Here is a 111,160-nt window from a genome sequence, read left to right as displayed (position 1 = left end):
CCCGGCTCGGGGCATGGTGCGGCCCCCTTCCTCATGCGGTGAGGCTCTCACCTTAGGGCATGAGGAAAGGGGCCCTTGATCAGCGGCTGCGGGTGGCCTTGCGCGCCGCGTCCACCTCGTCCTTGGCGCCCTCGCTGACGAGCGCGCCGCTCGCGCCCTGCAGGTGGGCCCGGATGAACCACTGGTACTGCTCGAGCTCGCCGGTCTGCCCGGTGAGGATGTCCTCGGTGACGGGGTCGTCCTCGACCGCCTCGATCGCCGCACGATGGTCGGCGATGATGCCGGTGTACACGAGGTCGAGGGCGGCGAGGTGCGCCGCGGTGTCGGCGCGGCCGAGGTCGTAGTCGTCCCACGAGCGGGCCGCGACGAGGGCGCCGGGCAGGCCGTTGGGCGGGACGCCCAGCGTCGACATCCGCTCGGCGAGCACGTCGACCATGGCGCGGACGCCGTCGATCTGCGGGTCGAGCATCTCGTGGACGCCGATGAAGTGCGGGCCCACGACGTTCCAGTGCGCGTGCTTGAGCGTGAGCGCGAGGTCGTTGAGGGCGTGCACCCGCATCTGCAGGGCGTCGGCGACGGCGTGGCCCGTCGCGGTGTCGAGGCCCGGGACGGTCAGCGGCGCGTCGGCGTCGCTGGTGACCTGGGACGGGGTGGCGGTACGTGTCGTCTTCTTGGTCATGTCCTCCAACCTAGGCCCGGCGCGCAAGCCCGTCGCGGGCGGGCACCGGCCTCGTCGGCCCCCTCCCCCGCTCGGGTGAGGAGCCGTCGCGGAGCCGGTGGCACCGTGGTCCGCATGGCCGAGAAGAAGACGACGACGAAGGATCCCGGACCGTCGGTCAAGGACGCGGAGGTCTACGAGGCCCTGCGCGACGACGGCGCCAGCAAGGAGAAGGCGGCCCGCATCGCCAACGCCTCGGCCGCCCGCGGCCGCTCGTCGGTCGGCGAGCGCGGCGGCGAGGCGACGGCCTACGAGGACCGCACGGTCGACGAGTTGCGCAGGCGCGCCGCCGAGCTCGACATCGAGGGCCGCTCGACGATGTCGAAGGCCGAGCTGATCGACGCGCTCCGCAACCACTGAGACCGACCCGGCGCTCGAGCCGGCACACGACGCGCCGACCGGACCATCGAACCGGCACACGACGCGCCGCCTCGGGGGCGAACTGTGGTCAGGATGCGCCGACTCGGCGGGAGATCACGGCGAAGATGCGCCCACTCGACTAACGGGGGTCGAGCTCGGCGAGGGCGCGGAGCCGCCTCGACGCCCTCCGCGCCGACGAGATCGCCCACACCCGACCGCCGGAGCAGCCGCGCCCCCAGGTCGGCCCCGCCGACGGCTCCGGCCCCGCACCCCTGCGCGCGTCGTCCTGACCTCCCTTCCGTCAGTCAGGGCGACGCCCCGGGCGGCCCCAGGGTGGGCCGGGTCGACGCCCGGCCCGGTCCACCCGGACGGGTGTCCTTGTCCGACCACCGCCGTGGCAGGTTGGAGGAAGGACCAGCTGGTCCCGCACCTACCTCAGAGGAGGAACGACGATGGGTCTGGACGACAAGTTCGACAACAAGTCCGACGAGCTCAAGGGCAAGGCAAAGGAGGCCACCGGCAAGGCCACCGACGACGAGAAGCTCGAGACCGAGGGCAAGACCGACCAGGCCGGCGCCAACCTCAAGCAGGCCGGCGAGAAGGTCAAGGACGCCTTCAAGGGCTGATCCGGCTGCACGGGCCATCCGCTCGCCGACCGGCGCGGCAGCCGCGTACGCCGCGCATGCCGCGCCGGTCGCTGGGTACGAGCGGGCCATGACCAACGACCCCGACAAGATCGATCCGTCGAAGCAGAGTGGCCGCCCCGTCATGCTCACCGGGGCCCTCGTGGGCCTCTTCCTCGCCCTCGCCCTGATGGTGGTCGTCTACCTGCTCGCCCGCTGACGCGCCCCCCACCGCCCGCCTCCGCTGCGGGTGTCGGTCGGCGCTCATAGGGTGGCGCCCGTGACCCTGCACCTCCACACCGCCGAGCGCACCGACGCGCTGGCCGACGGCCTGGCGGACCTGCTGGTCACCCCGCTGCCCGATCCGTTCGCGCGCGAGGTCGTCGTCGTGCCGGCCCGCGGCATCGAGCGCTGGCTGACCCAGCGCCTCTCGCACCGCCTCGGCGTCGGCGCGCGCGGCGGCGACGGCGTGTGCGCGGGCGTCGAGTTCGTCACCCCGTCCTCCCTGGTGTCGATGCTGCTCGACCGCGACGCCGACGACCCGTGGAGCCCCGACCGCCTGGCCTGGCCCCTGCTCGAGGTGGTCGACGAGGCGATGGGCACTGCCGGGTTCGAGGACCTCACCCGCCACCTCGGCGCCGGCGATCCCGGCGACGAGCGCTCCGCACGCCGCTACGCGGTGGCCCGCCGCCTCGCCGGGCTCCTCTCCTCCTACGCCGTCCAGCGTCCGCAGCTGGTGCGCGACTGGAGGGCCGGACGCGACACCGACGGCGCGGGCGGGCCGCTCGACACCGACCTGCGGTGGCAGGCCGAGCTGTGGCGCCGGCTGCTCGCCCGCGTCGACGCGCCCCCACCCGACCTGCGCCACGAGACGACCCTGCGGCTGCTGCGCGACGGCGACGACGGGCTCGACCTGCCCGGCCGCCTCTCGCTGTTCGGCCACACCCGGATGCCGGTGACCGAGGTGGAGCTGCTGCGCGCCCTGGCCGGGCGCCGCGACGTCCACCTGTGGCTGCCGCAGCCCTCCCCCGCCCTCTGGGAGGCGCTTGCCTCGACGGCGGCGGCCGGGCCCGTGCCGCGGGCCGACGACCGGTCCGCCGACCTCGTCGCGCACCCGCTCCTCGCCTCGCTCGGCCGCGACACGCGCGAGCTGCGCCGCACGCTCGGCGAGCTCGATCCCGAGCAGCACCCGTCGGGCCACGCCGATCCCGCCACCCTGCTCGGCTGGCTGCAGTCCGACCTGCGGGCCAACCGGCTGGCCGACGCGGGCACCCGCGCCGGGCGCGTACGGGCGCGCACCGACCTGTCCGTGCAGGTGCACGCGTGCCACGGCACCGCCCGACAGGTCGACGTGCTGCGCGAGGTCCTGGTCGGGCTGCTCCAGGACGACCCGACGCTCGAGCCGCGCGACATCCTCGTGATGTGCCCCGACATCGAGACCTACGCCCCGCTCATCTCGGCGGGCTTCGGCCTCGCCGACGTGGCCCACGAGGACGTCGGGCACCCGGCGCACCGCCTGCGGGTGCGCCTCGCCGACCGGTCCCCCGGCGCGACCAACCCGCTCCTCGGGGTCGCCGCCGACCTCGTCGAGCTGGCCGCCGGCCGGATGACGGCCACCGCCGTGCTCGACCTCGCCGCTACCGAGCCGGTCCGGGCCCGCTTCGGCCTCACCGACGACCATCTCGAGCGGATCGCGCGATGGGTCGACCAGGCAGCCATCCGGTGGGGCTACGACCGCGACCACCGCGCCGGCTTCGGCCTCGACCTCGACGCCAACACCTGGCTCGCCGGCCTGCAGCGGGTCCTGCTGGGCGCGGCGATGTCCGGGGAGGGGCACCGGTCCGTGGGCGGCACGCTGCCGCTCGACGACGTCGGCGACGGCCACCTCGACCTCGTCGGCAGCTTCGTGGAGATGGTCGAGCGCCTCCACGCGTTCGTGCGGGAGGCCGCCGCCGCGACGACCGTCGGCGACTGGACGGGCGCGCTCGGACGGGCGGTGCACGGGCTCACCCTCAGCGGCACCGACGACGCCTGGCGGGTCGCGCAGTTCGACCGCGAGCTCGCCCGCATCGACGCCGGCGTCGGCGACCACGACACCCGCCTGCGCCACGCCGACGTACGCGCGCTGCTGCGCCACCGGCTGCGCGGGCGCGCGACGCGGAGCAACTTCCGCACCGGCACCCTGACGGTCTGCACGATGGTGCCGATGCGGTCGGTGCCGCACCGCGTGGTGTGCCTCGTCGGGCTCGACGACGGCGTCTTCCCGCGGCTCGAGGCCGTCGACGGCGACGACGTGCTGGCCCGACGACCGATGACCGGCGAGCGCGACATCCGCTCCGAGGACCGCCAGCTCCTGCTCGACGCGATCGGCGCCGCCACCGAGACGCTCGTGGTGACCTACGCCGGCCGCGGCGAGCACACCAACGACGACAAGCCGCCGGCCGTCCCGCTCGGCGAGCTCCTCGACGCGCTCGACCGCACGGCCAGCGCGCCCGTGCGGGACCACGTCCTCGTCCACCACCCGCTCCAGCCCTTCGACGAGGCCAACCTCACCGCAGGCGCGCTGGTCGCCCCCGGCGACCGCCCTTTCTCCTTCGACCGCACGGCACTCGCCGGCGCCCAGGCGGCGCGGGCACCCCGGCCGGCGCCGCGCTCGCTCGTGCCGGGCCCGCTCGCGCCGCCCGAGCCCGCCCGCGAGGTGGAGCTCGCCGACCTCCACGACTTCCTCGCCCACCCGGTGCGCAGCTTCCTGCGCCACCAGCTGCGCATCACCACCCCCTACGACGTCGACGAGACCAAGGACGCGATCCCGATCTCGCTCGACGGGCTGGAGAAGTGGGACGTCGGCGACCGGCTGGTGCGCGACGTGCTCGACGGCGGCGAGCCCCAGGCCGCGATGCTCGCCGAGCAGCTGCGCGGGCTCCTCCCGCCCGAGGACCTCGGCGCCGCCATGCTCACCGAGATCGTCCAGCGGGTGCGTCCGCTCGTCGAGGCCGCGGTGCCGTTGCGCCGGGGTCCCGCCCGCACCCTCGACGTCGACATCGACCTCGGCGACCGCCGGCTGACCGGCACGGTGGGCGGCGTCTTCGGCAACAACCTCGTCGCGGTGAGCTACTCCAGCCTCGGCGCCAAGCACCGGCTGGCCGCGTGGCTCGACGCCCTGGCCCTGGCCGCCGGCCACCCCGACGAGAACTGGGCCGCCCACACGATCGGCCGATGGGGGCGATCCGGACGTCGGGCGCTGGTGTCCCCGATGCCCGACGACGACGCCCGCGCCCACCTGCGCGACCTCGTGGCCGTGATGGAGCGCGGACGCTGCGAGCCCCTGCCGCTGCCGGTGCGCACCAGCCTGGCCTACGCCGAGGAGCACGCCATCGCCACCCGCGCGGGCGGCGGCAGCCAGGCCGACCCCGACGCCAAGGCCCGCGCCGAGTGGGAGACCCCGCGCTTCAACGAGTCCGGCTTCCCCAAGGAGGACGGCGACCAGTGGCACGTCCGCGCCTGGGGCGAGCGCGCCCCCTACGACCTGCTCGCGGCGCCGCTGCTCCCCGACGAGCGGGCCGCAGTCGACGAGCCGGCCGGTGGCACCGCGGCCCCCCACCGCCTGGGCCACTACGCCCTGCGGGTCTGGTCGCCGCTGCTCGCCCACGAGCTGGTACGGGGGATCTGAGATGAGCGAGCTGCCCGACCTGGCTGCCATGGAGACCTTCGACATCTGCGGCCCCCTGCCCACGGGCACCACCCTGCTCGAGGCGAGCGCCGGCACCGGCAAGACCTGGACGATCGCCGCGCTGGTGACGCGCTACGTCGTCGAGGGCGTGGCCACGTTGGAGGAGATGCTCGTCGTCACCTTCACCCGCGCGGCCAGCCAGGAGCTGCGCGACCGGGTGCGCCGCCAGCTCGACGAGGCTGCCGCCGTCCTCGCCGACCCGACCACCGCCGACCCGGCCAACCGCCTGCACCACTGGCTCCTCGACGCCGACGAGGCCGAGCGCGTCGTGCGCCGCGCCCGGCTCACCGAGGCGCTGACCTCGTTCGACGCCGCGACCATCGCCACCATCCACCAGTTCTGCCAGCTGGTGCTGCGCAGCCTCGGCGTCGCCGGCGACACCGACACCGGCGCCGTCCTCGTCGAGGACCTGGAGCAGCTGACCACCGAGGTCACCGACGACCGCTACCTCCACCTCTTCGCCCGTCAGCAGCACGCCTCGTGGACCCGCGACGACGCGCTGGGCATCGCCCGCGCGGTCGTGGGCGATCCCCGCGCCCGGGTGGCGCCGCAGGAGGCGCTGGTCGAGGAGCCCGACGGGCTCCCGGCCGCGCGCGTGCGGTTCGCCTGCGACGTGCTCGGCGAGATCGAGCGCCGCAAGCGCCGCCTGGGCGTGCTGTCCTACGACGACCTCCTCGGCCAGCTCGCCGACGCGCTGCGCGACGACGACGCCCCGGCCCGCGCCCGGATGCGCCAGCGCTGGAAGGTCGCGCTGATCGACGAGTTCCAGGACACCGACCCGGTGCAGTGGCAGGTCTTCGAGCGGGCGTTCCACGGCGTCGCCACGCTGGTGCTCATCGGCGACCCCAAGCAGGCCATCTACGCCTTCCGCGGCGGCGACATCGTCACCTACCTCGAGGCGGCCGAGCAGGCCACGACCCGGCAGACCCTCGGGGTCAACTGGCGTGCCGACCAGCCGCTGCTCGACTCGCTCCACGTGCTGGTCGAGGGCGCCGCCCTGGGCGACGAGCGCATCGCCGTCCACCCCGTGTCCGCGCACCACCGCACCCCCCGGCTCGACGGGGCCGGGCCGCCGTTCCGGCTGCGGGTGGTGCGCCACGACGAGCTCGGGCGCCGGCGTCCGCGCATCGGCGACTGGCGCCAGCACGTGCTCACCGACCTCGCCGCCGACGTCAAGCGGCTGCTGACCAGCGACGCCACCGTCGGCGCGGGCGACGAGACCCGGCCGATCGAGCCCAAGGACGTCGCGGTGCTCGCCGCCCGTCGAGCCGACCTGCTCGCCGCGCAGGACGCCCTGGCCGCCGTCGGGGTGCCCGCCGTGCTCAACGCCGGCGGCTCGGTCTTCAAGACCGCCGCGGCCACCCAGTGGCTCACGCTGCTCGAGGCGCTCGAGCAGCCCCACCGCGCCGACCGGGTGCGCGCCGCGGCGCTGACCGACTTCTTCGGGCGCACGGCCGAGGACCTCCAGGCCACGCCCGACCCCACCGACGCGCTGAGCGAGCACGTACGCCGCCTCGCCGACGTCTTCGCCGCCCGCGGGGTCGCCGCGGTGCTGGAGAGTGCGGTGCTCGACGGGCTCACCGCCCGGGTGCTGGGCCGCGTCGCGGGCGAGCGCACGCTCACCGACCTGCGCCACGTCGGCGAGGCGCTGCACAAGGTCACCGTGAGCGAACGGCTCGGCGTGGTCGGCCTGCTCGGCTGGCTGCGCGCGCAGGTGGCCGACGACAAGGTCGAGGTCGCCTCCGAGCGCACCCGACGGCTCGACTCCGACGCCGCCGCCGTCCAGCTGGTCACGATCCACGGCAGCAAGGGACTCGAGTACCCCGTCGTCTACCTGCCGACGCTCTGGGACCGCTGGGTGCGCGACGAGGACGTGCCGCTCTTCCACGACGCCGACGGCGAGCGCTGCCGCGACGTCGGGGGCCCCAGCCGGTGGCGCGACGCGGCCGTCGCCGCGAGCCGCCACGAGGACGCCGGCGAGTCCCTCCGGCTGCTCTACGTCGCCCTCACGCGGGCGCAGTCGCAGGTCGTCGCGTGGTACTGCCCCACCGCCAACAACACCGCCAGCGCGCCGCTCCACCGGATGCTCTTCGGGCGCGCGCCCGGGCACCCCCGCGTCAACGACGAGCAGCCGGTCGTCGGCGACGACGAGCTGGTCGAGATCCTGGGCCGCTGGAAGTCGGCCGGCGGGCCGCAGCCCGAGCTCGCCGTCCTCGCGCCCGTCGACACCACCCCGATCCAGCGCGACCTCCCCCCGCTGGCGGTGCGCCGCTTCGACCGCGACGTCGACACCGACTGGCGCCGTACGTCCTACTCCGCGCTGGCCGCGGCCGGCGCCCCGCACGGCGGTGCCGCCGAGCGGGTGCTGTCCGAGCCCGACGACGCGCCCGAGCTCGACGACGTCGAGCTCGACCCGCTCGACGACGGGCCCGTCCTCGACCCCGACCTCGACCTGGCGGCCGTCGCCTCGCCCATGGCCGACCTCCCGGTGGGCGCGGAGTTCGGCTCGCTGGTCCACGAGGTCCTCGAGCACGCCGACCCCGCCTCGCCCGACCTCCGCGCCGAGCTGCTGGCGCAGATCGAGGAGCACCGCGCGTGGTGGGCCGTCGACGTCGACGCCGACGCCCTCGCCGACGCGCTCGTCGCGGTCTGCGACTCCCCGCTGGGCCCGCTCGCTGGTGGGCTGACGCTGCGCGACATCCACGTCGGCGACCGGCTGCGCGAGCTCGACTTCGAGGTGCCCCTCGCCGGCGGCGACCTGGCCGCCGCGCGCGACGCGGCCCCGGTCGTCCTCGGCGACCTCGGCCCGCTGCTCCGTGCGCACCTGCCGGCCGGCGACCCCCTGCTGGCCTTCGCCGCGACGCTCGAGTCCGATCCCGACCTCGCGGCGCAGCGCCTGCTGGGCTACCTCACCGGCTCGATCGACGTGGTGGTCCGGGTGCCGGTCGAGGGCCGCACCCGCTACCTGACCGTCGACTACAAGACCAACTGGCTGGGCGACCGCGCCACGCCGGCGACGGCCTGGGACTACCGCCCGGCCGTCCTCGACGAGGCGATGGGGCACTCCGACTACCCCCTCCAAGCGCTGCTCTACGTCGTGGTGCTCCACCGCTACCTGCGCTGGCGGCTGCCGGACTACGAGCCTCACCTGCACCTCGGTGGGGTGCTCTACCTCTACCTGCGCGGCATGTGCGGCCCCGAGACGCCCAGCGTCGACGGCCGGCCGTGCGGCGTCTTCTCGTGGCAGCCGCCGGTCGCCCTCGTCACGTCGGTGTCCGACCTGCTCGACGGGGTGCGGCCGTGAACGCCCCCCGCCGTCCCTCACGCCCGCTGCGCTCCTCCGACCGACGCCCCAGGGACCCCGCATGAGCGACCTCTTCGAGCCGGTCGACGGCACCGACGCCCGGCTGGCGCTGGGTGCCACCGGGCTGCTGGCGGCCTTCAACGCCGCCGGCGTCCTCACCACCGCCGACGTCCACGTCGCCGCCGCCCTCGGCCGCCTCGGCCAGGAGTCCGACGAGCGGGTGCTGCTCGCCGTCGCGCTGGCCGTGCGCGCCGTGCGTGGCGGGTCCGTGTGCGTCGACCTGGCGACGGTCGCCGACCCGCCCGACCTGCCCTGGCCCGAGACCGGCGACTGGACCGCATCGGTCGCCGCGAGCCCGCTGGTGACGGCCGGCCTGGTGCGCTGGGACAACGACCTGCTCTACCTCGACCGCTACCACGAGCAGGAGACCCAGGTCGTCGACGACCTGCTCTCGCGCGCCGCCACCTCGCCCGAGCACGACCCCGACCTCATGCGCGCCTCGATGGCCCGGGTGGTGGCGGCGATGCAGCAGGCGCGCCCCGGGACGACCTACGACGAGCAGGTGGCGGCGTGCCTCGCGGCGGCGGGCCAGTGGACCACCGTGCTCACCGGCGGCCCGGGCACCGGCAAGACCACCGCCGTCGCCTCGCTGCTCGTCGGGCTCCTCGACCAGCACCCGCGCGGGCTGCGGATCGCGCTCGCCGCCCCGACCGGCAAGGCGGCGGCGCGCCTGCAGCAGGCGGTGCACCAGGAGGCGGAGGCCTTCGAGGAGGCCGACCGGCTGCGCCTGGCCGGTGTCACGGCCTCCACCCTGCACCGGCTGCTGCGACCCGACCCGGGCAACTCGACCCGCTTCCGCCACCACCGCGGCAACCGGCTGCCCCACGACGTGGTCGTCGTCGACGAGTCGTCGATGGTCTCGCTGACCCAGATGGCGCGCCTGCTCGAGGCGGTGCGCCCCGACGCACGCCTGGTGCTGGTCGGCGACCCGCACCAGCTGTCGTCGGTGGAGGCCGGCGCGGTGCTCAGCGACGTGGTGCGCGGCTTCGCGGGACGGGCCGACTCGCCGGTCACGGCGCTGGAGTCCACCCACCGCTTCGGCCCCGACATCCGCGAGCTGGCCGAGGCGCTGCGCACCGGCGACGCCGACGCCGCGCTGGAGGTGCTGGCGGCCGGTCACGACGCGGTCGAGTGGGTCGACGAGCCCGACCCGTCCTCGCGCATCCGCACCACCGCCCTCGACGCGGCACTCGCCGTGCGCGACGCCGCCGAGCGCGGCGACGTGCCCGGTGCCCTCGCCGCGCTCGACCGGCACCGCCTGCTCTGCGCGCACCGCGACGGCCCGTTCGGCGTACGCCACTGGAACCGGCGCATCGAGCACTGGCTCACCGCCGTCACCGGCGACCCGCTCCACGAGCGGGCCTACGTCGGCCGGCCGCTGCTGGTCACGGCCAACGACCACCAGCTCGGCGTCTACAACGGCGACAGCGGAGTGGTCGTGCTGACCCCCGCCGGGCCCCGCGCGGTGATCGCCGCCAGCGACGGACCGCGCGACCTGGCGCCCTCCCGCCTCGGCGACGTCGAGACCATGCACGCGATGACGATCCACAAGTCGCAGGGCTCGCAGGCCGACGTCGTCACGGTGCTGCTGCCCGACGAGGACTCCCGGCTGCTCTCGCGCGAGCTCTTCTACACCGCTGTCACCCGGGCCCGGTCCCGCGTGCGCGTCGTCGGCTCGGAGCCGGCGATCCGGGCGGCGATCGGGCGCCGGGCCCAGCGCGCGAGCGGCCTCGCGGTGCGGCTCGCGGCCGCGGGGCGCTCCGGCGACCATGACGACGACCACGGCGTCGGCGCCCCGCCGTCGCGCGTCTGAAATGTGCATGACACGCGTGACCGCTAGCCTCGACGCATGCCCTACCTGATGCGCGTCGAGCTCCCGGACGTCCCCGGGTCGCTGGGTCGTGTCGCGACCGCCATCGGTGAGGCCGGCGGCGACATCGACGCGATCGAGATCGTCGAGAAGCGTGACGGCTTCGCCGTCGACGACGTGCTCCTCGAGATGGCGCACGGGACGATGCCCGACTCGGTGGTCTCCGCCTGCGGCACCCTCGACGGCGTCAGCGTGCTGTGGATCAACCGCTACGCCGCGGGCGGCAACCTCTTCCTCGACCTCGAGGTCGTCGAGGCCCTCACCGAGGACCCCTCCACCGCGCCCGACCGGCTCGTCGAGATGCTGCCGGTCGCCTTCCGCGTCGACTGGGCGGCCCGCGTCACGCCCGGCGTCGACGGCGTCGGGGCGCGGGTCGTCCACGCCACCGACGCCGCGCCGTCGGCCTACGACGTCGAGCAGGTCGCCACCCCCACCCGCCTGCCGGGCGACGAGGTCTACGTGGAGTGCGCCGCTCCCTTCGGCGACGACCTCGTCCTGATGGGACGTCGCGGCGGCCCGGAGTTCCTCGACTCCGAGCTCGCGCGGTTCGGGCACCTCCTGGGCCTGGCGATGACGATCAGCCGCGCCTGAGCGCTCCGCTCCAGGCGTGCGCGAGGCGTCCGGCTCCAGCCGTCCCGGACCGGTCGTCCCGGCCGCGGCGGAGTCTCCCCGCGACCGGCCCACCGGGTCGAACGGCACCGGTCGGACGCCTCTGGGCAGCCGCGCGTGTGCGCATAGCCTCGATTGAGGACCCACACAACCGCGCAGATCGGAGATGAGTCATGACCTCACCGCAGACAGACGGCCCGTCGGAGCCGCTCTTCTCTCGGCCCGGCGAGGCGACCGTCGCCCCGCGCCGCACCATCCCCCAGCAGGAGTCGTTGCCGGAGACGGCGAAGCAGATCGTCGACGACGAGACCATCCTCGACGGCAACTCGCGGCTGAACCTGGCGACCTTCGTCGGGACGTGGATGGACGACGACGCCCGTCAGGTGTACGAGAACGCGTTCGACAAGAACATGATCGACAAGGACGAGTACCCGCAGACCGCCGCGATCGAGGACAACTGCTGGCACATGCTCGCCGGTCTGTGGAACGCGCCGGACCCCGAGACGAGCATCGGCACCTCAACCATCGGCTCCTCGGAGGCGTGCATGCTGGGCGGGCTCGCGTTCAAGCGTCGCTGGCAGCACGCGCGCCGCGAGGCGGGCAAGGACACCACCAAGCCCAACCTCGTGATGTCCTCGGCGGTGCAGGTCTGCTGGGAGAAGTTCTGCAACTACTTCGACGTCGAGGCCCGCCTGGTGCCCATCAGCGAGGAGCACAAGACGCTCGACGGCCACGACCTGGACACCTACGTCGACGAGAACACCATCGGCGTCGTCGCCATCATGGGCGTGACCTACACCGGCATGTACGAGCCGGTGGCCGACATCGCCCGGGCGCTGGACGAGATCCAGGCCAAGACGGGCCTCGATGTCCCCATCCACGTCGACGGAGCCTCCGGGGCGATGATCGCGCCGTTCCTCCAGCCCGACCTCCTCTGGGACTTCCGCCTCGAGCGCGTGCACTCGATCAGCACGTCGGGCCACAAGTACGGCCTGGTGTTCCCGGGCCTCGGCTGGATCGTCTGGCGCGATCGCCAGTGGCTGCCCGAGGACCTCGTCTTCGAGGTCAGCTACCTCGGCGGCGAGATGCCCACCTTCGCGCTGAACTTCTCCCGGCCGGGCGCCCAGGTGCTGCTGCAGTACTACATGTTCCTGCGACTGGGCTACGAGGGATACCGGTCGGTGCAGCAGGAGTCGCAGAAGGTGGCGAAGTTCCTCGCCGAGGGCATCGCCAAGATCGACGCGTTCGAGCTGTGGAACGACGCCAGCGACATCCCCGTCTTCGCCTGGCGTCTCAAGAAGGGCCACACCGACAACTGGAACCTCTACCACCTCCAGGACCGGTTGCGGATGAAGGGCTGGCTGGTGCCGGCCTACCCGATGCCCGACGACATGACCGACCTCACGGTCCAGCGGATCGTGGTGCGCAACGGCCTGAGCATGGACCTGGCCGCCGATCTCCTCGCCGACATCGAGAAGGAGACGGTCTACCTCGACAACCTCGAGGGGCCGATGCCGGTCGAGGCTCCCCACCCCGCCTTCCACCACTGAGGGTCTGCCGCTGCAGCGAGCCGGAGCCCCCGCACCCGGTCACCTGGGTCGGGGTCGCTCCGGGTCGGGCTCCGTGGCGGTGGCGTCAGGAGGAGCTGCGGCAGGCGGCGGCTCCGCGCCGACGGCCGGCTGAGGCTCGGACCAGAGCCACTCCGCGGCCATGGTGAGCAGCACCCAGCACAGTCCGGTCACGAGCAGGTAGCGACCGAGGGCGACGTCGAGCGGCACGGCACCGGTCGCGGCGCCCGCCAGGGCCGGCGAGGTGAGGAGCGCGGCGACGACCAGCACCGTCCCGGAGATCGGCTTCACGCGGTCACCGCCAGTCGGTCGCCGGTGACGGTCCCGGCCGAGCGCACCTGCGCGGCGCCGGCGAGCTCGGTGTAGGAGAGGACGGGGGTGCTCGGCAGGGCCGGGGCGACCATCCGGCGTACGGCTGCGCGCAGCTGGGGCGCGCAGACCACGACCGGACGCAGGCCGCGCTCCTCCGCGGCCGTGCGCAGGTCGGACAGCTCGCCGAGCACGCTCTGCGCGACCAGCGGGTCGAGCGCGACCACCGGGCCGTGGTCGCCGGGACGGACCGCCTCGAGCATCCGCTGCTCGAGCATCGGCTCGAAGCTCAGCACGTGGATCGCGCCCTCGATCAGATGCGGGGCGGCGATGGCCGGGCCGAGCGCGGCGCGGGCGACCTCGACCAGGACGTCGGGGTCCTTGGTGGCCTGCGCCTCGAGCGAGAGCGCCTCGAAGATCCGCACCAGGTCGCGCACGGCGACGCCTTCGGCGAGCAGGCCCTGCAGCACGCGCTGCACCTCACCGAGGCTCAGCTGTGCCGGGGTCAGCTCCTCCACCACGACCGGGTGGCTGCTCCGGACCAGGTCGGTCAGCGTCTTGACGTCCTCGCGGCCCAGCAGGCGGGCGGCGTGCTGGCCCACGACCTCGGCGAGGTGGGTGGTGATCACCGAGGACCGGTCGACGACCGTGGCGCCGTTGAGCTCGGCCTGCACCCGCAGCTCGGCGGGGATCCACGACGCCTCGAGCCCGAAGACCGGCTCGCGGGTGGGCTGGCCGGGCAGGGCGCCGAGGTGGTCGCCGATGGCGAGGACGGTGCCGCGCGGGGCCTCGCCGCGCGCGACCTCGATGCCGAAGAGGCGGATGGCGTAGGTGCTCGCGGGCAGGTCGATGCTGTCGCGGGTGCGCACCGGGGGCACGATGATGCCGAGCTCGCCGGCGATCTTGCGGCGCAGCCCCTTGACCCGGTCGAGCAGGTCGCCGCCGCTGGCGGGGTCGACGAGGTCGATGATGTCGGGCGAGAGCTCGAGGCCGAGCGGGTCGACCCGGATCTCGGCGGCGAGCAGCTCGGGGGTGTCGGGCCCGGCGGACAGCGCCGGGTCGGCCACCGCCTCGGGCTCGTCGGCGACCGGCTGGGGCACTCGCGTCGAGGCCAGCAGCATGATCCCGCCGGCGACGACGAAGGGCAGCTTGGGCAGCCCGGGGATCAGGCAGATGCCGAGCGCGCCGAAGCCGGCGATCTGCAGCGGCATCTTGTTGTTGGTGAGCTGGCGCAGGATGTCGGAGCCCATGTCGGAGTCGCCGGTGTTGCGGGTGACGATGAGGCCGGTGGCCGTCGACAGCAGCAGCGCGGGGATCTGCGAGACGAGGCCGTCGCCGACCGAGAGCAGGCTGTAGGTGGTGATCGCGTCGCCGAACGTCATGCCCCGCTGCGCCATGCCGACGGCGAACCCGCCGAGGAGGTTGACGAGGGTGATCACGATCGCGGCGATGGCGTCGCCCTTGACGAACTTCGAGGCGCCGTCCATCGAGCCGTAGAAGTCGGCCTCGGCGTGCACCTCGTGGCGGCGACGCCGCGCCTCGTCCTCGTCGATGAGCCCGGAGTTGAGGTCGGCGTCGATGGCCATCTGCTTGCCGGGCATCGCGTCGAGGGTGAAGCGCGCACCCACCTCCGCGACCCGCTCGGCGCCCTTGGTGATCACGACGAACTGGATGACGAGCAGGATCGCGAAGACGATCAGCCCGACGATCAGCGAGCCGCCGACGACGAAGTGGCCGAAGGTGTCGATGACCTTGCCGGCGTAGCCGTCGAGCAGCACGAGCCGGGTGGCGCTGACGTTGAGCGCCAGGCGGAAGAGGGTCAGCACGAGCACGACAGCGGGGAACGCGGCGAACTCCAGCGGCTTGTGCACGAACATCGCGACGAGCAGCACCAGCAGGGCGCTGGTGATGTTGAACGCGATGAGCATGTCCAGCACGACCGCGGGCAGCGGCACCACCAGCATCACGATGATGAGCACGATGCCGGCGGGCACACCCAGCTGGAGCAGTCGCTTGGAGGCCACAGGGTGCCTTTCGAGTCGTCGCTGACGCAGGTCGCGCCGTCCGTGGCACCGGGTGACGCCGTCCTGGCGTCACGCCTCCCATCGGCCGGCGACGCCGGCACCTGAGGGGTTGGCGGCGGCCGGTCCCGGCACGACGGGCGTGGCGGGTCCGACCGTCCGGCGTCGACGCCCCGCGACCGGCGCGTCCGGCACCTCGGTCTCGGTCCGCGGGCTGCTGTGCTCGCCGCCGCGCGCCCCGGACGAGCGGCGGGAGATGACGAACGCGAGGACCTGCGCGACCGCGGCGTAGAGCTCGGCGGGGATCTCCTGTCCGACCGTGGTCGAGCGGTGGAGCGCCCGGGCCAGCGGCACGTCCCGGACGAGCGGCACGCCGTGCTCGAAGGCCTGCTCGCGGATCCGCTGGGCGACCAGCCCTTGGCCGCGGGCCACCACCCGCGGCGCACCGCGGCTGGCGTCGTACGTGAGGGCGACGGCGACGTGGGTGGGGTTGACGAGCACCACGTCGGCGGTGGGCACGTCGGCCATCATCCGATTGCGCGAGGCGGCCAGCTGGCGGGAGCGGATCGCCCCCTTGAGCAGCGGGTCGCCCTCGGTCTGCTTGCCCTCCTGCTTGACCTCGTGCTTGGACATCCGGGTCTTCTTGCCCATCCGGCGCCGCACGACCGCGTAGTCGGCGACGGCCATCACGAGCCCGGCCACCGCGACGGTGCGCAGCAGACCGAGCACCTCGGCGTGGACCGTCTCGAGCACCGCGCTGATCGGCACGAGACCGCCGATCAGCGGCATGATGGCCGACACGGCGCCGTAGGCCACGAAGCCGACGACGGCGCTCTTGAGGAGCATCTTGGCTCCCTCCCACAGCGCCTGCGGGCCGAAGACCCGCTTGAAGCCCTGGATCGGGTCGAGCTTCTTGAGCGAGGGCTTGACCGACTTGGTCGCGACGAAGAACCCGCCCTGGGCCAGGGCGGCGGCCACGCCGACGACCATCACCGCGGTGCCGAGCACCACGAGCGTCACCAGCACGTGCTCGGCTCCGCGGCCGAGCAGGGTCATGGCGTCCGAGACCTCGACCCGCCCCTGGTGGCTGAAGCAGTCGCGCATCAGCTCGGCGAGGGCGGTGAGCTCGCGGCCGAGCAGGGGCGGCAGCACCATCGCGACGAGCAGGAGCGTCAGCCACCCGCCGAGCTCCTGCGTGCGCGGGACCTGGCCCTCCTTGCGCGACTCCTTGCGCCGGCGCGCGGTGGGCTTCTCGGTCTTCTCCTCCGACATCGCTCACCCCCCCACGAGCGCGAACTGGGCCTCGTTGGCCAGGTCGACGAGGCGGGACACTGCCTCCGGGAGCACCGGGAACGACAGGCCGAGCAGCAGCAGGGTGAGGCCGATCTTGGCCGGGAACATCACGTTGATGGCGTTGAGGTGCGGCGCGACCTTGGTGAGCAGCGCCAGTCCGAGGTCGGCGACGAAGAGGACCGCCACGAGCGGCAGCGCGATCTGGACGGCGGTCACGAAGAACATGCCGAACGCCGTCAGCATCACGTGGGAGGCGCCCTCGATGCGCGGCACCTCGCCGAGCGGCAGCACGTCGAAGGTGCGCAGCAGGCCGCCGAGGACCAGCAGGTGGCCGCCGGTGGCGAACAGGATCATCACGGCGAGCATCTGGTGGAGCTTGCCGAAGACGGTGTTCATGTTCATCGACAGCGGGTCGAAGCCCTGGGCGAGCTGGAAGCCGCCGAAGGTGTCGATGAGCGAGCCGGCCGTCGCGACCGCCGCCAGCAGGACGTAGGTCACCAGGCCCAGCGCCGAGCCGACGACGACCTGGGTGAGCGTGGTCAGGAGCAGCCCGCCCGTCGCGGTGGGGATGCTGCCGCCCTCGACGGAGGGCACGACGGCGAAGGCGAGGCCGAGCGAGAGCACCACCTTGGCCATGAGCGGGACGGCGCGGCCGGCGAAGGGCGGCACGAGGGCCAGCCAGGCGATGATGCGCACCGACGCCAGCAGGTAGGCCAGCAGCGGCTCGCCCGCCACGGTCAGGGTCATGGCTCAGCCCAGCAGCGTGGGGATGAGGTCGAAGAGGTCCTCGGTGAAGTCGACGAGGGTCTGCAGCATCCAGCCGCCCGAGATCAGCAGCGCGACCCCGACCCCGACCAGCTTGGGCACGAAGGCGAGGGTGAACTCCTGGATCTGGGTCATCGACTGGAACAGCGAGATGGTGAACCCGATGACCAGCGAGGTCACCAGGATCGGCGCGGAGAGCTTCAGCGCGACCACCATGGTCTGCAGGGCGATGTTGATGACGGTGGTGTCGGTCATGGCGGCCTACCGATAGCTCGACACGACGGAGGTGATGACCAGGCCCCACCCGTCGACGAGGACGAAGAGCAGCAGCTTGAACGGCAGCGACACCATCACCGGCGGCATCATCATCATGCCCAGCGCCATCAGCGCCCCGCTCACCACGATGTCGATGACGAGGAACGGGATGAAGACGATGAAGCCGATGATGAAGGCCTGCTTGAGCTCGCTGAGCACGAAGGACGGCACGAGCGTGGCCATCGACACGTCGTCCCGGTTGGCGGGCAGGTCGCGCCCGGCCACGTTGGTCAGCAGTCGCAGCTCGTCGTCGCCGGTCTGGTCGAGCATGAAGTCGCGCAACGGCTCGACGCCGTCCCCGTAGGCCGCGGTGGCGGTCTTGTCGCCGTCGAGGTAGGGCTGGAGGCCGGTGTCGTTCATCTGGCCCAGCACCGGCGCCATGATGAACAGCGACAGGAAGAGGGCGAGCCCGGCGAGCACCTGGTTGGGCGGGATGCCCTGCAGGCCGAGGGCGTTGCGGGTCAGGCCGAGCACCACCAGGACCTTGGTGAAGCTCGTGCAGGTCAGCAGGATGGCCGGGAGCAACGAGAGCAGCGACAGCGCCAGGATGACGGTGACCGGCGTGCTGGGCTTGTCGGTGAGGCCACCGAGGTCGATCGTCACCGAGCTGTCCCCGCCGCCGGGGCCGTCGGGGGCGCGCGGGCCGCGGGGGCCGTCGGGCGCCGTGGGCGTCATCGGCACCGCGACCACCACGGTCGCCGCGGGGCCGGCGGCCGGGGCCGCCGCGGCCGCCGGAGCGCCCAGTCCGAGCAGCACGGCGACGGCTCCCAGGGCCGAGGCGACCAGGAGTCGGGCCAGGAGTCGGGCGAGCCGCCTGCGCGCGCTCACGACGCCTTGCCCGTGGCGGCCGCGACGGCCTGGCGCCACGTCTGCGCGGACAGGACCGACCCGGACAGGACCGACCCGGACAGCGCGCCGTCCTCGGACGGCGTACGTCGTGCGGCGGGGGTGGCGCGGTGTGCCCCGCGCCGGGCGTCGGCGACGTCGACCGGACGCGGCGCGGGTGCCTCGGCGACGGCGCCGGCGGGCAGCTCGTGGTCGAGGAGCGCCCCGTCGAGCCCGTCGAGCCCGTCGAGCCCGTCGAGCTCGTCGGGGTCGAGCTCGGCGAGCAGGCTGACCTGGTGGTCGGTGCTGCCGAGGACCAGCACCCGCCCGCCCACGGTGATCACCGAGACGGAGGCGCTGCGCGAGAGCGCCTGACGGTGCACGACCTGCACCGGGGCACCGGGGCGGGCGCCGTAGCGCTTGCCGACCAGCCGCGCGAGCAGCAGCAGGAGTCCCACGACGACCGCCAGGGAGGCGACCAGTCGTACGGTCAGCTCGAGCACGTCAGCCCGCTGCGCTGTCGTCGACGATCTCGGTGATCCGCAGGCCGAAGTCCTCGTCGACGATGACGACCTCGCCGCGGGCGATGAGGCGGCCGTTGACCAACAGGTCGGCGGGGCCGCCGGCGGCGCGGTCGAGCTCCAGCACGTCGCCGGGTGAGAGGGCGAGCAGCTCGCGCACGGTCATCCGGGTGCGGCCGAGCTCGACGGCGACCTCGAGGTCGACCCCGTACAGCATCTCGATGCCGCGCGAGGCGGGCAGCGCGATGGCCTCCTCGGGGGCTGCGGAGGCGACACCTGGGGCGAGCGCACCCGCCGTCGCGATCACCGCGTCGGGCACGAGAAGCGCGCCGCACGGCACGCCGCCGCCCAGGAGCGGGACCGCGGTGGCGGGCCCGGCGACGTCGGATCCGACGAGCTCGGTCGCGACCTCGCGGGCCGCCCCGCACCCGGTGCCGAGCGCGGCGGCTGCGGCGTCGAGGGCCGGCTGCGTCGCAGCGGCCAGGTCGAGGCCACCGAGCGGGCTGGCGGCGAGGGCGTCGACGAGGTCGGCGCCCACCAGGACGGCGATGCGCGGCGCGCCCGGGAGGTGCAGGTCGGCGACGACCGCCCCGGCGAAGCCCGCCGCGGCGTCCGGGCCACCGGGCGCCGGCGTGCCCGCGACGAGGGCCGTCGGCGCCGGCAGCACGCCGGCCGCGGCCGCGGCGGCCGCCGTGACGGGTCCGAGGGCCTGCTCGGCGGTGGGGACGGTCAGGGTGCTCATGCGTTCTCCTTGGTCGTGCCGACGACCAGCGCGGCGAGCCGGGCACCGTGGGTGCCGGCCGTCGCCTGGGCGAAGGTGGTCTCGCCGACGACGACGTCGAGCGGGTCGGTGGCGCCGTGGCCGAGGCGCACCACGTCGCCGACGGCGAGGGTGGCGAGGGCGTCGGGCGGAAGGTGGGACGTGCGGAACCGGACGACGGCGTCGACGGGCACGTCCCGGAAGCGCCGGTCGACGAGCTCGGCCGCCCGGGAGCGCTGCTGTCGCTGCTTCTCGGTGACCGGTGCGGGGGCCGCGGCGCGGACCAGGTGGGGGTGCAGGCCCACGAGCGGCAGGCACAACGTCACCGGATGCCGGCGGTCCCCGACGAGGAGCTCGAACGCGGCGACGACGACCGTCTCGCCGGGCGCGGCCGCCTGGACCATCCGGGGGTCGTACTCCACGCCGACGAGGGCCGGTGTGGTCGCGACGATGCCGGCGAGGCTGCGGGAGAGCTCGTCGAGCAGCCGCACCGCGAGGTCGTGCACGACGGCGGACTCGAGCTCGGTGAGCGGGCGCCGGGGCTGCACACCGGCGCCGGCGCCGCCGAGCATGTGGTCGATCGCGCTCATCACGAACGACAGCGGCACGTCGAGCAGCGCGTGCCCGGGCAGCGGCTCGGCACTCATCGTCACCGCGTACGTCAGCTCGTCCAGCGTGGCGACGTGCTCGTCGTAGGTGCGCTCCGACACGTCGAGCAGCTGCGCGGTGCACACCGTGCGGAGCGCGGACGTGACCACCGTCGCCATCTGGCGCGCGAACCGGTCGAGGCACACCTGGAGGAGCCGGGCGTGCTCGCGGGACAGCTGCACGGGCCGGCGGAAGTCGTACGCCGTCGGTGTCGCGCCGCCGCGGGCGCGCCGGCGCGACCGGGCACCGGAGTGCACGGTGGGGCGCAGGTCGTCGCGGGGCGGCGGGGAGGTCACGCACCACCCATCGGCCCGGGCCGGACCGAGTTGAGGACTACTGGGTGACGAACTCTGTGAAGTACACCTCCAGCACGTCGCCGTGGTAGTCCTCGTGGAGCCGCTCCTCGAGCCGGTCCTTGAGCTTCTGGCGCTCGCCCGCCTTCGCCAGCTGGGCCTCGTCCACGCCGCTGAAGAGGTCGATCGTCGCGTCGAGCGCCTTGCTGCCGTCGGCCGCGTGGGCGTCGGCGGAGAGCTGGAGCGCGACGCCGATGCGGAGGTAGTGGCCGTCGGCGAGGTTGATCTGGATCGGCTCCATCGTCATCACCTCGCCCGGCTCCGGCTCGGTGGGCGCGCCGGGTCTCAGCAGGAACCACCAGCCGGCGGCGACCAGCGCCAGGGCCAGGCCGACGAGGACGAGCGTGTTCTTGCCCCGCTTCGGCGCCGCGGTCTCGGTCGCGGGCGCGGTGGGCCGGTCCAGCATGGTGCTCATGACGATCCTCCGGTGGTCGGGTCAGGGGTGGCCGCGACGTCGTCGAGCAGCTCGCGAGCCGAGGCGGGGAGCGCGGAGAGGACGACGAGGTCCACCCGCTTGTTGACCCGCTGCGACCCCGGCCGCGCGGGGTCCACGAGCGGGTCCTCGTGGCCGAACGCCGCGGCGCTGAGGCGTTCGCCGGGCAGGCCGCCGACCTCCTGCAGGTAGCGCAGCACGGTCACCGCCCGCGCCGAGGACAGATCCCAGTCGGTGGCGAAGTAGCGCGGTTTCACCGGCACCTGGTTGGTGTGGCCGTCGATGCGCAGGTCCTCGGTGCTCGCGCGGAGCACCGGCGCGACGGCCTCGAGCACCCGGCGGCCGCGACCACTGAGCTCGGCACGGTCGGGCTCGAAGACGACGTGGCGCGAGGTGAGGCTCAGCACCAGGCCGCGGTCGTCGATGGTGCGGGTGACGTCGTCGGCCAGCCCGGCGCGGCGCAGCGCCCGGGCGAGCTGGTCGCCGAGCTCGTCGAGCCGGGCGAGCTCGGCACGCGCGTCGGCGTACCGCGCCTCCTGGGCGGCCAGCGCCCGCTCGGCGCGCTGGTCCCTCGGCGAGGATCCGGGGAAGTTCGCGGCACGCACCGGTGCGATCGAGGCCGTGCCGGGCTGCTCGAGGATCGACTCCGAGCCCGTCATCACCGACGTGGACTCCCCGAAGCCGGCGGCGAGGCCGGCCTTGAGGGCGTTGAACTTGCGCTCGTCGACGACGCTCATCGAGAACATCACGATGAACAGCACCATCAGCAGCGTGACCATGTCCGCGTAGGTGACCAGCCACCGCTCGTGGTTCTCGTGCTCCTCGGGCTCCTCCACCCGACGCCGGCGCGACCCGGCGCTCACGACGCCGCCCCGCACACGTCAGGCCGCCTTCGCGTCGGCGGGCTGCTCGCCGGCCGGCAGGAGGGAGGACAGCTTCTGGGCGATGATCCGCGGGTTGGCGCCGGCCTGGATGGCCGCGACGCCCTCGATGACGAGCTCCATGCGCGCCGCCTCGAGCTCGGTGAGCCGCTTGAGGCGGTTGCCGATGGGCAGCCAGATGACGTTGGCCGACATCACGCCCCACAGGGTCGCGATGAAGGCGGCGGCGATGAGGTGGCCGAGCTCCTCGGGCTGGGCGAGGTTCTCCAGCACGTGGACCAGGCCCATCACCGTGCCGACGATGCCGATCGTCGGGGCGTACGCGCCGGCGTCGGCGAAGAACTTCGCCGACTGCCTGCCCTGCGCCTTGCCGGCGCGCACCTCCGCCTCGAGGATGTCGCGCACCTCCTCCGGGTCGGTGCCGTCGATGGCCAGGGTGACCCCCTTGACGAGGAACGGGTCGTCGACCGACTTCAGGTCCTCCTCCAGCGCGAGGAGGCCCTCGCGGCGCGCCTTCTCGGCGAGCGCGACGACCATCGGGACGATGTCGCCGGCCGGGCGCACCTTGGCGGTGAAGGCGGTCTTGAGCGAGACCAGTGCGTGCTTGGCGTCGGGGATCGTGCCGCCGGCCATCGTCACCATCAGCGTGGTGCCGAGGACGAGCAGCATCGGCGGGGCGAGCAGCAGGCTGGTGGGGTCGCCGCCCTCCATGACGTTGGCGACGACGATGATGACGAGACCCGCCAGGACCCCGATCAGGGTTGCCGGATCCATCAGTCCTCCGCTCCCGTCGCGACAGTGCTGGGCACGGCGGCCAGGTGGGCGCGCTGCGCCCAGGCGTGGGCCTCGCCTCCGGTGCTGGCCGCGATGATGCCGCCGCGCCAGGCGCGTACCAGGTCGACGACCTGGGCCAGGCCCTCGGCGACGACGTACTTCTTGCCGTCGACGAGGGTGACCACCGTGTCCGGCGTGCTGTCGAGTCGCTCGATCAGGTCGGCGTTCAGGACGAACGCGGAGCCGGAGAGCCGGGTCAACACAATCATGTCGGTGCACCATCCCTGTGCGAGAGAACGCGATGCCCGTCCGTGGGCCTCGACTCCCCCATCGGTCCCCGGGCGCCCGACCTGAGACAAGCGCGGGAGGGAAATTCGCCCACGCGGAGTGGGACGTGCAGTGGGCGGGGTCAGCAGGCGCCGGAGGAGTACTCGACGTCGACGTCGACGTCCGCGTCCTGGAACAGGCCGCCCTCGTAGGACACCTCGAGGCAGCCGGCGATGGAGGCGTCCTCGGCGCTCACGAGCTCGAAGCGGTCGGTGGTGGGGGTGGGCGCGCCGAACGCCGAGTCCTCGGTGACCGTGCCGGCCTCGGTCACCGTGACGTCACCGCGTCCGAGCGCCTTCGCGACCCGCTCGACCCCGGGCGTGCTGTACTTGAAGTAGGGGCCGGCGAGCTCGCTGGCCGCGTTGCGGCCCGCCGCGTCGAGCCGGTCCTGGCTGAGCGGTGCGGCGGCGCCGGCCGTCGAGACCAGCGCGGCCAGGCCGACGACCACGGCCGCGACTCCCGACACGACCCGGCCCAGCGCGAACACCGCCGCGGACGGCTCGTTGGCCTCCGGGTGCCTGAACTGCCAGGCGGTCGTGGCGTACCAGAGCCTGCGGGGATCGATGACCGTCAGGAGTACCAGCACGATCGTGAGGAGCCACAGCACGGCGATCATGACCCGCACCGTTCCCCCCACGACGGCGGGCCAAACGCCCGCCGCGACCGACCCCCGTGGCCGGGCGGCGAGCGGGCCGCCCGGCCACCGCGGTCGTCAGCGCTTGATGTTGACGAGCTCCTCGAGCACCTGGTCGGAGGTGGTGATGACACGCGAGCTGGCCTGGAAGCCGCGCTGGGCGAGGATCAGGTTGGTGAACTCGGCCGACAGGTCGACGTTGGACATCTCGAGGGCGCCGCCCACGAGCTCCCCGCGACTGCCCTGCCCGGCGACGCCGAGCTCGGGGGCGCCGGAGTTGGCGCTGGCCCGGAACGCCGTCTCGCCGACCCGCTCGAGCCCGGCCGGGTTGGTGAAGTCGGCGACCGCGACGACGGCGATGTCTCGCTGCTCGCCGTCGGAGAAGGTGCCGCGGACCACGCCGTCGCTGCCGATCGAGTAGGAGGTCATCTCCACACCGGCCGGGAGGCCGGCGGCGAGCGCGTCGAGGTTGACGTCCATCAGGGCACCGTCGGTGGCACCCGGGGCGTAGCCCTGCACCTTCTTGCCGCTGGCGGACACCAGGTTGCCGGCCTCGTCCCAGGTGAACGCTCCCGAGCGGGTGAAGACGCGCTCGGCACCGGAGCCGAGCACGAACATGCCGTCGCCCTGGATCATCAGGTCGGTGGCCGAGCCGGTCGCCTGCGCCGACCCCTGGGTGAAGTTGCCGCGGGTCGCGGCGACCTGCACGCCCAGGCCGACCTGGATCGGGTTGGTGCCGCCGTTGCCGTTGCCGGGCGCGGCGGCGCCCCGCATGACCTGGCTCAGCGTGTCCTGGAAGACGGTGGTGGAGGCCTTGAAGCCGACCGTGTTGGCGTTGGCGATGTTGTTGCCGGTGACGTCGAGCATCGTCTGGTTGGCGCGCAGGCCACTGATGCCGGAGAAGAGTGAGCGGAGCATGGGTGGGGTCCTTTCGGTGACGGCCTCAGGCCGTGGCGGGGTCGGTGGTGCCGGGAGTGGTGCCGGGGGTGGTGCCGGGAGTGGTGGTGCCGACGGAGAGGAGCTGCGCGAGCGGCACCTGTGCGCCGTCGATCTCGAAGACGGGGCCCTGCGCGCCGAAGGTGACCCCGGCGATGGCCCCCGAGTGCGTGGTCACGCCGTCGGCGTCGATCCACGAGACCTGCTGGCCGACCATGGCGCCGGCGCCGAAGGCCATCTGCGAGCCCAGCAGCGCGCCGACGCGGTCGGAGACGTCCTGCATCTTCTCCAGTGCGGTGAACTGCGCCGACTGGGCGAGGAACGCGCTCGAGTCGGTCGGGTTGAGCGGGTCCTGGTAGCGCAGCTGCGCGACCATCAGCTCCAGGAACATCTGCTTGTCGTCGGCGGACGCCGGTGACGCCGACGTCCCCGTGGGAAATGCGGTGGTCGCGGTGGTCGACGCCTCGGTGGCGGAGATCGACACGACTCCTCCTCACATGGTCAGGTCGATGCCCTGCCGGGCACCGCCGACCTGGTCTGGACGGGGCGCGGTCGCTCCGTCGGTGACGCCGTCCGTGGCTGCTGGTCCGCCGTGCGTCCGTGCGCGGCGGTCGTGTTGCGCGGCGTCCCCACCCGGGGACGGCGTGTCGCCGCCCGCGCTGCTGCGCGGGTCGTACGACGTGTCGTGGCTGCCGGTGCCCGTGGCCGCCGGAGCGGGGCTCGCGGCCTGACCGGCGAGGTCGCGCACGACGACGCGCGCCTCGCTCGCCCCGGCGAGCTCGAGCACGCGACGCAGCTCGGGGGCCCCTTCGGTGAGGGCGCGGACGGCCTCGCCGCCGCCGCTCAGCTGCACCTGGACGGCGCCGTCGCGGACGGTGAGGGTCACCCGCACCTCGCCGAGCGCCTCCGGCTGCAGGAGCATGGTGAGCCGGTGCACGCCGTTGCCCCGGGAGACCAGGCGGGTCACCTCCGGCACGACCTGGGAGACGGCGGGCGGAGGCGGCGCGGGGCTCGCCACGGCGGCGCCCGGCATGGTCGACACCGTGGTCGACACCGTGGTCATCCCCCCGGTGGCCAGCCCGGTCGCCGACGCGGCCGCCGAGCCGGACGCGGCACCGGACACCGCACCGGACACCGCACCGGCCGCCGGTGCCGGGCCGGTGTCGTCGGCGGGGCCGCCCGGCGTCCCACTGGGGGTCTCCGGGACGTCGGTGGCGGGGGTGGGACCGGCGTCCGGACCGGCGCCCTGGCCGCTGCCGGACCCGGCACCGCCGGTCGTGGTCGCGCCGGCGGAGACCGTGACCGGGGCACCGGCGTCGCCCGGCGCGGCCGGCGCGGCGTGCCCTGACGGGTCGACCACGAGGGCCGCCTCCGGCGCGGCGGCGGGGACGCCCGCGGCGAGCGTCGAGGCGAGGTGGGGCGCGACGGCGGCGAGCGGTGCGGTGGGCACCACGACGGGCGGAACGGCGGACGCGGTGTCCGCGCCGTCCTCCGTCCCCGCCTCCCCGGAGTCCGCCGGAGCCGGCGCCGGATCGCCGCCGTCCGCGCCTGCGACGGTGTCGCCGCTCTCGCCGGCGAGGAGCTGGGCGACCAGCGCGGCGAACCCCGCGGGACCGGCCTGCTCGCCGACCGCACCGGGTCTCCCGGCCGGAGCGGACGTCGGGGCGACCCCGGGCATCCGGCCGGCCGGCGGGGCGGCGCCGGTGGTGGTGGTGGTCGAGATCGTGCTCATGCGGCCCCCTGCCAGCTGGTCATCACGGACTGCACGTAGGCGCGCGTCTCCGGGTAGGGCGGCACCCCGTCGTAGCGCATCACGGCCCCGGGGCCGGCGTTGTAGGCCGCCAGGGCCAGCTCGACGGAGCCGAAGCGGGTGAGCAGGTCGCCGATCAGCCGCGCCGCTCCGTCGACCGCCTGCGCCGGGTCGAACGGGTCGGCGACGCCGAGTCCGCGGGCCGTGGCCGGCATCAGCTGCATCAGCCCCTGCGCACCGGCGGGGCTCACCGCTCGCGGGTCGAAGCCCGACTCGTGGCGGGCCACCGCGGCCAGGAGGGCGGGGTCGACACCGCGGGTCGAGCCCGCTCGTTGGAAGAGGTCGGCGTAGGGCGTGCCGGCGGGGGCCGCGCCCGGCGCGGTGGCCGCCGTCGGCGCCGTGGCCGGCGTGGTGGCGAAGGGCGCGGGGTCGGCGAGGATGCGCCGGACGTAGTCGGGCGGGGTGGTCACGGGGACGACCTGCACCTCACCGCCGGGGCGCGGCGCCTCGATCATCATCCCGTTGCCGATGTAGATGGCGATGTGGTCGGCGCCGACGTTGCGCCCGGAGTTGTCCCAGGCGATGAGGTCGCCCGGCAGCGCCTGGTCGAGGCTCGCGACCGGCGTTCCGGCGCGGGCCTGGTCGGCGGACAGCCGGGGCAGGTCGATGCCGAAGGTGGAGTAGACGGACTTCACCAGCCCGGAGCAGTCCACGCCGCGCTCGGGGTCGGTGCCGCCCCACACGTAGGGCAGCCCGACGAGCTCGAGGGCGCGCGTGACGACCTGGTCGCCCGTCACCGACCCGGCCGGGCCGGGCGCGCCCGCGGGGTCACCCGGCGCGTACGCCGCCGTGGTGCGCGACAGCGCGTCGGTGAAGGTGGCCGACGCGCCGCCGGCGCGCGGCAGCAGGGCGAGCTGGGCCTGGATCTGGGAGATGCGGGCGGTGACGTCGGTGATGCTCATGCGGCGCCTCCGGCGCTGGGGTCGGTCAGGGGGTCGGTCAGGGGGTCGGCCGAGGGCTCGGTGGGGCGGGCGCGCATCCAGCGGGCGGCGACGAGGTCGTCGACCTCGACCCGTTCGCGTCGCAGCCGCTCGGCGCGGCGCTGCTGCGCGCGGTGCTCGAGCAGCAGCTCGACGGCCGAGAGCCGGGTGCGGTCGCGCTGCCAGTGCTCGCGCGCGAGGGTGGTGAGCGTCGCGGCCGATGCGAGGGCGGCCCGGGACGCGGTGACGTCCGCGGCGAGCCCGGCGGCGGCGCGCCTGGCGGCCGTGTACGCCTCCGGGTCGGCGACCGACGGCTCGGCGGCGGAGGCGAGGCGCGCGACCACCGCGTCGAGGCGGCGTGCGGACTCGCGCTCGTCGGCGGCGGCGCGGGCCACGCCGAGGCGGCTGTCCTGCTCGCGCACGCCGCGCACGCGGGCGACGGCGCGCATCCCGGCGTCCGGGTCGTTGTCGCGCGCCATCAGGCCACCAGCTCGCGCAGGCTCTGCCAGGTGGTGGCCAGGTCGCTCGGCTCGTCCATGCCCTGGCGGAGGAACGCGTCGATCGCGGGCATCCGGGCGAGCGCGACGTCGGCGTCGGGGTCGGCGCCCGCGACGTAGGCGCCGATCTCGACGAGCTCGCGCACCGAGCGGTGTGCGGCCAGCAGGCGCCGCAGCCGGGTGGCGTCGGCGCGCTGGGCGACGTCGGTGACGGAGCCGGTGACCCGCGAGATCGACTCGAGCACGTCGATGCTGGGGAAGTGGCCAGCGGTCGCGAGGCGGCGCGACAGCACGACGTGGCCGTCGAGGATCGACCGCGCGGTGTCGCCGATCGGGTCCTGCATGTCGTCGCCCTCGACCAGCACGGTGTAGAGCCCGGTGATGCTGCCGGTCGGCGACGTGCCGGCCCGCTCGAGCAGCTGGGGGAGCAGGGTGAAGACGCTGGGCGGGTAGCCGCGCGTGGCCGGCGGCTCGCCCGCCGAGAGGCCGATCTCGCGCTGGGCCATGGCGACCCGGGTGAGGCTGTCCATCATCAGCACCACGTGCTTGCCGCTGTCGCGGAAGTGCTCGGCGACGCGGGTGGCGACGGCGGCCGCACGCAGGCGCTCGACCGGCGGTGCGTCGGAGGTGGCGACGACGACGACCGAGCGCGCCAGGCCCTCGGGGCCGAGGTCGTTGTCGATGAACTCGCGGACCTCGCGGCCGCGCTCACCGATCAGCGCGATGACCGAGACCTCGGCGTCGGTGCCGCGCGCGACCATCGAGAGCAGGCTCGACTTGCCGACGCCGGAGCCGGCCATGATGCCGATGCGCTGGCCGCGGCCGCAGGGGGTGAGGGCGTCGAGGGCGCGGACTCCGAGGCCGACCTGGTGGTCGATGCGCGGGCGGCTCAGGGCCGCGGGCGCGGCCTGGGAGACGCCGACCTGCGGCAGGTGGTCGAGCGACGGTCCGCCGTCGAGAGGACGGCCGAGCCCGTCGAGCACCCGCCCGCGCAGCTCGTCGCCCACCCGCACGAGCAGCGGGCCGCCCGTGTGGCGTACGACGTCGCCGACCCGCAGGCCGGTCGTGCTGCCCAGCGGCAGGCAGGTCAGGCCGCCGGGGCCGCTGGCGGCCACCTCGGCCAGGACGACGGCCCCGCGCTCCCCCTCGACCGAGACGAGGTCGCCGACGGCCGCGGCCAGCCCGGTGATCCGGAGCCGGAGGCCGAGGAGCTCGGCGACGCGGCCGAGCCGGAGCGGCGCCACGGCGTCGAGGGCACGCGCTCGGAGGTCGGGGGACAGGACGCTCATCGCAGCACCTCGGCCAGCCGGGCCAGCGCCTCGTCGACGCGGAGGTCGACGACGTGGTCGCCGGCGTGGGCGACCGCGTCGGCGCGCCCGAGCGTCGGGTCGGCCACGACGGCGATGGACAGCTCGCGGAGGTCGTCGGCCAGCGGGGCGACGTCGGGGTGCAGGCTCACCGAGACCACCGCGTGCTCGGGGAGCAGCCCGAGGACCCGTCCGAGGACGTGCGCCGGGTCGGGCTGGGCCGCGCCGACCAGGGCTCGGGTGAGCTCGAGGGCGAGCGCGGCGGCCTGGTCGTCGACGCGCCGGCAGGCGTCGGCCAGGAGCTCGTGCGCCGCGCGCGCGGCCTCCCGGAGGGCGTCCATGGTGGCGGCGTGCTCGGCCTCGCGGCGGGCCTCCTCGGCCGCCGCCCGGCGGGCGAGCTCGTCGGCCTGGGCCGCCGCGGCGGCCGCGGCCTCGCGTCGACCCTGCGCCCAGCCCACGGCGTAGCCCTGTGCCTGTGCGGCCGCACGACTGGTCTCCACGGTCTGCAGCTCGGGCATCCGCAGCGTCGACAGGGCCGGCAGCGCCGCGGCGCCGGCCCCTGCCCGGGCCTCAGTCGATGAACTCATCGTCGCCTGCCCTCCGCACCACGACCTCGCCGCGCTCCTCCATCGCGCGGATCGTGGCGATGATCGCCTGCTGGGCCTCCTCCACCCGCGTGAGCCGCACCGGGCCGAGGATCTCGACCTCCTCGAGCACGTTCTCCGCGGCGCGCTCGGACAGGTTGTGGGTGATCTTGTCGCGCACCGGAGCCGAGACGCCCTTGAGCGCCAGCGCGAGCTGCGCGGTCTCGATCTGGCGCAGCACCTGCTGCACGTCGCGGTCCGAGAGTCGGATGATGTCGTCGAACACGAACATCCGGCTCCGCACCTCCTCGGCCAGCGTGGCGTCCAGTGACTCCAGGCCCGCCACGATCTGGCGCTCGGTGGAGCGGTCCGCGCGGTTGATGATGTCGACGAGCGGGCCGAGCCCGCCGACGCGGGAGGCGTCGCTGGGCGCCAGCACGGAGGAGAACCGTCGCTCGAGGACGGACTCCACGACCCGCACCGCGGTCGGGTTGGCGCGGTCCATCGTCGCGATGCGGTGCGCCACCTCGGCCTGGAGCTCCGACGCGAGCCCGGAGAGCACCAGCGACGCCTTCTCGGCACTCATGTGGGCCAGCACGATCGCGATGACCTGGGGGTGCTCGTCGCGGACGAACGAGCGCAGCTGGTCGGGATCGGCCCGGCTCAGGAGCTGGAAGGGCAGCTGCACCGCCCGTGCGTGCAGCCGCTGCACGGCCTCCTCGGCACGGTCGTCGCCCAGGGAGCGCTGCAGCAGGTCGCGCGCGAGGTCCATGCCGCCCTGGAGCTGGCGGCGGCGCGCGGCGAACAGGTCGGAGAACTCCCCCATCACGGTCTGCGCCTCGGCCGGCTCCACGGCCGCGAGCTGGGCGATCTCGGCGGAGACCACCTCGACCTCCTCGTCGCTCATGTGGGACATGACCTCCGCGGCCCGGTCCTTGCCCAGGCGCACCAGCACGATGGCCACCTTGCGGGCCCCGGTCCCGGTCACGACGCCCATCACGGGCGCTCCACGAGCCAGCCGCGCAGCAGCGAGGCGACCTCGTCCGGCTGGCGCTCGACGAGGGCGACCAGCTCGTCCCGCATCCCGTCCACGGGCTCGACGACCGGCGCCATCGCGAGCGCGGTCGGCGCGTCGTCCACGACCTGCGAGGCCTGCAGCGCGGCCCGCGTCGCCTGCTCCTGCCGCAGCTGCTCCACGACGTAGGTGGTCGCGTGCTCGCGGGCCTGGGCGTTGCGGCGCGCGCGCAGCCACGCCAGGCACACCAGCAGCAGGACCCCGCCGCCGAGCGCACCGTTGCGCAGCCAGGCGTTGCGCTTGGCGGCCGCCTCCTCGGCGGCCGCGCGCTCGAGCGCGGCGGCGTTGGCGTCCTTGAGCGAGGTGTCGAAGGGGACGCTGGAGGTCTCGATGGTGTCGCCGCGCTCGGGCACGATGCCGATCGCCGACGACACGAGCGCGTCGATCTCGCTGGCGTCGACCGCGACCGCGGAGTTGGTGTCGATCACGACGGCCGCGTGCAGCGAGTCGACCGATCCGGGCGAGGTCTCCGACTGCTCGACGACCTTGTCGACGCCGTTCTCGCGGACGGTGGCGGAGTTGTTGTAGCTGCCGTCGCCACCGGCGCCCCCGGTCTCGAGCTGGGCGTCCGGGCCCACGACGCCACCGGCGGTGCCGGGCGCCGCGGAGCCGGAGTAGGTCTCCGACTGCACCGACTCGGAGAGGGTCGGGGCGTTCTTCCGCCCGTAGGTGGTGGTCTCGGTGACCACCTTGTCGAAGTCGAGCACCGCGGTGACCTGGACGGAGGAGTTGCCCGGGCCGAAGACCCGGTCGAGCATGGCCTGCGCCTTGGCGGCCAGCTGGTCCTGGTAGTCCTGCACCTGACGGTTGCGACCGCTGCTGAGCCCGCCGGCCCCGTCCCCGCTGTCGGACAGCACCCGGCCGGTCGCATCGGCGACGGTCACCTTCGCCGGGTCGAGGCCGTCGACGCTGGAGGCGACGAGGTGCACCACGGCCTGCACCTGGTCGGGCGTGAGCGTGCGGCCCCCGGAGTCGATGAGCACCGACGCGGTGGCCGGGTCCTGCTCCTCGGCGAAGACCTCCTTGGGCGGCAGGGCCAGGAGCACGTCGGCGGCGTCGACGCCGTCGATGGACTCGATCGTGGCGGCGAGCTCACCCTCCATCGCCCGCTTGAAGTCGGTCTGCTCCTTGAACTGCGAGGTCGAGATGTCCTGGCCGTCGAGGAGGGCGTAGCCGCCGTCGCCGTTGGCGGAGGGGATGCCCTCGCCGGACAGCGCGATGCGCGTGGCGTAGACCCGGTCGCGGGGCACCGAGATGGTGCCGCCGCCCCCGCCGATCTCGTAGGACACACCGTCCGCCTCGAGCTGCTCGACGACCGCCGAGGCGTCCTCGGCGGAGAGGTTGGAGAACAGCGGGGCGTACGACGGCGCGGAGGCCCAGCGGAACACCATGACGGCGGCCAGCAGCAGCGCCGCCGTGCCGATCACGGCGACGACCTTCTGGCCCGGGCTGAAGAGCGCGAACGAGCGGCGGAGACGGTCCAGCGCGCGGGTGATCCCGGTCCTCATCAGCCGACCTGCATCCGCATGATCTCGGTGAACGCCTCGATGGCCTTGTTGCGCACGGCGACGGTCAGCTTGGTCGCGACCTCCGCCTCGGTCGCGGCCAGCGTGTAGTCATGGATGTTGGGCAGCGTGCCCGACGCGGCCCGCACCGCGAGGGTGTCGGCGGAGTCCTGGATGCCCTCGAGGCGCTCGAGCCCGTCGAGCACCATGCTCCCGAAGTCGGCGCCGGAGGTCGGGGCCGTGGCCGTCGACGGGGCGGAGACGACGGGTGCGGCCAGCGGCATGAAGCCGCCGATCGACTCGATGCCACCGATGCTCATCAGCGCTGCCCGATCTGGAGGGCGGCGGTGTAGGTGTCCTGCGCGGTGCGGGTGACCTGCACCGAGGCCTGGAAGCCGCGCTGGGCCTGCACGAGGCTGGTCATCTGCACCGTCATGTCCATGCCCGGCACGCGCACCATGCCGTCGGCGTCGGCGAGGGGATGGTCGGGGGCGTGCTGCAGGACGCCCTCGGCGTCGCCGAGCTCGATGCCGCTCACGTCGACACCGCCGTCGGGGCGGGCCGTGGCGACCACGAGCTGCTCCTGGAAGGCGTCCTCGCTCGTCGCCCGGACGGTGGACGCGTTGGCGATGTTGTGGGCCAGCGCGTCGAGCCACGTCTGGTGCATGCCCAGGCTGCTGTTGGCGATGCGCAGCATGTCGAAGGCGCCCATCACATGGCCCCGGCGGCGACCGAGAGGAGCGAGGCGCGGTCGGAGACGGCGCGGGTCATCACCTGGTACTGGAACTGCGACTGCACCGCGGCGAGCGACTCCTTGCGCAGGTCGACGTTGTTGCCGTCCTGGCCGGCGGGCGCGTTGGTCGCTCGAGCGACGGGGGCCACGCCGGAGGCGGGCATCTCACCGTGCTGCAGGGCGGCCGCGAGCGAGGACTCGAAGTCGACGCTGGTGGCGCGGAAGCCCGGCGTGTCGACGTTGGCGATGTTGTCGGCGATGACGCTCTGGCGCAGCGCCAGGCCGTCGAGGGCCGAGACGAGGACGGACGACACGGCGTCGGGCATGCCCAGGGACACGGGTGCTCCTGCAGGAGGAATCGGGTGCCGGTCCGTCGGCGGGGGTCGAGCGTTCCGTGCTCACCCCCCGCATCGGCCGTTCGCGCTCCTCGCTGAGGGAATCGGGGCGACTTCCTGGCCCGCGGCCCGAGGTCGGGACCTTGGTCCCGGCGCGCACCACCCGGCCGTGCCATGCCGGGCCCACCCGGCCGGGAGGCTCAGGCGGAGAGGTCGACGTACGCCGGGCCCGTCGCCCGGGCGACCGGCGCGGTGCGCCTCAACCGGGCGAGGTCGACCCGGGCGCTGCCGACGGCGCCCGCCAGCTGCTCGCGGACGGCGGCCTGGCGGCGCAGCAGGGCTGCGGCCCGGGGGACGAGGGTGGCGGGGATCGTGCCCTCCAGCTCGGTGGGCACCCATCCGCTGGGCAGCTCGGCCCCGCGGGCCAGCACGCCGGCCGGGTCGGCCACGAAGCCCTCGGCCAGGAGCACGTCACGCTCGAGGGCGTCGATCGCCCGCTCCCACGCGTGGAACAGCTCCTCGCCGTCCAGGGGGACTCGCCCGATCATGCCGTCACCGCGGCCTGCAGGGCGGCCTGGCGCCAGGCGTCGGCGAGGCCCTCGACGAGGTCGAGGCAGTGCCGTGTCGCGACGACGTCGCGGTCGACGTTGGCGCGCACGAGCTGCACGAGCAGGTGGGAGTAGAGCGCGGAGAGTCCGGGGCCACCGTCCCAGGCGTCGACCCGGAGCGAGGAGTGCAGCTCGGTGACGATGTCCTGCGCGTGCAGCAGCTGGGGGCGGGCGGCGTCGTGGTCGCCGGCCTCCTGGGCCGCGACGGCGCGGCGGCAGTCGAGGGCGAGCCGGTCGTAGAGCATCACCAGCAGCCGGGCCGGACTGGCGGTCTCGACGGACGCCTGCAGGTAGGCGGCGGGGTTGGAGTAGGCCATGAGGGTGCTGTCCTTAGCTTCCCGGGGGCGTGAGTGCGGAGATCTGGCCGGCCAGCCACGAGGACTGGCTGTTCATCTGGCTGAGCGCCGTCTCCAGGGCGGTGAACTGCCGGGTGAGCGCGGTCCGTCGCAGCTCGAGCCGGAGGTCCCACGCCTCGATGCCCTCGTCGAGGCGACCGATGGCGTCGTTGCGGCCGGTGATGGCGCTGGTGAGCGTGCCGTCGACGCGGTCGCTGGCGACCTTGGCGACGTCGGCGATGCGGGCGACGAACCCCGTCGCGGGGGCGGTGAGCCGGGCCTGGACGCCGGCCGGGTCGGCGGCGTACGCCTTGGTGAAGGCCGCCTCGTCGAGGACGAGCTTGCCGTAGCGGTCGGCCTGGACGCCGAGGTCGGCCAGGCTGCCCTCGCCGGCGAACACCGACGACAGGAGCCGGTCCCGCAGCGAGAGCAGGGTGCTGTCGCCCGCGAGGGGACCCCTGGTGCCCGTGCCTGTCCGGGTCTGGGCGTCGATGTCGGAGAGCGCGGAGTTGACCGCGTCGACGAGCCCCTTGAGCGCCGTCGAGGCGGCCGCGGGGTCACGGGCCAGGGCCACCTGCGAGGTGGTGCCGGTGGCGTCGGAGGCCAGGGTGAGGGTCACGCCGGGGACGAGGTCGGCGAAGGTGTTGGTGGCCGACGTGGCCACGATCGAGTCACCGATGGTGACCTGCGCGTCCCGCCCGGCGCGGACGGTGGCCCCGCCGAGCAGGTCGGACCCGTCGGCGGCGGTGAGCGTGAAGCCACCGGCGGCGCCGGACTCGGCCGCCTCCACCACGAGCCGGTACTGCTCGGTGCCGACCTTGACGGTCGTGGCGCGCAGGCCGGTGGCGTTGGCCGGGTCGTTGATCGCGGCGGCGAGGCCGGCGAGCGTTCCGTCGGTGGTGAGGTCGAGGGGTGCGGAGCCGTCGAGCCGGTCCAGCCGCAGGGCGGTCGGCACGGCGCCTGCCGCGTCCAGCCCGACCGCTGTCGCGAGCTCGAGCCGGTGGCTGGCGGCGGTCTGGTCGACCCGCACCGAGAAGCCGGCGGGGCTCGCCGTGGCGCTTGCGCTGACCGCGACCTTGGCGTCGGAGCTGGTGGCGGACAGGGGCGTGAGGCCGGCCGGCTTGACCAGGTCGCCCGCCCTCGTCGCGAGGGCGGCGATCTTGGTGTTGAGTCCCTGGAGGAGCGAGACGACCGACCTCTCGGTGGCGGCCCGGGACTTCAGCCGCGTCTGCCCGACCGCCTCGAGCTGCATGAACTGGTCGACGATCGTCGCGGTGTCGAGGCCGCTGCCGAGCCCGCTGATGCTGGCCGATCCCATCGCCGTCCCCTCTCGTCGGTCGGCCCCGATCAGGACCGGTGGTGCCGGGCGGGTCGCGACGGCCGCGACCCGCCCGGCATCGGGTGGGTGAGAGCTCCCTCAGCCGATCAGCGGAGGAGGGACAGCACGCCCTGCGAGGCCTGGTTGGCCTGCGCCAGCATCGCCGTGCCGGCCTGGGACAGGATCTGCGAGCGGGTGAAGCTCATCATCTCCTGCGCCATGTCGGTGTCGCGGATGCGCGACTCCGACGCCGACAGGTTCTCGATCGCGACGTTCACGTTGTTGATGGTGTGCTCGAAGCGGTTCTGGATGGCACCCAGCTCGGCGCGCTGGGTGGACACGTTGGTGATCGCCTCCTGGATCGTGTTGCTGTCGGTGATGTCGATCGCGACGCCACCGACCGTCGTCGCGGCATCCGGGGCGGCTTCTGTGGGACCCGCGTGGAACGCCGCCAGGGCGCTGACCGACACGTCGATCGTGTCCGTGCTGGCGTGACCGACCTGGAAGGTCTTGGCCTCGCCCGCGAAGAGCTGGTCGCCGTTGAACTTCGTGTTCGTCTGGATGCGGCCGATCTCGGTGGCGAGCTGGTCGAACTCCGCCTGGAGGGCGGCCTGTGACTTGTCGTTCTGGGTGCCGCTCTTGTGCTGGACCGCGAGGTCGTTCATCCGCTGGAGCATGGAGTGGACCTCGGTCAGCGCGCCTTCGGCGGTCTGGACGAGGCTGACCCCGTCCTGGGCGTTGCGGGCGCCCACCTTGAGGCCACCCACCTGCGAGCGCAGGCCCTCGGAGATGGCCAGGCCGGACGCGTCGTCGGCGGCGCGGTTGATGCGGAAGCCGGAGGACAGCTTCTCGAGCGACTTGGACATCTGGCCCTGCGTGACCGACAGGTTGCGGTACGAGTTGGCGGCGTCGATGTTCTGGTTGATGCGAAGACCCATGATGGATTCCTTCCGTGGTGTGGATCACTAGCTGGAGTCCGTCCGTGGACTCCGTCGAGGTCCTGTTCGGTCGCCCGGGTGGGCACCTGAGGTTTTCGGGGGAGGTTTCTGCGCGGCGCCGGGTCAGGCGCTCGTCGCCACCCGCGCGGCGGGGGCGTGCGCCGCGGCGTGCCGCTCGGCCACCGCGGCGAAGTAGGCCTCGCGCCGGCGCGCGGCCACGCCGCCGGGCCGCTCGTGGGCGGGCACCAGCAGCGGGTCGAGCTGGGAGTTGATGCCGTCGCGCAGCAGCACCATCGCCTCGGCGCGCAGCTGGGAGATGCGCGACTCGGTGACGCCGAGCTCCGCGGCGAGCTCGGCCATCGGCTGCTCGGCGAGGAAGAAGCCCTCCACGACCCGACGCAACCGCTCGGGCAGCGCGGCGACCGCGTCGGCGAGGTAGTCGAGCAGCTCGGCGTGCACCAAGGCCTGCTCGGGGGTCGGAGTGGTGGACACCAGCGAGCCGGCGTACGACCCGTGGGCGTCGTCGGCCTCGAGCGACCTCACCTGGGCCCGCGCGAGGTCCTCGCGGTTGGCCAGCACGTCGTCGACGGCGATGCCCTGCGCCGAGGCGACCTCGGCATCGGTGGGCACCCGGCCCAGGCTCTGGGTCAGGCGGGTCCGCGTCTCGTCGAGGCCTCGTGCCGTGCGTCGCACCGAGCGCGTCGCCCAGTCGACCCCGCGCAGCTCGTCGAGCAGCGCCCCCCGGACGCGGGTCGAGGCATACCGCGCGAACGGCACCCCGCGGGCGGCGTCGAAGCCCTGCGCCGCCTGCACCAGGGCGGTCAGGCCGGCGGAGGTCAGGTCGTCGCGGTCGACGTGGCCGGGCACGCGCGCCAGCACCTCTCGCACCAGGTGTCCCACGAGCGGGATGTGGGCGGTCACCAGGTCGTCGGTCGTCGCCGGGGCGGCGGCGGGGGACCCTGCGGACGACGGGCTGGCGACCGCAGCGGTCTGGACCGGGGAAGGGAGCGAAGGACTAGCAGGCACGGGGTAGATGCTTGGTGCCCCGGGGCGATTCCGCTGCCGGATCAGCACATCCGAGGACCTTCGCGGCCCGATCGAGGACCGTGGTCCCGACCGGGATGGCCCGAACGGGCCACGGGTGGGTGGTCAGTCCCGCCGGACGGGCATGACCCGACCCGCCGCGCGGGCGTCGCCGCCTCCGCCACAAACTCCTCAGGTGGCTGCCGGCGCGGCCGATGGACGTCTCGTGACCATCACTGACACCCCGCCGGCGGCTGTGGAGCGGCTGTCCCTCGTGCTCTGGCGCGAGCGCGAGCTGCTCGAGGAGCTCCACTACCGGCTCGAGGTCGAGCAGCTGGTGCTGGCCAGCGGCCGGAGCCGTTGGCTGGCGCACGCGACGCGCGACATCGACGGCCTGCTGGCGACGATCCGCGAGACCGAGGTGCTGCGCGCGGTCGCGGCCGACGCGGCCGCAGCGGCGTTCGGGATGGAGGCCAACCTGAGCCTGGCCTCCCTCGCGGAGGCGGCCGACGAGCCGTGGCGCACGATCCTCACCGAGCACCGTGAGGCGTTCGTCCAGCTCACGCACGAGATCACCCGTCTCGCCGACTCCAACAAGCACCTGATCTCCGCCGGCTACCGCTCGGCGCGCGAGACCCTGCTCTCCCTCGGCGACTCCGTCGACGGCTACTCCGCCGACGGCAGCGCGACCGCCGAGCCCGCCCGCAATCGCCTCGTCGACCGGAGCCTGTGACGTGGCCGGCACCTTCGGCTCGATCTCCACCTCCGCCAGCGCGCTGCGCTACCACCAGGCGGTGATGGAGGTGGCGAGCGGCAACATCGCCAACGTCGCGACCGACGGCTACGCCCGCCGCCGGGTCGTCGGCCTCTCCGTCGGCGCGCCCGCGCAGCCGGCCATGTGGAGTCGCTACGAGGGCCACGGCGAAGGGGTGCGCGTCGGATCGGTCGACCGGCTCGTCGACCCGCTCCTCGACGCCCGCGCCCGCCGCGAGCACGGCAGCCAGGCCTACCTCGACACCCGCGCCGCCGCCCTCGCCCGCGTGGAGGCCTCCCTCGGCGAGCCGGCCGGCGACGGGATCTCCGGCGCCCTGGGCGAGGTGCGCAAGGCCTGGCACGACCTGGCCAACCACCCCGACTCCGCCGCCGTGCGCAGCCAGGTGCTCGCCACCTCGCAGACCCTCGTCGAGGCGGTCGCCGCCCAGCGCCGCAACGTCGCCGCCGAGGAGGGCGACCAGCGGATGTCGCTGCTCGCCGACGTCGGCGAGACCAACACGCTGGCGCGGGACCTCGCTGCGGCCAACGAGGCGATCACCGCCGCCCGACTCTCCAACACCGACGCGTCCGGCCTGCTCGACGCGCGGGACCAGATGGCGCTGCGGCTGGCCGAGCTGACCGGCGGCACCGCCGTCGAGAACGGCCAGGGCGGCCTCGACGTCAGCGTCGGCGGCGTCGCCCTCGTGACGGGCAGCCGGGCCGGCAGCCTCGCGGTGACGAGTGGCGTCGCGCCCGACGGGACCGCAGACGGTGCGGCGCTCGCGCTCGCGGTGACCGGGCCGGACGGCGCCACCACCCCCGTGTCGGGGCTGCGCGGCGAGATCGGCGGCACCTCCGAGCTGCTGACCACCACCCTCCCCGGGCTGCGCGCGGACCTCCAGGCCGTCGCGCAGCACCTCGCCGACGCCGTCAACGCCGCGCACGGCGCGGGGCACGACGCCAGCGGTGCGCCCGGACAGCCCGTCTTCGCGGTGGACCCGAACGCCCCCGGCGGTCCCCTCGTGCTGCTCCTGACCGACCCGGCCGCGCTCGCCGCGTCGGGAGTCGCCGGCGGCGCCAACCGCGACGGGAGCAACGCGACGGCCGTGGCCGCTGCCCTCGGCGGGCCCGAGCAGGGCTACCAGAGGTTCGTGAGCGTCCTGGGCACGGAGGTCTCCTCCGTCCGGCGCCTCGCCGCCGCGCAGGCCGGCCTGACCGGCCAGGTCGACGGCGCGCGTGAGCAGCTGTCCGGGGTCAACCTCGACGAGGAGATGGTGACGATGATGCAGGCCCAGCGCGCCTACGAGGCCGCGGCCCGGGTGATGACGACCCTCGACTCGGTGCTCGACACCCTCATCAACCGCACCGGGCTGGTGCGCTGATGACGACCATCAATCGCGTCACCCAGTCGATGCTCACCGACCGGTCCCTCGACCGGCTCCAGGGCAGCCTGTCGCGCCTCGCGGAGATCCAGGAGCACCTGTCCACCGGCCGCGTGCTCAACCGCGCCTCCGACAACCCCGGCGACGCCGCCACCGCGATGCGGCTGCGCGCGTCCATCGGCGCTCAGCAGCAGTACGCCCGCAACGCCGCGGACGGCACCGGCTGGCTCGACACCCTCGACAGCACCCTCGGGGCGTCCAACGACCTGGTGCGCCGCGCCCGCGAGCTCGGCATCCAGGCCGTCAGCGGTGCCGCCGGCCCCCAGTCGCGTGAGGCGCTGGCGGTCGAGATCGACCAGCTCCGCTCCGCGCTCCTCGGCGTCGCCAACACCACCTACGTCGACCGACCGGTGCTGGGCGGCACCACGGCCGGGTCCGCGGCCTTCACCGAGGCGGGCGGTGCCGTCACCTTCGCCGGCGACGCGCACCCGGTCCACCGCACGGTCGCCGACGGCGTCGTCGTCGACGTGTCGCTGCCCGGGCCCGCCGCGTTCGGCGCCGACGGCGACAACGTCTTCGACCACCTCACGGCGCTCTCCGCGGCGCTGCGCTCGGGCGACGAGACCGGCATCCGCGCCGGGGTCGCCGCGCTCGAGGACGACGGCAACCGGCTCGTCGTGGCCCGCGCCGACGTGGGCGCGCGAGCGGCCCGGGTCGAGCGGGCGAGCACCGCCGCGGTCGACGCGGAGCTGTCCCTGACGAGCGCGCTCGCCGAGATCGAGAACGCCGACCTGCCCCGCACCATGGTGGACCTCAAGATGCAGGAGGTCGCCTACCAGGCAGCGCTCGCGGCGACCGCCCGCGTCCTCCAGCCGAGCCTGATGGACTTTCTGCGATGATCGCCACGATGGAGACCGTGATGCCGCCGAGCAGTGCCCCCGAGATCCCGGTGATCGAGCTCGCCCAGCCGCTGCCCGGCTTCCCCGGGCGCGAGCGTTTCGCGCTGGTGCAGGTCGACGACGACGGCGTGCTGTGCAGCCTCACCTCGCTCGACGAGCCGGGGCTGCGCTTCCTCGTGGTGCCGCCGGCGCCGTTCTTCCCCGACTACGCCCCCGAGGTGGACGAGGCGGTCCTCACCGAGCTGCGCTCGACGTCGGTCGACGACCTCGTCGTGCTCTGCGTGCTCACCGCCGGCGCGTCCCTCGCCAGCACCACGGCCAACCTGGCCGCGCCCGTCGTGCTCGACGTCGCCACCCACCGCGCGGTGCAGGTGGTGCTCGACGACCCGGGCCTGTCGGTCGCCACGCCCCTGATCGCGTGAGGCGTCGCGCGACGCCTCGGGTAGCGTGACGCCATGCTGGTCGTGAGCCGCCGTGCCGGAGAGAGCGTCGTCATCGGCGATGACGTCACCGTCTCGGTGCTCGAGGTGCGCGGCGACGTCGTCCGCATCGGCATCGACGCGCCGAGGTCGGTCGCCGTCCACCGCGCCGAGCTCCTGGCCCAGCTGGCCCGGTCCAACCAGGAGGCCGCCTCCCCGACCGAGGACGCCGTCGACTCGCTGCTCAGCGCGATCCGCGACCGCCCGCAGGGCGACTGACCGGTCCCACCGGCCCCTCCCCGGGGCCGGCTGCCGGGACTGGCCCCGTGTCGGGTCCGGCGTCAGCGGGGTCGCCGGCGCCCGAGCGCAGAGGCCAGCACCGCGGCCTGGGTGCGACGCTGCACGCCCAGCTTGGCGAGCAGGCCGGTGATCTGGTTCTTGACCGTCTTCTCCGCGAGGTGCAGCCGCTCGCCGATCTGCCGGTTGGTCATCCCCTCGGCGATGAGGTCGAGGACCCGCCACTCGCCGTCGGTGAGCCGGGACAGGCCCGGAGCCTGGTTCCGCGCTCCCATGCGCTCCACGACACGGAGGGCGACATCGGAGCCGACGAGGGACTGGCCGTGCCCCACCGCCCGCACGGCGTCGACCAGCTCACGCTCGTCGGCGGTCTTGAGGACGTAGCCGGACGCACCGGCCAGGACCGAGTCGACCATCGCGTCCTCGTCGTCGTCGCAGGCGAGGATCAGCGCCTGCACGCGCGGCTCGGCCGACCTGACCTCGCGGCACACGTCGATGCCGCTGCCGTCGGGCAACCGTCCGTCGAGGACGGCGACGTCGGGCACCAGCTCGCGGATCTGGGGCACCGCCTCGGCCACGGTGCCCGACTCACCGACGATCGCGATGCCGTCCTCCGCCTCGAGCACCGCCCGGAGCCCCCGCCGCACGACCACGTGGTCGTCGAGCAGGTAGACCCTCAGGGCCGTCGATCCGTCCGTGCCAGCAGTGCCAGTCATGCCACATCCCCCCGTTGTCCCGAGGGCCCCACCCTAGGCGGGCGGGGTAGCCGCGACGAAGCAGCGGGGTGTCAACGGCAGACCGGGCTGCGCGCCGGCGTCAGGCGCGCTCGAGCAGGAAGAGCGGGATCTCGCGGTCGGTCTTCTCCTGGTAGGAGGCGTACGTCGGCCACGTGGCGACCGCGTGCTCCCACCAGTCGGCGCGCTCCTCACCCTCGAGGATGCGGGCGGTGTAGACGTGCTTCTCCGCCCCGTCCTGCAGCTCGACCTCGGGGTGGGCGACGAAGTTGTAGTACCACTCCGGGTTGTCCGGGGCGCCGCCCTTGGAGGCGACCGCGAGGTAGGCGCCGTCGCGCTCGACCCGCATCACCGGGTTCTTGCGCAGGTTGCCCGACTTCGCGCCGACCGAGGTCACGACCACGATCGGGTAGTCGGTGTCGCCCAGCGTGTTGGCCCGCTGGCCGTCACTCGCCTCGAACTCGGCCACCTGGTTGCGGACCCACTCGGAGCTGCTGGGGACGTACGTTCCTGTCAGTGCCATGCCTGCCACAACACCACGGGCGGCGGCGATCTTCCAGTCCCCGTCGGGGTGGGGCCGCAGGGGGCGGTCGGCGGGCGGGCCTCGGGGCAGCCGCCTCCCACGGGACCATCGGGCGATAGCCTCCGGATCCATGAGTGCGATCGAGGGCGTCAGTGAGATCTTCGACCCCGAGGACTGGGACGTGGTGCCCGGCTTCGACGACCTCACCGACCTGACCTACCACCGTGCGCGCGAGCACGGCACCGTGCGCATCGCGTTCGACCGCCCCGACGTGCTCAACGCGTTCCGCCCGCACACCGTCGACGAGCTGCTGCGCACCCTCGAGCACGCGCGCACGTCGGCCGACGTCGGCTGCGTGATCCTGACCGGCAACGGACCGAGCGCCAAGAACGGCAAGTGGGCCTTCTGCACCGGCGGCGACCAGCGCATCCGTGGGCGCGCCGGCTACCAGTACGAGGACACCTCCGCCGGCGCCACCGACACCGGGGCCGAGGAGCCCAGCCCCATCGACAAGGCCAGGCTCGCGCGCCTGCACATCCTGGAGTGCCAGCGGCTGATCCGCTTCATGCCGAAGGTCGTCATCTGCGTGGTCCCGGGCTGGGCGGCCGGCGGCGGGCACAGCCTCCACGTCGTCGCCGACCTCACCCTCGCCAGCCGCGAGCACGCCCGCTTCAAGCAGACCGACGCCGACGTCGGCTCGTTCGACGGCGGCTACGGCTCGGCCTACCTCGCGCGCCAGGTGGGGCAGAAGCTCGCCCGCGAGATCTTCTTCCTCGGCGACGAGTACGACGCCGAGGAGATGCACCGGATGGGCGCGGTCAACCGCGTCGTCGCGCACGCCGAGCTGGAGAAGGTCGCGCTCGACTGGGGCCGGAAGATCAACGGCAAGTCCCCGACCGCCCAGCGGATGCTGAAGTACTCCTTCAACCTCCTCGACGACGGCCTCGTCGGCCAGCAGCTCTTCGCCGGCGAGACGACCCGCCTGGCCTACATGACCGACGAGGCGCAGGAGGGACGCGACCAGTTCCTGGAGAAGCGCGAGCCCGACTGGTCGCCCTACCCCTGGTACTACTGATCTGCTGCGTTTGCGCAGGTCAGAGGCCTGTTTGGGCCTCGTGCGTGGCAGATGCGTGGCAAGAATCGTGGTCGAAGTCGGACTCGGGTTGCTGAATGACCGCGAGGTGCGCCCACATAGGTGGATGCCCATCACCACGCCCGCGATCGCACGATCGCTTAGCCCCGCGTAGTCGAGGCGATATCTCCCGCTGAACTGACGGCCCGCACCGCGTACCGTCGGGCTGTGATTGTCGAAGCGCGGCGAGGGATCGAGCTGGGAGTCCGTGACAAGCGATCTCTGGTTGCTGTGCCGACTCCCAAGCCTGCGCCGGGGACGGCGTTTCCTCCACGGCGGCTGACCCTTCGGGGCGTGCCAGTCTTCGAGCTCGGCCTATGGTGCGGAACGTGTCCCGCCATCTTTCAGAGGTTGAGCGAACCGGAGTCTGCTGACCTGGGCGTTGCAAACGAAAGGCTCAACACGGGACTGACGGCCATCGATGACGAGATTCTCCGGGCCTACGGTCGGGCGCTGCCCAAGTCTCACTACACGTCGCTGCTGCTCGACGTGACGCCGCAACTGGTGTCCCCCGGGGACGCCTCCGACTACTTCAGCCACGAGCAAGTCGCTACCTGGGGCGTGGACCCCGCTGTTGGCGCGCCCGAGAACCCTGTCACGCCCTACTACCGAACCTTTGAGACACCGGTGGGAGAGCAGGGGCACCTCTACGAGTTCGTCGTGCCCATGGTTCCGCCCGCGTGGAACGCGAGCCAACGCGTCGCCGAGTACGGCGGCAGCCTCGGACAGACCGTGCCTACGGCGGTGGCCTATTCGCTCCTCGACGTAATCCAGCCAGCGATGAATGAGGGTGATGACTACTACGAGCACTGGGTACTCACCCACTTCCTGCTCGACGGTCACCACAAGATCGAAGCGGCGTCGGCTGCCGGGCGGCCAGTCCGCCTCCTCAGCCTCATCGACGAGCGAATCAGCATCGCGTCGCCGGAGGCGATGGTTGCAGCGCTCCAGGCTCGTGCACAGGCGCGGAAATCGCGAGGCTGAGCAAGTCTGGACCAGCATCAGTCGGCTGTCCAACCTGCCCGAGATGCTTCGGTGGCCAGCACCGTCGCCGCCATCTCGCCCCCGGCTGCGCGGGACTTGTCCTCTGCGGTCGGCCACAGATGCGCGTAGGTGCTCAGGGTGGTCGTCGCCGACGCGTGTCCCATCGCCCGCTGTACCGTGACGACCTCGCACCCGGCCGCGATGAGGCCGCTGGCGAAGTAGTGCCGCAGGTCGTGCAGCTTGTGGGCGAGGCCAGCGTCGCTGCGGGTCGATCGCCCTCGATAGTCAACGAGGTTGTCGTGCCAGGGCTTGCCGCCCTCGTCGACCCGCCACCGCGACGTTTCGCCGTCGGGCGTGTGCACCCGGACATGTTCGGAGAGGATCGTGACGACCTCGTCGGGCAGGTCGATCGCCCGCTCCGACTCGTACTTGGGCGGCCGCCGCAAAGTCCCCGACGCTGGGGTCAAGACTCGGCCGATAGCCATCCTCTTCAAGCCAGAATCCTTCGGCGCCCAGGCAGATCTGCCGAGTGTCGCCTGCGGACCGCAGAGCAGCGACCGCCTCAGCGACGGACATGTGCTCGCGCTTGGACATGGCGCCAGATTGGGCGTGGGGTACCGCGATTCGTGCGGTCTTCGCGGGAGTTTTCGTTCTCCGACGGGTCCCTGGGCGGGCGTAGACTCGACCCATGTCCATGAGCGAGTCGGAGGCCTACGAGGCGGGGATGTCCCTGCCGAGTGATGCGCGCAGACGCCTCGCAATCCGACTCCTCGAGTCGGTCGACCGCGATGAGGCGTTCGACGCGGCAGCGGAGTCGTGGCTTCGCAACGAAGCCGCCGCGGCGTACGACGCTCTCAAGGCGGATCCATCGCGAGCCATCCCGGCTGAAGATGTGCGCGCCCGCTTCGAAGCCAAGTGGGCCGCCCGTTCATGACGGGCCGCATCAACCTCACTCCGGAAGCCGAACGGCAACTCAACGAGATCGACGACTGGATCGCCAAGAACGCGACCTCTGAGATTGCTCGGCGCCTACCAGAAGCGGACGCTCGTGGCCTACGAGGTTGACGAGTCGTCTGGCGAGATCGTGGTCAACGTCGTCGGCGTGTTCCACGGCGGCCAGAACTGGGAGGCCGCGCTCAGCGCCGATGACGACTCGGAAGGAGGCTGACAGCGTGGCCCCGTGCGCGGCAAAGACGTGGCAGGAGAGTCGTCGTAGGCCGTCGGCGACCAACGCCCCCAATCACGTTTCCGCAGGTCAGCCGCATAGTGCCGTCACTGACCACCGACAACCGCTGAGCGTGCCGCGCTTCCCCTGGTACTACTGAGCGTCCCTCCCGTCGCCGGGGCGGGCCTCAGCTGGTCGCGAGGGTGTGGTTGTCGATCTCCGGGTAGTGCCGGCGGATGTCCACCTTGCGCTCCAGCTCGGCGATGATCGCGGGGGCGAAGTTGACCTCGTAGAGCGCGTGGGCGCTGCCGAGGCCGCCGGGGCTGAAGACGTTGATCTCCATCAGCTTGTCGCCCACGATGTCGAGGCCGACGAGGAACATCCCGTCGGCGACGAGCTTGGGCCGCACCACCTCGACCATCGCGAGCATGTCGTCGGTGACCTTGACCTTCTCGGCCTTGCCGCCGGCGGACATGTTGGAGCGGATGTCCTTGGTGGAGGGGGTGCGCCGGAACGCCGCGTACTCGCCGTCGACGACCAGCGGCCGGCCGTTCATCACGAACATCCGCACGTCGCCCTTGGCCGCCTCGGGGAGGTACTCCTGGGCCACGACGTAGCCGTCGCGGGAGATGGCCTCGATGATCTGCTTGAGGTTGGGCGCCTCCTTGCGGTCGACGAGGAACACACCCGCGCCACCCGAGCCCTGCAGAGGCTTGAGCACCGCCTTGCCGCCGAGGTCGGTGATGAAGTCCTCGATCATGTCCTCGTCGCGCGAGATGAGCGTGCGCGGTCGCACGATCTCGGGGAAGTGCTGGAAGTAGGCCTTGGACAGCGCGTTGGCGAGGCTGGTGGGGTCGTTGACCACGAGCACCCCGCTGGAGGCGATGAGCTGGCCGAAGGCGACGCCCGCGTTGTTGCGCCACGGGTCGGTCTCGGCGTCGTCGGCCGGGTCGTTGCGCAGCATCACCACGTCGAACTCGTCGAGGCCGATGAGCTGCTCGACGTCGGGCTTCTGCACGTCGGCGAGGTGCCGGTCGAGCGAGCGGTAGGTCTTGGCGTGACCCGCGCGGGCCTTGGTGCTCAACGACCCGTCGGGCTCGTAGGCGAAGTCGCCGATGCCCATGTACCAGGCCTCGTGCCCCATCTCCTTGGCGGCCATGGCGAGGCGGTTGGTGGTGTACTCGGCCTTCTCCGTCTCGATGTCGTTGACGACGAATCCGATCTTCATGCGGGTCCCTCCAGGAGTGTGCTGAGATCGTCGGTGCCGACCGCGCGGGCCAGGTGGTCGTGCGCGGCCGGGTCGCGCAGGTAGCGCGGCAGCACCCGGGGCGGGTGCAGCAGCCCGCGGGACTCGAGGTCCCCGACCAGGGGCAGGTCGCGCAGGGAGAACTTCCCGAGCCAGAGCTGGTCGAGCGAGCCGCCGGAGCCGAGGTGGTCGAGCAGCTCGACGAGGCCCCGCAGGTAGATCGCGTCCTTGGTCATGCCGCCGGAGCGGTAGACCCGCATGACCGTGGTCCAGGCGCTGGCGCTGGGGAAGTCGTCGGCGACGAGCGCCTCGTGGGCCTCGGCGAACGTCGCGCCGCCGATCATCCGGTGCACCGTCACGACGCGGCCGGCGAGCTGGCGCAGCCGGAACGCCGTCAGGCCGCCGCAGGCGATCTCGGCGAGCACGGCGAGTCCCTCCTGCGTCTCGTCGTAGCCCGCCAGCCCGACGCCGAGCACCTTGATCGGCTGGTGGCTGCCGTTGGCCTGCGTCACCAGGTGGGTGCCGACCTCGTGGTGCAGCAGCGCCTGCGCGCGGGCGCGCTGCACCCGGGTCTCGGGTCCGATGAGGAGCACGTCACCCGAGACCATCACGCCGTTGACGTCCGAGCGGATCTCGGCGTGCATGTCGAGGTCGGGGTCCTCCTCGCGGTAGCGCGCGATCTCGGCGTCCGCGAGCGCGAGGAACTCCTCGGCGTCGAGGGCCGTGCCGCTGGGCTCGGTGCGGGTGATGCCGGCGAGCAGCGCCTCCGCCTGGGCGCGCAGCGCCGGCGACACGCCGCCATAGAGCTCCACGCTCAGCGGGAGGAAGTCCTCGGTGTCGCGCGCCGCCAGCATGTCGAGCTGGAGCTCCATCTCGCGCTGCTTGGCCCGCAGCAGCTGGCCCAGGACGGCGTCGTCGACCGCACCGGGGTCGATGTCGTCGAGCTCGGCGCGTACGACCGCCGGGTCGGTCTCGAGCTCGCGGTAGGTGAACGGCGGGTCGGGCTGCCGACCGGCCAGGAAGTCCTCACGCAGGTCGTCGGCGTCGACCGGCGTGACGTCGAGCAGGAAGCGGAAGCTCTGGGCGAGCAGGGAGAGTCGGTGGTCGACGGCCAGGTCGGCGGCGCTGAGCCCGGCACCCGGTCGGGCCGGGTCGCCGTCGCTCACCGCAGGCGCTCGAGCTCGTCGTGGAGGCCCGGCACGGCTGCGGCGAGGCCTTCCTGGGCGCGGCGGAACCGCTCGGCGTCCAGCTCGCCGGACCACTCGTCCATGAAGGTCTTCTTGAACTCGATGGCCAGCACGCAGCCCACCCGCGGGTAGCGGTCGTGCACCCACCACGCGAGGCCGCGGCCCTCGAAGACGACGTTCTCGCGGGCGTCGAGCGGCCCGCAGCCCACCGACGCGTCGCGCAGGTCGGCCATGAACCGCTCGACCAACGGGCCGAACAGCTCGTGGTCGAGGCTGCCGGTGCCGACGTTGACCTCCGGGTTGTCCTCGGCGGGGGCGGCCGGCCGGTCGGCGCCGTCGCGGCGGTGGTTGTAGGAGTGCACGTCGAGCAGCACGAACGGTCCGCGCTCGGCGAGCGCGTCGAGCCGCGGGGCCAGGGCGTCGTAGAAGGCGTCGTAGGTGGCCAGGCTGCCCTCGTAGAGCTCCTCGGACAGCACGCCGTCGCGCCACACCTCGAGCCCCCAGCAGTCGTCGGGCTTGCGGTAGATGGCCTCGCGGCGCGGCCGGTTGAGGTCGGCCTCGAAGCGCGAGCGCCGCGTCACCACCCGGTCGGGCACCACGGCGGCGAGCCGGTCGGTGAACGGGTCCTCCTCGCGGAAGCGCTCCGCCTCGTCGAGCACCATCGCCTCGGCGATCTCGGGGCGCAGGTCGTGTCCGGCGTGCACGGCGGTCGCCACGACCGGGCCGTCCCACTCGCCGACGAACGCGACGGCGCCCGGGGTCCCTCCGACGTCAGCCATGGCGGAGTGTTCTACCGGAGTCCGCACCTCACCTCCACCCGGCTCGTACCCCTACGGGTGACCGGCTGGTAGGACTGGGGCCATGAGGATCGTCGTGCTGACCGGGGCGGGCATCTCGGCCGAGAGCGGCCTGACCACCTTCCGTGACGCGGGTGGGCTGTGGGAGGGCCACGACCCGATGCAGGTGGCGACGCCGGAGGCCTACGCCGACGACCCCGGCCTCGTGCAGCGCTTCTACGACGCGCGGCGGGCGGCCCTCGCCCGGGTCGAGCCCAACGCCGCACACCACGCGCTCGCCCGCCTCGAGGACGCCCTCGGTGACGACCTGCTCCTCGTCACCCAGAACGTCGACGACCTCCACGAGCGCGCCGGCTCGCGACGGGTCCACCACATCCACGGCCGGCTGCAGGCGGCGTGGTGCACCGGCTGCGACGAGCGGCACGAGTGGCACGGCACCCTGGCTGACGAGCCGCCGTGCCCCGGGTGCGGCGCGAGCGACCTGCGTCCCGACATCGTCTGGTTCGGCGAGGTGCCCTACGGCATGGACGTGGTCGAGGACGCCCTCGAGCGGTGCGACCTCTTCGTCTCGATCGGCACCTCGGGCGTCGTCTACCCGGCCGCGGCGTTCGTCCACTGGGCCGCCGGCGAGACCCTCGAGCTCAACCTCGAGCCGAGCGCCGGCGCGTCCGACTTCGACGCCTCCCGGCAGGGCCCGGCCACCCGGCTCGTCCCCGCTTGGGTCGACGAGCTGCTGGGCTGAGCCGCGTCAGGGCCCCGCGGCCCCGTGGTGCGCGAGGGGCCGGAAGTGCAGGCGTACGCGGGTGCCGCGACCGAGCACCGACTCGATCTCGATGCGCCCGCCGTGCCGTTGCATGATCTCGCGCACGATGCCGAGGCCGAGGCCGGTGCCCGGGCGCATCAGCGCCTCCTCGTTGGTCGAGCGGAACAGTGGCGAGAACAGGTCGGCCTGGTCGGCCTCGGAGATCCCGATGCCCTCGTCCCTGCAGGAGAAGGAGAGCCCGCCGTCGGCGCGGCGCTCGATGCCGAGCCACACCTCGTCGCCGGGGTCGGAGTACTTCACCGCGTTGTCGACGAGGTTGGACACCGCGCTCGCGATCTCGCGCGGGTCGCCCAGCACGACGGCCTCGCTCAGGTCCCCGACGAGCTGGAGGGTGACGCCCGACCGCTCGGCCACGGCGGTCATCGCCGCGACCGTCTCCTCCACCACGGGGACGAGGTCGACGTGCTGCATCGCCGGGCGGTGCTGCGGGTCGCTGACCCGGGTCAGCATCGCCAGGCCCTCGAGCAGCTGGCCGAGTCGCTCGCTGCCGCGCAGGATGGCCTGCGCGCGCCTGCGGTCCTGCGCGTCGGCGTCCTCGCTCTCGAGCAGGAACTCCGCGTTGGCGGCGATGACGGTCATCGGGTTGTTGATCTCGTGGGTCAGCTCGCGCAGGAACCGGTGCCGGGCCCCCTCGACGCCGCGCAGCTCCTCGAGCAGCCGGCGTTCGCGCTGGGTCGCGCGGGCGTTGGCGATGGCGCGACCGAGGTCGTGGCCGAGCTCCAGCGCCGCGTGGCCCTCGCTGTCGGTCCAGCGTCGTGAGCCGGTGCGCCGTGCGCACATGAGCATGCCCAGCAGCTCGTCGTCGACACCCACGGGCGCCACGACCACCGCCTCCAGCCGGGCCAGGCCCAGGGCGTCGGTGAACCAGCCGGTGTGGGCCGCGAGAGCGGCGTCGCCCCAGACCTGGCCGGGCTCGATGATGGTCACCCGCTGTGCCGCCCAGGCGCGGGCGGCGGCGGCGTCGAGCGCGCTCCTCACCTCGGGGACCGTGTCGAGGCCCAGCACGTCGGGGCCTTCGCGATCGTCGCGGAAGAACACGCGGATCTCGAGCTCGTCGACCGACAGCGCACCGAGCAGCGTCGAGCGGGCCTCGCGCAGGAGGTGGTTGACGTCGTGGCGCGCCGTGTTGGACCGGGCCAGGCGCCGGGTGGCACGGATGACCCTCATGTGGTCGGCGTACTCCTCGCGCTCCACCACGGCGAGGATCGAGCGCAGCACCACCTCCAGGTCGTCGCCCAGCTCGAGGAGGCGCGCGACGCCGGGTCGGCGCAGGTCGGTCGGGACGTCGAGGTAGAGCAGCGCCCGCAGGTCGCCGCGCTCGTCGGTGATCTCCGCGACGAGCATGTCGAAGGGGTGCCACGTGTCGGGGCAGTCGGTCACCGGGATCTCGGGCACCACGACCACGCCGTCGATGCTCTCGCGGACCTCCTCGGACAGGCTGTCGGCCGAGATCCACACGAGGTGGCCCAGGCGCACGCCCTGTGCGAAGACGAGCTGCATGTCGACGAGGCTGGACGCGGTGCCGAGCCGCTCCTCCGCGTTGGGCTCGTCGCCGACGATCGCGACGAACTCGAGCAGACCCTGGGGCCGCACGACCTCGATGGCGCAGACGTCGAATCCGGCGCGCCTCGCCGCGTCGCGGGCCAGGTCGTGCATCAACGCCCGGGCGCGCGCGTCACCCCAGCTGAGGTCGCGCGTCCTGCGCTCCTCGGTCCGCGCCTGCTCCATGGCGTCGTCGCCCTCCCCATCCCCACCGGCGATCGTAGGGGGCCGGCCCCGTCGCGCCGGTCGGTATCCACCCACCGGGCCCGGTCTTCACCGTCGGGCGTCGCCGTCAGGCGGGCGGGCGCGGCCCCCCGGCCGGGATCCACGCGGCGAACGTGGTGCCCTCCCCCAGCGTCGAGGTGACCTCGAGGGTGCCCCCGTGGGTGGTCACGACGCGCTCGATGATGGCCAGGCCCAGCCCCGTCCCCGGACGCCGCCGTGCCTCGGCGCTGCTGGATCGGAAGAACGGCTGGAACACCTTGTCGAGCTCGTCGGCAGCGATGCCGATGCCGGTGTCGGCGCAGGTCATCCGTACGCCGTCCACGCCGCCGGCGGCGTGCGCCGACGCCACCAGGGCGACCCGCCCGCCGGCCGGGGTGTACTTGACCGCGTTGCCCACCAGGTTGGCCACCATCCGCTGCAGGCCGGCGGCCTCGCCGATCAGCGTCAGACCGTCGGCCACCGAGGAATCCACCTCCACTCCGGCCGCGGCCGCGGTCGACGCCAGGTCGCCGCAGGTCTCGCGGACCAGCGCCGACAGGTCGACCTCCAGCGCCGCCGGCCCGTTGTCGGGGTCGCTCACCGAGGCCAGGGTCATCAGGTCGGCGACCATGTCCTCGATGCGCCGGGCCGAGCGGCCGAGCGCCCCGAGGGAGTCGCGGACGTCGTCGGGCGTGGGGTCCTGGTCGAGCAGCTCGAGGTGGGTGAACAGCACGCTCACCGGGTTGCGGAGCTCGTGGGCGAGGGTCAGCACCATGTCGCGCCGGTAGTCGTTGACCTCGCGCAGCTGGGCGTTGAGCGCCCGCTCGCGCTCCATCAGCCGTGCCTCGAGCATCAGCCGTGCCACGTCGCCGGCGACCGTGGTGGCGGCGTTGATCTCGGAGGCGTTCCAGCGCGGCGCGTCGGGTGCGCGTCCCATCACCAGCGTGGCGAGGTACTCCTCTCCCGCCCCGATCGGCACGAGCAGCCCGGACCCCATGCCGCGGGCGTCGAGCAGGCGCACCAGGGCGTCCGGTGTCTCGATCGACTCCTCGTGCATGCTCCAGGTGCGCTGCGTCTCGACCACGACGTGCCCACGCCGGCGCCACTGGTGGCGCATCAGCTCGGCGAGCTCGGCGCGTGCGGCCTGGAGTCCCTCGACCACGGTGCCCGTCGCGACCACGGCGACCTCGGCCATGTCCATCGCCTCGGTCATCGCCCGGGACAGCTCCCCGACGAGCTCCTGCGCGCCCAGGCCGGGGCGTACGCTCTCGATCGCCCGGCGCGCCTGGGTGACCATGCGGAGCTGCTCGCCGTAGAGCTCGCGCTCCACGATGCTGATGACCGCGTCGAACATCGCGCCGACCTCGAGGTTGATCGCCTCCGCCGTCTTGGCCGTCGGACGCAGCCCCGAGTGCGGCTCGTCGAGGTAGACGATCGCGCGCAGGTCGCCGTCCTCGTTCTCCAGCAGGCGCAGCATCTGGTCGTCGGGGTCCCACCCGTCGGGCAGGCCGGACGGGGCCGTTGCGGGCTTGTGGCCGTACTCGTCGAGCCACGCGCGGGTGTCGTCGTCGAGGCGCTCGCCCGCGATGTGGCGCCAGCCCGCGAGGTCCTCCCCGAGCGCGTGGATGTGGTCGAGTGCGAGCGGCGAGGCCTGGCCGATCATCTTGTCGCGAGCCGCGTCGTCGCCGGCGATCGCCACGAACTCCAAGAAGCCGTCCGTGCGCAGCGCCTCGATGGCCACGACCTTGTGCTGGGTGCGGCGCGCCAGGTCCTCCGCGACGGCGTGCAGGACCGCGCGCTGGGCCTCGTTGCCCCACGCCTTCCCCCGTGGGCGCACCCACCCCGCGTCGTCGCCCACCAATGCTCCTGCCACCGAGACGAGCCAGATGGCGCGACGTTACCCTCCATCGGCGGGTTCGGTGCGGCTCTTGGGCAGGATCGTCGAGATGGTGACCCGCGGGTAACATAGCGGCATGAAGCGTGAGATCTACGACGAGGACCACGAGGCCTTCCGCGCCTCCGTCAAGCAGTTCCTGGACCGCGAGGTCGTCCCGCACCTCGACAGCTATGCCGGCAACCACGGCCTGGACCGCGACTTCTGGCTCGCGGCGGGCAAGCAGGGCTTCCTCGGCCTCGAGATCCCGGAGGCCTTCGGCGGCGCCGAGGCCGGCGACTACCGCTTCAACGCGGTGCTCACCGAGGAGCTCGCCAAGGTCAACATGACCCTTCCGAGCTGCGTGGGCATCCACGCCGACATCACCGTGCCCTACCTCGTGCACCTGACGAACGACGAGCAGAAGGCCCGCTGGCTGCCGCGCTGCGCGACCGGCGAGCTCGTCACGGCCATCGGGATGACCGAGCCCGGCGGCGGCTCCGACCTGGCCAACCTCAAGACGACGGCCGTGCGCGACGGCGACGACTGGATCATCAACGGGTCCAAGACCTTCATCACCAACGGTGGCTCCGCCGACCTCGTGCTGGTCGCGGCGCGCACCAGCCCGGAGAAGAAGGCCAAGGGCATCTCGCTCTTCGCCGTCGACACCACGCTCGACGGCTTCAGCGTCGGCCGGGTGCTCGACAAGGTCGGCCAGGACGAGTCCGACACCGCCGAGCTGTCGTTCGAGGACGTGCGGGTCAGCAACGACGACCTCGTCGGCCCTCTCGACACCGGCTTCATCTCGATGATGCAGTTCCTGCCGCAGGAGCGCCTCGGCTCGGCCGTCACCAACCTGGCCCACGCCCGGCAGATCCTCGAGGAGACGATCCAGTACGCCAAGGACCGTCAGGCGTTCGGCCAGCCGATCGGCGCCTTCCAGAACACCCAGTTCCTGCTGGCCGACCTGGTCACCCGCGTCGACGTCACCCAGGCGTTCGTCGACCAGTGCGTGCTCGCGCACACCAAGAAGGAGCTGACCCCCGTCGACGCCGCCAAGGCGAAGTGGTGGACCTCGCAGGTGCAGAACGACGTGCTCGACCACTGCGTGCAGGTGCACGGCGGCTACGGCTACATGAACGAGTACCGCGTCGCCCGCGCCTGGCGCGACGCGCGCGTGACGAAGATCTGGGCCGGCTCGAACGAGATCATGAAGATGCTGATCGGGCGCGACCTGGGCCTGTGATGCGGGCCTTCGTCGCCGTCCTGCCGCCGGCGGGGGTCGTCGAGCACCTCGACGACTTCCTGGCCGTGCGTCGGGAGGCGGCGGAGCTCCGCTGGTCCGCGCCCGAGCAGTGGCACGTGACCCTGGCGTTCGCGGCATCGTTGCCCGAGCGCTCGCTCGACCAGCTCGAGGAGCTGCTGGCCGCGGCCGCCGGGCGGCGGGCGTCCTTCGAGATGCTCGTCGCCGGCGGCGGCGCCTTCCCTCACCCCGACGCCGCACGCGTGCTGCACGCCGGCCTCGAGGTCGACGACGACGCCGGGCTCGACCGGCTCGCGGCGGCCTGCCGGGCCGCGGTGTCCCGTGCGGGCGGCCGGGTCGACGGCCAGCGGTTCCGCCCGCACCTCACCCTCGCCCGGCTCGGCAGGCCGGCCAACGTCACCTCGTGGGTCCGGGTCCTCGACACCTACGCGGGCCCGCGCTGGCAGGTCACCGAGGTCGCGCTGGTGGCCTCCCACCTCGGCGAGGGCCCACGCCGAGGCCCGCGCCACGAGGTCGTCGCGACCTTCCCCCTCGGCTGACGCCGGGCTCGCAGCCAAGGCTCCCCTTCGTTGCATCCGGCCGGGCGCCGAGCGACGATCGATGGGTGATCCCGGAGACCGGCACCGACGACGACCCGAAGCACTTCCATGCCGAGATGGGCGGCGCCGTCGGCGAGCGCCTCAACTGGCTGCGGGCCGCGGTGCTCGGCGCCAACGACGGCATCGTGTCGACCGCCGGCGTCGTGATGGGCGTGGCGGGCGCGACCGACGACAGCGGCGCCATCGTGATCGCCGGCATCGCCGCCCTGACCGCCGGCGCGCTCAGCATGGGCGCCGGCGAGTACGTCTCGGTCAGCACGCAGCGCGACTCCGAGCGGGCGCTGCTCGACCTGGAGGCGAACGAGCTGCAGCAGATGCCGCAGACCGAGGAGCGCGAGCTCGCCCAGAAGTACGTCGACAAGGGCCTGTCGCCCGAGACCGCGGAGCAGGTCGCCCGCGAGCTCACCGAGCACGACGCCCTGCGCGCGCACGCCGAGATCGAGTTCGGCATCGACCCCGACAACCTGACCAACCCCTGGCACGCCGCCTGGGCCTCGATGCTCGCCTTCACCGCGGGCGCGCTGCTGCCGCTGCTGATCGTGGCGTACGTCCCCGCCGGGCAGCGGATCCTCGTCACGGTGCTCAGCATCGCCGCGGCGCTCGCGCTCACCGGCTTCGTCAGCGCGCGGCTCGGCTACAGCCCGCGAGGCCCTGCCGTGGTGCGCAACGTCGGCGGTGGGCTGCTCGCGATGGGCGTGACCTACCTGATCGGCACGCTGGCCGGCGTGCAGGTCGGCTGAGCCGCCCCTCCAGCGGAGCGAGGTCGGGCGTCGCGGTCGTCATCGTGGGCGCTGAGCGGCCAGGGGTGACGTACGCCGGTCCGGTCTGCCCCGCGCCGCTGGTTCATCAAGGTATGTCGGCGAACCGTCACTTCCCACGGCGAGTTCACGCAGGGAAGTGCGGGTTGGTCTGCATACCTTGATGAACCGTCACGGCGGCGCGCCAGGCGCAGCACGAGCTGCGGGTCGATGGCGTACGACGACGGGGCCCCGGGGTCCGCCGTCAGGACAGCGCGGACGCCACGTCGCGCGCGAGCCCGAGCCATCGCTCGAGCTCGTCGGCGTCCGGCTCCCAGTGCGCCATGACCGTCACGACGCCACCGGAGACCACCACCCACACCCCGCTGTCGACGATGCGCTGCATGAGCGGGGCCAACCGCTCCCGCGTCGCCGCGACGTCACCCGCCGCCAGCACCCGCTGCGGGCCGGCGTCGCTCGCCCGTCCGTGGAACCGGTCGGGGAACAGCAGGGGGGTCCACACCACGGGCAGGTCGCGCACGACCAGGTCGGCCTCGACCCCGGGCGCCTCGACCTGCGTGACGTGCACCCGGATGGCGTACTTCATGCCCGAGCCGCGCCGGGAGGTGTACGCCGTCCACGACCGTGACCGGAAGCCCTCGCCCGTCACGTCGAGGTCGCACTCGCCCACGTCGATCGCGTGGGCGCGCAGGTCGGCGGGGAAGGCACCCGCGGCGGCCGGGCCGCGGCGTACGGTCCAGCCGCGGTCGGCGGCGAGCCGGACCACGCTCTCCTGCGTGGCGTGCGCCTTCTCGACGAGCTCGCGGTCGCCCGCTCCGCCGCGACGGTAGTGACGCAGCCACGACCGTGCGCGCAGTGCGAGCACGACGACCAGGACGACGAGCAGGCCGACCCGCAACCAGTCCGAGATCTCCACGCGGCGGAACCTAGTAGCCCCTCGCCCGCCGCGCCCAGTCCTCGTCGTCCTCGTCGTCCTCGAGGCTGGCCGGGTCGACGTGCGCGGCGAGGTCGACGTCGCTCTGGGTCTGGATGTGCGTGCGGAGCTGGTCGTCCTCGGCCAGCTCGTGCTCGGTGATCTCGCGCACCTGGCGGTTCCAGTCGGCGACCGCCCGGTCGTGCGCCTGCTTGACCATCTGGCCGAGCACGGCGTGCGAGGAGGCGGCTCCCTCGGAGAACCGGATGTCGGTGACGACGGCGCTGCCGTCGACGGTGACCTCGACGAGCCCGCGACTCGAGCGGCCGACTGCGACGATCGCCATGATCCGGTCGCCCGCCGCGTCGGCGCGGCGGGCCCGCGCGGTGTGCTCCTCGCGCAACCGGGCGAGGCCCGCCTCGGTGAACTCGGTGGGGATCTCGAAGCTCATGCGCCGGCACCGCCGCGGTCGATGCCGGAGTCGACGGCCTGGACGGCGTTGAGCATCGCGCCCCAGCCCGTGTCGACGAGCTCGGCGACGATCTTGAAGTCGGTCATGCCGCGCACCAGCGCCTGCGTGAAGGTGGTGCAGTCGGTGACCGTGATGCTGATCCGGGCGGTGGCCTTCGGGATGACCCACGACGCTCCGATGCCGACGGTCGCGGCGACCTCGCCGGCCCACGCGATGAGCGCCCCCACCAGGTCGGCGATCAGGTCGCGGACGAAGCTGCGCACGGCCTGGACGACCCCGCTGGCCAGCTGCATGCCCTGGGCGATGCACCGGCAGACGAACGCCGAGCGGTGCATCGCGTCGACCAGCGCGGCTGCCACCACACCGAAGGCGGTGGCGGCGAGTCCGCTCCAGCCGGACATCGCCGCGTTGAGGGCACTCATCAGGTCGGCCGCGGAGGACTCGAGGTGGTCGGCGATGTTGCCCCAGGAGACGCCGATCGACTCCACCAGCGCCGGGTTGCCGGCCAGCGAGTCGAGCATCTGCGGCAGGGGCGGGACGTAGTCCATGAGGAACCCGGCCACGCTGCTGAGCAGCGTCGCGAACGGGTCGATGGCCATCATCACCATGTCGGTGGCGACGCCGGCGAGGGCGATGACGCCGCTGAGCTCGTCGCCCTGGGCGAACGCCTGCCCGGCCGCCACGGCGCTGGAGGCGCCGGGGTGGAAGCCGACCAGACCGGAGTAGTCGCCCCCCGCCACCTGCTCGTAGGGAGAGCCCGCGAGGTCGATCGGCTCGACGGCGATCAGGTCGGACATCAGAGTGTTCCTCTCAGCTTGTCGTGCATCTGCGCCACGGCCGCGTCGGTCTTCTGGAAGTCGGCCGAGCACGCGTCCACCGCACCGGCCCCCTTGCCGAGGGCGCCCTCGATGGCCCCGATCGCCGTCAGCGCGGCGCTCGAGAAGGCCAGGCACGGCGGGGTGAAGAACGAGCAGATGATGCCGAACGCCTGCGGCGAGAGCGCCGTGACCGCGGCGCCGGCGGATCCGGCCTCTCCTGTCTGACCGGCGGCGGTGCTCAGCGCGGCCGAGATCCTGGACAGCTCGGACGGTTCGACGTAGAACCCGTTGCTCACGGTGTCTCCTGGGGGTCGAGGAAGCGGAGCAGCGCCTGTGCCACGCTGCGGTCGAAGAGTGCGTCCACGGCCCGACCCGCGGACCGGGACCCGAGACCGAGGCCGGCCTTGGCCTGCTGCAGCGCCGCCAGCGTCTCCTCGCGGAGCTCGTCGGCGCTCAGCCCGGTGATGCCCGGCTCGAACGACACCGACTGGATCATCCCCCGGGAGTCGACGCGCACCTGGACCGCACCGTCGAGGGCCTCGCCGCTGGCGCCGGAGCCGGGGGTGAGCATCTGCTCCTTGGCGGCGGCGTCCAGCTCACGAGCCCTCTCCAGCTTGCGCAGCACCTGCTCGTGGATCTCGTCCATCAGCTCGCGCTGCGCCGCGGACGCGCGGACCGGATCGGCGGGCGGCCGGACCGGTCGCAGCCACGGGCCGGGGGGAAGTTGGTCGGTCATGGGTGGATAGATACCGTCTCGCGGCCGGCTCAAACACGTGTCTCACGATCGTGGGCAGATCCCTGCCCCGATGCGCCCCGCACGCGCCCCTCAGCCGAGCGCCGCGACGATCTCGGTGACCTTGTCCTTGGCGTCGCCGAAGAGCATCTGGGTGTTGTCCTTGAAGAAGAGCGGGTTCTGCACCCCGGCGTAGCCGGTGGCCATCGACCGCTTGAAGACGATCACGTCGCGGGCCTTCCACACCTCGAGCACCGGCATGCCCGCGATCGGCGATCCGGGCTCCTCGAGCGCGGCCGGGTTGACGGTGTCGTTGGCGCCGATGACCAGCACGACGTCGGTGTCGGCGAGGTCGTCGTTGATCTCGTCCATCTCGAGCACGATGTCGTAGGGGACCTTCGCCTCGGCGAGCAGGACGTTCATGTGCCCGGGCAGGCGGCCCGCGACGGGGTGGATGCCGAAGCGGACGTCGACGCCCTTGTCGCGCAGCTTCCGCGTCAGCTCGGCGACAGGGTACTGCGCCTGGGCCACGGCCATGCCGTAGCCGGGCGTGATGACCACCGACGAGGCCCCGGCGAGCAGGTCGGCGACCTCGCCCGCCTGGATCTCGCGGTGCTCGCCGTAGTCGCGGTCACCGCCCACGGTGGCGCCGTCGGAGCCGAAGCCACCGGCGATGACGCTGACGAACGAGCGGTTCATCGCCGTGCACATGAGGTAGCTGAGGATCGCGCCGGACGAGCCGACGAGCGCGCCGGTGATGATCAGCAGGTCGTTGCCGAGCATGAAGCCCGCCGCGGCCGCGGCCCACCCCGAGTAGCTGTTGAGCATCGACACCACGACCGGCATGTCACCGCCGCCGATGGCGGCGACGAGGTGGAAGCCCAGCGCCAGCGCGAGGACGGTCATGAGCGCGAGCGGCACCATCCCCACCCACCCGTCGGCGAGCATGAACCACACCATCAGCGCGGCGGACACCAGCAGGACGGCGAGGTTGAGCAGGTGGCGCGCGGGCAGCACCAGCGGCGAGGACTTCATCCGGGCGCTGAGCTTGAGGTTGGCCACGATCGAGCCGGTGAAGGTCACCGCGCCGATGAACACGCCCAGGAAGACCTCGGCGTTGTGCACCGCGTCGGACTCCAGCCCGAGCTCGCCGTGCAGGGAGGCGACCTCGATGAAGGTGTTGTAGCCGACCAGCACGGCGGCGAGGCCGACGAAGCTGTGCATCATCGCGATCAGCTCGGGCATGCCGGTCATCTCGACGCGCCGGGCGAGCCGGATCCCGATGACCGCGCCCACCGTGCCGGCGACGAGGATGATGACGAGCCCGACCACGACCGGGCCCTGGTCGACGTAGTCGGCGCCGAGGCGGTCGAGCACCAGCAGCAGGCTCGCGACCAGCGCGAGGGCCATGCCGGCCATGCCGAACGCGTTGCCGCGCCGCGCCGTCTCGTGCTTGCTCAGCCCGGCGAGGGCGAGGATGAACAGCAGCGCCGCGAGGATGTAGGCGCCCGTGACGAACGAGACCAGGCTCGAGTCCCTACCGAGGTCCATGCCGGTCTCAGCCCTTCTGGAACATGTTGAGCATCCGCCGGGTGACCAGGAAGCCACCGAAGACGTTGATGCTGGCGAGCAGGATGGCCACCCCGGCGACGAGCTGGACCGCGAGGTTGTCGACCGGGGCCTGCAGGATCGCGCCGACGACGATGATGCCGCTGATCGCGTTGGTGACGCTCATCAGCGGGGTGTGCAGCGCGTGGTGCACGTTGCCGATGACGTAGAAGCCGATCACGACGGCGAGCACGAAGACCGTGAGGCTCGGCAGGAAGCTGACCGGCGCGGCGGTCGCGAGCGCGAGGAACACCACGGCGGCCAGGCCGGCGGCGTAGAGCCGGCGACGCGGGTCGGGCGGCGGGGGCGGCTGCTTCTCGACGGCCGCGGGGGCGGCGGGGGCGGGCGCGGCAGAGACCTGCACGGGGGGCGGCGGCCACATCACCTCCGCGCCCTCGCCGGTCGATCGCGTCACGGTGATGCCACGCTGGACGACGTCGTCCAGGTCGAGGGTGAGCACGCCGTCCTTGCCGGGCGTCAGGAGCTTCATCAGGTTGACCACGTTGGTGCCGTAGAGCTGGCTCGTCTGCGCGGCCAGCCGGCCGGCGAGATCGGTGTAGCCCAGCACGGTGACGCCGTTGGCGGTCACCACCCGCTCGTCCTCGACCGTCGCGGCGACGTTGCCGCCGTTGGCCGCGGCCATGTCGACGACGACCGAGCCGGGCCGCATCGCCGCGACCGTCTCGGCGGTGATCAGCCGCGGTGCCGGCCGGCCGGGGATCAGCGCGGTGGTGATGACGATGTCGGCGGCGCGCGCCTCCTCGTCGTACATCGCGGCGGTCGCGGCCTCCTGCTCGGCGGTCATCTCCTTGGCGTAGCCGTCGGAGGACACCTCCTGCTCCATGTCGACGGTGACGAACTGCGCGCCCATCGACTCGACCTGCTCGGCCACCTCGGGACGCACGTCGAACGCGCGCACGACCGCGCCCAGGGAGCCCGCCGCGCCGATCGCGGCCAGACCGGCCACCCCGGCGCCGACGACGAACACCCGTGCAGGCGGCACCTTGCCGGCGGCGGTGACCTGGCCGGTGAAGAGCCGGCCGAACTCGTGGGCCGCCTCGATCACCGCGCGGTAGCCCGCGACGTTGGCCATCGAGGAGAGCACGTCCATCGACTGCGCGCGCGAGATGCGCGGCACGGCGTCCATCGCGAGCGCGGTCACGCCCTGCGCGGCGAGGCGCTCGACCAGCTCGGGGCTCCGGGCGGGCGCCATCAGGCTGACGACCGTCGCGCCCGGGCGCAGCCGGCCGATCTCGTCGTCGGTGGGCGCGTCGACCTTCACCACCACGTCGCTCGACCACACGTCGGCACCGGTCCCGACCGCGATGCCGGCCTCGGCGAACGCCGTGTCGGGCTGGTCGGCGGCCACGCCGGCCCCCGTCTCGACCACCACGTCGTAGCCGAGCGCCGCGAGCTGTGACGCCGTCTTCGCCGTGGCGGCCACCAGGGTCTCCCCTGGCCGGGACTCGCGAGGGATGCCGATGCGCACTACTGCCTCCTGGTGGCGGGCCGGACGGTCGGGCCGGGCACAAGGTACCGAACGTGTGGCGTGAGTCACGGCTGCACACCGTGGCGTGGACCACAGCGGCGCGGCCCGAGCAGCGGCGGGGGTCCTGCGCGAAGATGGTGCCCCCGACCGGGGCGACCGCCCTCGGCGACCCGTGATGGGGTGATCTCGTGCGACGACAGATCCCGAGGCGGCGCGACCTCGCTCCGCTGCTGCGCTTCAAGGAGCCCACCTGGTCGGCGCGCGAGCGACGCCTCGCCAACGCGCTGACCGTCGAGGACCTGCGTCGCATCGCCAAGAGGCGTACGCCCCGCGCGGCGTTCGACTACACCGACGGGGCCGCGGACGGCGAGGTCTCCCTGGCCCGCGCCCGGCAGGCCTTCGCCGACGTGGAGTTCCGGCCCGCGATCCTCCGCGACGTCTCCGAGGTCGACACCTCCCGCGACGTGCTCGGCGCCCGGGTGGCGCTGCCGTTCGGGATCGCCCCCACCGGCTTCACCCGGATGATGCAGGCCGAGGGCGAGATCGCCGGCGCGACGGCAGCCGCGGCCGCCGGCATCCCGTTCGCCCTCTCCACCATGGGCACCACCTCGATCGAGGAGGTCGCCGCCGCTGCCCCGGCCGCGAGCGGCGCGCGCAACTGGTTCCAGCTCTACATGTGGAAGGACCGCGAGCGCTCGATGGCGCTCGTCGAGCGGGCCGCCCACGCGGGCTTCGACACGCTGCTCGTCACGGTGGACGTGCCGGTGGCCGGCGCCCGGCTGCGCGACGTGCGCAACGGCATGACGATCCCGCCGACCCTCACCCCGCGCACCGTGCTCGACGCGATCCCCCGCCCCGCGTGGTGGTTCGACTTCCTCACCACCGGGCCGCTCGCGTTCGCCTCGCTCGACGCCTGGTCGGGCACGGTCGCCGAGCTGCTCGACACGATGTTCGACCCGACCGTGACCTACGACGACCTGGCGTGGATCCGGGACCAGTGGCCCGGCAAGGTCGTGGTGAAGGGCGTCCAGACCGTCGACGACGCGCGCCGCTGCGCCGACGTCGGCGTCGACGCGGTGCTGCTGTCCAACCACGGCGGGCGCCAGCTCGACCGGGCGCCGGTGCCCTTCCACCTGCTGCCCGACGTCGTCGCGGCCGTCGGCGACCGCGTCGAGGTGCACGTCGACACCGGCATCATGTCGGGGCAGGACGTCGTCGCCGCCGTCGCCCACGGCGCCACCTTCACCCTCGTCGGGCGCGCCTATCTCTACGGCCTGATGGCCGGCGGTCGCGAGGGTGTCGACCGGGTGATCGACATCCTGCGCGGGCAGGTCGAGCGGACGATGAAGCTGCTCGGCGTCCGCACGCTCGACGAGCTCACCCCCGACCACGTCGTGGCCCTGCGGCGGCTCACCGCCCGGTGAGCTGAGGGCTCGCCGTCAGTGCGCGACGCCGTAGAGCCGGTCGCCGGCGTCGCCGAGGCCCGGGACGATGTAGCCCTTGTCGTTGAGCATCTCGTCGATCGCCGCGGTCACGACGGTGACCGGGACGTCGAGGCCGGCGAGCCCCTTCTCGAGCCGGTCGACGCCTTCCGGCGCGGCGAGCAGGCAGATCGCGGTGATGTCGTCGGCTCCGCGGTCGGTGAGGAAGCGGACCGCCGCCGCGAGGGTGCCACCGGTGGCCAGCATCGGGTCGAGCACGTAGCACTGGCGCCCGGACAGGTCCTCGGGCAGCCGCTCGGCGTAGGTCGAGGCCTCGAGCGTCTCCTCGTTGCGCACCATGCCGAGGAAGCCCACCTCCGCCGTCGGCAGCAGCCGCATCATCCCGTCGAGCATGCCCAGGCCCGCCCGCAGGATCGGGACGACCATCGGCTTGGGGTGCGCGAGGTAGACCCCCGACGTGGGGCCGACGGGCGTGGTGATCGGCCGTGGGTCGACACGCACCTCGCGCGTCGCCTCGTAGGCCAGCAGCGTCACCAGCTCGTCGGTCAGCCGTCGGAACGTCGGGGAGTCGGTCTGCTCGTCGCGGAGGACGGTCAGCTTGTGGGAGACGAGGGGGTGGTTCACCACGTGCAGGCGCATGGGGTCACCCTAGTGGGGTACGAACCCGGCGACCGCGGCGCCGGCGAGGGTTGGCGGCCCCCGTGCTTTCTGCGACATTTGACGTCGACGGTGGTGGAGGAGGTGTGGGGATGTCCGAGCCCGGCCAGGTCGACTTCGCGCTGGTCGCCTTCCGCGAGGACGGCGCGTGGCAGGTGCAGGAGATCGCCTCGCCCGCGTTCGACACGATCGACTCGCTGGGCCACGCGCTGCGCCAGGTCTCCGGCGACGATGGCGCCGTCGGGATGGTCGCGGTCGACGAGGACTTCTTCGTGCTGGTGCGCGTCGTCGGTGCGCGTACGCGCGTGCTGCTCTCCGACGTGACGGCCGCCGACACGTGGGAGCTCGCGCAGTCTGCGATCGACCACCTCGGCCTGCCCCCGCCCGAGGACGACGACATCGAGGTGCCGGCAGGCGACCTCGACCTGCTCGCCGACCTCGGCCTGCACGCCGTCGACCTCGGCGCGCTCCTCGACGACGTGGAGCTCTACCCCGACGAGATGCTCTCCGACATCGCCCGCCGACTGGGCTTCGGCGAGCTCTTCGACGACGCCGTGGGCCTCACCTCCGCATGACGCTGCACACCACCCGGGTCGGCACCTGGGACGACGCCATGCGCCTCGCGCTCGCCGAGGCACGGGCCGCCCTGGCCGCCGACGACGTGCCGGTCGGCGCGGTGGTCCTCGACGAGTCGGGCGCGGTCGTCGCCACCGGCCACAACACCCGCGAGGCCGAGGGCGACCCCACCGGCCACGCCGAGGTGGTGGCCCTGCGCGCCGCGGCGGCCGCCCGCGGAGAGTGGCGGCTGTCGGGGTGCACGCTGGTCGTCACGCTCGAGCCGTGCACGATGTGCGCCGGCGCGGTGGTCCTCGCCCGCGTCGACCGCCTCGTCTTCGGCGCCTACGACGACAAGCTGGGCGCCGTGGGCTCGCTCTGGGACGTGGTGCGCGACCGCCGCCTCAACCACCGTCCGGAGGTCGTCGCGGGGGTGCTGGCCGCGGAGTCCACCGCCCTGCTCGACGACTTCTTCGCCCGCCACCGCACGGTCGCCCCGCCCGCCGGCTGACCCGGCCCGACCCCGCTGACGCGGCCCGCCCGGCGACGTACGCTCGCTGCATGACCGTCGTGCGCCGCGCCGCCGTCGAGGACGCCGAGGTGCTCGGGCGCCTGCTGTGGGACTTCAACACCGAGTTCGACACCGAGACCGACGACGCCGAGGTGCTCGCGGGGCGCTTCGCCCGCCTGCTGGGCCTCGACGGCGTGCTCGCCGTGCTCGCGGAGGACACCTCCGACCTCGCGGTGGGGTTCGCCCTGGTCACGCTGCGCCCGGCGATCTGGTACGACGGCCCGGTGGCGCAGCTCGAGGAGCTCTACGTCGTCCCCGCGCTGCGCTCGCGCGGCGTCGGCACCCGGATCCTCGCCCTGTGCCGCGACCTCGCCCGCGACCTGGGGTCGCCCGAGATGCACATCAACGTCGACGAGGTCGACACCGACACCCGGCGCTTCTACGAGCGGCACGGCTTCGCCACCATCGAGGAGGGCTCCGAGCACCGCATGCTCTGCTACGTCGGCCCGACCGCCTGACCCGTCGCGCGCCCGGCCGCGACCATCTCCTCGACGCCCTCGCCCAGGCACTCCTCCAGCGCACCGAGGTCGGCCACCGCGCTCGCGTCGACGTTGACGCCGATGCACGCGGTGTCGGCGCAGGTCACCAGGCACACCGTCAGCGCCGAGCCGGGCAACGGCCCCAGGACGTACATCCCCTCCACCTCGGCCCCGGCCATGAAGCGTCGGCGTGGCGGGCCCGGCAGGGAGAGGACGAACGCGTCCGGGGCCGTGGCGGCGCGCAGGGCGGACGCCCCGACGACGGCCGGGAGCCGGTTGACCAGCGGCGCCGCGGCGTCGAGCACCTCGAGGGCCCGCTCGGTGTGCAGCGACAGCACCTCGCCGCGCACCGCCGCGACCCGGTCTACCGGGTCCTCGACGGCGAGCGGACCGCTGACCTGCGCGGTGGCGAAGCGGTTGCCGAGGTCGTTGGCGCGGGCCAGCGAGACGCGGACCCCCACCGGGATCTCGGCCACCGTGCTGCCGCGCCGCGCGTGGTAGCGCCGCAGCCCGCCGAGGACCAGCGCCACGGTCGTGTCGTCGACCGACCCCCCGGCGAGGCGGGCGACGGAGCGCAGCGGCTCGAGGGGGGCCCGGAAGGTGAGGAACCGCCAGCGCCGCCCCGTGCGCGGCGAGAGCTCCGGCGAGGGCGGCGCGGCCGGGGTGAGGAGCCGGCGCACCGAGGCGCCGTAGCGCAGCGTCGAGGCGACGGTCGCCTGCGGTCGCACCGCCGCCAGCGCGGCGCGGCGGGCGGCGGCGCGGGCGAGGTGGGGAAGCGCGGCGACCTCGGTGCGCAGGCCGGTGACGGCCAGGTCGACCGGGTCGGCGTCCGCCGGCGCCACGTGCTCCTCGCCGAGCGGCTTGAGCGGGGTGTGCGCGCGGCGATCGGACTGGAGCATCGAGAGCAGCTGCACCGTGCCGAGCGGGTCGGCGAGCGCGTGGTGGATCTTGAGGACGTACGCCGCCCCGCTCGGCATGCCGTCGAAGAGGACCCCCTCCCACAGCGGGCGCGACCGGTCGAAGGGTCGCAGCGCGATCTGTGCGGCCTCGCCGAGCATCTCCTCACGGCTGGCGACCCGCTCGCGGCGCAGGTGGTAGCCGAGGTCGAAGGTCGGGTCGTCGGCCCAGACCGGAGCGGCGGTCGGGACGGCCGGCTCGACGACGCGCTGGCGCAGGCGGCGCACCAGCTCGGTGCCCCACTCGGTGGCCGCGACGAAGCGCTGCCAGTCGGGCGCCCGGTCGAGGTCGATCACGACGGTGGTCGTCGACGACTGCACCGGGTGCCGCTCGGCACGCCACAGCAGGGTCTGCATCGGCGTCAGCTCGCCGCCGGTGGCCATCGACGCGGCCGCCACCCAGCGCTCGACGTCGGCGGGGGTGCTCATGCGGGCCACCTGGCCAGGGTCTCCGCGAACCTCGTGTGCAGCGCCGCGATCCGCTCGCTCATCTCGTCCACGCTCCAGTCGGTCTCGGGCTCCAGCACGCACGCGTCGACGACCCCCGGGTGGAGCACCATCGACCCGCGCCGCATCAGCTCCCCGGTGTTGCGGAGCACGATCGGCACCACCGGCACGCCCGCCTGGGCGGCGAGGTGGAACGCGCCCTTGCGGAACGGACCCAGCACGGGGGTCGGCGACCGCGTCCCCTCCGGGAAGATCATCAGCGAGGTGCCCGAGCGGATCCGCTCGACGACCCCGTCGAGCGTCGCGCGCGCCGACGCGGAGTCGGAGCGGTCGATCCAGGCCGGGTCGACGACCACCGAGCCGACGACGGCGCGGGGGTCCCAGCGCGCCTCCTTCTTCGCGACGATCGTGAAGTCGCGCTCGAGCAGGCGGCCCAGGACCGGGACGTCGAGCGCGCTCTGGTGGTTGGCCACGAAGATGGCCGGGCGGTGGGTCCACAGCCGCTCCCGGTGGAGCACGTCCAGGCCGACGCCGGCCAGCGCCATCGGCAGGTGGGTGGCGAGCCGGAGCGCGGCGTTGCGGCCCTCGCGCAGGTCGCCGCGCGCCAGCCCGTAGGCCAGCCCCAGGCCGACCCCCGCGTTCATGCCGGCCAGCGCGAGCGCCGTACGCCCGGCCGCGCGGAGCGAGCCGCCCACCGGGTCGGAGAGGTCGAGCACCGGCCACCCGAGGCGGGCGGCGGCGGCGCGCAGGTCGCGGTGCGGGTTGAGGGCGGTGGGGCGGCCCACCGAGGAGAGGAACGCGACGTCCTCGTAGCCGTTGCCGTAGGCGTAGGAGTCGGCGAGGTCGAGCGCGTGCTCGCGGGCGAACGCGCGCACCCCGCTCGCCTTGTGGCGGCCCCACAGCATGGGTCCGTCGGTGGCCCCGGTGAACTGGCCGTCCTCCACGACGAGGCGGGTGCAGACGAGGTGGTCGACGCCGAGGTCGCGGGCCACCGGGGCGACCTGGTAGGGCGTGGCGGCCGACGCGACGGCGACGGTGTGGCCGGCGCGCTGGTGCGCCGCGACGAGCGCGCGCGACTCGCGGCGGATGGTGCCGGCGATCTTGGCGCGGAAGAGCCGCTCACCGAGGTCGGCGAAGGCCTCCTCGGACTCGCCCCGCATGGCGGAGAAGGCGACGTGTGCGATGCGGGTCGGGTCACCGCCGAGCTCGCCGTCGACGGCCGTGACGACGGTGCGCAGGAACTCGGCCGGAGAGACGTCGCGGCCCCGGAGCCGGTCGCCGTAGAACGTGGCGGCGGTGTAGCCGGCGACGAGGGTGCCGTCGAGGTCGAAGAACGCGCCCACCGACGGGCCCTGCGGCCCGGCCTCGATGGCCTCGATCGCCTCCTGCGCTGCGCTCGAGAGCCCGCTCACACGCGCTCCGCCCTCGGCACCGGCTGCTGCTGCGGCGCCGGGTCGGGGTCCGGGCCGGGGTCGGGCGTCGGCTCGGGGTGGCCGACCGTGACCGTGTCACCGGCCATCTCCCCGACGATGTTGACGCGCCGCACGGAGTCGCGCAGCTCGGCGGCGAACGCCTCCCGGGCCGACCCGACGCCCGCGCCCTCGGCGAGCAGCCCCCGGTGGCGGGCGAGCGCCAGCGCGGACCGGAAGAGCTCGAGCGAGATCGACTCCTGGCTCGCCACCCGGCGCTGCAGCGCCCACTGGCGGCCCACCGCGAGCGAGTCGGCGAGCAGCTCGTCCTCGTCGACCGGGCCGTCGCCGTGGTCGGCGAGCCGGTCGGCGACGACGAGGTAGGCGTCGAGGAAAGGGCGCAGCACGAGGTGGGCCAGGTGGGGCCGGGCCTGCACGAGCAGCTCGCGCGCCCGGGCGGGCGTCATCTCCGTGACGCCTTCGCCGGCCAGCAGCCGCAGCTCGGTGCGCAGCTCGTCCTCGAACCGGCCGCGCGAGGGGAAGAAGAACTCGAACTTGAGCAGGTCGCGCATCCGCTTCGCCTCCTCCCAGCCCACCTGGAGCTCACCTCCCGGCGGCAGCTCCGCGCCGGGCTCCAGCTCGCTGACGGTGAGGAGGGACAGCTCGCCGATCGCCCGGTCGACGAGCACGTGGATCACGGTGTTGCGGTAGAACGCGGCCACGAGGTGCTGGTCGTCCCCGATCTTCCAGACCGGCTCGGTGCCCTGGTCGTACGCCGTGAGCACGCCGCTGCGGGTCAGGTCGGCGAGGGCGCGCCGGATGGTCGCGCGGTCGCGGAGGTCGGCCGCCCCGGCGACCGGCCAGCGGCGCGCGTCGATGTAGGCGGCGAGCGGCTCGACCGTCTCGAGCACCTCATCCACGGTCAGCGCCCGGTCGGCGCCGAGGAGGGCGAGGGAGACGATCGCGGTGGTGGTGACCGGGGTGGCCCGGTTGAGCCGGTGGGAGATGTCGAGCGCGACCCGCTCGACGGCCTGGTGGCCGGTGACGCCCTCGGCGGCGAGCTCGGCCATCCGCTCGCCGAGCGAGAACGGCTCGCCGACGGTGAGGTAGGCGCGCCCGAGGCGCTTGTGCTGGAGGCGGGCGAAGCGCACCAGCCAGCGCCAGTCCTCGGGCGTCTTGCTGGCGCCGCGCGCCTCCTCGGTCATCGACGAGACCTCGTGGAGCTGGTCGTAGACGACCGAGACCGGCACGACCTGCACGTCGGGGGCGTCGTCGTGCTCGTCCTGACCCTGCACGGTGTCGGTGAGGTACTTCAGGATCCCGTGCACCGGCGGGCGCAGCTTGCCCGTACGCGTCCGGCCACCCTCGATCGACCAGGCCAGGTTGCGCTTGTTGGCCACCAGCCGGCGGATGTAGGAGCGCAGCGCGAGGCGGTAGACCGGGATCTCCTGGGTGGCGCGGCGGATGAAGATGAGGCCGGTGCGGCTGGCGACGGAGCCGATGACCGGCAGGTTGAGGTTGGCGCCGCCGAAGGTGTAGGTCGGGGAGAACCGGCGTGCCCGCAGCACGTTGGGGATGACCATGCCGTCGAGGTAGGAGCGGTGGCTGAAGGCGAGGGCCAGGCTGTGCGTGCGGTCGAGCTTGCGCAGCTGCTGCACCTGGTCCTCGTCGACCAGGACGTCGTAGGCGCGCAGGAACCACTCGCCCATCCGCGCCCAGCCCTGCGACGCCCGGTCGTCGTGGGCGGCGCACATCTCGTGGAGGTAGCCCGTGACCTCCTGCCAGACCTCCTCCTCGGGGCGGCCCTGCTCGTCGGCGTGCGCGGCGACGGCGCGCTGGAACCGCTTGTCGTGGAGGAGCTCGGTGACCTCCGGGGGCGGCGCGGCCGGCAGCCGGTCCCCCACGCTCCTCGGCAGTGCGGCGCGCGCGAGGTCGCGGGCACGTCGGACGACAGCCACAACCCCTCCTTCCCGCACGCGCGGCGGCGCGAGCACAGGCGTCCGCCGAAGTTACCGTCGTACGCGCTCCGTGACCACGGCATCGACGCACTTCGTGGACCACCCGCGGTTTTCGGCTCGCCCGACCTCTCCGGTAACGTTCGGCGCGGTGACGTGTCCGAGCGGCCTAAGGAGAACGCCTCGAAAGCGTTTGTGGGCGCAAGTCCACCGAGGGTTCAAATCCCTCCGTCACCGCCACCTGATGTCTCTGGACATCGGAGACTCCCGGATCCGCGACTCGCAGGTCCGGGAGTCGTCATTTCGCGGTCGTCGCGGCCCGGTCGCCCTCATCGGTCGTCATCCCCGCTCGCCGTAGGCTCGGGTGCATGGCCGACCACAATCCCGCGCTGCGCGCCCTGGCCGAGTCGGGCCTCGACCACGAGGTCACCCGCCACGGCCGGGTCGGCTCCCTGGCCGAGGCCGCCGCCGCCCGCGGCGTGGAGCCGTCGGCGATCGTGAAGACGATGGTGGTGCGCCGCGGTGAGGGCGACCACCTGTTCGTGCTCGTGCCGGGCGACCGGGAGATCTCGTGGCCCAAGCTCCGTGCCCTGCTCGGCGTCAACCGGATCTCGATGCCCGACGCGGAGGCCGCGCGAGAGGTCACCGGCTACGAGCGCGGCACGATCACGCCGTTCGGGTCGAGGACGGCGCTGCCGGTGGTCGCCGACGAGCGCGTCACCGGCCGGACCGTCTCCATCGGCGCGGGCGCCCACGGCCTGGCGGCCACCGTCTCCGGCGACGAGGTCGTGGCCCACCTCCAGGCGCAGGTCGCGGACGTCACCGACCCCGCTTGAGCCCCACGTGAGCGGCCGGCAGGCGGTCCAGACGGGTCGCCTCTGGGGTGCCTCACGCGTGCATCCCGCTTGTACCGTGTCCGCGTGACCGCCACGGTGCTCGTCGTCGAGGACGAGCCCGACCTCGCCCAGATCATGGTGCTGGCCCTGCGGCGGGCCGGCTTCGAGGTGCTCGCCGTCGAGTCGGGGGCGGCCGCCGTCGCCTCGGCCCAGGACCAGTCGGTGGGCTTGGTCGTCATCGACCGCGGTCTGCCAGACATGGACGGGCTGGAGGCCGTCGCGTCGCTGCGCGCGGGCGGCTACCGCGGTGCGGTGCTCGTGACGAGCGGCAACGCCGGCGAGGCGCACGTCGCCGAGTGTCTCGAGGCCGGCGCCGACGACGTGCTCGACAAGCCGTTCTCCCTCGCGCAGCTGGTGGCGCGGGTGACGGCGCTCGAGGGACCTCCGACCCGGTGACCACCACCTGACCACCACCTGACCACCGCCTGACCACCGCCTGAGCACTGCTCCGCCCCCACCCGGCCACCGGGCACAATCGTCCGGTGCGTGCCGTGGTGTTCGACGAGGTCCGGTCCCAGCCCGAGGTCCGCGAGGTGCCCGCCCCGTCGGCGCCTGCCGGCGGCGTCGTCGTACGCGTCGCGGCGACGGGCATGTGCCGCAGCGACTGGCACGCCTGGGCCGGCCACGACGACGTCGCGCTGCCCCACGTGCCCGGGCACGAGCTCGCCGGGCACGTCAGCGAGGTCGGTGAGGGGGTGACCCGCTGGCGGGTCGGCGACCGGGTGACCGTGCCCTTCGTGTGCGGCTGCGGACGGTGCGAGTGGTGCCGCGGCGGCGACGCCCAGGTGTGCCCCGACCAGCAGCAGCCCGGGTTCACCCACTGGGGCTCGTTCGCCGAGCTCGTGGCCCTGCACGCGGCCGACGCCAACCTCGTCGCCGTGCCGGGGTCCGTCGACCTCACCACCGCGGCCGGCCTGGGGTGCCGCTTCGCGACGGCCTACCGCGCGCTCGTCGGCCGTGCCCGCGTGGCCGCGGGGGAGTGGGTCTGCGTCGTCGGCGCCGGCGGGGTCGGCCTCAGCGCCGTGATGATCGCCCGCGCCCTCGGCGCCCGGGTCGTCGCGGTGGACCGCACCCCGGAGGCGCTCGCCGCGGCGACGCGGATCGGCGCCGAGCACACCGTGCTCGCCGACGGCCGCGACGTGCCGGAGGCGGTCTCCGACCTGACCGGTGGCGGCAGCCACGTCGCTGTCGACGCGGTGGGCAGCGAGCAGACCTGCGCCGACGCGATCCTCAGCCTGCGACGTCGCGGGCGCCTCGCCCAGGTAGGGCTGCTGCCGCCGGTCGACGGGCACCCGCGCGTGCCGATGTCGCGGGTGATCGCGTGGGAGCTCGACCTGCTGGGCAGCCACGGCATGGCGGCCGTCGACTACCCGGCGATGCTCGCGCTGGTCGAGGCGGGCGAGCTGCGGCCCGACCTCCTGGTCGAGCGGACGATCGGCCTGGCGGAGGCCGCCGCACTCCTGCCCGTCCTCGACCGGGCAACGGTCGCCGGCATGACCATCGTCGACCCGTCGGTCTAGGGAGTCGGCGCGGATCGCGTCACACCCATCCAGCGCCCCACCGGGCCCTATTTGCACTGAGTGCAACAATTATCGGGTGCCGATGACCCTGCCCACCGACCGCCGCAGCGCGCTGCGTGCGGAGCGCCGACGGGCGATCCTCGACGCCGCCCGCGCGCTGGCCACCGAGCACGGCGCCCATGGCTTCACCGTCGAGCAGGTCGCCTCCCACGCCGGCGTCTCGCGGCGCACGGTCTTCAACCACTTCGCGGGTCTCGACCAGCTGCTCGTCGCGGTCTGCGAGCAGGTGCTCGACGAGGCGACCGCGGCGCTGCTCGACGACGTCGACCGCCGCACCGCCGAGCTGCCGCCCGGCGAGGCCGGCGCCCGCACCGCGCTCGACGCGGTCGGCGAGGCCACCCGCCGGGTCGACCTCCCCACGGCCATCGCCACCATCCACGTCGCCCTGGGCTCGCCGCAGCGTGGCGACGAGCGCGCCCAGGGGATCTCGCGCACCGCCTTCGAGCACGTCGGCGGCCGACTGCGCCAGCAGCTCCTGCGACGCGCACCCGACCTCGACCCGGTCGACCTCGACCTCAGCCTGGCGCTGCTCTTCAGCGGCATCACCACCGTCGCCGGGCTCTGGGTCGAGCGGCGTCCCGGCCTGGCCCCGCCCGTCCCGCCCACCGCCCGCACCGAGTGGGACGCGCTCCTCGACCGCGTCCTCCACCGGCTCCGGGTCGGCCACGCCGGCTGACCCACCCGACCCCCGCACCACAACGAAAGGCCCGACCTCCGTCATGGCTGAGCTCCTCTACCGCATCGGTCGCTTCTCGGCGCGCCGCCACTGGACCGTCATCGGTGCGTGGCTGGCGGTCCTCGCCCTCACCGCCGTCACCTACGTGTCGTTCGCCGGCGCGCTGACGTCCTCGATCTCGCTGCCCGACACCCCCACGACGCGGGTCTCCCAGCAGCTCGAGGAGGAGTTCGAGGGCACAGGCGGCGGCAACGGCGCCCTCGTCGCCGAGACCACCGACGGCTCGGCGTTCACCGCCGACCAGCAGCGCGAGCTGGTCGACCTGTTCGACCGGATCGCGGACGTCAAGGGCGTCGCCGAGGTGACCGACCCCTTCCGGACCCAGCAGCAGGTCGACGACTCCGCACGGCAGGTCGAGAAGGGCGAGCAGCAGCTCAAGGACGGGATGGCCGAGCTCACCGAGGCGCAGGCGCAGATCGACGCCGGCCGCCAGGCGCTCGCCGACCAGCGTCGCCAGGCGCGTGAGGCCGGCATGCTCGACGCCGTGCGCCCGCAGCTGCGGGCGGCGCAGCAGCAGCTCGACGAGGGCCAGGCCGAGCTCGACCGGCAGCGCGCCAAGGTCGAGGAGCAGGCACCCACGCTCGAGGACGGCGCGACCCTCTCGCGGCTGTCCTCCGGCTATCGCACGGTGTCCGAGGACGGCTCGGCCGCCGTCGCCAATGTGGTCTTCGACGGCCCGACCAACGAGGTCACGACCGAGACCAAGGCCGAGATCGAGGACCTCGCCGCCGATGCCGGCATCGCCGGGGTGGCGGTGCACCCCTCGCAGGAGATCGCCCAGACCGTGCCGTCGATCCTCGGCCCCGGCGAGATCGCCGGCGTCGTGATCGCCGCGATCGTGCTGGCCGTCATGCTCGGCACGCTGGTCGGCGCCGCCCTGCCGCTCATCACCGCCCTGCTCGGCGTGGGTGTCGCCTCGCTGGCGTCGCTGTCGTTCTCCGGGCTGGTCGAGTTCGTCTCGGTCACGCCGGTGCTCGGCGTCATGCTCGGGCTGGCCGTCGGCATCGACTACTCGCTCTTCATCATCAACCGCCACCGCCGGCAGCTGAAGCAGGGCGCCTGCCTGCACGAGTCGATCGGGCTCGCCAACGGCACCTCCGGCAACGCGGTCGTGTTCGCCGGCGTCACCGTGATCGTCGCGCTCCTCGCGCTCAACGTGACGGGCGTCGACTTCCTGGGCCTGATGGGCACCGTCGGCGCCGTCGCCGTGCTCGTCGCCATCCTGATGGCCGTCACGCTCACCCCCGCGATCCTCTCGCTCGTCGGCATGCGGATCCTCAAGCGGCGCGAGCGCGAGCGGCTGGCCGCGGGCGAGCGTACGCACGACGGCGACATCACCGACCGCGACCGGCCGATGCGCACCTCCCGCGCCTGGGGCGTGCTCGGCCTCGGCATCGTGGCGCTGCTGGTCGTGGCCGCCCCGGCGACGCAGATGCGCCTGGGGCTGCCCGACGGGTCCACCCAGCCCCCCGAGTCCTCGGGCTTCCGGGCCTACGACGTGCAGGCGGAGCGCTTCGGCGAGGGCTACAACGGCCCGCTGCTCGTCGTGGCCGACCTGCCCGGCGCGATCAGCGAGGACGAGGTGCTGCCCGAGCAGGCGGCGGTCGCCGAGCGGATCGGCGAGATGTGGGCCGTCGACGCCGTCGTGCCGATCGGCGCGTCGCAGGACCGCACCTCGCTCGCCTTCCAGGTGATCCCCCGCGAGGCGCCCTCCAGCGAGTCGACCGAGGCCCTCGTGCAGGACCTGCGCGAGCTCACCCCGCAGACCGTCGACGGCGACGAGGTGACGCTCGGCGTGGCGGGCAACGCCAGCGCCAACATCGACATCTCCGAGCAGCTCTCCGACGTGCTGCCGACCTACCTGGCCCTGGTCGTCGGGCTGTCGCTGCTGATCCTCGTGCTGGTGTTCCGCTCGATCCTGGTGCCGCTGACCGCGACCCTCGGCTTCGTGCTGTCGCTGCTCGCCGCCTTCGGCGGGATCACGGCGATCTTCCAGATCGGCTTCCTGGCCGACCTGTTCGGCGTGCACGCGCCCGGACCGGTGCTGAGCTTCCTGCCGATCATCGCCACCGGCATCCTGTTCGGGCTGGCCATGGACTACCAGCTGTTCCTGGTCTCGGGGATGCGCGAGGCGTACGCCCACGGGGCGCCCGCCCGGGTCGCGGTGCAGCACGGCCTGCACGCTGGCCGCGCGGTGGTCACGGCCGCGGCGATCATCATGATCTCGGTCTTCGCCGGCTTCATCTTCAGCCACGACGCCACCATCAAGCCGATCGGCTTCGGGCTCGCCTTCGGCGTGCTGCTCGACGCGTTCGTCGTCCGGATGCTGCTGATCCCCGCCGCGATGCACCTGCTCGGGGAGAAGGCCTGGTGGCTGCCCGGCTGGCTCGACCGGATCCTGCCCGACGTCGACGTCGAGGGCGCCCAGCTCGAGCGCAGCCACCCGGTGCACACCGGCGAGGACGTGCCCGCGAGCTGACCGGATGGTCGTGGGGGTCCCGGTGCGGACCGGGGCTCCCACGGCAGCTCACGCGTGGACCACAATGGTCACGTGACCGAACCCCGCGCCGTCCACACCTGGCTCACCGACATGGACGGCGTCCTGGTGCGCGAGGAGGACCCGATCCCCGGCGCGAAGGAGTTCATCGCCGCGCTGCGCGCGCAGGACGTCCCGTTCCTGGTGCTGACCAACAACTCGATGTTCACCCCGCGCGACCTGCGCGTGCGGCTGCTGCGCAGCAGCGGCATCGACGTGCCCGAGAGCGCCATCTGGACCTCGGCGCTCGCCACGGCCCAGTTCCTCGATGACCAGCGCCCGGGCGGGTCGGCGTACGTCGTGGGCGAGACGGGGCTGACCGCGGCCATCCACGACATCGGCTACGTGATGACCGACCAGGGCCCCGACTACGTCGTGCTCGGCGAGACCCGCACCTACTCGTTCGAGGCGATCACCCGCGCGATCCGGCTGATCAACGGCGGTGCGCGCTTCATCGCCACCAACCCCGATCCCAGCGGACCCAGCGTGCACGGGATGCTGCCGGCGACGGGGTCGGTGGCGGCGCTGATCAGCACCGCGACCGGACGCCAGCCCTACTTCATCGGCAAGCCCAACCCGCTGATGATGCGCAGCGCCCTCAACCGCATCGACGCGCACTCCGAGACCACGGTGATGATCGGCGACCGGATGGACACCGACATCATCAGCGGCCTCGAGGCCGGCATGCGCACGATCCTGGTCGCCACGGGCGCCACCCAGCGCCACCAGGTGGAGGACTTCCCCTACCGCCCGACGCTGGTCGTCGACTCGATCGCCGACGTGGTGCCCTACGTCGCGCAGAGGCGGCTGCCCGAGGACGCCTGACGGCGTCCGCGCGCGCAGCTCCCCGCGGTCAGCTCAGCGGCCGCGGGTGCAGCAGGTAGCCGCGCCGCCAGGCCCGGTGCAGGACGACCGCCGCGACCACCGCCCCGGCGCAGCCGAGCGTCAGGTCGCCCAGCGTGTCGGCGTAGGCGAACTGGCGCTCGGTCGAGCGGCTGATGAAGGCGAAGAACTCCGCGACCTCCCACGCGATCGCCGCGGTGGCCCCGAAGGCGAGCGCGCGCTCGAGCACCCGCCCGAACCCGACGTCGCGGGACAGGGTGAGCAGGATGAACGCCGCCGCGAGGAGGCCGGTGTTCATGAAGTGCATCCAGTCGTCGAACCACACGACGGTGTCGTAGAGGTCCATCCGGTTGCCGAGGATGTCGGTGAAGCAGGTGATGGTGATGAGCAGGTCGGAGACCCAGGGGAACGAGATCCGGTCGCGCCACAGCGCCCACCAGAGCACCGGCAGCGTGAAGGAGATCAGCGGGTAGCCGACGGCCCGCATCCCCGCCGCCTTGTCGCGGAGGTTGGCCTGGTCGGGATAGAGCACCGCGAAGGCCAGCAGCAGGACCAGTGCGCCCTTGGCGATGACGTTGGCCGTCTTCGCCAGGGCCGGGGTCACCGGATGCTCGATCGCTGCCTCAGTCACACGTTCCCCTGCCGCCATGGCGCCACGACGGTCGGGCGTCCGCGGCATAGTGTGGCAGCACCGCGCGGGGGCCTCACCACGTGGCTGCGTGGCACTCCCGCGCCGGGTGGTCCTCGACCTGGAGCGTGGCGTGGTCGATGCCGTGCCCGTCACGCAGGGCCGCGCGGGCCGCGGTGAGCACCACCTGGGCGTCGGCCCCCACCCGCAGCACGAGGTGGGCGGTCGCCACGTCCATCCCGGAGGTCAGCGTCCACACGTGCAGGTCGTGCACCTCGGCCACCCCCGGCACCTGGTCGAGGTCGCGCACGACCGCGTCGAGGTCGACGTCGTGCGGCGCGTGCTGCCCGAGCACGGCCAGCACCTCTCGTCCGAGCAGGAGCGCGCGCACCGCCACGAAGGCGCCGATGGCGACGGCCACCAGGGTGTCCCACTGGCCGACGCCCGTGAGGGCGACCAGGGCGCCCGCGACGAGGACGCCGACGCTGCCGGCGGCGTCGGCCATCACCTCGAGGTAGGCGCCCCTGACGTTGATCGACTCGTGCGCGCCGCCGTGCAGCAGCACCAGGCAGACGAGGTTGACCGCCAGCCCGACGGCGCCGACCACCAGCAGCGGGCCCGAGGCGACGTCCACGGTCTCGCCCCAACGGCGTACGGCCTCCACCACGACGTAGACCGAGACGCCCAGCATGATCAGCACGGTGAGGCCGGAGGCGAACACCTCGGCGCGGTAGGAGCCGTAGGTCCGACGGCCGGTGTCGTCGGGACGGGTGGCGATCCGCGTCGCGACCAGCGCGGCGCCGAGGGCCACCACGTCGGCGGCCATGTGCCCGGCGTCGGAGATCAGCGCCAGCGAGCCGCTGACCAGGCCGACCACCAGCTCGACGACGAAGAACGCCGCCACCAGCCCGAACGCGACCGCCAGCCGCCAGCGGTGCCGGGCACCGGCGTGTCCGTGTCCCGCGCCCATCCGGTCCTCCGTCGCCCGCGATCCGTATCATCGGCTCTGAGCGATGCTAGCGGTCGCGCGCGTCGGCGTCGACGGGTCGGCTGGCGCGGTCACCGGTCGTCCTGCGACAGGCGGCGCCGGTTGGGTCGGCGGCGGCGCGTACCGGAGGATGGGGCCTCCCGCCCGCCCGCACCCCAGGAGTCCGGTCCGCCATGAGCACCTACGCCCCTCCCGGCGAGCCGCAGGAGCGTCCGCTGGCCACCGGCCTGCTCGTCGGCGGTCTCGTCGGCCTGCTCGCCGCGACCGTGCTGCTCGTCGAGCGGATCCGGCTCGCGCAGGACAGCGACTACGTGCCGACGTGCAGCATCAACCCGGTCCTGAGCTGCGGCAACGTCATGGAGTCGGCGCAGGCGGCCCTGCTGGGGTTCCCCAACCCGGTGATCGGCGTGGCGGCGTTCCCGGTGGTCGTCGCCACCGGCGCCGCGATGCTCGCCGGGGCGCGGCTGGCGCGGTGGTACTGGCTCGGCCTGCAGGCCGGGGTCACCGCGGCGATGGCGTTCGTCGCCTGGCTGGTCTTCCAGAGCCTCTACCGGATCGGGGCGCTGTGCCCCTACTGCATGGTCGTGTGGGCGGTGGTGATCCCGCTGTTCTGGTACGTCACCGCGCGCAACGCCACCGCGGGCGTGCTGGGGCCTCCCGACGGGCGCCTCGCGAGCCTCCTGCGCGACTGGCGCGGGCCGCTCGTCTTCGGCACCTTCCTGCTCGTCGCGCTGCTCGTCCTCGAGCGCTTCTGGTCCTACTGGTCCTCGCTGCTCTGAGGCCGTCGGCTCAGGGATGCCGCTCCTCGTAGTGGTGCCCGGAGCTGACCCCGGTGAGGGCGAGCAGGCGCTCCGCGCTCTCCAGGACGCCCTCCAGCTGCGCCTGATGGGTGAGCGACCACAGCGAGGCGCGCCCCTCCGGGCGTGAGGTCACCAGGCCGCAGTCGCGCAGGCAGGCGAGGTGCTGGGAGACGGTGCTCTGCGCCAGGCCCAGGTGTGCCGTCAGGTCGACGACCCGGTGCTCGCCCAGCGCGAGGTGCCGCACGATGAGCAGCCGCGACGGGTCGGACAGGGCGTGGAAGAGCCCCGCCTCCGCCGTCAGCCCGGACGCCCCCGCTCTCATCGCCACCCGACGATGCTAGGCCATCCGGAGGTCGTTCCGCGGGGCCGCTCGCCTAACCTGCCCCGGTGGAGAGGCGACTGCTGGCGGACACGCGCCCACTCGCCAACCCCCACTTCAAGCGGCTGTGGCGCGCCAACATCATCACGGTCATCGGGGCCCAGCTGACCGTCGTGGCGGTCCCCGCGCAGATCTACGCGATGACCGGATCGTCGGCCTACGTCGGGCTGACGGGCGTCTTCGGCCTGGTGCCGCTGGTGGTCTTCGGCCTGTGGGGCGGCGCGCTCGCCGACGTCTTCGACCGGCGCACGTTGCTCCTGATCACCACCACCGGGCTGATCGCGACCAGCGCCTGCTTCTGGCTGCAGGCGGCGCTCGGCGCCGAGGACGTGTGGCTCCTGCTGACGCTGTTCGCCGTGCAGCAGGCGTTCTTCGCGGTCAACCAGCCCACCCGATCCGCGCTGCTGCCGCGGATCATCGAGCCGGAGCTGCTGCCCGCGGCCAACTCGCTCAACATGACCGTCATGCAGGCCGGCGGCATCGCCGGGCCGCTCGTCGGCGGCGCACTGATCCCGCTGATCGGCTTCTCGTGGCTCTACCTGCTCGACACGATCACGCTCTTCGCGACCCTCGGTGCCGTCGTACGCCTGCCGCCGCTGCCCGTCCTGGGCGTCACCGTCACGCCGGGCATCCGCGCGGTGGTCGACGGCTTCCGCTACCTGCGGACCCAGCCGGTGCTGATGATGTCGTTCGTCGTCGACATCATCGCGATGGTCTTCGGCATGCCACGCGCGTTGTTCCCGGAGATGGCCGACGTCGACTTCGGCGGGCCCAGCGAGGGCGGGCTGGCGTTCGCGCTGCTCTTCGCGGCGATCCCGGCCGGCGCGGTGGTCGGCGGCGTCCTGTCCGGCTGGGTCTCGCGCGTCGAGCGGCAGGGCTATGCGGTGATGGTGTGCATCCTCGTGTGGGGGTTGGCGATGGTCGGCTTCGGCGTCGCCGCCCTGCTCGCGCCGGCCGCACCGGCGCTCTTCCTCGGGGTCGCGGTGCTGATGCTCGCGGTCGGCGGCGCCGCCGACATGGCCTCGGCGGCCTTCCGTACGTCGATGCTGCAGGCCGCGGCCGACGACTCGGTCCGCGGCCGGCTCCAGGGCATCTTCATCGTCGTCGTCGCCGGCGGCCCCCGGGTCGCCGACGTCGCCCACGGTGCCACCGCCGCGGTCACCGGCGCCGCCGTCGCCGCGGCCGGCGGCGGGGTGCTGGTCGTCGTCGGCACCGTGCTCGCCGCCCTCGCCGTCCCGGCGTTCGTGCGCTACCGGGTGACGCGGGCGGCCTGAGCCCCCGCCCTCCTCGCTGTTTCACCAAGGCATGTCGGCGAACCAGCACTTCCCGGGGTGAGTGGACGCCGGGAAGTGCGGGTTGACCGACATACCTTGGTGAACCGACCGCGCGTCGGCGACCGGGTGAACCGACCGCGGGTCGGCGACCGGTGAACCGACCCCGTCGGCGGGTGCTGCGGGTCAGACCACGCGGGTCTTGGGCGTCCCCTCGGCGGTCTTGCCCGGGTCGCGTACGACGACCGAGCCGAGGGCGTCGTCGATGCGGGACATCACGTCCGCGTCGAGCTTCACGCCGGCGGCCTTGACGTTGTCGGCGACCTGCTCGGGGCGGGAGGCGCCGACGAGGGCAGCGGCGACGTTGTCGTTCTGGAGCACCCAGGCGATCGCGAGCTGGGCCATCGTGAGGCCGCAGTCCTTCGCGATCGGCTCGAGGTCCTGCACCGCGGTGAGCACCTCGTCGCGCATGAAGCGCGAGATCATGTCGGCGCCGCCCTTGGTGTCGGTGGCGCGCGAGCCCTCGGGCGGGGCCTGGCCGGGCTTGTACTTGCCGGTCAGCACGCCCTGCGCGATCGGGCTCCACACGATCTGGGAGACGCCGAGCTCCCGCGACGTCGGCACGACCTCGTCCTCGATGACCCGCCAGAGCATGGAGTACTGCGGCTGGCTGGAGATCAGCTGGAAGCCGAGCTCCCTCGACAGCTCCACGCCGGCGCGGATCTGGTCGGCGGTCCACTCGCTGACGCCGATGTAGAGCGCCTTGCCCTGCCGGACGATGTCGGCGAAGGCCTGCATCGTCTCCTCGAGCGGCGTCTCCACGTCGTAGCGGTGGGCCTGGTAGAGGTCGACGTAGTCGGTCTGCAGCCGCTGGAGGGAGCCGTCGATCGACTCCATGATGTGCTTGCGCGAGAGGCCGGTGTCGTTCTTGCCCTTGGGCCCGGTGGGCCAGTAGACCTTGGTGAAGATCTCGAGTGACTCGCGCCGCTCGCCCTTCAGCGCCTCGCCGAGCACCGTCTCCGCCGCGGTGTTGGCGTAGACGTCGGCGGTGTCGAAGGTCGAGATGCCCTCGTCGAGCGCGGCGCGCACGCACTGCGTGGCGACGTCGTTCTCGACCTGGGACCCGTGGGTGAGCCAGTTGCCGTAGGTGATCTCAGAGATCTTGAGTCCGCTGTTGCCGAGGTATCGAAACTCCATCCCCCCAACCTAGCGACGGGTGGGGCGCACCCGTGCGCCGTCCCGCCCCGACGGGCGGTCAGTCGAGGACCACGAGGACGTCGCCGTCCTGCACCACGTCGCCCTGGGTGACCCTGATCGCGGTGACGGTGCCGCCACGCTCGGCGAGCATCGGGATCTCCATCTTCATCGACTCCAGGAGCACGACGGTGTCGCCGGCCTCGACGCGGTCACCCTCGGCGACCTCGATCGCGAGGACGTTGGCGACCAGCTCGGAGACGATCTCGAGGGAGGTGGGGCGGGCCATGGCCCCGACGCTAGTGGTTACCGGGCCGTAGCCGCTGATCGTCAGGCGTGCTCAGAGCTCGGCGAAGCGGCTCGGCTCGGGGCGGTGCGGACCGGCCTCCTCGGCGCGCCGGCCGCGGCGGCCCTTGGGCCCGGTGAGCGCGACGTCGGCGCGGATCACCAGCCAGCCGATGGCGAGGCCGAGCACGAGCGAGTACGCCGCGCGCAGCCCGGCCTGGAGGTAGGAGGTCTCGGGGGAGATCAGGCCCGTCGCGAGCGGCACGGTGGCGGCGACGCCGAACGCGCAGACCCACCAGCCCTGCCGCCGGCGGGCGCGGACGTGGGTGCCCCACACCAGCGCCGGGATGCCGAGCAGGACGACGAGCGGGCGCGGGAAGGCGCCGATGCGGGCCGCTGTCCAGTCGGCGAAGTCGAGGACCGACGACACGAAGGTCTGGGCGCCGTAGCGGCGCAGCAGCTCGGCGTAGGCCAGGGTCGCGATGAGGACGCCGAGGCCGATCGCGACGACGATCGCGCCGCGGCGGCCGAGGCCGTGGAGGCCGGCTCCGAGGCGGTGGACGATCGCGAGCACGAGGCCGAGGGCGAGGAGCAGCGAGATGATCTCGAAGCGCTCGGTCGCCACGGTCGGCTCGAAGCCGACGGCGGCGAAGGCGGTCACCGCGGCGACCACGGTGGCGATCAGCGCCTCGCGTATCGCCTTGAGCCCGGTCACCGCGGGCACCGTCACCATCACGGCGTAGACGCTGCCCACCACGCACGTCATCACCGCGGCCCCGGTCGGCAGCACCCGGCCTCCCACGAGGAGGCTGGTCGCGCCGAGCACCAGCGCCAGGCCCGCCGAGACCAGTGCCCGGCCGGCGGTCCGGGTCGCCAGCAGCCACGACAGGGCCGTGACGACGGCGACCGCGCCCGCTCCGTCGAGCCACCCGGGTGCGGCCGGGAGCCCGTCGACGCCCTGGGCGCCACCGAGGGCCGCCCACCCCAGCGCGGCCGACCCGAGGGCCAGCAGACCGAGCCAGAACGCGAGGAGCGAGCGCCGCGGCCCGGCGGGGAAGGAGGTGGTCGCGTCCTCGTCGACCGTGGGCGCAGCGGAGCGGGTGGCGACCCGGGACCGGGCGGCCGACGGAGCGGGAGCCTGCGCAGGCGTGGGGGCCGGAGCCGGAGCCGGGACGGGCGTCGGGGCGGGCGCCGGCTCCGCGGTGGGCGCGGACTCGGGGCGGGGGGTCGGCCCGGTCACCTCGGGCTGCGGTGACCCCCGCCTGCGCCGCAGCCGCGAGGGCGGGCGCTCGGCAGCCCGCTTGCCGCGGGAGGACCCGCGGGGGCTGTCGGAGGTGGGGGAAGGCACGACGGAGGAGGTTACAGCCGGCGGTTGGCGAGGGAGGGATTGGTGCGACGGGCCCCGTCGAGGTCGGCGCGGTCGAGGACCGCCTCGATCACCTGCTCCGTCCCGTCGGCCTCGGCGAGGGTGTCGCCGAGCGGGCCGAACACGGCCGAGTGCCCGACGTAGCGAGGCTCCGGCTGGCCGGCGCCGACCACGAAGCAGGTGTTCTCGATCGCCCGGGCGGCCAGCAGCGTGCGCCAGTGGGCGACCTTGCGGTCGCCGGGAAGCCAGGCGGCCGGGACCACGAGCACCACGGCGCCGGCGTCGACGAGGCGGCGGGCGAGCTCGGGGAACCGCAGGTCGTAGCAGGTCATCAGGCCCACCTGCCAGCCCGCGACCTCCACGACGACGGGCTCGAGCGCGCCGCCGGTCAGCCGGTCGGACTCGCGGTAGCCGAAGGAGTCGTAGAGGTGGATCTTGCGGTAGGTCGCGGGGCGGGGTCCGCGGACGAGGAGGGTGTTGAAGGGCCGGGCCGGGTCGTCGGCCGTCTCGAACATGCCGGCAACGACGGTGCACGAGCAGGCGTCGGCGACGCGGGCCACCTCGCGCGCGAACGGGCCGTCGAGCGGCTCGGCGAAGGGGCTCACGTCGGAGCCCGCCTGGCCGAAGTCGCGCGCGAACGCCTCCGGGAGCACCACGAGGTCGGCGCCGGGCGTCACCTCGGCGAGGCGCGCGCGGTTGTCGTCGGGGTCGAGCCCGCTCGCCCACTGGTGGACGCGCACCCGCAGCCGCTCGGTCATCCGGCGTGTCCGTGCCGACGCGCGGTCGACCGCCGCCCAGCAGGAGAACGCCGTGGAGCAGGAGAACGCCGTGAGGTGGAGTCCATGATCCCAAGGGTAGGCCGCGCGCCCGCTGCGGCTGGGAGGATGGCGGCATGGATCCGGACCGCGCTGCCGACGGCTTCGACGGGGTGGTCCTCGCGGGCGGCACGGGCGAGCGGATGGGCGGGGTCGACAAGGCCGCCGTCGAGCTGGCCGGGCGGACGTTGCTCGAGCACGCGCTCGACGCGTTCGGCGACGCCGACCGGGTGGTCGTCGTGGCACCGGCGAGCGTGCCCACCGCGCGGCCGGTGACGTTCGTGGTCGAGGACCCGCCGCGCGGCGGCCCGGTCGCCGGGCTGCTCGCCGGCGTCGACGCGCTGGCGGGTGCGCCGGCCCCGCTGGGCCTGGTGGGCGTGCTGGCGGTGGACATGCCGCGGGTCACCGCGGCCACGATGCGGCGCCTGCGCGACGCGGCGGCCGGGCGCGACGGCGCGTTCCTCGTCGGCGGCGACGGACGACGGCAGCTCGCGGGGGTGCTCGACGCCGCCCGGCTGGGCGCCGTACGCCCCGAGCCGGGCGGCCGGCACGGGATGCCGCTGCACCGCCTGCTCGCGCCGCTCGACCTCGCCGAGGTGGCCGCGATCGGCGACGAGGCCGTCGACGTGGACTCCTGGGCCGACCTGCGCGACCTTCGTCGCTGAGCCGCAGGCTCCCTTGCCGCACCCCCGTGGGGTGCGAGAGATTGGGCTCGTGAACCTCCACGACTGGATCGATGAGCTGAGCGACGTGCTCGACGTCGAGACCGAGGTCGACGAGGGGCTGGTCCTCGACCTGGCCCGCACCGCCTCGCAGAACGTGCAGCGCACGGCCGCACCCATCACCGCCTACCTGCTGGGGATCGCGGCCGGGGCACGGGACGCCGACCCGGAGGAGATCGAGCGGCTCGCCGCTCGCGCCCAGCAGCTCGCGGAGAGCTGGGACCGGCCGGCCGACGCGCCCGACCCCGACGACATCGACGACGACGTCCCCGACGACTCGACCGTCGATCACTCCACCGATCTCTACGAGGACTGATCCCTTGCGTGCTGTCATCGCCACCGGGGCCGGTGGCCCCGACGTCCTGTCCGTCGGCGAGGTCGAGGACCCGCGCCCGGGCCCCGGCGAGGTGCTGGTCGACGTGGTCGCCACGGCCGTCAACCGCGCCGACACCCTCCAGCGCCAGGGCCACTACCCGCCGCCGCCCGGCGCGTCCGAGGTGATCGGCCTCGAGTGCAGCGGCCGGATCGCCGAGCTCGGCGCGGGCGTCGAGGGCTGGAAGGTCGGCGACGAGGTCTGCGCGCTGCTCGCCGGCGGGGGGTACGCCGCCCGCGTCGCCGTGCCGGTCGGGCAGGTCATGCCGGTCCCGTCCGGCGTCTCGCTCGTCGAGGCGGCCTCGCTGCCCGAGGTCGCGGCGACGGTGTGGTCCAACGTCTTCATGACCGCCCACCTCGACAAGGGCGAGCGCCTGCTCGTCCACGGCGGGGGCGGCGGCATCGGCACGATGGCCATCCAGCTCGCCGCCGCTCGTGGCGCGGAGGTGTTCACCACCGCCGGCTCCCCCGAGACGCTCGAGCTGTGCCGCTCGCTCGGCGCCACCCGCGCGATCAGCTATCGCGACGAGGACTTCGTCGAGGTGCTCCGCGAGGCCGGCGGGGCCGACGTGATCCTCGACAACATGGGCGCGAAGTATCTCGGCCGCAACGTCTCCGCGCTCGCCACCGGCGGCCGGCTGGTGATCATCGGCATGCAGGGCGGCACGCGGGCCGAGCTCGACATCAACGCCCTGCTGCGCAAGCGGGCGTCGGTGACGGCGACGTCGCTGCGCTCCCGGCCGCTCGCCGAGAAGGCGCAGATCTGCTGCGGGGTGGTGGAGGACGTCTGGCCGCTCGTGGCGGCGGGCCGGGTGCGCCCGATCATCGAGACCACGATGCCGCTCGAGGACGTCGCCCGCGCCCACCGGCTGATGGACGACGGCGGGCGCGCGGGCAAGATCGTCCTGACGCTCTGACCCCTCGACCCCCGGTCTCCCTCACGCTCGGACGGACCGCCCGACCGGACCGGGCATAGGCTGGGGGTCATGACGGAGCAGCAGCAGCCCGCACACCCGGCCGGCGACGGCGCGCGCGAGGAGCTCGTCGTGGTGGTCGGCCCCGACGGCCAGCCCATCGGCACCATCCCGGCGAGCGCGCTCCCGGCGATGACGCAGGGCCAGGAGGGCGAGGGTGAGGGCGACGGTGAGGGCGAGGAGCACGGCGAGCGCCAGCTCACCGAGCTGGTCGAGCAGCCGGCGAAGGTGCTGCGCATCGGCAGCATGATCCGCCAGCTCCTCGACGAGGTGAAGGCGGCGCCGCTCGACGAGGCCAGCCGCAACCGTCTCAAGGACATCCACGCCGCGTCGATCAAGGAGCTCGAGTCCGGCCTGGCGCCCGAGCTGGTCGAGGAGCTCGAGCGGATCTCGCTCCCCTTCACCGAGGACGGCACGCCGTCCGAGGGCGAGCTGAGGATCGCCCAGGCCCAGCTCGTGGGCTGGCTCGAGGGCCTGTTCCACGGCATCCAGACCGCGATCTACGCCCAGCAGATGGCCTCGCGCGCCCAGCTCGAGCAGATGCGGCGCGCGCTGCCCGCCGCGGCCGGCGGCCCCCGCCAGCAGCCGACCGGCATGCCCACCATGCCGACCGCCGACGCCGACGACCCGGCCGGCAGCCGCGGGGGCATGTACCTCTGACCGGGGTGTCCCCCGTGTCCTGACGACGGGCACACCTCCGGATCCGGGCATCCGTGCCCGAGGAACGAGCCTCCCGGCCGGCCAGTTCGCCGTGAGTAGGGTGGCCGGGTGAGCGGCGGGGGCGTGTTCATCTCCGCGTCGTTCCTCCGCTGGCCGTCGGCCTGGCCGCCACGCCGTTCAGGGCCGTGCGAGCCCCCACCTGAGTGGCCTCGTCATCGCGTCGCGGACGACCCCGTCAGCGGGCGAGGCGTCGTACGACGACCAGGCCGAGGAGGCCCACGATCGCGGCCGCGGCGCCGGGAGCCGCCGTCCGGGCGAAGCCGGCGGGCGGGGAGTCCTCGACCAGGGTGCGCACCGCCGTCGGCGGCGGCGGCGGCTCGACCGAGGTGCCCTCGCCGAGGAGGGCCTCGACCTTCGCCACCTTGGTCGGGTTGGCCACGGTGGTGCCGCCGCAGCGGTCGGCCTCGAACGGCGCCTCGGTGCCGGTGACGAGGAAGAGGTAGGAGGTGCCGACCGCGAGCTCGCCGAGACCGCACGCGTCCTTGCCACCGGCGGAGAACACCTGGGTGGAGCGCTCGGGCAGGCCCTCGTAGGCCCGCGAGGCGGTGACGTCGTAGGTGTGGTCGTCACCGGCGACCTCGACGTTGTCGACGGTGCCGATGAAGACCGCGTCGGCACGCTCGACCTGCTGCTGGAGCTGGCCGCGCTTGCACGTGCAGTCGGCCGCTGCCGGGGCCTGGACCGTCACCACGAGGCCCAGGCACGCGAACAGCAGCGCGACGACGACTCGGACGGCTCGGATCATGGCGCGAAGCCTAGCGAGACAGCCCGAAGAGGGAGGCCAGCACCACGGCCACGCCGTCCTCGTCGTGGTGCGGCGCCAGGTGGTCGGCCAGGCCGCGCACCGTCGGGTGGGCGTTGGCCATCGCGTAGGAGGTGCCCGCCCACTCCAGCATCGGCAGGTCGTTGGGCATGTCGCCGAAGGCGACCACGTCGCGGGGACCGAGGCCCATCTCCCCGGCGACCGTGGCGAGGGTGGACGCCTTGGTGACGCCGGCGGCGCTGATCTCGACCAGCGCGAACGTCGACGACCAGGTCGTGGTCACCAGGTCGCCCACCGCGTCGTCGACGCGCCGCCAGAAGTCCTCGGGGTCGAGCTCACGGTGCCTGGCCAGCACCTTCACCACGTCGTCGGTGTAGATCGACTCCCACGCCCCGCGCTGCGACTCGCGGTCGTCGGGGTGGCGGGGGAAGGCGTCCTCGCTCGCCCACCCCGCGGTGTGCTCGACCGCGAAGGTCGTGCCCGGCACCGCCTCCCGCACCCGCTCGGCCACCTCGGCGCCGACGGCGCGCGGCACCGCGCTGAAGTCACGCACCCGCCGGTCGGCGACGTCGTACACGATCCCTCCGTTGCTGCAGATCGCGAGGCCGTGGCCGCCCACCTCGTCCCACAGCTCCTCCATCCAGCGGACGGGACGCCCGGTGGTGAAGACGACCGGCACCCCGGCGGCGTCGAGCTGCTCGAGCACCGACCGGGTCCGTGCCGAGACCTTGCCGTCGGAGTGGAGGAGCGTGCCGTCGAGGTCGGTCGCGACGAGCCGCGGGCGGCTCCCGGTCCCGGCGCCCACGCCTCAGGAGCCCTGCGGGAACCAGCGCGAGATCTCGACCGCCGCGCCCTCGTCGTGCACCGCGGCGGTCACGTCGTCGGCGGCCTCGCGGACCTCCTCGACGGCCTGGCCCATGGCGACCCCGCGGCGGGCCCACCGGAGCATCTCGATGTCGTTGCGACCGTCGCCGATGGCGAGCACGTCGGCCGCGCTCAGCCCGATCCGCTCGCAGACGTGCTCCAGGCCCGAGGCCTTGGAGACCCCGACCGGGGCGAGGTCGAGCCACGCGGTCCAGCCCACGACGTAGTCGGTGCCGTGCAGGCCGAGCCGGGCGGCGAGCTCGATGAAGTCGTCGGCGGTGGCCTCGGGGTCGCGGATGATCACCCGGCTGACCGGCTCGCCGACGATGTCGTCGACGTGGGTGATCAGCTGCTCGCCCGACAGCTCTCCCTCGGGGAAGACGCGGTTGACGCGGTAGCCGCCGACCTCGCGCTCCTCGACCGCGACCAGCGCCCGCGGGTGGTGCTCGAGCACCGCGGCCACGGCCGGCGCGGCGTCGAAGGTCTCCTCGTGGACGACCTCCATCGGCGGGTAGCGGAAGACCACGGCGCCGTTGGACGCGACCACCCACAGCCGGTCGGCGTCCTCGCGGGGGATGTGGAGCAGGTCGGCGATCCGGGTCATGCCGTGCGGCGAACGCCCGCTGGCCAGCACGATGTGCGCGCCGGCGTCCAGCGCGCGGTGCACGGCGTCGTGGACCGGCTCGGTGATGGCCTCGTAGTCCTCGGCCTGCCCGTCGACCCACTTGAGCAGGGTGCCGTCGATGTCGAGCGCGACCACCCGCGGCTGCCAGGCCTCACCGGGGTCGCCGGGCACCCGTCCGGCGTACGTCTCAGCGGCCAACGGGCTTCATCACTTCCAGGCCGCCGAGGTAGGGACGCAGCGCCTGCGGCACCGTGACCGACCCGTCCTCGTTCTGGTGGGTCTCGAGGATCGCGACGATGGCGCGGGTGACGGCCGTGAGGGTGCCGTTGAGGGTCGCCACCGGCGTGGTGTGCCCGTCGACCCGGGTGCGGATGTCGAGGCGGCGCGACTGGAACTCGGTGCAGTTGGACGTCGAGGTCAGCTCGCCCCAGCCCTGGCGCGTCGGGATCCACGCCTCGCAGTCGAACTTCCGCGACGCGCTCAGCCCGAGGTCGCCGGCGGCGGTGTCGATCACGCGGTAGCAGAGCTCGAGCTTGTCGAGGAACTCCTTCTCCCACGCCAGCAGCCGCTGGTGCTCGCGGTAGGACTCCTCGACGGTCGTGTAGACGAACATCTCGACCTTGTCGAACCAGTGCACCCGCCAGATCCCGCGGGTGTCCTTGCCGTGCGAGCCGGCCTCCTTGCGGAAGCACGGGCTGAACGCGGCGTAGCGCAGCGGGAGCGCGGCGGCGTCGAGGATCTCGTCGGAGTGGAAGGCCGCCATCGGCACCTCGGAGGTGCCGACGAGGTAGAGCTCCTCGCCCTCGATCCGGTAGACGTCGTCGGCCGCCTGGCCGAGGAAGCCGGTGCCCTCCATCGCCCGGGGGCGCACCAGCGACGGCGCCGCGGTCTGCACGAAGCCGGCGGCGCGGGCCTGGTCCATCGCCATGGTGACCAGCGCCATCTGGAGCTGGGCGCCGATGCCGGTGAGGAAGTAGAAGCGCGAGCCGCTCACCTTGGCGCCGCGCTCGAGGTCGAAGGCGCCGAGCAGCTGGCCGAGCTCGACGTGGTCGCGCGGCTCGAAGTCGAACTCGCGGGGTGTGCCGACCTGCTCGAGGACGGTGTAGTCGTCCTCGCCGCCGGCCGGGGCGTCGTCGTCGGCGACGTTGGGGATGGCGCGGATCGCCTCGTCCCAGGCGGCCTCGGCCACGGCGCGCGCGGCCTCGGCCTCCTTGACGCCGGCCGCGAGCTGCTTGACCTGCGCGAGCAGGGCCTGCTTCTCCTCGCCCTGGGCCTTGGCGACGAGGGCTCCGCTCGACTTCTGCTCGGCACGCCGGGCCTCGAAGTCCGCGATCGCCTGCCGGCGCGCGGAGTCGGCCTCGAGCGCCCGGTCGACCACGTCGGTGGACAGTCCGCGCTTGGCCTGGGAGGCACGCACGCGGTCGGGGTCGTCACGGAGCAGGCGGGGATCGATCACTCCTGAAGGCTATCCGGCGGCGGTGCGGTCCGTACCACCCGGCGGCGCGGCTGGATGAGCGAGACCCCCGCCGCTGCGCATCGGGCGAATGCCCTGGGGAGACCCTTCGGCATACTGAGCCGGTGCTCGATCACCGCCGTTCCGTCCTGCTCGCCTGGGCCGCGCTCGCCTCACTGGCGTTCGCCGGGCTGGCGTTCGCGGTGACGCGCGACCGCCTGCCGCTCGACGGGCTCGACAGGCTCGGCCGGTCCGCCGAGGACTGGGCGGACGACCACGCACTGCTCGTCGACGTGCTGCGCGTCGTGGAGGTGGCGTTCGGCACGATCGGGATGACGGTCCTCACGGCACTGCTGGCGCTGGTCCTCCTCCTGCGGCGCCACCGCTGGGCGGCGCTGCTGGTCGTCGTGGTGATGGCGGTGACGTCGGCGGCGACCACGGGTCTCAAGCTCTGGCTGGGTCGCGACCGGCCCGACTGGCAGGACACCTTCGGCTCCCACCTCAACTTCTCCTTCCCCTCCGGACACGCCTCGTCGACGGCTGCGTTCGCCGCGCTGCTGGTGATCCTGCTCGCGCTGTTCGTCCGGCGTACGAGCGCGCGCCGCCTCGGGATCGCGATCGTCGTGGCGTGGTGGCTGCTGGTGTGCCTGGACCGGGTGCTCCTGGGCCGGCACTTCCCGACCGACGTCATCGGCGGCTCGCTGCTGGGCGTCGCGGTGGCGCTGGTCGCCCTCGCGTTCATCGACCCGCGGCCGCGCTCGATCGCGGCGCGGACCGAGCCGCTGACCGAGGTCTACGCCTCGCAGCGCCGGCTCGCCGTCATCCTCAACCCGATCAAGGTCGAGGACGTCGGCCAGTTCCGCTCGCTCGTCGCCTCGATGGCCGAGGAGGCCGGCTGGTCCGAGCCGACCTGGCAGTACACGACCGTCGAGGACCCCGGCCGCGGCATGGCCGAGCGGGCGGCCGTCGCGGGCACCGACCTGGTGCTGGTGTGCGGCGGCGACGGCACCGTGCGCGAGGTCTGCGCCGAGCTGGCCGGCACGGGCATCCCCGTCGGCATCGTCCCTGCGGGCACGGGCAACCTGCTGGCCCGCAACCTCGGGCTCCCGCTCTACATCCGCGCCGCCATCGACGTCGCGCTCAACGGCCAGGACCGGGCGATCGACATGGTCGAGGTCGGCGGCGACGGCATCGAGGACACCCACTTCATGGTCATGGCGGGCATGGGCTTCGACGCCGCCCTCATGGAGGGCGTCAACGAGGACATCAAGAAGCGGATCGGCTGGGCCGCCTACTTCGTGTCGGGCCTGCGATCGCTGATGTTCCCGGCGGCCAGGTTCGAGATCCAGATCGACGACGAGGAGCCCACGGTCCACCGCGCCCGGACGGTCGTGGTCGGCAACGTCGGCTTCCTGCAGGCCGGCATGCCGCTCCTGCCCGACGCCACCATCGACGACGGCATCCTCGACGTGGTGATCATCCACCCGCGGCAGTTCCTGTCCTGGATCACGGTGGCGATGCGCGTGCTGCGCAAGAGCACGATCATCGACGAGACGATCGACCGCCGCACCGGTGCACGCGTCCGGATCAAGGCGTTCGCCGACACCCCCCGCCAGCTCGACGGCGACTCCGTCGGCGAGGGCCGCGAGCTCTGGATGGAGTGCATCCACGGCCGGCTGCTGGTGCGCGTGCCGCGCTGATCAGTGGCCTTCGGCGAAGCGGTGGCCGATGCCGGGCTCGGTGACGAAGAGGACCGGGTGGGCGGGGTCGGTCTCGAGCTTCTTGCGGATGCTGGCCAGGTGCACCCGGAGGTAGTTGGTCTGGGTGTCGTACGCCGGACCCCACACGGCCCTCAGCAGCTCGGCCTGGCGGACCAGGCGGCCGCGGCGGCGGGCGAGCACGTCGACGATGCGCCACTCGGTCGGGGTCAGGTGGATCTCCTCGCCGCCACGGGTCGCGCGCGAGTCGGTGAGGTCGAGGCGCAGGCCGTCGACCTCGACGACGAGGTCCGGCTCCTCCCGACCGGAGCGCCGAGAGGCCACCCGCACCCGGGCGAGCAGCTCGTCGATGGAGAACGGCTTGGTGACGAAGTCGTCGGCGCCGAGGTCGAGGGCCTCCACCTTGTCGTCGGACTCGGCCCGCGCCGAGACCACGATGACCGGCACCTGGGTGAAGGAGCGGAGCTGGCGCAGCACCGCGACCCCGTCGAGGTCGGGCAGACCGAGGTCGAGCAGCACGACGTCGGGCATCCGCTCGTCGACGACCTGCAGCGCGGACCGGCCGTCGCCCGCCGTCTCGACCTCGTAGTCGCGGGCGCGCAGGTTGATCGACAGCGTCCGCCGCATCGCGGGGTCGTCGTCGACGACCAGCACGAACGTCATCGGGCTCCCTCCAGCTCCAGGATGAACGTGAGTCCCCCTCCCGGCGTCTCCTCGGTGGCGATCGTGCCACCCATCGCCTCGGTGAGGCCGCGTGCCACGGCGAGGCCCAGCCCCACGCCGTCCTGCCGCGGCACGTCACCGAGCCGCTGGAACGGCGCGAAGAGTCGCTCGTGGTCGCGGTCGCGCACCCCCGGGCCGGTGTCGGCGATCCGCAGCACCACGCGCTCGCCCGCGGCCGCCGCGTCGATACGTACGCTCGCCGACGCGGGCGTGTAGGTGAGCGCGTTCTCGCAGATGTTGGCCAGCACCCGGTCGAGCAGCCCGGCGTCGGCGAGCACCACCACGTCGGGGTCGACAGCCACCTCGATGCGCGCGCCGCCGGGCAGCGGCGCGATGCTCCCGCGCACGGCCGCCGCCAGGTCGACCTCGGTGAGCACGGCGCTGACCGACCCGGTGTTGATCCGGCTCATGTCGAGCAGGTTGGCCACCAGGGCGGCGAGGCGGTCGGTCGCCTCCTCCACCGTCTCGAGGAGCTCGTCGCGGTCCTGCTCGGAGAACGTCACGTCGGTGGAGCGCAGGCTGGCGACCGCGACCTTGGCAGCGGCGAGCGGGTTGCGCAGGTCGTGCGACACGGCCGCGAGCAGGGCCGTCCGGGTCCGGTCGGCCTCCTCGAGGCGCAGCCGCTCGACCTCGGCTGCCGTGGCGTCCCGGCGCTCGGCCATCACCTTGGCGTAGGCGGCGTACGCGTTGAGCAGGCCGCGCTGCGACGCCGGGAGGGTCGTGCCGGAGAGGACCAGGGTCGTCCGGTCGTCGATCGCGGCGGCCATGTCGGCCCGTTCGACGCAGCCGGGGGGCTCACCCCAGGAGGCCACGACCGTCTCGACGCCCGCGGGGTCACGGCGCAGGACGGCGGCCCCCGTGGCGTTGAAGAGCCGGCACGCCGACGACAGGAGCCCCTCGGTGTCGGCCGTCGAGGTCAGCAGGTTGTGCGCCAGGACGGACAGGGCGTCCGCCTCGGCGCGGGCGGCCCTGGCCTCCGCTGTGCGACGCGCGGCCCGGTCGACGACCGATGACACCGCGATGCCCACGGCGACGAAGATCGCGATGGTGACGACGTTCTCCGTCTCGGCGACGCTGAGGGTGTAGAGCGGCGGGGTGAACAGGTAGTTGAGCAGCAGCGCGCCGACGAGGGCGGACACCACGGCCGGGGCCAGACCACCGACCAGCGCGGTGGCGACCACGACCAGCATCAGCGACATCGCCTCGATCGGCAGGGCGTGCAGGTCCCTCGTCAGGTGGAGCGCGAGGCTGAGGCAGAGAGGTGCCGCCACCCCGAGCACGAGGCCGGCCGCGCGGCGGCGCGGCCCGATGGTGTCGACGGCAGGCGCGGGCGACGTCCGGGCCCGGGCATGGTCGTGGGAGACGATGTGCACGTCGATGTCGCCCGACCCCGCGACGACCCGCTCGCCCACACCGGGCCTCAGCAGCGTCGAGATCCGGCCCCGTCGGCTCGCTCCGATCACGACCTGGGTCGCGTTCTCCGCCCGGGCGAACGCGAGGATCGCCTCGGCCGGGTCGTCGCCGACGACGGTGTGGAAGGAGCCGCCCAGCTCCTCGGCGGCCGTGGCGAGCCCGGCGAGTCGGTCGGGCGAGGTGCCCGTGAGGCCGTCCTGCCGGGTGACGTAGAGCGCCTGCCACTCGCCCGCGGAGCGCCGGCTGGCGATGCGGGCCGTGCGCCGCATGAGGGTGGTGGACTCCGGCCCGCCGCTGACCGGGACGACGATGCGCTCGCGCGTGGCCCAGGTGGAGTCGATCTCGTGCTCGTCGCGGTAGCGGGAGAGGCCTTCGTCGACCCGGTCGGCGAGCCACAGCAGCGCGAGCTCGCGCAGCGCGGTCAGGTTGCCCTCGCGGAAGTAGCGCGACAACGCGGCGTCGATCCTGTCCGCGGCGTAGATGTTGCCGTGGGCCATCCGGCGGCGCAGCGCCTGCGGGCTCATGTCGACGAGCTCGATCTGGTCGGCCGAGCGGACCACGTGGTCGGGCACCGTCTCGCGCTGCCGGATCCCGGTGACCTGCTCCGTCACGTCGTTGAGCGAGGCGAGGTGCTGGATGTTGACGGTCGTGACCACCTCGATGCCGGCGTCGAGCAGCGCCTCCACGTCCTGCCAGCGCTTCTCGTGCGTGCTGCCGGGGGCGTTGGTGTGGGCGAGCTCGTCGACCAGCACCACCTCCGGCCGCCGCGCGAGGATCGCCTCGAGGTCCATCTCCTCCTGGCGGGTGCCGCGGTGCTCGAGCGCGGCGCGTGGCACGACCTCGAGCCCCGCGACGGCACGCTCGGTGCCCGGGCGGCCGTGCGTCTCGACGTAGCCGACGACCAGGTCGGTGCCCCGCTCGACGCGACGACGACCCTCGTCGAGCATCGCGTAGGTCTTGCCCACTCCGGGGGCGGCGCCGAGGTAGACGCGCAGCCTACCGCGAGCGGTGGACGAGGGCATGGGCTCAGTCTCCACCAGCGGCGGCGACGGCGACGTTGAGATCGAGCACGGTGACCCCGGGCTCGCCCAGGAAGCCCAGCCCGCGCCCGCCGGTGTGCTCCTCGACGAGCCGCTCGACCTGCGCGACGGTGAGGCCGTTGGCCTCCGCGACGCGCCGCACCTGGAGGGCGGCGTACTCCGGGGAGATGTGCGGGTCGAGCCCCGACCCCGACGCGGTGACGGCGTCGGGCGGCACCGCGGATCGGTCGACCCCCTCGCGGGCCGCGACCTCGGCGCGGCGCTCCTCGATGGCGGCGAGGAGGTCGGGGCTGAGCGGGCCGAGGTTGCTGGGCGCCGAGGCCAGCGTGTCGTAGTCGTTGGGCGAGGGCCGCGACAGGAACCACCGGTCGCCCTCGAACCGCTGGCCGAGGAGGCGCGATCCGACCACCACGCCGTCGACGCGCACCGGCGAGCCGTCGGCGCGTTCCCCGAACGCCTGCCCGACGGCCCACACGGCGCCCGGGTAGCCGACGCCGAGCAGGACGGTCATGACGAGGAGGAGCCGCAGTCCGGCCAGGGACTGGCGCAGGAGGTCGATGAGCGGAGTGGTGAGCATGGTCAGCCGATCCCGGGGATGGTGGAGACGAGCAGGTCGATGAGCTTGATGCCGGCGAACGGCACGAGGATGCCGCCGAGGCCGAAGACGAGGATGTTGCGGCGCAGCACCGACGTCGCTGAGGCGGCGCGGAACCGCACCCCCCGCAGGGCGAGCGGGATGAGGGCGACGATGACCAGGGCGTTGAAGATGACCGCCGACAAGATCGCGGACTGCGGCGTCGCCAGCCCCATGACGTTGAGCCTGTCGAGCGAGGGGTAGGCCGCGACGAACATCGCCGGGACGATCGCGAAGTACTTCGCGACGTCGTTGGCGATGGAGAACGTCGTCAGGGCACCACGCGTGATGAGCAGCTGCTTGCCGATCTCGACGATGTCGATGAGCTTCGTCGGGTCGGAGTCGAGGTCCACCATGTTGCCGGCCTCCTTGGCGGCGGCCGTCCCGCTGTTCATCGCGACCCCGACGTCGGCGGCCGCGAGGGCCGGGGCGTCGTTCGTGCCGTCACCCGTCATCGCGACCAGCCGGCCGCCCTGCTGCTCGCGGTGGATGTAGGCCATCTTGTCCTCCGGGGTCGCCTCGGCGAGGAAGTCGTCGACCCCGGCCTCGGCCGCGATCGCCCGCGCGGTCAGGGCGTTGTCGCCGGTGATCATCACCGTGCGGATGCCCATGGCTCGCAGCTCGGCGAACCGCTCGGCCATCCCCTTCTTCACCACGTCCTTGAGGTGGACCACACCGAGCACCCGGCCGGCACCCGCGGGGTCCTTGCGGCCGATCACCAACGGCGTGCCTCCCGAGCGGGCGATCTCGTCGACGGTGTGCTGCACCTCGATCGGAGGCTCCGTGCCGAGCCAGGCGGCGATGGCGGAGCCGGCCCCCTTGCGCAGCTGCGTGCCGTCGGCGAGGTCGACGCCGGACATCCGGGTCTGGGCGGTGAACTCCACGAAGGCCGCCCCGCGCGGCAGGGCGCCGTCGTCGGCGCCCCGGCTGAGCGCGAGGTCGACGATCGAGCGGCCCTCGGGGGTCTGGTCGGCGAGGCTGGAGAGTCGTGCGGCGTCGCGCAGCTCGTCCTCCCCTACGCCGGGTGCTGCCACCAGCCGGCTGGCCTGACGGTTGCCGTAGGTGATCGTGCCCGTCTTGTCGAGCAGCAGCGTGCTCACGTCGCCGGCGGCCTCGACGGCACGACCCGACATGGCCAGGACGTTGACCCGCACCAGCCGGTCCATGCCGGCGATGCCGATCGCCGAGAGCAGCGCGCCGATCGTGGTCGGGATCAGGCAGACCAGCAGCGCCACGAGGACGACGACGTCCTGAGGGGCACCGGCGTAGGACGCCATGGGGGCGAGCGTGGCCACCGCGGCGAGGAAGACCAGCGTCAGGCTGGCCAGGAGGATCGAGAGCGCGATCTCGTTGGGGGTCCGTCGCCGGGAGGTGCCCTCCACCAGGGCGATCATCTTGTCGAGGAAGGTCTCCCCCGCCGCGGCGGTGATGCGTACGACGATCCGGTCCGAGAGCACCCGGGTCCCGCCCGTGACGGCACTCCGGTCACCGCCCGCCTCCCGGACGACCGGGGCGGACTCCCCGGTGATGGCCGACTCGTCGACGGACGCGATGCCCTCGACGATGTCGCCGTCGCCCGGGATGACCTGACCCGCCTCGACGACCACGTGGTCGCCGACCTCGAGCTGCGTCGCCGGCACCTCGGACTCCGAGCCGTCGGCCCCCAGCAGGCGCGCGACGGTGTCGGTCCGAGCGGCCCGCAAGGACGCGGCCTGCGCCTTGCCGCGCCCCTCGGCCACCGCCTCGGCGAGGGTGCCGAAGAGGACGGTGAGCCAGAGCCAGACCGTGATCGAGACGGTGAACGTGCTGGGGTCGCGGAGGGCCGCGACGGTCGTCGCCACCGACCCGAGCAGCACCAGGAACATCACGGGCGAGCGCCACAGGTGGCGGGGGTCGAGCTTGCGCACGGCCTCCGGCAGCTGCTGAAGAGCCTGGCCGACCAGCACGCCCAGCGTCAGGCCCGCGGCCGGCGCCCGCCCGCGGCGGCCCGCCGCGTCGTGCTCCGCGCTCGTGGGCGGGATCGGGCTCAGGGTCGAGGTGGGAGGTGTCATGCGAGGGCCTCAGCAATCGGTCCGAGGGCGAGCGCCGGGAAGTAGGTGAGGCCGGTCATGATGAGGATGACGCCGACCAGCATCCCGACGAAGAGGGGCTTGTGGGTGGGCAGGGTCCCCGCGGTGACCGGGACCTTGCCCTGCTCGGCCAGGGAGCCGGCGAGCATGAGGACGAGCACGATGGGCAGCAGCCGGCCGAGGAGCATGGCGAGGGCGAGCATCACCTGGAAGAAGTCGGAGGTCACGGTGATGCCGCCGAAGGCGCTGCCGTTGTTGTTGGCGGCGGAGGTGAAGGCGTAGAGCACCTCGGAGAAGCCGTGACCGCCCGGGTTGCCCATCGCGTCGGAGGTGGAGTCACGCGAGATCGCGATGCCCGTCCCGACGAGGACGAGCGCGGGCGTGGTGAGGGTGTAGAGCGCGACGTAGGTCATCTGCCTCGCACCGATCTTCTTGCCGAGCAGCTCGGGGGTGCGCCCCACCATCAGCCCGGCGACGAAGACGACCAGGATCGCCATCACGAGGATGCCGTAGATGCCCGCCCCGACCCCGCCCGGCACGATCTCGCCGAGCATCATGTTGACCATCACCACGCCACCACCGGTGGCCGTCAACGAGTCGTGCGAGGCGTTGACCGCTCCCGTCGACGTCCCCGTGGTGGCGACCGCGAAGAGGGCGGACGCCCACTCCCCGAACCGGGTCTCCTTGCCCTCCATCGCGGCGCCGGCCGCCTGCGCGGTCGGCGAGTGGGCACCCACCTCCGCCCAGGTGGCCACCGCGAGCGACGCCGACCACAGCACGCCCATCACGGCCAGGACCGCCAGGCCCTGCCGGCGGTTGCCGAGCAGCGTCCCGAGGGTGCGGGTCAGGGCCACGGGCAGCACCAGGATCAGGAAGATCTGGAGGAAGTTGGTGACGGCGGTGGGGTTCTCGAAGGGATGGGCGGAGTTGGCGTTGAAGAACCCGCCACCGTTGTTGCCGAGCTGCTTGATCGCCTCCTGACTGGCGACCGGGCCGCCGGTGAGCACCTGCGAGTGCCCCGCCAGGGTGCCCATCGTGGAGTCGGTGAAGCTCTGCACGACGCCCCCGGCGACCAGCAGGACGGCACCGACGAACGCCAGCGGCAGCAGGATCCGCACGGTGCCTCGGGTCAGGTCGACCCAGAAGTTGCCCAGTGCGCCCGTCCGCGAGCGGACGAAGCCGCGGACCAGCGCGACGGCGACGGCGATCCCGACCGCGGCGGAGAGGAAGTTCTGCACCGCCAGGCCGGCCATCTGCGCGGTGAAGCCCATCGTGGACTCCCCGGCGTACGACTGCCAGTTGGTGTTGGTGACGAACGAGACCGCGGTGTTGACGGACATCCAGAACGGGACGCCCGGCAGGCCGCGGTCCATCGGCAGGGCGGCCTGGCCGAGCTGGACCGCCATCAGGACCACGACGCCCACGAGACTGAACCCGATGACGCTGGTGGCGTAGGAGCGCGCGCCCTGCTCGGCGCCGGGATCCACGCCGCAGAGGCGGTAGACCACGCGCTCGGCGCGCAGGTGGCGGGTGTCGGTGTAGACCCGCGCCATGTGGTCGCCCAGCGGGACGTACGCCGCAGCGAGCAGGGCGACGAGGAGGGCGATCGTCAGGAGACCGCCGAGGGTGTCGGACACTAGAAGCGCTCCGGGAAGACCAGGGCGGCGAGGACGTAGAGCGCGGCGCAGACCACCGCGACCACGAGCAGGCTGGATTCGATGCTCATGCCGGCCAGCAAAGCCCCGACGGCGGTCCGGTCAGCCCGCCTTGACGCGTTCTTGGCGCGCGTTGACGCCCACTTGGCGCCCACGTGGCCCGCGCCACTCCCTCGGGCCCGGCGCGCTGATCGACGTCAGGACGCGACGGCGAGCAGCATCCCGGCGGCGACACCGCCCAGGACGACGGCCGCAGCCATGGCCCAGGTCGCCCGCCACCCCATCGCCCGGCCGACCATGACCACCGACGGGACGCTGAGCGCCGGCAGCGTGATGAGCAGGGCGCCTGTCGTCCCGGCACCTGCACCGAGCGCCAGCAGGGCGGCGACGACGGGGATCTCCCCGCCGGTCGGGATGACCAGCAGGGCCCCGAGGACGGCCACGACCAGCACCGCTGCCACACCGAGGCTGGCCTCGACGCCGGCGAAGTCGCTCAGCCACGGACTCAGCAGGCCCATCACGAAGACGAGCGCGACGTACTCCGGCACGAGCACGAGGACGAACCGGCCCAGCGAGCGCAGGTAGCCGCCCGGGAGGTCGCCCAGCCGCACCGGTTCGTCCACCGGTGGCGCTGCGACGGCGGGTGCGCCTGCCCCGCGAGCGTCGAGCAGACGGCCGATGAGCGCGCTGGCACCGACGACGACGGCCAGGCCGACGACCACGCGCGTGACGGCGTACTCCGCCGGCAGCACGAACGCCAGGAACACCAGCACGGCCGGGTTGAGGAGGGGGTTGCCCACCCAGTAGGCGAGAGCTGCGCTCGTGGACACCCCGCTGCGGCGCAGCCCGACCGCCACCGGCGCCGTGCAGCAGCTGCACATCATCGACGGCAGGGAGGCCGCCCCGCCGGCGACGGCCTGTCCCGTCGGCGAGCGGCGGTTGAGCAGGCGCGTCACCCAGCCGCGCGGCACGAGGGCATCGACCGCGGCGGCGACGAGCAGGCCGACCACGACCGCGCGCCACACCGCGTCCAGGTAGGCCACGGTGAAGTCCCAGGCGCCCGAGAGCGACGGCCCGTCTCCACCTGCCGACTCGAAGATGGGTCCCGACGGCCACGTCGGCGCGGCCTCCAGGGCGAGGGCGCGGTCCCAGTAGGGCAGCCACTTCGACCACGCGAAGCCGATGGTCGCCACCAGCACGAGGACGACCAGCCCGGCGACTCCCACCCGGAGGGGACGTCGTTCGACCGAGATTCCCGAGGCCATGCCACCCATCGTCGGACGCGGCGGCGGGACCGGCAAGGGGTCCCACCCGTCGGGAGGACCGGTGGCTAGGGGGCCGCGCGGCGGTACTGCACCGGCCACAGGTCGGTGCCGGTCTCGCCCAGCTCGTGGGCCGCGCGGAGCGGCCAGTGCGGCTCGCGCAGCAGCTCGCGACCGAGCAGCACGACGTCGGCCGACCCGTCGGCGAGGATCTCCTCGGCCTGCTTGGGCGTGGTGATGAGCCCGACGGCGCCGGTCGGGACGCCGGCCGCGGTGCGGATGCGCCGCGCGAACCGCACCTGGTAGCCCGGTTCGACCGGGATGTCGGCGCCCGGCACGTTGCCGCCCGTGGAGGTGTCGACGAGGTCGACGCCCTCCTCGTGCGCCAGGGCGGCGAGCCGCACGGTCTCGTCGGCGGTCCAGCCGCCCTCGACCCAGTCGGTGGCGGAGACCCGGAGCAGCAGCGGGAGCCCGGCCGGCACGCGGGACCGGACCTCGCGGACCACCTCCAGCACCAGGCGTACGCGCCCGTCGAAGGAGCCGCCGTAGCCGTCCTGGCGGTGGTTGGACAGCGGCGAGAGGAACTCGTGGAGCAGGTAGCCGTGGGCGCCGTGCAGCTCGATGACGTCGAAGCCGGCGGCGACGGCGCGCTCGGCCGCGTCACCGAAGGCGGTCACCACGCGGGCGATGCCCGCCTCGTCCAGCGGCTCGGGGTCGGGACGCAGCCCGGCGAAGGGCTCGGCCGACGGGCCGACGGGCCGCCAGCCGCCGTCGGAGTCGGGGACGCCGCCTCGCTCGCCGGTGAAGCCGCTGTAGGTCGACGCCTTGCGGCCGGCGTGGGCGAGCTGGACGCCCGCCGCGGCCCCCTGTCCGTGCACGAAGTCCACGATCCGGGTCCACGCCGCCTGCTGCTCGTCGTTCCACAGCCCGGTGTCCTCCGGCGAGATCCGCCCCTCCGGCACCACCGCGGTCGCCTCGGTGAGGACCAGTCCGGCGCCGCCGCGCGCGAAGGAGCCGAGGTGGACCAGGTGCCACTCCCCCGGCAGGCCGTCGGCGGCGGAGTACTGGCACATCGGCGCCACCCAGACGCGGTTGCGGAGGGTCAGGTCGCGAAGGGTGACAGGGCTGAACAGACGACTCACGGGGGCGCTCCTGCGTGGCTGCTGGTGGGGGACGGTCCGTGAGTCCGAACCGGCGAGGACGCCGTGTTGTTCCGCCCCGTCCCTGGTGCGTGCCGAGCGGCCCGTCAGGGTCGCGCGTGCTCGATCGCCTCCTCCTCCTCGGGCGAGAGCTGCTGCTCGCACGACCAGGAGGAGATCGACTTGGCGTAGGTGCGGGCCTCGCTGCGCCCGTGGATGGACGTCAGCACCACGCCATGGCCGGCGTCGTCGAGCACGGCCAGGCTCCAGCTGAGGTGACCGCCGACGTCGCCGAACGCGTCGTAGCGCACCACCGACAGGTGGCGCAGCGCGTCGGCGCTCTCGGCCTTGAGGGCCGCGACCTCCTGTCGCAGGCCGTGCACGTCCTCGGGCAGCGCCTCGACGCCCTCGCCGGAGGTGCGTGCCGTCGTACGACGGAGGGCCAGCGCGGCGAGCGCGCAGGCGACGGCGGAGAGGACGACGGCGACCACGGCGAGCATGGAACGACCCTATGTTCGGCGGCTGGTCACGGCCGGTCGGACACGGCCGGAGGTGACACACTCGCGCACGTGACAGCTCGACGGATCGCCTACCAGGGAGAGCCCGGCGCCAACTCCCACCTGGTGTGCCAACAGGCCTACCCCGACTGGGAGCCGCTGGCGTGCCCGTCGTTCGAGGACGCGTTCGCCGCGGTCGAGGGCGGCGAGGCCGACCTCGCGATGATCCCGATCGACAACTCGATCGCCGGGCGGGTGGCCGACATCCACCACTTCCTGCCCACCTCGAGCCTGCACATCGTCGGCGAGCGGTTCCTGCGCATCCAGTTCTCCCTGATGGCGCTGCCCGAGGCGAGCATCGACTCGCTGCGCACCGTGCACAGCCACGTCCACGCCCTCGGCCAGTGCCGCGGGGTGATCCGCGAGCTCGGCCTGACCCCGGTGGTGGCCGGCGACACCGCCGGCGCGGCCCGCGAGGTCGCCGAGGCCGGCGACCCGACCCAGGCCGCGATCGCGCCGCCGCTGGCCGCCGAGATCTACGGCCTGCAGGTGCTGCGCGAGGAGATCGAGGACGAGGACCACAACACCACGCGCTTCGTGGTGCTCTCCCGCGACTTCGAGCAGGCGCCCGCGGACGGCAGCCCGGTCGTGACCACGTTCATCTTCAACGTGCGCAACCTGCCGGCGGCGCTCTACAAGGCGCTCGGCGGCTTCGCGACCAACGGCGTCAACATGACCAAGCTGGAGAGCTACATGGTCGGCGGCCAGTTCACCGCCACCCAGTTCCTCGCCGAGGTCGACGGCCACCCCGACGACCCGGGCGTGCGCAACGCGCTGGAGGAGCTCGCGTTCTTCACCACGGAGGTCACGGTGGTCGGTGTCTACCCCGCCGACTCCTTCCGCGCGCGATGACTGCGACACTTCCCCGGTGATCGACCTGCTCGTGGTGGCGCTCGCCTTCGGCGCCATCTTCGTCGTGGAGCTGCCCGACAAGACCTTCATCGCCACGCTGGTGATGTCGACGAAGATGCGTCCGCTCCTCGTCTGGGTCGGCGTCGCGCTCGCGTTCCTCGTCCAGACGGGCGTCGCGGTGGGCGTCGGCAAAGCCGCCTCGTTCCTGCCCGAGCAGCTGGTCCACACCGTCGCCGCGGTGATGTTCGCGATCGGGGCGGTCATCCTCTTCCGCGAGGCCCGCTCCGCCGACGACGACGAGCCCGGGCAGGAGGACGAGTTCGCCGCCAGGGCCGACTCCGGCGCCCACGGGCTCAAGGTCGTGGCGACGTCGTTCCTGGTGCTCTTCGCCGCCGAGTGGGGCGACCTGTCGCAACTGCTCACCATCTCGCTGGTCGCGAAGTACGACGACCCGGTGTCGGTGTTCCTCGGCGCCTGGGGCGCCCTGCTCGCGGTCTCCGGCCTGGCGGTCATCGTGGGCCGGCTGCTGCTCCAGCGGGTGCGGCTGGCGGTGCTCCATTATGTGGGTGCGACGGTGTGCCTGCTCATGGCAGCCTTCACGGTGTGGGAGATGACACGCTGACCGACCCGGTCCACGGCGGCCTCCGCAACGAGGTCCGCGACCGGTTCGTCGCCGTCAACGGCGACCACGCGATGTCGTCCGAGGACGACGCCTACGTCCGCGAGCACTTCGTGGAGGCCCCGCCCGGAGCGACGCGGCTCATGCTCGACGGCCGGCTGCCGCTGCCGTCGTACGTGCTGGGCGACGGCACCGCGATGGTGCCCGCCGACCACGGCCGTCTCGCGGAGCTGGCCGGCGGCCTCGACCGGCTGCACGACTGGTTCGTGGCGTTCTGGGAGGGCGACGAGGCGGCCGGCGAGCGCGAGTGGCAGGCCTACCTGTCCGGGCAGCACGCCGGCCTCCGCGAGGTGTCGCCCGTGCGGATCAGGCAGGTGGCCGAGCGCGTCGCCGAGGCCCGGGCCGCCCTCGACCTGCTGCGCCGCGACCCGCACGACCCGATCGGACGCGGCATGCTCGGCGAGGCCGTCGACGGCGTCATCGCGGTGCCGGGACTCGACGCGATGCTCCTGCCGATGACCGCCTACGACCGGCTCCGCGCCGGGGGGCCCACGATCCGCGAGCGCTGGGTCGACGCCCCGCGAGCGGCGTACCTGACGCCTGCGCCCCCGGTGTGGCCGCTGCGCACCGAGCGCCTGCTGCTGCGCCCGCACGAGCTCGGCGACGCCGACGCCTTCGTCACCGCCTGGGGCTCCGAGGAGTGGACGAGCCTGCTCCTCAGCCGCCCGATGAACCGGGCCGAGGTCGTCGAGATGGTGCGCCGACGCACCGAGCGCGGCGACGGCACGTTCCTCGGCCTCGCGGTCACCACCCTCGACGGCACCGTCGTGGGCGACTCGATCCTCCACCTTCAGGGCACCGGCCTCAGCGAGGCCGAGATCGGCTGGACGGTCCTGCCCGAGCACGCCGGGCGGGGCTACGCGACCGAGGCGGCGCGGGCCGTGCTCCGGCTCGGCTTCGAGCACTACGGGCTGCGGCGCATCATGGCCAACCTCGACGTGCGCAACGAGCGCTCGGCCGCCCTCTGCGAGCGCCTCGGCATGCGCCGCGAGGTGCACCGCATCGCCGACTTCTGGTCCAAGGGCGAGTGGACCAGCTCCTATGAGTACGCCCTGCTGCGCGAGGAGTGGCGCGCGGCCCGGGGTTAGGTCGTTCGTCGCCGTGTTGGTTCGCGCCTCTCTCTCGTTTCCCTCGTTGGTTCATCAAGGTATGCAGACGAACCCGCGCTTCCCACGGTGAGCTCATCGAGGGGAGTGCGGGTTGAGCGACATACCTTGATGAACCGACGCGACGGCCCCCGCGCGGACGATCGAGCACCCCCGAGCCCGGATAGAGTCCCGCCCATGGTCACCACCCCGCACGGAGCCGACAGCGAGGTCGGCCGCCTGGCCACCGTGATGCTCCACCGCCCCGGCAACGAGCTCAAGCGGCTCACGCCTCGCAACAACGACCGGCTGCTCTTCGACGGCATCCCGTGGGTGAGCCGGGCCCAGGAGGAGCACGACGCGTTCGCCGAGACGCTGCGCGACCGTGGGGTCGAGGTGCTCTACCTGACCGACCTGCTCACCGAGACCCTCGAGAGCGATCTCGCCCGCAACCACGCGATCACCAGCGCGCTGTCAGGGCTGCACCTCGGCGACACCATGCGCCGCTACCTCGCGCAGGCGCTGCGCGACCTCGCCCCGGCGGAGCTGACCGACGTGCTCACCGCGGGCATCCGCAACGACGAGGTACGCGGCGGCCACGGCCTGGTGACCAGCCTGCTCGACCCGCACGACTTCCTCATCGACCCGCTCCCCAACCTGCTCTTCACCCGCGACTCCAGCGTCTGGGTACGCGACCGCGTGGCCGTCACCAGCCTCGCCATGCCCGCCCGCAAGCGCGAGACCCAGCTGACCGAGCTCATCTACACCGAGCACCCCCGCTTCGCCGGCACCCGCAAGATCCACGGCTGGCACAACGAGCACGTCGAGGGCGGCGACGTCCTGCTGCTCGCGCCGGGCGTGATCGCGGTCGGCGTCGGGGAGCGGACGACCCCCGCAGGCGTCGAGCGGCTCGCGCGACAGGTGTTCCACGCCGGCCTGGCCCACACCGTGCTGGCGGTGCCGATCGCGCAGGAGCGCGCGACGATGCACCTCGACACCGTCTGCACCATGGTCGACGTGGACAAGGTGGTGATGTACCCCAACGTCGCCGACACGCTTCGCGCCGTCACGGTGACCCTGCTCGACCCGGGGTCGGGCGAGGCCGACCTGACCCTCGACGTCAGCGACCACGAGCCGTTCCTCGTGGCGGCGGCCAAGGCGATGCAGATCGACACGCTGCACCAGATCGACACCGGCCTCGACCCGGTCACGGCCGAGCGCGAGCAGTGGGACGACGGCAACAACACCCTCGCCCTGGCGCCGCGGGTGGCGGTGGCCTACGAGCGCAACGACGAGACCAACGACCGGCTCGAGGCCGCCGGGATCGAGGTCGTCCGCATCGCCGGGTCCGAGCTCGGGTCCGGTCGGGGTGGACCGCGCTGCATGAGCTGCCCGGTCGCCCGGCAGCCGCTCCGCGAGGACTGAACGGGCGCGCGTCACGTTCGGCCCGGTGCGTCGTTGACGGGGCATGAACGCGTCGATGCTGGACGGGCTCGGGCCCGCGGACGTCGAGCGCGTGCTCGCCGCCGGACGTCCGCTGAGCCTGCCGCAGGGCTGGTCGCCGACCGCCGGGCAGGCTCCCGCGGAGGGGGCCTACCTCATCACCGAGGGCCGGGCCTCGGTCCGCGAGAGCGGTGTCGAGGTCGCCGTCCTCGGTCCCGGTGCCGCGGTCGGTGATGCCGCCGCGATCGTCGGCCGCACGCTGCGCTCGGCGACGGTGGTGGCCCTGACGCCGCTGCGGGTCGTGCACTTCACCCGAGAGACGATCGAGACACTGGTCGCCGAGATGCCGGCGTTCGGAGCGGCGCTGCGTGCTGGCGCCGGGAGCCGCGACAGCGACTGAGTCCGAGCGCCGGGAGGCCGCCCCACTTCCCCGTCGGTCGTCACGTCCTGGGGCTGGTGGTGTGCTTGGCGTCGGCGACCATCTCGGCCCGCTCGTCGGCTGTCAGCGACGACAGGTAGCGGCGGTAGTCGTCCATGCCCACCGCGATGACGTCGGAGAACTCCGGATCGTCGGCGAGGTCGCGGATCGGTCGGCGACCGGCGAGGACCTCCCCCACGACGGCCTCGACACCGGTGCCCGGATGGTCCTCGGCGATGCTGATCAGGTTCGCGCGCAGGCGAGCCGCGGACGCCTGGTCTCCGGTGAACGCCAGGAACTCGTCGTCCTGGCCCTCTGCCGACTCCGCTGCGGGGTCAGGTGCGGGGTCGGGTGCGGAGTCCTCGGGCGGCCAGGTCATGTCAGGACCCGGGGACGTAGAGCTGGTCGGCGGGTACGGGTCGGCCGGTGGCGGTGTCGACGACCTCGATGCCGTTGCCCTCGTCGACGATCTGCAGGTCGGAGCCCACGGGGAGGTTCCAGATGCCGATGAGTGCCGGCTCGAGCTCGCACACGGAGTTGAAGTCGGTGATGACGAGGTTGCTGGCGTCGTGGAGGTATTCGGTGGTGTCGATGTCGGAGAAGATCCGCCACCCGTTGTCGGCACGCGCTCGGGACTCCTCGCGGACCATCCACTTGATGCGGCCGGCACCGGACAGCACGTTCTTCGACGCCAAGCAGGCGCCGGCGGCGGGGATGAACTCGATCGGCATGTGAGGCCTCCGTGGTGTCTGCGGTGGGATCGTGGCGGCGTCGATGCGGCTGGCGAGGGCCGCTTGTCACTGGGCGGGCGGCGGGACGGGTATCCCGCGGTCGGTGAGGGTCTGCTCGGCGCGGATGACGAGCTCGCCGCGCTTGGCCGACCACTTCCGCAGGTTGGTCAGCACGGTGCGACCGTCCAGGCCGGGCTGCAGCAGGTCGAGGTCGGGGCGGGCGAGGAGGACGTCGTAGAAGGGCGTGAGGGTGACGTCGCTGAACTTGAACTTCGCGGCGAGGGTCTCCAGTGGGGTGCCGACCTTCGCGTCGACCTCGTTGACGTCTGCGCCGGCGTCCAGCAGGCGCTTCAGCAGCGGCGCCTCGGCCACGAAGTCGTGTGCGTTGCGGGCCAGGAAGCGGTGCAGCAGCATGGCCCTGCGCACGTCGGCGCCGTCGTCGAGGAGGCGGTTGGCGATGGCGACCCGGGAGGGTGAGTCGTCATTGGTCAGGGCCAGCGACAGCAAGGTGTCGTGCTCGTACTCGTAGTTCACCCACGCCGGGTCGTAGACCTTCTCGAAGTCCGCGTAGGTGCCCCGGGTCAGGGCTGCGTGCAGCGCGCTGGTGTCACGAGGCTTGGTGCGGTTGAACAGTCCCATGGGGTCAGTGTGCCAATCTGTCTCGTCGCGGCAGTCCCACGCCGTCTGGTTCGCGCTGGTGCGGGCCGGGAGCCGCTCGGGTCAGGGAGCCTCGTCGACGTGCGAACGGTTTCGCCCGGGGTGGGCGACCTCGTAGTTCCTGGGGGCTTGGTAGCGCTCCAGGAACTCCTCCTTGGTGATCTTGCCGGACAGGTACTCGTCGCGCAGCTTGCGGTACTCCTCGCCGCGCACGTGGCCCATGTCCCACACGTCCTTCTGGGGGTCTCCGGGCCGCCAGTCGATCTTGACCAGGTTGCCGTCCTTGTCGAGGACCCACACCTCGCCGTTCTCGTCCTTGGCGTTCTCCCAGACCTCGTCGACCTGGCCCTTGCCGTAGTCGGGTCGGGAGTTCGCGTAGGGCAGGCGGTCGCCGTTCTTGTCGTAGCCGTAGGAGTTGGGCTTGCCCTTCTTGGGCAGCTTCCCCGTGGGGCGGCGCCGCATCGCGCGGGCGGAGCGGAACTTGCGCAGGATGCGGGTGACGTCGGTGAGCTTGTCGACCGTGCGGACGATGGTGAACACGGCCCGGACCCCGCGGATGGCCGCCAGCGCCGTGATGACCCGGCGCGCGTAGTTGGCGGCTCGGGCCGCGATGAGCGCGGCGCCGCCGCCAGCGGCGGCGCCAGCGGTGAACAGCGACCCGATGCCGGCCACGACCACAGTGGCGCCGACCTCGATCGCGAGGTCCTTCATCAGGCCCTTGACGGTGCTCTTGGTCTCCTCGACCTGGTTGGCGTAGTCACGGCACGCGGTCGCGAGCTCGCGGCAGGCGCTCGCGATGTCGGCGGCGGCCTGCTTCACCTCCCCGACGGCCTTCTTCGCAGCCGGGATCTCAGGAGAGCGCTGGTTGCCGAGCTGGGTGGTGGCGACCTCGCAGTAGGACCGCAGACCGTCCAGGGACGACGCGGCCGCGTCCCAGGCCGACGCGGCCTGACCCAGGCGGCCGGTGTCGGCGCCGGGCCACGTGTAGCCCTCGAGGTAGTCGAGGATGACGTCCCAGAACTGCGGGGTGTCCTCCGCGTTGGCCCCCGACGCCGTCGGTGGCGAGTAGGGGGCGACCTCGACGGGGTCGACCTCCTCGGGCGCGCCGGGGCCGCCTCTGCTGCCGTGGACCGATCCGGCGTCCGCGTCGGCGTGGTTGGCGCCCGAGGCCTCGGCGATGATGGCCAGGGACCCGAGCGCCGTGACCAGGTCGGCGATGGCGGTCACCGCGGCGGCGGCACCGGAGTCGTAGTGGGGGACGAAGTCCTCCGAGGACTTGTCGTCGCCGCCCATGCCGCCGAACCCGCCGAGCTTCCCGGTCAGCGTCTCGTAGGCGTCGGCCGCGAGACCGTTGGCGGTCTCGAGCGAGGTCGCGGCGCTCGTGTAGCCCCCGGAGTCGACCTCGATCCTCATGAGAACGACTCCCACATCTTCACGTTGGCGTCCGCCGCTCCGGTGTAGTTGGTGTGGGCGTTCCGCGCGGACGCCCGCAGCTCGGCGAGGGCGGCACGCATGCCCCGCATGCCCTCCTCCCACGTCTGGTGGGCCTCGGCCTGCGCCTCGGC

General features: G+C 73.4%; 118 protein-coding genes and 1 tRNA gene (2 of these 119 running past the window's edge). 43 read left to right on the top strand and 76 right to left on the bottom strand.

The genetic code is table 11. The annotated features are described in order from the left end of the window. Together JX575_RS01120 and JX575_RS01115 are read right to left on the bottom strand one after the other, a co-directional pair. Positions 1-15 carry the 5' portion of a TetR/AcrR family transcriptional regulator gene (locus tag JX575_RS01120; RefSeq protein WP_186339878.1) on the bottom strand. It extends 564 nt beyond the left edge of the window, so the window shows 15 of its 579 coding nt (coding positions 1-15); it begins with the start codon at positions 13-15; its stop codon lies off the left edge, out of view. Between the two features lie 64 nt (positions 16-79). Then, positions 80-679 (bottom strand): DNA starvation/stationary phase protection protein, encoded by a 600-nt coding sequence (locus JX575_RS01115; RefSeq protein ID WP_186339877.1) that lies wholly within the window; start codon positions 677-679, stop codon positions 80-82. A 114-nt stretch (positions 680-793) separates the two neighbouring features. Here JX575_RS01115 and JX575_RS01110 point away from each other — a divergent pair, with 114 nt between their 5' ends. The 8 genes from JX575_RS01110 (at position 794) to JX575_RS01080 (ending at position 12,824) form a co-directional block, all read left to right on the top strand. Further along, positions 794-1,078, top strand: coding sequence for a Rho termination factor N-terminal domain-containing protein (locus JX575_RS01110; protein ID WP_186339876.1), 285 nt, complete (start codon positions 794-796; stop codon positions 1,076-1,078). A gap of 452 nt (positions 1,079-1,530) precedes the next feature. Continuing rightward, positions 1,531-1,704 carry a CsbD family protein gene (locus JX575_RS01105; protein ID WP_186339875.1) on the top strand — a complete coding sequence of 58 codons (174 nt, stop codon included), beginning with the start codon at positions 1,531-1,533 and terminating at the stop codon, positions 1,702-1,704. A gap of 88 nt (positions 1,705-1,792) precedes the next feature. Continuing rightward, positions 1,793-1,921, top strand: a complete 129-nt coding sequence (locus JX575_RS19750) for a hypothetical protein (protein WP_260988509.1) — start codon at positions 1,793-1,795, stop codon at positions 1,919-1,921. A 60-nt stretch (positions 1,922-1,981) separates the two neighbouring features. Beyond that, entirely contained in the window at positions 1,982-5,371 is a 3,390-nt protein-coding gene (recC, locus tag JX575_RS01100) for an exodeoxyribonuclease V subunit gamma (protein ID WP_186339874.1), read from the top strand. A gap of 1 nt (position 5,372) precedes the next feature. Beyond that, positions 5,373-8,735 (top strand): UvrD-helicase domain-containing protein, encoded by a 3,363-nt coding sequence (locus JX575_RS01095; RefSeq protein WP_241005283.1) that lies wholly within the window; start codon positions 5,373-5,375, stop codon positions 8,733-8,735. Between the two features lie 61 nt (positions 8,736-8,796). Beyond that, on the top strand, positions 8,797-10,608 hold the full coding sequence (gene recD / locus JX575_RS01090; protein WP_186339873.1) for an exodeoxyribonuclease V subunit alpha: 1,812 nt from the start codon (positions 8,797-8,799) through the stop codon (positions 10,606-10,608). A 36-nt stretch (positions 10,609-10,644) separates the two neighbouring features. Further along, positions 10,645-11,256 carry an ACT domain-containing protein gene (locus JX575_RS01085; protein ID WP_186339872.1) on the top strand — a complete coding sequence of 204 codons (612 nt, stop codon included), beginning with the start codon at positions 10,645-10,647 and terminating at the stop codon, positions 11,254-11,256. Between the two features lie 191 nt (positions 11,257-11,447). Then, on the top strand, positions 11,448-12,824 hold the full coding sequence (locus JX575_RS01080) for a glutamate decarboxylase (protein WP_186339871.1): 1,377 nt from the start codon (positions 11,448-11,450) through the stop codon (positions 12,822-12,824). Between the two features lie 39 nt (positions 12,825-12,863). Here the strand turns inward: JX575_RS01080 and JX575_RS01075 are convergent, their stop codons facing one another. From JX575_RS01075 to JX575_RS00925, 31 genes are all read right to left on the bottom strand, one after another. Then, positions 12,864-13,133, bottom strand: a complete 270-nt coding sequence (locus tag JX575_RS01075) for a hypothetical protein (RefSeq protein ID WP_186339870.1) — start codon at positions 13,131-13,133, stop codon at positions 12,864-12,866. Next, positions 13,130-15,175: a flagellar biosynthesis protein FlhA gene (locus JX575_RS01070; protein WP_186339869.1), complete on the bottom strand. Its 2,046-nt coding sequence runs from the start codon at positions 15,173-15,175 to the stop codon at positions 13,130-13,132. Before JX575_RS01070 ends, JX575_RS01075 begins: the two co-directional genes overlap by 4 nt. A 69-nt stretch (positions 15,176-15,244) precedes the next feature. Beyond that, positions 15,245-16,444, bottom strand: coding sequence for an EscU/YscU/HrcU family type III secretion system export apparatus switch protein (locus tag JX575_RS01065; protein WP_186339868.1), 1,200 nt, complete (start codon positions 16,442-16,444; stop codon positions 15,245-15,247). Positions 16,445-16,447: 3 nt separating this feature from the next. Continuing rightward, positions 16,448-17,212, bottom strand: a complete 765-nt coding sequence (locus JX575_RS01060) for a flagellar biosynthetic protein FliR (RefSeq protein ID WP_186339867.1) — start codon at positions 17,210-17,212, stop codon at positions 16,448-16,450. 3 nt (positions 17,213-17,215) lie between these two features. Beyond that, a complete protein-coding gene (gene fliQ, locus JX575_RS01055) occupies positions 17,216-17,485 on the bottom strand; it encodes a flagellar biosynthesis protein FliQ (protein WP_186339866.1) in 270 nt (89 codons plus the stop codon). Positions 17,486-17,491: 6 nt separating this feature from the next. Next, the gene (gene fliP / locus JX575_RS01050) at positions 17,492-18,373 is read right to left on the bottom strand and encodes a flagellar type III secretion system pore protein FliP (RefSeq protein ID WP_241005282.1); all 882 of its coding nucleotides are present in this window, start codon (positions 18,371-18,373) and stop codon (positions 17,492-17,494) included. Beyond that, positions 18,370-18,873, bottom strand: coding sequence for a flagellar biosynthetic protein FliO (locus JX575_RS01045; protein ID WP_186339865.1), 504 nt, complete (start codon positions 18,871-18,873; stop codon positions 18,370-18,372). The genes fliP and JX575_RS01045 overlap by 4 nt, the downstream gene beginning before the upstream one ends. Position 18,874: 1 nt before the next feature. Further along, the gene (gene fliN / locus JX575_RS01040; protein ID WP_186339864.1) at positions 18,875-19,633 is read right to left on the bottom strand and encodes a flagellar motor switch protein FliN; all 759 of its coding nucleotides are present in this window, start codon (positions 19,631-19,633) and stop codon (positions 18,875-18,877) included. After that, positions 19,630-20,595: a flagellar motor switch protein FliM gene (locus JX575_RS01035; RefSeq protein ID WP_186339863.1), complete on the bottom strand. Its 966-nt coding sequence runs from the start codon at positions 20,593-20,595 to the stop codon at positions 19,630-19,632. Before JX575_RS01035 ends, fliN begins: the two co-directional genes overlap by 4 nt. A 37-nt stretch (positions 20,596-20,632) precedes the next feature. Beyond that, on the bottom strand, positions 20,633-21,067 hold the full coding sequence (locus JX575_RS01030; protein WP_186339862.1) for a flagellar basal body-associated FliL family protein: 435 nt from the start codon (positions 21,065-21,067) through the stop codon (positions 20,633-20,635). Then, entirely contained in the window at positions 21,064-21,948 is an 885-nt protein-coding gene (locus tag JX575_RS01025; protein ID WP_186339861.1) for a flagellar motor protein MotB, read from the bottom strand. Before JX575_RS01025 ends, JX575_RS01030 begins: the two co-directional genes overlap by 4 nt. 18 nt (positions 21,949-21,966) lie before the next feature. Beyond that, complete coding sequence (locus JX575_RS01020; protein ID WP_186339860.1) at positions 21,967-22,740, bottom strand: motility protein A; 774 nt, start codon at positions 22,738-22,740, stop codon at positions 21,967-21,969. Beyond that, positions 22,740-23,009, bottom strand: a complete 270-nt coding sequence (locus JX575_RS01015) for a flagellar FlbD family protein (protein ID WP_186339859.1) — start codon at positions 23,007-23,009, stop codon at positions 22,740-22,742. Before JX575_RS01015 ends, JX575_RS01020 begins: the two co-directional genes overlap by 1 nt. Positions 23,010-23,149: 140 nt before the next feature. Further along, a complete protein-coding gene (locus JX575_RS01010) occupies positions 23,150-23,683 on the bottom strand; it encodes a hypothetical protein (protein ID WP_186339858.1) in 534 nt (177 codons plus the stop codon). A gap of 96 nt (positions 23,684-23,779) precedes the next feature. Beyond that, on the bottom strand, positions 23,780-24,619 hold the full coding sequence (locus tag JX575_RS01005; protein ID WP_186339857.1) for a flagellar hook-basal body complex protein: 840 nt from the start codon (positions 24,617-24,619) through the stop codon (positions 23,780-23,782). A 25-nt stretch (positions 24,620-24,644) separates the two neighbouring features. Then, positions 24,645-25,121, bottom strand: coding sequence for a flagellar hook capping FlgD N-terminal domain-containing protein (locus tag JX575_RS01000; protein ID WP_186339856.1), 477 nt, complete (start codon positions 25,119-25,121; stop codon positions 24,645-24,647). Between the two features lie 9 nt (positions 25,122-25,130). Continuing rightward, positions 25,131-26,369, bottom strand: a complete 1,239-nt coding sequence (locus JX575_RS00995; protein ID WP_186339855.1) for a flagellar hook-length control protein FliK — start codon at positions 26,367-26,369, stop codon at positions 25,131-25,133. After that, positions 26,366-27,349: a transglycosylase SLT domain-containing protein gene (locus JX575_RS00990; protein WP_186339854.1), complete on the bottom strand. Its 984-nt coding sequence runs from the start codon at positions 27,347-27,349 to the stop codon at positions 26,366-26,368. The genes JX575_RS00995 and JX575_RS00990 overlap by 4 nt, the downstream gene beginning before the upstream one ends. After that, positions 27,346-27,846, bottom strand: coding sequence for a flagellar FliJ family protein (locus JX575_RS00985; protein ID WP_186339853.1), 501 nt, complete (start codon positions 27,844-27,846; stop codon positions 27,346-27,348). Before JX575_RS00985 ends, JX575_RS00990 begins: the two co-directional genes overlap by 4 nt. Further along, on the bottom strand, positions 27,846-29,153 hold the full coding sequence (locus JX575_RS00980) for a FliI/YscN family ATPase (protein ID WP_186339852.1): 1,308 nt from the start codon (positions 29,151-29,153) through the stop codon (positions 27,846-27,848). The genes JX575_RS00985 and JX575_RS00980 overlap by 1 nt, the downstream gene beginning before the upstream one ends. Beyond that, the gene (locus tag JX575_RS00975) at positions 29,150-29,758 is read right to left on the bottom strand and encodes a hypothetical protein (RefSeq protein WP_186339851.1); all 609 of its coding nucleotides are present in this window, start codon (positions 29,756-29,758) and stop codon (positions 29,150-29,152) included. The genes JX575_RS00980 and JX575_RS00975 overlap by 4 nt, the downstream gene beginning before the upstream one ends. Next, positions 29,742-30,743, bottom strand: coding sequence for a flagellar motor switch protein FliG (gene fliG, locus JX575_RS00970; protein ID WP_241005281.1), 1,002 nt, complete (start codon positions 30,741-30,743; stop codon positions 29,742-29,744). Before fliG ends, JX575_RS00975 begins: the two co-directional genes overlap by 17 nt. An 8-nt stretch (positions 30,744-30,751) precedes the next feature. Next, the gene (gene fliF, locus JX575_RS00965) at positions 30,752-32,338 is read right to left on the bottom strand and encodes a flagellar basal-body MS-ring/collar protein FliF (RefSeq protein WP_186339849.1); all 1,587 of its coding nucleotides are present in this window, start codon (positions 32,336-32,338) and stop codon (positions 30,752-30,754) included. Beyond that, a complete protein-coding gene (locus tag JX575_RS00960; RefSeq protein ID WP_186339848.1) occupies positions 32,338-32,655 on the bottom strand; it encodes a flagellar hook-basal body complex protein FliE in 318 nt (105 codons plus the stop codon). Before JX575_RS00960 ends, fliF begins: the two co-directional genes overlap by 1 nt. Then, positions 32,655-33,047 carry a flagellar basal body rod C-terminal domain-containing protein gene (locus JX575_RS00955; RefSeq protein WP_186339847.1) on the bottom strand — a complete coding sequence of 131 codons (393 nt, stop codon included), beginning with the start codon at positions 33,045-33,047 and terminating at the stop codon, positions 32,655-32,657. Before JX575_RS00955 ends, JX575_RS00960 begins: the two co-directional genes overlap by 1 nt. After that, positions 33,047-33,406, bottom strand: a complete 360-nt coding sequence (locus tag JX575_RS00950; protein WP_186339846.1) for a flagellar basal body protein — start codon at positions 33,404-33,406, stop codon at positions 33,047-33,049. Before JX575_RS00950 ends, JX575_RS00955 begins: the two co-directional genes overlap by 1 nt. Positions 33,407-33,603: 197 nt before the next feature. Further along, on the bottom strand, positions 33,604-33,951 hold the full coding sequence (locus tag JX575_RS00945; protein WP_186339845.1) for a hypothetical protein: 348 nt from the start codon (positions 33,949-33,951) through the stop codon (positions 33,604-33,606). Next, positions 33,948-34,328, bottom strand: a complete 381-nt coding sequence (gene fliS, locus JX575_RS00940; protein ID WP_186339844.1) for a flagellar export chaperone FliS — start codon at positions 34,326-34,328, stop codon at positions 33,948-33,950. The genes JX575_RS00945 and fliS overlap by 4 nt, the downstream gene beginning before the upstream one ends. Positions 34,329-34,341: 13 nt before the next feature. After that, positions 34,342-35,664, bottom strand: coding sequence for a flagellar filament capping protein FliD (fliD, locus tag JX575_RS00935; RefSeq protein ID WP_186339843.1), 1,323 nt, complete (start codon positions 35,662-35,664; stop codon positions 34,342-34,344). A 107-nt stretch (positions 35,665-35,771) separates the two neighbouring features. Next, complete coding sequence (locus JX575_RS00930; protein WP_186339842.1) at positions 35,772-36,602, bottom strand: flagellin; 831 nt, start codon at positions 36,600-36,602, stop codon at positions 35,772-35,774. Positions 36,603-36,725: 123 nt separating this feature from the next. Further along, on the bottom strand, positions 36,726-37,523 hold the full coding sequence (locus JX575_RS00925) for a sigma-70 family RNA polymerase sigma factor (protein WP_241005280.1): 798 nt from the start codon (positions 37,521-37,523) through the stop codon (positions 36,726-36,728). A gap of 328 nt (positions 37,524-37,851) precedes the next feature. On the opposite strand from JX575_RS00925, the gene flgN reads away from it, so the two are divergent. Genes flgN through csrA form a run of 5 tightly spaced genes read left to right on the top strand, consistent with a single transcriptional unit; the run spans position 37,852 to position 41,357 of the window. Next, positions 37,852-38,358 (top strand): flagellar export chaperone FlgN, encoded by a 507-nt coding sequence (flgN, locus tag JX575_RS00920; RefSeq protein WP_241005279.1) that lies wholly within the window; start codon positions 37,852-37,854, stop codon positions 38,356-38,358. A gap of 1 nt (position 38,359) precedes the next feature. Then, positions 38,360-39,760, top strand: coding sequence for a flagellar hook-associated protein FlgK (gene flgK / locus JX575_RS00915; protein WP_186339840.1), 1,401 nt, complete (start codon positions 38,360-38,362; stop codon positions 39,758-39,760). Then, entirely contained in the window at positions 39,760-40,659 is a 900-nt protein-coding gene (gene flgL / locus JX575_RS00910; RefSeq protein ID WP_186339839.1) for a flagellar hook-associated protein FlgL, read from the top strand. Before flgK ends, flgL begins: the two co-directional genes overlap by 1 nt. Next, positions 40,656-41,081, top strand: coding sequence for a flagellar assembly protein FliW (locus tag JX575_RS00905; RefSeq protein WP_241005278.1), 426 nt, complete (start codon positions 40,656-40,658; stop codon positions 41,079-41,081). The genes flgL and JX575_RS00905 overlap by 4 nt, the downstream gene beginning before the upstream one ends. A 33-nt stretch (positions 41,082-41,114) precedes the next feature. Further along, complete coding sequence (gene csrA, locus JX575_RS19745) at positions 41,115-41,357, top strand: carbon storage regulator CsrA (RefSeq protein ID WP_186339838.1); 243 nt, start codon at positions 41,115-41,117, stop codon at positions 41,355-41,357. Between the two features lie 62 nt (positions 41,358-41,419). Here the strand turns inward: csrA and JX575_RS00895 are convergent, their stop codons facing one another. Both JX575_RS00895 and JX575_RS00890 read right to left on the bottom strand, forming a co-directional pair. Further along, on the bottom strand, positions 41,420-42,091 hold the full coding sequence (locus tag JX575_RS00895; protein WP_186339837.1) for a response regulator transcription factor: 672 nt from the start codon (positions 42,089-42,091) through the stop codon (positions 41,420-41,422). A gap of 100 nt (positions 42,092-42,191) precedes the next feature. After that, positions 42,192-42,632, bottom strand: coding sequence for a nitroreductase family deazaflavin-dependent oxidoreductase (locus JX575_RS00890; protein WP_186339836.1), 441 nt, complete (start codon positions 42,630-42,632; stop codon positions 42,192-42,194). Positions 42,633-42,762: 130 nt separating this feature from the next. On the opposite strand from JX575_RS00890, the gene JX575_RS00885 reads away from it, so the two are divergent. Together JX575_RS00885 and JX575_RS00880 are read left to right on the top strand one after the other, a co-directional pair. Further along, positions 42,763-43,707: a 1,4-dihydroxy-2-naphthoyl-CoA synthase gene (locus JX575_RS00885; RefSeq protein WP_186339835.1), complete on the top strand. Its 945-nt coding sequence runs from the start codon at positions 42,763-42,765 to the stop codon at positions 43,705-43,707. A 351-nt stretch (positions 43,708-44,058) separates the two neighbouring features. After that, a complete protein-coding gene (locus JX575_RS00880) occupies positions 44,059-44,748 on the top strand; it encodes a hypothetical protein (RefSeq protein WP_186339834.1) in 690 nt (229 codons plus the stop codon). Positions 44,749-44,765: 17 nt separating this feature from the next. Here JX575_RS00880 and JX575_RS00875 read toward each other — a convergent pair whose 3' ends face one another. Continuing rightward, positions 44,766-45,233 (bottom strand): tyrosine-type recombinase/integrase, encoded by a 468-nt coding sequence (locus tag JX575_RS00875; RefSeq protein ID WP_186340378.1) that lies wholly within the window; start codon positions 45,231-45,233, stop codon positions 44,766-44,768. Between the two features lie 203 nt (positions 45,234-45,436). Between JX575_RS00875 and JX575_RS00870 the strand changes: the two genes are divergently transcribed. Further along, positions 45,437-45,682, top strand: coding sequence for an addiction module protein (locus JX575_RS00870; RefSeq protein ID WP_186339833.1), 246 nt, complete (start codon positions 45,437-45,439; stop codon positions 45,680-45,682). Between the two features lie 418 nt (positions 45,683-46,100). Here the strand turns inward: JX575_RS00870 and JX575_RS00865 are convergent, their stop codons facing one another. The 3 genes from JX575_RS00865 to JX575_RS00855 are packed head-to-tail and all read right to left on the bottom strand — an operon-like array spanning position 46,101 to position 49,125. After that, positions 46,101-47,141 (bottom strand): glutathione synthetase, encoded by a 1,041-nt coding sequence (locus JX575_RS00865; RefSeq protein WP_186339832.1) that lies wholly within the window; start codon positions 47,139-47,141, stop codon positions 46,101-46,103. After that, positions 47,138-48,325 (bottom strand): tyrosine/phenylalanine carboxypeptidase domain-containing protein, encoded by a 1,188-nt coding sequence (locus JX575_RS00860; RefSeq protein ID WP_186339831.1) that lies wholly within the window; start codon positions 48,323-48,325, stop codon positions 47,138-47,140. The genes JX575_RS00865 and JX575_RS00860 overlap by 4 nt, the downstream gene beginning before the upstream one ends. Next, positions 48,322-49,125: an N-formylglutamate amidohydrolase gene (locus JX575_RS00855; RefSeq protein ID WP_186339830.1), complete on the bottom strand. Its 804-nt coding sequence runs from the start codon at positions 49,123-49,125 to the stop codon at positions 48,322-48,324. Before JX575_RS00855 ends, JX575_RS00860 begins: the two co-directional genes overlap by 4 nt. A gap of 82 nt (positions 49,126-49,207) precedes the next feature. On the opposite strand from JX575_RS00855, the gene JX575_RS00850 reads away from it, so the two are divergent. Beyond that, on the top strand, positions 49,208-49,885 hold the full coding sequence (locus JX575_RS00850) for an NAD-dependent deacylase (RefSeq protein ID WP_186339829.1): 678 nt from the start codon (positions 49,208-49,210) through the stop codon (positions 49,883-49,885). 6 nt (positions 49,886-49,891) lie between these two features. On the opposite strand, the gene JX575_RS00845 is transcribed toward JX575_RS00850, so the two are convergent. Beyond that, positions 49,892-51,694, bottom strand: a complete 1,803-nt coding sequence (locus JX575_RS00845; protein ID WP_186339828.1) for an ATP-binding protein — start codon at positions 51,692-51,694, stop codon at positions 49,892-49,894. A gap of 106 nt (positions 51,695-51,800) precedes the next feature. After that, complete coding sequence (locus tag JX575_RS00840; RefSeq protein WP_186339827.1) at positions 51,801-53,570, bottom strand: HAMP domain-containing sensor histidine kinase; 1,770 nt, start codon at positions 53,568-53,570, stop codon at positions 51,801-51,803. A 115-nt stretch (positions 53,571-53,685) separates the two neighbouring features. Here JX575_RS00840 and JX575_RS00835 point away from each other — a divergent pair, with 115 nt between their 5' ends. From JX575_RS00835 to JX575_RS00825, 3 genes are all read left to right on the top strand, one after another. Continuing rightward, positions 53,686-54,831 (top strand): acyl-CoA dehydrogenase family protein, encoded by a 1,146-nt coding sequence (locus JX575_RS00835; protein WP_186339826.1) that lies wholly within the window; start codon positions 53,686-53,688, stop codon positions 54,829-54,831. Beyond that, a complete protein-coding gene (thpR, locus tag JX575_RS00830; protein WP_186339825.1) occupies positions 54,831-55,388 on the top strand; it encodes an RNA 2',3'-cyclic phosphodiesterase in 558 nt (185 codons plus the stop codon). Before JX575_RS00835 ends, thpR begins: the two co-directional genes overlap by 1 nt. A gap of 65 nt (positions 55,389-55,453) precedes the next feature. Next, the gene (locus tag JX575_RS00825; RefSeq protein WP_241005277.1) at positions 55,454-56,188 is read left to right on the top strand and encodes a VIT family protein; all 735 of its coding nucleotides are present in this window, start codon (positions 55,454-55,456) and stop codon (positions 56,186-56,188) included. Positions 56,189-56,450: 262 nt separating this feature from the next. Here JX575_RS00825 and JX575_RS00820 read toward each other — a convergent pair whose 3' ends face one another. From JX575_RS00820 to JX575_RS00790, 7 genes are all read right to left on the bottom strand, one after another. After that, entirely contained in the window at positions 56,451-57,122 is a 672-nt protein-coding gene (locus JX575_RS00820) for a hypothetical protein (RefSeq protein WP_186339824.1), read from the bottom strand. A 10-nt stretch (positions 57,123-57,132) separates the two neighbouring features. Beyond that, positions 57,133-57,570, bottom strand: coding sequence for a YbaB/EbfC family nucleoid-associated protein (locus JX575_RS00815; RefSeq protein WP_186339823.1), 438 nt, complete (start codon positions 57,568-57,570; stop codon positions 57,133-57,135). Continuing rightward, a complete protein-coding gene (locus JX575_RS00810) occupies positions 57,567-58,388 on the bottom strand; it encodes a hypothetical protein (protein WP_186339822.1) in 822 nt (273 codons plus the stop codon). Before JX575_RS00810 ends, JX575_RS00815 begins: the two co-directional genes overlap by 4 nt. Continuing rightward, the gene (locus JX575_RS00805) at positions 58,388-58,705 is read right to left on the bottom strand and encodes a type VII secretion target (RefSeq protein WP_186339821.1); all 318 of its coding nucleotides are present in this window, start codon (positions 58,703-58,705) and stop codon (positions 58,388-58,390) included. Before JX575_RS00805 ends, JX575_RS00810 begins: the two co-directional genes overlap by 1 nt. Next, positions 58,702-59,145 carry a hypothetical protein gene (locus JX575_RS00800; RefSeq protein ID WP_186339820.1) on the bottom strand — a complete coding sequence of 148 codons (444 nt, stop codon included), beginning with the start codon at positions 59,143-59,145 and terminating at the stop codon, positions 58,702-58,704. Before JX575_RS00800 ends, JX575_RS00805 begins: the two co-directional genes overlap by 4 nt. A gap of 90 nt (positions 59,146-59,235) precedes the next feature. After that, complete coding sequence (gene pntB, locus JX575_RS00795; protein WP_186339819.1) at positions 59,236-60,693, bottom strand: Re/Si-specific NAD(P)(+) transhydrogenase subunit beta; 1,458 nt, start codon at positions 60,691-60,693, stop codon at positions 59,236-59,238. Positions 60,694-60,700: 7 nt separating this feature from the next. Further along, on the bottom strand, positions 60,701-62,239 hold the full coding sequence (locus JX575_RS00790; protein ID WP_186339818.1) for a Re/Si-specific NAD(P)(+) transhydrogenase subunit alpha: 1,539 nt from the start codon (positions 62,237-62,239) through the stop codon (positions 60,701-60,703). Between the two features lie 188 nt (positions 62,240-62,427). Here JX575_RS00790 and JX575_RS00785 point away from each other — a divergent pair, with 188 nt between their 5' ends. Beyond that, positions 62,428-63,663, top strand: coding sequence for an alpha-hydroxy acid oxidase (locus JX575_RS00785; RefSeq protein ID WP_186339817.1), 1,236 nt, complete (start codon positions 62,428-62,430; stop codon positions 63,661-63,663). 15 nt (positions 63,664-63,678) lie between these two features. On the opposite strand, the gene upp is transcribed toward JX575_RS00785, so the two are convergent. Further along, the gene (upp, locus tag JX575_RS00780) at positions 63,679-64,320 is read right to left on the bottom strand and encodes a uracil phosphoribosyltransferase (protein WP_186339816.1); all 642 of its coding nucleotides are present in this window, start codon (positions 64,318-64,320) and stop codon (positions 63,679-63,681) included. 110 nt (positions 64,321-64,430) lie between these two features. On the opposite strand from upp, the gene JX575_RS00775 reads away from it, so the two are divergent. From JX575_RS00775 to JX575_RS00765, 3 genes are read left to right on the top strand one after another with little or no spacing between them, the layout of a single operon-like run. Then, positions 64,431-64,913, top strand: a complete 483-nt coding sequence (locus JX575_RS00775) for a tRNA adenosine deaminase-associated protein (protein WP_186339815.1) — start codon at positions 64,431-64,433, stop codon at positions 64,911-64,913. 38 nt (positions 64,914-64,951) lie between these two features. After that, on the top strand, positions 64,952-65,404 hold the full coding sequence (locus JX575_RS00770) for a nucleoside deaminase (RefSeq protein WP_186340376.1): 453 nt from the start codon (positions 64,952-64,954) through the stop codon (positions 65,402-65,404). Between the two features lie 50 nt (positions 65,405-65,454). Beyond that, positions 65,455-65,922 carry a GNAT family N-acetyltransferase gene (locus JX575_RS00765; RefSeq protein WP_186339814.1) on the top strand — a complete coding sequence of 156 codons (468 nt, stop codon included), beginning with the start codon at positions 65,455-65,457 and terminating at the stop codon, positions 65,920-65,922. Here the strand turns inward: JX575_RS00765 and JX575_RS00760 are convergent. The 3 genes from JX575_RS00760 to JX575_RS00750 are packed head-to-tail and all read right to left on the bottom strand — an operon-like array spanning position 65,901 to position 70,713. Then, the gene (locus JX575_RS00760) at positions 65,901-67,328 is read right to left on the bottom strand and encodes a wax ester/triacylglycerol synthase domain-containing protein (protein WP_186339813.1); all 1,428 of its coding nucleotides are present in this window, start codon (positions 67,326-67,328) and stop codon (positions 65,901-65,903) included. The two genes, JX575_RS00765 and JX575_RS00760, sit on opposite strands and share 22 nt — an antisense overlap. Beyond that, positions 67,325-68,758: an HAD-IB family hydrolase gene (locus tag JX575_RS00755; RefSeq protein WP_186339812.1), complete on the bottom strand. Its 1,434-nt coding sequence runs from the start codon at positions 68,756-68,758 to the stop codon at positions 67,325-67,327. The genes JX575_RS00760 and JX575_RS00755 overlap by 4 nt, the downstream gene beginning before the upstream one ends. After that, complete coding sequence (locus JX575_RS00750; protein ID WP_186339811.1) at positions 68,755-70,713, bottom strand: lysophospholipid acyltransferase; 1,959 nt, start codon at positions 70,711-70,713, stop codon at positions 68,755-68,757. The genes JX575_RS00755 and JX575_RS00750 overlap by 4 nt, the downstream gene beginning before the upstream one ends. A gap of 147 nt (positions 70,714-70,860) precedes the next feature. Here JX575_RS00750 and JX575_RS00745 point away from each other — a divergent pair. The 7 genes from JX575_RS00745 to JX575_RS00715 all read left to right on the top strand — a co-directional run bounded on the left by JX575_RS00745 (position 70,861) and on the right by JX575_RS00715 (position 77,283). Beyond that, positions 70,861-70,950: transfer RNA gene (locus JX575_RS00745), tRNA-Ser, on the top strand. 128 nt (positions 70,951-71,078) lie between these two features. Next, positions 71,079-71,546 carry a YbaK/EbsC family protein gene (locus JX575_RS00740; protein ID WP_186339810.1) on the top strand — a complete coding sequence of 156 codons (468 nt, stop codon included), beginning with the start codon at positions 71,079-71,081 and terminating at the stop codon, positions 71,544-71,546. A gap of 84 nt (positions 71,547-71,630) precedes the next feature. Further along, a complete protein-coding gene (locus JX575_RS00735) occupies positions 71,631-72,002 on the top strand; it encodes a response regulator transcription factor (protein WP_186339809.1) in 372 nt (123 codons plus the stop codon). Positions 72,003-72,088: 86 nt separating this feature from the next. After that, complete coding sequence (locus JX575_RS00730) at positions 72,089-73,126, top strand: alcohol dehydrogenase catalytic domain-containing protein (protein ID WP_186339808.1); 1,038 nt, start codon at positions 72,089-72,091, stop codon at positions 73,124-73,126. 82 nt (positions 73,127-73,208) lie between these two features. Then, on the top strand, positions 73,209-73,862 hold the full coding sequence (locus JX575_RS00725) for a TetR/AcrR family transcriptional regulator (protein ID WP_186339807.1): 654 nt from the start codon (positions 73,209-73,211) through the stop codon (positions 73,860-73,862). Between the two features lie 43 nt (positions 73,863-73,905). After that, positions 73,906-76,401: an MMPL family transporter gene (locus JX575_RS00720; RefSeq protein ID WP_186339806.1), complete on the top strand. Its 2,496-nt coding sequence runs from the start codon at positions 73,906-73,908 to the stop codon at positions 76,399-76,401. 111 nt (positions 76,402-76,512) lie between these two features. Further along, positions 76,513-77,283, top strand: a complete 771-nt coding sequence (locus JX575_RS00715; RefSeq protein WP_186340375.1) for an HAD-IIA family hydrolase — start codon at positions 76,513-76,515, stop codon at positions 77,281-77,283. Positions 77,284-77,311: 28 nt separating this feature from the next. Here the strand turns inward: JX575_RS00715 and JX575_RS00710 are convergent, their stop codons facing one another. Together JX575_RS00710 and JX575_RS00705 are read right to left on the bottom strand one after the other, a co-directional pair. Further along, a complete protein-coding gene (locus tag JX575_RS00710; protein WP_186339805.1) occupies positions 77,312-77,932 on the bottom strand; it encodes a hypothetical protein in 621 nt (206 codons plus the stop codon). Between the two features lie 73 nt (positions 77,933-78,005). After that, positions 78,006-78,899 (bottom strand): cation diffusion facilitator family transporter, encoded by an 894-nt coding sequence (locus tag JX575_RS00705; RefSeq protein WP_186339804.1) that lies wholly within the window; start codon positions 78,897-78,899, stop codon positions 78,006-78,008. Positions 78,900-79,090: 191 nt separating this feature from the next. On the opposite strand from JX575_RS00705, the gene JX575_RS00700 reads away from it, so the two are divergent. Next, positions 79,091-79,696, top strand: coding sequence for a vitamin K epoxide reductase family protein (locus JX575_RS00700; RefSeq protein WP_186339803.1), 606 nt, complete (start codon positions 79,091-79,093; stop codon positions 79,694-79,696). Between the two features lie 10 nt (positions 79,697-79,706). Here JX575_RS00700 and JX575_RS00695 read toward each other — a convergent pair whose 3' ends face one another. Continuing rightward, positions 79,707-80,039 (bottom strand): metalloregulator ArsR/SmtB family transcription factor, encoded by a 333-nt coding sequence (locus JX575_RS00695; RefSeq protein ID WP_186340374.1) that lies wholly within the window; start codon positions 80,037-80,039, stop codon positions 79,707-79,709. Positions 80,040-80,104: 65 nt separating this feature from the next. On the opposite strand from JX575_RS00695, the gene JX575_RS00690 reads away from it, so the two are divergent. After that, positions 80,105-81,370, top strand: coding sequence for an MFS transporter (locus JX575_RS00690; protein ID WP_186339802.1), 1,266 nt, complete (start codon positions 80,105-80,107; stop codon positions 81,368-81,370). A gap of 183 nt (positions 81,371-81,553) precedes the next feature. Here JX575_RS00690 and JX575_RS00685 read toward each other — a convergent pair whose 3' ends face one another. Genes JX575_RS00685 through JX575_RS00670 form a run of 4 tightly spaced genes read right to left on the bottom strand, consistent with a single transcriptional unit; the run spans position 81,554 to position 84,970 of the window. Beyond that, positions 81,554-82,564 carry an aldo/keto reductase family protein gene (locus JX575_RS00685; protein WP_186339801.1) on the bottom strand — a complete coding sequence of 337 codons (1,011 nt, stop codon included), beginning with the start codon at positions 82,562-82,564 and terminating at the stop codon, positions 81,554-81,556. A gap of 58 nt (positions 82,565-82,622) precedes the next feature. Then, on the bottom strand, positions 82,623-82,850 hold the full coding sequence (locus JX575_RS00680; RefSeq protein WP_186339800.1) for a biotin/lipoyl-binding carrier protein: 228 nt from the start codon (positions 82,848-82,850) through the stop codon (positions 82,623-82,625). 51 nt (positions 82,851-82,901) lie between these two features. Beyond that, complete coding sequence (locus JX575_RS00675) at positions 82,902-84,194, bottom strand: hypothetical protein (protein WP_186339799.1); 1,293 nt, start codon at positions 84,192-84,194, stop codon at positions 82,902-82,904. A gap of 11 nt (positions 84,195-84,205) precedes the next feature. Then, positions 84,206-84,970: a carbon-nitrogen hydrolase family protein gene (locus tag JX575_RS00670; RefSeq protein WP_186339798.1), complete on the bottom strand. Its 765-nt coding sequence runs from the start codon at positions 84,968-84,970 to the stop codon at positions 84,206-84,208. Between the two features lie 134 nt (positions 84,971-85,104). On the opposite strand from JX575_RS00670, the gene JX575_RS00665 reads away from it, so the two are divergent. From JX575_RS00665 to JX575_RS00650, 4 genes are all read left to right on the top strand, one after another. Then, the gene (locus tag JX575_RS00665; RefSeq protein WP_186339797.1) at positions 85,105-85,692 is read left to right on the top strand and encodes an NTP transferase domain-containing protein; all 588 of its coding nucleotides are present in this window, start codon (positions 85,105-85,107) and stop codon (positions 85,690-85,692) included. Between the two features lie 49 nt (positions 85,693-85,741). Then, complete coding sequence (locus JX575_RS00660) at positions 85,742-86,065, top strand: DUF6457 domain-containing protein (protein WP_186339796.1); 324 nt, start codon at positions 85,742-85,744, stop codon at positions 86,063-86,065. 4 nt (positions 86,066-86,069) lie between these two features. Then, positions 86,070-87,038 (top strand): NAD(P)H-quinone oxidoreductase, encoded by a 969-nt coding sequence (locus JX575_RS00655; protein ID WP_186339795.1) that lies wholly within the window; start codon positions 86,070-86,072, stop codon positions 87,036-87,038. 69 nt (positions 87,039-87,107) lie between these two features. Beyond that, entirely contained in the window at positions 87,108-87,755 is a 648-nt protein-coding gene (locus JX575_RS00650; RefSeq protein WP_241005276.1) for a bacterial proteasome activator family protein, read from the top strand. 235 nt (positions 87,756-87,990) lie between these two features. Here JX575_RS00650 and JX575_RS00645 read toward each other — a convergent pair whose 3' ends face one another. Genes JX575_RS00645 through serS form a run of 4 tightly spaced genes read right to left on the bottom strand, consistent with a single transcriptional unit; the run spans position 87,991 to position 91,523 of the window. Next, complete coding sequence (locus JX575_RS00645) at positions 87,991-88,560, bottom strand: hypothetical protein (RefSeq protein WP_186339794.1); 570 nt, start codon at positions 88,558-88,560, stop codon at positions 87,991-87,993. Positions 88,561-88,570: 10 nt separating this feature from the next. Further along, positions 88,571-89,383 carry a Cof-type HAD-IIB family hydrolase gene (locus JX575_RS00640; RefSeq protein WP_186339793.1) on the bottom strand — a complete coding sequence of 271 codons (813 nt, stop codon included), beginning with the start codon at positions 89,381-89,383 and terminating at the stop codon, positions 88,571-88,573. 3 nt (positions 89,384-89,386) lie between these two features. Continuing rightward, positions 89,387-90,265, bottom strand: coding sequence for an HAD family hydrolase (locus tag JX575_RS00635; protein ID WP_222129346.1), 879 nt, complete (start codon positions 90,263-90,265; stop codon positions 89,387-89,389). After that, positions 90,255-91,523: a serine--tRNA ligase gene (gene serS, locus JX575_RS00630; protein WP_186339792.1), complete on the bottom strand. Its 1,269-nt coding sequence runs from the start codon at positions 91,521-91,523 to the stop codon at positions 90,255-90,257. The genes JX575_RS00635 and serS overlap by 11 nt, the downstream gene beginning before the upstream one ends. Positions 91,524-91,645: 122 nt before the next feature. Here serS and JX575_RS00625 point away from each other — a divergent pair, with 122 nt between their 5' ends. Continuing rightward, complete coding sequence (locus tag JX575_RS00625; RefSeq protein WP_186339791.1) at positions 91,646-93,220, top strand: YegS/Rv2252/BmrU family lipid kinase; 1,575 nt, start codon at positions 91,646-91,648, stop codon at positions 93,218-93,220. Here JX575_RS00625 and JX575_RS00620 read toward each other — a convergent pair whose 3' ends face one another. The 8 genes from JX575_RS00620 to JX575_RS00585 all read right to left on the bottom strand — a co-directional run bounded on the left by JX575_RS00620 (position 93,221) and on the right by JX575_RS00585 (position 103,673). Continuing rightward, positions 93,221-93,901, bottom strand: coding sequence for a response regulator transcription factor (locus JX575_RS00620; RefSeq protein WP_186339790.1), 681 nt, complete (start codon positions 93,899-93,901; stop codon positions 93,221-93,223). Continuing rightward, a complete protein-coding gene (locus JX575_RS00615) occupies positions 93,898-96,396 on the bottom strand; it encodes a DUF4118 domain-containing protein (RefSeq protein WP_186339789.1) in 2,499 nt (832 codons plus the stop codon). Before JX575_RS00615 ends, JX575_RS00620 begins: the two co-directional genes overlap by 4 nt. Before the next feature lie 4 nt (positions 96,397-96,400). Continuing rightward, a complete protein-coding gene (gene kdpC, locus JX575_RS00610) occupies positions 96,401-96,991 on the bottom strand; it encodes a potassium-transporting ATPase subunit KdpC (protein WP_186339788.1) in 591 nt (196 codons plus the stop codon). A 2-nt stretch (positions 96,992-96,993) separates the two neighbouring features. Then, on the bottom strand, positions 96,994-99,099 hold the full coding sequence (gene kdpB, locus JX575_RS00605) for a potassium-transporting ATPase subunit KdpB (RefSeq protein WP_186339787.1): 2,106 nt from the start codon (positions 99,097-99,099) through the stop codon (positions 96,994-96,996). Further along, the gene (gene kdpA / locus JX575_RS00600) at positions 99,096-100,754 is read right to left on the bottom strand and encodes a potassium-transporting ATPase subunit KdpA (RefSeq protein ID WP_186339786.1); all 1,659 of its coding nucleotides are present in this window, start codon (positions 100,752-100,754) and stop codon (positions 99,096-99,098) included. The genes kdpB and kdpA overlap by 4 nt, the downstream gene beginning before the upstream one ends. Positions 100,755-100,969: 215 nt before the next feature. Next, positions 100,970-102,037 (bottom strand): permease, encoded by a 1,068-nt coding sequence (locus tag JX575_RS00595; RefSeq protein WP_186339785.1) that lies wholly within the window; start codon positions 102,035-102,037, stop codon positions 100,970-100,972. A 65-nt stretch (positions 102,038-102,102) separates the two neighbouring features. Further along, entirely contained in the window at positions 102,103-103,176 is a 1,074-nt protein-coding gene (locus JX575_RS00590; RefSeq protein WP_186339784.1) for an NADH:flavin oxidoreductase/NADH oxidase, read from the bottom strand. Positions 103,177-103,280: 104 nt separating this feature from the next. Next, the gene (locus tag JX575_RS00585) at positions 103,281-103,673 is read right to left on the bottom strand and encodes a DUF4446 family protein (RefSeq protein ID WP_186339783.1); all 393 of its coding nucleotides are present in this window, start codon (positions 103,671-103,673) and stop codon (positions 103,281-103,283) included. Positions 103,674-103,742: 69 nt separating this feature from the next. On the opposite strand from JX575_RS00585, the gene JX575_RS00580 reads away from it, so the two are divergent. From JX575_RS00580 to JX575_RS00560, 5 genes are all read left to right on the top strand, one after another. Next, positions 103,743-104,582, top strand: a complete 840-nt coding sequence (locus JX575_RS00580) for a prephenate dehydratase (protein WP_186339782.1) — start codon at positions 103,743-103,745, stop codon at positions 104,580-104,582. Positions 104,583-104,598: 16 nt separating this feature from the next. Beyond that, a complete protein-coding gene (locus JX575_RS00575; RefSeq protein ID WP_241005275.1) occupies positions 104,599-105,204 on the top strand; it encodes a TMEM165/GDT1 family protein in 606 nt (201 codons plus the stop codon). Further along, positions 105,186-106,349: a GNAT family N-acetyltransferase gene (locus JX575_RS00570; RefSeq protein WP_186339781.1), complete on the top strand. Its 1,164-nt coding sequence runs from the start codon at positions 105,186-105,188 to the stop codon at positions 106,347-106,349. The genes JX575_RS00575 and JX575_RS00570 overlap by 19 nt, the downstream gene beginning before the upstream one ends. A 195-nt stretch (positions 106,350-106,544) precedes the next feature. Next, the gene (locus tag JX575_RS00565) at positions 106,545-107,771 is read left to right on the top strand and encodes an arginine deiminase (protein ID WP_186339780.1); all 1,227 of its coding nucleotides are present in this window, start codon (positions 106,545-106,547) and stop codon (positions 107,769-107,771) included. A 43-nt stretch (positions 107,772-107,814) separates the two neighbouring features. Continuing rightward, positions 107,815-108,189: a cyclic nucleotide-binding domain-containing protein gene (locus JX575_RS00560; protein WP_186339779.1), complete on the top strand. Its 375-nt coding sequence runs from the start codon at positions 107,815-107,817 to the stop codon at positions 108,187-108,189. A 40-nt stretch (positions 108,190-108,229) separates the two neighbouring features. Here the strand turns inward: JX575_RS00560 and JX575_RS00555 are convergent, their stop codons facing one another. The 5 genes from JX575_RS00555 to JX575_RS00535 form a co-directional block, all read right to left on the bottom strand. Further along, positions 108,230-108,586, bottom strand: a complete 357-nt coding sequence (locus JX575_RS00555) for a hypothetical protein (protein WP_186339778.1) — start codon at positions 108,584-108,586, stop codon at positions 108,230-108,232. Between the two features lies 1 nt (position 108,587). Further along, complete coding sequence (locus JX575_RS00550; RefSeq protein ID WP_186339777.1) at positions 108,588-108,938, bottom strand: DUF2185 domain-containing protein; 351 nt, start codon at positions 108,936-108,938, stop codon at positions 108,588-108,590. A 66-nt stretch (positions 108,939-109,004) separates the two neighbouring features. Next, positions 109,005-109,577: a hypothetical protein gene (locus tag JX575_RS00545; protein ID WP_186339776.1), complete on the bottom strand. Its 573-nt coding sequence runs from the start codon at positions 109,575-109,577 to the stop codon at positions 109,005-109,007. An 81-nt stretch (positions 109,578-109,658) separates the two neighbouring features. Continuing rightward, a complete protein-coding gene (locus JX575_RS00540; RefSeq protein ID WP_186339775.1) occupies positions 109,659-111,008 on the bottom strand; it encodes an HNH/ENDO VII family nuclease in 1,350 nt (449 codons plus the stop codon). Beyond that, positions 111,005-111,160, bottom strand: partial view of a WXG100 family type VII secretion target gene (locus tag JX575_RS00535; protein WP_186339774.1) — the 3' portion only. 147 nt of this gene lie beyond the right edge of the window; the window shows 156 of its 303 coding nt (coding positions 148-303); its start codon lies beyond the right edge, outside the window; the stop codon is at positions 111,005-111,007. Before JX575_RS00535 ends, JX575_RS00540 begins: the two co-directional genes overlap by 4 nt.

The organism is Nocardioides sp. zg-1228 (genome assembly GCF_017086465.1).
In the GTDB taxonomy this organism is placed as follows: Bacteria; Actinomycetota; Actinomycetes; order Propionibacteriales; family Nocardioidaceae; genus Nocardioides.
The sequence above is the reverse complement of the archived record's forward strand: the minus strand, read 5'-3'. Positions and strand labels throughout refer to the sequence as shown.

Bases quoted from the DNA above. Each gene is read 5' to 3' on its own strand.
- JX575_RS00810 (WP_186339822.1), bottom strand. From the start codon at position 58,388: ATGTCCGACCTGATCGCCGTCGAGCCGATCGACCTCGCGGGCTCTCCC.
- JX575_RS00960 (WP_186339848.1), bottom strand. From the start codon at position 32,655: ATGAGCATCGGTGGCATCGAGTCGATCGGCGGCTTCATGCCGCTGGCC.
- JX575_RS01110 (WP_186339876.1), top strand. From the start codon at position 794: ATGGCCGAGAAGAAGACGACGACGAAGGATCCCGGACCGTCGGTCAAG.
- JX575_RS00930 (WP_186339842.1), bottom strand. From the start codon at position 36,602: ATGGGTCTTCGCATCAACCAGAACATCGACGCCGCCAACTCGTACCGC.
- JX575_RS00990 (WP_186339854.1), bottom strand. From the start codon at position 27,349: ATGAGCATCACCGACGTCACCGCCCGCATCTCCCAGATCCAGGCCCAG.
- JX575_RS00705 (WP_186339804.1), bottom strand. From the start codon at position 78,899: ATGGGCGCGGGACACGGACACGCCGGTGCCCGGCACCGCTGGCGGCTG.
- JX575_RS00585 (WP_186339783.1), bottom strand. From the start codon at position 103,673: ATGCTCGCCGTGGTCGCCGTCGTCCTCTCCGCCGTCGCCTGCGCGCTC.
- JX575_RS00955 (WP_186339847.1), bottom strand. From the start codon at position 33,047: ATGGGCGCCTTCGACATGCTGCGCATCGCCAACAGCAGCCTGGGCATG.
- JX575_RS00975 (WP_186339851.1), bottom strand. From the start codon at position 29,758: ATGAGTTCATCGACTGAGGCCCGGGCAGGGGCCGGCGCCGCGGCGCTG.
- JX575_RS00890 (WP_186339836.1), bottom strand. From the start codon at position 42,632: ATGGCACTGACAGGAACGTACGTCCCCAGCAGCTCCGAGTGGGTCCGC.
- recD (WP_186339873.1), top strand. From the start codon at position 8,797: ATGAGCGACCTCTTCGAGCCGGTCGACGGCACCGACGCCCGGCTGGCG.
- JX575_RS19750 (WP_260988509.1), top strand. From the start codon at position 1,793: ATGACCAACGACCCCGACAAGATCGATCCGTCGAAGCAGAGTGGCCGC.
- JX575_RS00815 (WP_186339823.1), bottom strand. From the start codon at position 57,570: ATGAGCTTCGAGATCCCCACCGAGTTCACCGAGGCGGGCCTCGCCCGG.
- JX575_RS01105 (WP_186339875.1), top strand. From the start codon at position 1,531: ATGGGTCTGGACGACAAGTTCGACAACAAGTCCGACGAGCTCAAGGGC.
- JX575_RS01080 (WP_186339871.1), top strand. From the start codon at position 11,448: ATGACCTCACCGCAGACAGACGGCCCGTCGGAGCCGCTCTTCTCTCGG.
- JX575_RS00740 (WP_186339810.1), top strand. From the start codon at position 71,079: ATGGCCGACCACAATCCCGCGCTGCGCGCCCTGGCCGAGTCGGGCCTC.
- JX575_RS00650 (WP_241005276.1), top strand. From the start codon at position 87,108: ATGACGGAGCAGCAGCAGCCCGCACACCCGGCCGGCGACGGCGCGCGC.
- JX575_RS01020 (WP_186339860.1), bottom strand. From the start codon at position 22,740: ATGGATCCGGCAACCCTGATCGGGGTCCTGGCGGGTCTCGTCATCATC.
- JX575_RS00865 (WP_186339832.1), bottom strand. From the start codon at position 47,141: ATGAAGATCGGATTCGTCGTCAACGACATCGAGACGGAGAAGGCCGAG.
- JX575_RS00845 (WP_186339828.1), bottom strand. From the start codon at position 51,694: ATGGAGCAGGCGCGGACCGAGGAGCGCAGGACGCGCGACCTCAGCTGG.
- JX575_RS00555 (WP_186339778.1), bottom strand. From the start codon at position 108,586: ATGACCTGGCCGCCCGAGGACTCCGCACCCGACCCCGCACCTGACCCC.
- pntB (WP_186339819.1), bottom strand. From the start codon at position 60,693: ATGGACCTCGGTAGGGACTCGAGCCTGGTCTCGTTCGTCACGGGCGCC.
- JX575_RS01115 (WP_186339877.1), bottom strand. From the start codon at position 679: ATGACCAAGAAGACGACACGTACCGCCACCCCGTCCCAGGTCACCAGC.
- kdpB (WP_186339787.1), bottom strand. From the start codon at position 99,099: ATGACACCTCCCACCTCGACCCTGAGCCCGATCCCGCCCACGAGCGCG.
- fliS (WP_186339844.1), bottom strand. From the start codon at position 34,328: ATGGCCTACTCCAACCCCGCCGCCTACCTGCAGGCGTCCGTCGAGACC.
- JX575_RS01030 (WP_186339862.1), bottom strand. From the start codon at position 21,067: ATGAGCACCATGCTGGACCGGCCCACCGCGCCCGCGACCGAGACCGCG.
- JX575_RS00875 (WP_186340378.1), bottom strand. From the start codon at position 45,233: ATGGCTATCGGCCGAGTCTTGACCCCAGCGTCGGGGACTTTGCGGCGG.
- thpR (WP_186339825.1), top strand. From the start codon at position 54,831: ATGCGGGCCTTCGTCGCCGTCCTGCCGCCGGCGGGGGTCGTCGAGCAC.
- upp (WP_186339816.1), bottom strand. From the start codon at position 64,320: ATGCGCCTGCACGTGGTGAACCACCCCCTCGTCTCCCACAAGCTGACC.
- JX575_RS00895 (WP_186339837.1), bottom strand. From the start codon at position 42,091: ATGACTGGCACTGCTGGCACGGACGGATCGACGGCCCTGAGGGTCTAC.
- JX575_RS01095 (WP_241005283.1), top strand. From the start codon at position 5,373: ATGAGCGAGCTGCCCGACCTGGCTGCCATGGAGACCTTCGACATCTGC.
- JX575_RS00695 (WP_186340374.1), bottom strand. From the start codon at position 80,039: ATGAGAGCGGGGGCGTCCGGGCTGACGGCGGAGGCGGGGCTCTTCCAC.
- JX575_RS00725 (WP_186339807.1), top strand. From the start codon at position 73,209: ATGACCCTGCCCACCGACCGCCGCAGCGCGCTGCGTGCGGAGCGCCGA.
- JX575_RS00800 (WP_186339820.1), bottom strand. From the start codon at position 59,145: ATGACCGACCAACTTCCCCCCGGCCCGTGGCTGCGACCGGTCCGGCCG.
- JX575_RS00680 (WP_186339800.1), bottom strand. From the start codon at position 82,850: ATGGCCCGCCCCACCTCCCTCGAGATCGTCTCCGAGCTGGTCGCCAAC.
- JX575_RS00995 (WP_186339855.1), bottom strand. From the start codon at position 26,369: ATGAGCACGATCTCGACCACCACCACCACCGGCGCCGCCCCGCCGGCC.
- kdpC (WP_186339788.1), bottom strand. From the start codon at position 96,991: ATGCTCACCACTCCGCTCATCGACCTCCTGCGCCAGTCCCTGGCCGGA.
- fliQ (WP_186339866.1), bottom strand. From the start codon at position 17,485: ATGACCGACACCACCGTCATCAACATCGCCCTGCAGACCATGGTGGTC.
- fliF (WP_186339849.1), bottom strand. From the start codon at position 32,338: ATGAGGACCGGGATCACCCGCGCGCTGGACCGTCTCCGCCGCTCGTTC.
- JX575_RS01060 (WP_186339867.1), bottom strand. From the start codon at position 17,212: ATGACCCTGACCGTGGCGGGCGAGCCGCTGCTGGCCTACCTGCTGGCG.
- JX575_RS00765 (WP_186339814.1), top strand. From the start codon at position 65,455: ATGACCGTCGTGCGCCGCGCCGCCGTCGAGGACGCCGAGGTGCTCGGG.
- JX575_RS00985 (WP_186339853.1), bottom strand. From the start codon at position 27,846: ATGGCGCGCGACAACGACCCGGACGCCGGGATGCGCGCCGTCGCCCGC.
- JX575_RS00670 (WP_186339798.1), bottom strand. From the start codon at position 84,970: ATGACCGAGCGGCTGCGGGTGCGCGTCCACCAGTGGGCGAGCGGGCTC.
- fliN (WP_186339864.1), bottom strand. From the start codon at position 19,633: ATGAGCACCCTGACCGTCCCCACCGCCGAGCAGGCCCTCGGACCCGTC.
- JX575_RS00685 (WP_186339801.1), bottom strand. From the start codon at position 82,564: ATGGAGTTTCGATACCTCGGCAACAGCGGACTCAAGATCTCTGAGATC.
- JX575_RS01085 (WP_186339872.1), top strand. From the start codon at position 10,645: ATGCCCTACCTGATGCGCGTCGAGCTCCCGGACGTCCCCGGGTCGCTG.
- JX575_RS00850 (WP_186339829.1), top strand. From the start codon at position 49,208: ATGAGGATCGTCGTGCTGACCGGGGCGGGCATCTCGGCCGAGAGCGGC.
- JX575_RS00835 (WP_186339826.1), top strand. From the start codon at position 53,686: ATGAAGCGTGAGATCTACGACGAGGACCACGAGGCCTTCCGCGCCTCC.
- JX575_RS00550 (WP_186339777.1), bottom strand. From the start codon at position 108,938: ATGCCGATCGAGTTCATCCCCGCCGCCGGCGCCTGCTTGGCGTCGAAG.
- JX575_RS00540 (WP_186339775.1), bottom strand. From the start codon at position 111,008: ATGAGGATCGAGGTCGACTCCGGGGGCTACACGAGCGCCGCGACCTCG.
- JX575_RS00560 (WP_186339779.1), top strand. From the start codon at position 107,815: ATGAACGCGTCGATGCTGGACGGGCTCGGGCCCGCGGACGTCGAGCGC.
- JX575_RS00885 (WP_186339835.1), top strand. From the start codon at position 42,763: ATGAGTGCGATCGAGGGCGTCAGTGAGATCTTCGACCCCGAGGACTGG.
- JX575_RS00595 (WP_186339785.1), bottom strand. From the start codon at position 102,037: ATGGCCTCGGGAATCTCGGTCGAACGACGTCCCCTCCGGGTGGGAGTC.
- JX575_RS00715 (WP_186340375.1), top strand. From the start codon at position 76,513: ATGGACGGCGTCCTGGTGCGCGAGGAGGACCCGATCCCCGGCGCGAAG.
- JX575_RS00775 (WP_186339815.1), top strand. From the start codon at position 64,431: ATGTCCGAGCCCGGCCAGGTCGACTTCGCGCTGGTCGCCTTCCGCGAG.
- JX575_RS00665 (WP_186339797.1), top strand. From the start codon at position 85,105: ATGGATCCGGACCGCGCTGCCGACGGCTTCGACGGGGTGGTCCTCGCG.
- flgL (WP_186339839.1), top strand. From the start codon at position 39,760: ATGACGACCATCAATCGCGTCACCCAGTCGATGCTCACCGACCGGTCC.
- JX575_RS00565 (WP_186339780.1), top strand. From the start codon at position 106,545: ATGGTCACCACCCCGCACGGAGCCGACAGCGAGGTCGGCCGCCTGGCC.
- JX575_RS01015 (WP_186339859.1), bottom strand. From the start codon at position 23,009: ATGATTGTGTTGACCCGGCTCTCCGGCTCCGCGTTCGTCCTGAACGCC.
- JX575_RS01010 (WP_186339858.1), bottom strand. From the start codon at position 23,683: ATGATCGCCGTGCTGTGGCTCCTCACGATCGTGCTGGTACTCCTGACG.
- fliD (WP_186339843.1), bottom strand. From the start codon at position 35,664: ATGGGATCGGCCAGCATCAGCGGGCTCGGCAGCGGCCTCGACACCGCG.
- JX575_RS00615 (WP_186339789.1), bottom strand. From the start codon at position 96,396: ATGCCCTCGTCCACCGCTCGCGGTAGGCTGCGCGTCTACCTCGGCGCC.
- JX575_RS00770 (WP_186340376.1), top strand. From the start codon at position 64,952: ATGCGCCTCGCGCTCGCCGAGGCACGGGCCGCCCTGGCCGCCGACGAC.
- JX575_RS00720 (WP_186339806.1), top strand. From the start codon at position 73,906: ATGGCTGAGCTCCTCTACCGCATCGGTCGCTTCTCGGCGCGCCGCCAC.
- JX575_RS00760 (WP_186339813.1), bottom strand. From the start codon at position 67,328: ATGAGCACCCCCGCCGACGTCGAGCGCTGGGTGGCGGCCGCGTCGATG.
- csrA (WP_186339838.1), top strand. From the start codon at position 41,115: ATGCTGGTCGTGAGCCGCCGTGCCGGAGAGAGCGTCGTCATCGGCGAT.
- JX575_RS00855 (WP_186339830.1), bottom strand. From the start codon at position 49,125: ATGGCTGACGTCGGAGGGACCCCGGGCGCCGTCGCGTTCGTCGGCGAG.
- JX575_RS00545 (WP_186339776.1), bottom strand. From the start codon at position 109,577: ATGGGACTGTTCAACCGCACCAAGCCTCGTGACACCAGCGCGCTGCAC.
- JX575_RS00700 (WP_186339803.1), top strand. From the start codon at position 79,091: ATGAGCACCTACGCCCCTCCCGGCGAGCCGCAGGAGCGTCCGCTGGCC.
- JX575_RS01065 (WP_186339868.1), bottom strand. From the start codon at position 16,444: ATGTCGGAGGAGAAGACCGAGAAGCCCACCGCGCGCCGGCGCAAGGAG.
- JX575_RS00645 (WP_186339794.1), bottom strand. From the start codon at position 88,560: ATGATCCGAGCCGTCCGAGTCGTCGTCGCGCTGCTGTTCGCGTGCCTG.
- JX575_RS00620 (WP_186339790.1), bottom strand. From the start codon at position 93,901: ATGACGTTCGTGCTGGTCGTCGACGACGACCCCGCGATGCGGCGGACG.
- JX575_RS00980 (WP_186339852.1), bottom strand. From the start codon at position 29,153: ATGAGCGTCCTGTCCCCCGACCTCCGAGCGCGTGCCCTCGACGCCGTG.
- JX575_RS00945 (WP_186339845.1), bottom strand. From the start codon at position 33,951: ATGATCGGGCGAGTCCCCCTGGACGGCGAGGAGCTGTTCCACGCGTGG.
- JX575_RS01005 (WP_186339857.1), bottom strand. From the start codon at position 24,619: ATGCTCCGCTCACTCTTCTCCGGCATCAGTGGCCTGCGCGCCAACCAG.
- JX575_RS00870 (WP_186339833.1), top strand. From the start codon at position 45,437: ATGTCCATGAGCGAGTCGGAGGCCTACGAGGCGGGGATGTCCCTGCCG.
- JX575_RS00905 (WP_241005278.1), top strand. From the start codon at position 40,656: ATGATCGCCACGATGGAGACCGTGATGCCGCCGAGCAGTGCCCCCGAG.